Source organism: Paraburkholderia sp. BL10I2N1 (assembly GCF_004361815.1).
Classification (GTDB): domain Bacteria; phylum Pseudomonadota; class Gammaproteobacteria; order Burkholderiales; family Burkholderiaceae; genus Paraburkholderia.
The window spans coordinates 2110682-2226024 of sequence record NZ_SNWA01000001.1; the positions used below are offsets into that span (position 1 = coordinate 2110682).

Here is a 115343-nt window from a genome sequence, read left to right on the forward strand (position 1 = left end):
CTTCCTCGTGATGGGCGGTCTGCTGCTGCTGGTTCACAAGACGAAGCTGGGCCGCGCGATGCGCTCGATCGCCGAGAACCCGAATGTCGCGAGTCTGATGGGCGTGAACCCGAACTTCGTGATTTCGGCGACCTTCATGATCGGCTCCGCGCTGGCCGCGCTGGCGGGCGTGATGATCGCCTCGGAATACGGCAATGCCCACTTCTATATGGGCTTCATTCCTGGCCTGAAGGCCTTTACCGCGGCGGTGCTGGGCGGCATCGGCAACCTCGGCGGGGCGATGGTGGGCGGCGTGCTGCTGGGTCTCATCGAACAGCTCGGCGCCGGCTATATCGGCAACCTGACGGGCGGTGTGTTCGGCAGTAACTATCAGGACGTGTTCGCCTTCATCGTGCTGATCATCGTGCTGGTGTTCCGTCCGTCGGGCCTCTTGGGCGAACGTGTTGCAGATCGGGCTTGATCCGGGCCATAAGGAGTAAATGACATGACTTCAATTCAACCGATCGAGCCGTCCACGACGCTCATCCCTGAACGGAACCGCACGAAGACGCTGACCATCGGCATCCTCACCGCGATCTTCGTGATTGCGGCGCCGATGATCATCGGTGCGGCCGGCGGCAACTACTGGGTTCGCGTGCTCGACTTCGCGATGCTGTACGTGATGCTCGCGCTCGGTCTGAACGTGGTGGTCGGCTTCGCCGGCCTGCTGGATCTGGGCTATATCGCGTTCTACGCGATCGGCGCGTACACAGCGGCGCTGCTGAGCTCACCGCACCTGAGCACGCAGTTCGAGTGGATCGCGCATCTGGCGCCGACCGGCCTGCACGTGCCGATCTGGATCATCGTGCCGCTGGCGATGTCATTCGCGGCGATGTTCGGGGTCCTGCTCGGTGCCCCGACGCTGCGTCTGCGCGGCGACTATCTGGCGATCGTGACCCTCGGCTTCGGGGAAATCGTCCGGATCTTCATCAACAACCTCGACCGTCCGGTCAACATCACGAACGGGCCGAAGGGGATCACGGGGATCGCCCCGGTGCAGGTGGGCGGCTTTAGCCTGGCGCAGACCCATTCGTTCCTCGGCTTCTCGTTCCCGTCCGTGTACATGTACTACTACCTGTTCGTGCTGTGCGCGCTGCTGGTGATCTGGACCTGTACGCGTCTGCAGCATTCGCGTATCGGTCGCGCATGGGCCGCGATCCGCGAAGACGAAATTGCCGCCAAGGCGATGGGCATCAACACCCGTAACGTGAAGCTGCTGGCGTTCGCGATGGGCGCCTCGTTCGGCGGACTGTCGGGCGCGATGTTCGGCTCGTTCCAGGGCTTCGTGTCGCCGGAATCGTTCACGTTCTGGGAATCGGTCGTGGTGCTCGCCTGCGTGGTGCTGGGCGGCATGGGCCACATCCCGGGCGTGATTCTCGGCGCGGTGCTGCTGGCCGTGTTCCCGGAATTCCTGCGCTCGACAATGGGTCCGCTGCAAAACATGATCTTCGGCCATGAAATCGTCGATACCGAAGTGATCCGTCAGCTGTTGTACGGTCTCGCGATGGTCGTCATCATGCTGTACCGCTCGGAAGGCCTGTGGCCGTCGCCGAAGCACGAGGACAAGATTGCGAAACTGGCGAAGCGTGCCGGCAAGAAGCCGGTGCGGGCCTAACGGACAGGGAGCAAAAGAAATGAGCGACAAACAAATCCGTCTGTCCGTGAAGGGCGTGAACAAGCGCTTTGGCGGCCTGCAGGCCCTCTCCGACGTCGGCCTGCAGATCGAGGAAGGTACGATCTACGGTCTCATCGGCCCGAACGGCGCCGGCAAGACCACGTTCTTCAACGTGGTCACGGGCCTGTACACGCCGGATTCGGGCGAGTTCAAGCTCGATGGCACGAACTACACGCCGACGGCGGTGTACCAGGTGGCGAAGGCCGGGATTGCCCGCACGTTCCAGAACATTCGTCTCTTCGGCGGCATGACCGCGCTGGAAAACGTGATGGTCGGCCGTCACGTGCGCACGAAGCACGGCCTGCTCGGCGCGGTGTTCCAGACGCCGGCGGAACGCCAGGAAGAGCGCGAGATCAAGGAACGCGCGCTGGAGCTGCTCGAATACGTGGGCGTGCTGCAGTACGCCGACTACACGTCGCGCAACCTGTCGTACGGTCACCAGCGTCGGCTGGAAATCGCCCGCGCGCTGGCGACCGATCCGAAGCTGCTCGCGCTGGACGAGCCGGCTGCCGGCATGAACGCGACCGAGAAGGTCGAATTGACGAAGCTGCTCGACAAGATCCGCAGCGACGGCAAGACGATCCTGCTGATCGAGCACGACGTGAAACTGGTGATGCACCTGTGCAACCGCATGACGGTGCTCGATTACGGCAAGGTGATCGCTGAAGGTCTGCCGCAGGACGTGCAGAAGGACCCGAAGGTGATCGAGGCTTATCTGGGTGCGGGAGTTCACTGATGGCTACGGCAATGTTGAAAATCAAGGGCCTGCAGGTCAACTACGGCGGCATTCAGGCAGTCAAGGGCATCGACCTCGAAGTGGCGCAGGGCGAGCTGGTCACGCTGATCGGCGCGAACGGTGCGGGCAAGACCACGACGATGAAGGCCATCACGGGTCTGAAGCCTTACTCGGCGGGCGACATCGAGTACATGGGGCAGTCGATCAGGGGGCTGCCGACGCATGAGCTGCTCAAGCGCGGCCTCGCGATGGTGCCGGAAGGCCGGGGCATCTTCGCGCGCATGTCGATTCTCGAGAACATGCAGATGGGCGCGTACCTGCGTAACGACACCGACGGCATCAAGAAGGACGTCGAGCGCATGTTCGGCTTCTTCCCGCGCCTGAAGGAACGCGCGACGCAGTACGCGGGGACGCTCTCGGGCGGCGAACAGCAGATGCTCGCGATGGCGCGCGCGATCATCAGCAAGCCGAAGCTGTTGCTGCTGGATGAGCCGTCGATGGGTCTGTCGCCGATCATGGTCGAGAAGATCTTCGAAGTGGTGCGCTCGATTTCCGCGGAAGGGATGACCGTGCTGCTGGTCGAGCAGAACGCGCGTCTTGCGCTGCAGGCCGCCAATCGCGGCTATGTGATGGACTCGGGTCTGGTGACGATGTCGGGTGATGCGAAAAAGATGCTCGACGATCCGAAGGTGCGTGCTGCTTACCTCGGTGAATAAATGGGCGAATAAGCGGGCAAACAGGCCGGCCTGACTGGCGGGCAAAGAAGAAAGGCCGCATGCGTTTCAGGCATGCGGCCTTTTTCATATCATTTCGCGTCCATTCCGCGGCGCCTGGTCCGCGGGCTGGCCATTCATCGCAGCCGGCACATTCGCGCCAGGTCCGAGACGCTTCCCCAGACTGACGACTTCATCCGCCCGATATCCGAGGGCTTCGTAAAATCCCCGCACGTCTGCCTTGCTCTCCAGCACCTGCAGGTTCACCTTCGGGCAACCGAGCGACGTCAGCGCAGCCTCCGCATGCTCGACGAGACGCGTGCCGATGCCGTGTCGTCGCATGGCCTTATCGACGGCGAGCGAATACAGCCAGCCGCGATGTCCGTCGTAGCCGGCCATTACCGTGCCGACCACACGTCCGTGATCTTCTGCGACAAAGAACAGTTCCGGCTGCGTCGCGAGCTTGTTCGCGATCGACAGATGCGGATTGCGCTGCGGCCGGGTCGCATCCCGATACTCTGGGAAGGCCTCCTGCCACAGCGCGACCACGGCATCGGTATCGGCCGCATCGAAGCGGCGGATCGACAGCGTTGCGGTCGTCATCATGCGCGCTCGCCGTGCTTACAGCGAATCGAGGATGAAACGCAGCATCGCCATCATCTGGTCGATCTCCTCGTTCGTCACATTGAGCGCCGGCATGAAGCGCAGCAGGTTCGGGCGCGCAGCGTTCAGCAGCAGGCCGTCTGGCTGCATCAGGCGCGCCTTCTCGACGATCTGGGTACCGATGTCCTTGCCAAGCAGCAGCGCGCGCAATAGGCCTTCGCCGCGGTCGCCAAGGAAGCCGCGCTGTTCCGACAGTTCGAGCAGCTTCGCGCGCAGATATTCGCCACGCGCCTGCACGCCTTCGAGGAAGCCAGGCGCGGTGAGCTGCGAGATCACCGAGTAACCGACTGCCGTCATCAGCGGATTGCCGTTGTACGTGCCGCCCTGGTCGCCCGCCTCGAACACTTCGACCTCGGCCTTCGCTAGCAGTGCTGCCAGCGGCACGCCGCCGCCGATGCCCTTGCCGAGCGTCATCACGTCTGGCTCGATGCCCGACAGCTGGTAGGCGAACAGCGTGCCGGCACGGCCGCAGCCGCTCTGCACTTCATCGACGATCAGCAGCAGGTTATGCTGCCTCGTCAGCGCGCGCAGTTGCCGCATGAATTCACGGGTCGCCGGTATCACGCCGCCTTCGCCCTGGATCGGTTCGAGCATCACCGCGACCGTCTTGCTGGTAATGAGTCTTTCGACCGACGCGATGTCGTTCAGGTCGGCCTTGGGAAAGCCCGGTACCTGAGGTGCATAGATCGTGTCCCAGCCTGGCTTGCCGCTCGCGGACATCGTCGCGAGTGTGCGGCCGTGGAAGCTGTGATCGAAGGTGATGATTTCGTATGCGCCGTTCTTATGCTTCTTGCCCCACTTGCGCGCGAGCTTGATCGCGCCTTCGTTGGCTTCCGCGCCGCTGTTCGCAAAGAAGACCTTGTCGAAGCAGCTGTGCTGCGTAAGGAGGTTCGCGAGCTTCGCCATCGGCTCGTTGTAGAACGCCGGCGACGGATTGATCAACAGGCGCGCCTGCTTCTCGAGCGCTTCGATCATGCCCTCGTTGCAATGACCGAGACTGTTGACGGCCCACCCCTGGATGAAGTCGAGGTATCGCTTGCCTTCGTTGTCATAGAGCCACGAGCCCTTGCCGTGCGTGAAAACGATTTCAGGCCGGTTCGTGATGTACATCAGCGACTCGATGGGGTACTCATTGAATTTCATGGCGGCGGGCTCCATCCGAAGCAGTGGGGTTGTGCGGGTTGAAAAGGGAATCGGAAAAACAAAAAGCCACGGAGGTCCGTGGCTTTCATGATTCGAACAGCTTGCGCCCTGTCTGGCGCGAATCCGCGACGAAGCCAGCGGCACCCCTAAGGGAGCGGCGAGCGGCGACGTCGGAGTTCGGACTGGATGCGGTTCATGCGCGAAAGAATACGACAACGCAGACACCGGTGTAAACCCATCAATCGCATCCGGCGGCCGACTTTCTGGCCGCCGTGCTCACCGGGGGCTTGCGGGGCGAATCAGACGGGGTTCGCGAGATCGGCTGCGCTCGTGAACGAGTCAGCGTAGAACTCGTCTTCCGGCAGCCCGTGATGCGCGCTGAAATCGCGCTGGGCCGATTCAACCATCACCGGCGCACCGCACGCGTACACCTGATAGCCCGACAGGTCCGGCAGATCTTCGATGACGGCGCGATGAACGAAGCCGGTGCGGCCCGTCCAGGCGTCGCTTGCATCCGGCTCGGACAGTACCGGCACGAACTTGAAGTTAGGAATATCTCGCGCCCACTCTTCGGCGAGTTCCAGCATGTACAGGTCTTTCTTGCGACGCGCGCCCCAGTAAAGCGTCATCGGCCGGTCGATGTTCTTGAAGATGGCGTGTTCGACGACCGCCTTCAGCGGCGCAAACCCGGTGCCCGAGGCGAGCAGCACGATCGGCTTGTCCGAATCTTCGCGCAGGAAGAACGTGCCGAGCGGCGCTTCGAAGCGCAGGATGTCACGCTCCTTCATCGTATTGAACACATGGTCGGTGAACACGCCGCCGGGCATCTGACGGATGTGCAGCTCGACCGGACCCTCGGCGTGCGGCGCATTCGCCATCGAATAGCTGCGGCGCTTGCCGTCTTTCAGGATGAATTCGAGGTACTGGCCGGCGAGATACTGAAGACGCTCGTTGGCCGGCAACTGGAGTTTCAGCACGATTACATCGTCGGCCTTGCGCTCGATCGTGTTGACGCGGCACGGCAGCTTCTTGACCTGCACATCGCCGACACCCGCCACTTCGCGGATATCGATCTCGAGATCGGAGCAGGGCGCAGCACAGCAGAGGAGCGCCATGCCACGGGTTTTCTCATCGTTCGACAGCGCGGACGACGAATGCGCGCGCTGTTCGACTTCACCGCTCACGACGGTGCCTTTGCATGACCCGCACGCGCCATTCTTGCAGCCGTACGGCAGACCGATGCCCTGGCGCAGGGCCGCGATCAACACCGGTTCGTCGGGTTCTACCTGAAACTGCCGGCCGCTTTGCCGGAGCGTTACGTTAAATGCCATAAGTCGATCGAAAACGAAAAGTCGGTAATGAGTGCAAGCCGCGCTTGACGGCTACAATGCGTCCACCATGAAAGCGACACGAATCCTGCGCCGGCCGCGCGTGCTGATCGTCGGTTGTGGCGATGTCGGCATGCGCTGCGTCGAAGTTCTGCGACCGCACGCGCACATTTTTGCCCTGACAACTCAGGCCGCGCGCTGCGCCGAACTGCGCGCCGCGGGCACCACACCGCTCGTCGGCGATCTCGATGTACGCCGCAGCCTGAAACGCCTTGCGGGGCTCGCGCCAACCGTGCTGCATCTGGCGCCACCACAAAAGACCGGCGAAGACGACCGCCGCACCCGCGCACTGCTCGCCGCGCTCACATCGCCGCGCGTCCGGCCTGCACGTGGTGCCGTGACACCGGTAGTGCCGGTTGCGCGGTTGCGTCGTGCGCGCGCTGCATGGATGGAACGCGAAACAAGCCACATTGTACCCGACGGGGGTGGCCGGCTCGCCCGTTCACCCGCCCCGTTGCACATCGTCTATGCAAGCACGACGGGCGTCTACGGCGACTGTGGCGGCGCGTGGATCGACGAAACCCGCGAGGTGCGGCCGGCCAGCGCGCGGGCGAGGCGCCGCGTGTCGGCCGAACAGCAGTTGCGGCGAGCGACGGCGCGCGGTTCGGTCGCGGCCGCCATCGCGAGGATTCCCGGGATTTACGCGACGAACCGCTTGCCGCTCGGCAGGCTGGAAAGGGGCACGCCCGCCCTGATCGATGCGCAAGACGTCTACACGGGCCACATCCACGCCGACGATCTCGCGGCGATTCTCGTGCGCATGGCGACCCGCGGCCGACCGTCACGAGTCGTTCACGCGTCGGACGATACTGAACTGAAGATGGGGGAATATTTCGATGTCGTCGCGGATGCTTACGGCCTTCCACGCGCGCCGCGCATCACGCGCGACGAGGCTGAGCAGCAACTCGAACCGATGCTGCTGTCGTTCATGCGCGAATCGCGACGTCTTCGCAACACGCGGATAAAGCGCGAACTGGGGGTACGTCTGCGGTATCCGACGGTCGCTGATTTCCTGAACTCGAGAAAACCCTGGACGCGGCCCCGCCCGTGAGATCAGCTTCGCCACGAGCCTGCGGCTGGTCAGGTGATGGCCGGTAGTGCTTCCAGAAGCAGGAAACACAGAAGCGCACCGATCAGTACCCCGATGAGATTCGGATGATATCGATGCCGCACATGCATCACCACCAGCAGACCGGCGATGACGGCTACCGCGGCACATACGAACACAATCATCGTGGTCGAAATTTCATAACCCTCATGGATGATCATGGCGCCCCCTCCTTCAATACCCTTTTTAATCTTTGTTTAATTGAGTATAGAGGGAGTTGTAAGGAAGAGCATGCTGCGGCGCAGCGCCACGGGCGCCTTTTGCGGCGGGAGTGTGGGGCATGCAACGCAATGCCGGTGCGATGACGCCAAAGGGGCATTGGAGTGACGGGGCACGGCGGCGTCATACCGTCCGGCCTGGGTGTTTACCCCGTACGCAATGCGTCAAGATCCGCTTCATCGAGCCATTGCCAGGCGCCTTCGGCAAGCGTCGCAGGTAGCGCAAAGCCGCCGATCCGTTCGCGATGCAAGGCCTCCACGCGGTTGCCTGCAGCCGCGACCATCCGCTTGACCTGATGATATTTGCCTTCAAGTACGGTCAGTTCGAGCGCTTGATCGCTGCGCGCGTGCGCCGCAAGCGCGGCGATCGGCTTCGGTTCGCCGTGCAACAGCACGCCGCTGCGTAACGCGTCGAGTTGCACATCGTCGAGCGGATGGCGGGTGGTCGCAATATATACCTTCGGCACCTTGCGCTTCGGCGACGCCATGGCGTGAACGAACTGGCCGTCGTCGGAGAGGAGCAGCAGGCCCGTCGTGTCCTGATCGAGACGGCCGACGCACTGGACACTGCGCGTCGCGAACTGCGGCGGGAGCAGACTGAAGACGCTCAGATGATGCTGTGGCTCGCGCGAGCATTCGTAGCCAGCGGGCTTGTTGAGCAGAATGTAGGCGTGCTCGCGATAGCGCCAGGCCGTACCGTCGACGACGAACGTCAGCGTCCCGGTATCGAACTCTGCGTCGGGGTCGGTGCAGACGGATCCTTCGATCGTCACGCGACCGTCCACAACGAGTGCGCGGCATTGGCGCCGTGAACCGAAACCTTGGGAGAAGAGAACGCGTTCGAGATTCATTGAAGTGCAGGTGAGCGGCAGGGTGCAATGCATGCGATGGACCACATGGTCCATCGCATCGCGTGCATTCTACCCGGCGTGCGGCATTAGCCGACCGGCCGTTCCCGGCTCAACGATACGAACGTCGCATCCATTCAATGCACGCCCGCACGCCGTTCGACGAAGCGCCGCACATAGTCGTCGGCCGGCTTCGTGAGGATTTCGTTCGGTGTGCCTTCCTGCACCAGCGTGCCGTCGCGCAGGATCGCAATGCGGTTGCCGATCCGCAATGCCTCGTCGAGATCGTGCGTGATGAACACGATCGTCTTGTTGAGCGTCGCCTGCAGCTGCAGCAACTGGTCCTGCATTTCCGTGCGGATCAGCGGATCGAGTGCCGAGAACGCTTCGTCCATCAACAGCACGTCGGTATCGGCGGCCAGCGCGCGAGCGAGGCCAACGCGCTGCCGCATCCCACCCGACAGTTCGTCAGGATAGTGCTCGCCGTAACCGTCGAGCCCGACCTTGCCGAGCCAGGTGCGCGCCTTCTCATACGCTTCGGCCTTGCTCTCGCCGCGCGTGCGGAGCGCGTAAGCGGTGTTGTCCAGCACGGTCTGATGCGGCAGAAGACCGAAGTTCTGGAACACCATGCTGATCTTGTAGCGCCGCAGTTCGCGCAGGCCGCGCGCATCGAGTTTGATGACGTCCGAGCCGTCGATCACGATCTCGCCCGCCGTCGGTTCGATCAGCCGGTTGAAGTGCCGCACGAGCGTCGACTTGCCCGAGCCGGACAATCCCATGATCACGTAGATCTCGCCAGAGCCGATGCTGAGACTCACGTCGTTCAGGCCGACGTTGCAGCCGGTTTGTGCCAGCACTTCGGCCTTGGATTGCCCGCTTCTCAACAGGTCGAGCACACGCGCGTGGCCGGCTTCGTGACCGAAGAGCTTGTAGACGTGTTTCACTTCTATCGCTGCCATGTCGTGCTCCTGATTACTTCGCCACGCGGGTTTCGAGGCCGCTTTCCGTATCGCCCGCGGCGTCATCTGCGCGTTCCGTGCGACCGGTTCGATAAGGCACGCGCGAGGCAGCTCTCGCCTTGCGCTTCTGCGCGATTAGCCGGCGTTGGCGCCGATCCTGACCATAGCCCTGACTGATCCGGTCGATCACGATAGCCAGAATCACGATGGCAATACCCGCCTGCATCCCCTTGCCGACGTCAAGTGTCTGAATGCCCGCAAGCACGTCTTCACCGAGGCCGCGCGAACCGATCATCGACGCGATCACGACCATCGAAAGGGCCATCATCGTCGTCTGGTTGATCCCCGCCATAATGCTCGGGCGTGCGAGCGGCAATTGCACATTGACAAGCAACTGCCAGCGCGTCGTGCCGAAGGCGCGCGCCGCTTCGACCACATCGGCGTCGACATAGCGGATGCCGAGATCGGTCAGGCGGATGAGCGGCGGCAGCGCGTAGATGATCGTCGCGAGAATCGCGGGCACCTTGCCGAGACCGAACAGCATGAGCACCGGAATCAGGTACACGAAGCTCGGCAGCGTCTGCATGATGTCGAGCACCGGCAGCAGGATGCGCCGCAGCCACGCGCTACGCGATGTGAGAATGCCAAGCGGCACGCCGAGGATCACCGACAGCACCGTCGCGACCAGCATCAGCGCGAGCGTTTGCATCAGCTTGTCCCACAGCCCGAAGCAGCCGATTGCGTAAAGCAGCAGCACGAAAAAGCCCGCGATGCCGAGACGCCGCGTCGCGTTCCAGGTGATCGCGCCGACGGCGAGCAGGATGAGCCACGCGGGCATCGCACGCAGCGCGCCTTCGAGCGGCACGAGCACATAGCGCAGCAAGGCGGTGCTGAAATCGTGAAAGCTGTCGCCGTAACTGGCGACGAACGATTGCACGTGATCGTTCACCCAGTCGGCGATCGAAAGATGGAAGAAGATTGAATTCATGATGAGCCCTCCGGGGCGCGTGAACGGACGGCGGACAGCGCCATCCGTTCACGCGCAAAGCGTCGTTACGTCGACGGATCAGGCGCCCGCCAGCGCGGCTTGCACCTTCTGTGCGACGTCGTTCGGCACCCATGCCTTCCACATCTCAGGGTGATCGCGCAGGAACTGCTTCGCCATCGTCGGTCCATCGATCTTCTTCGTCGTCATCTCGAGGATGGTCTTGTTCAGAAAGTCCATCGGGAAGCTGATTTTCGAATACGTCGTCATCAGTTCCGGCTCGGCCTGATAGAAAGGTGCCGATACGCCGACCTTCAGATGCGAGACCAGATACGACGACGCGCACTGCGAAGCGCTGTTATCCGCGCGCAGGGTCTCCCAGCACTTCTGGTCGAACGGCGGCATCTTCAGCTGCACGAATTTGTACTTCGCCATCAATGCTGCCGGCTCCCAGTAGTAAAACAGGATTGGCTTGCCGCGTTCGTACGCCGATGCAATCGCTGCGTCGAGCGCCGCGCCCGTGCCCGGGCGGAAGTCGGTGTAGGTATCGTCGAGCTTCAGCACCGTCAGCAAGCGGCGGTTCACCCGCTCGCAATCCCAGCCGGACGGACAGTTCAGGAAGCGGCCCTTGCCCGGTTCCTCATCGTCCTGAAACACGTCCTTGTACTTCGGCAGGTCGGCGACTGACGTCAGGTTCGGGGCGAGTGGCTTGAGGTTGCGCTTCGCATCGCCCTTGACCACATACTCGGGTACAAACCAGCCTTCGTTCGTGCCGCCCGGCAGCGTGTCGCCGATCAGCTTGACGTGATTGTCCGCGACCGCTTTCGCGATGATCTCCGAGCGGCCGGTCCATTGCTCTGACCAGACCTGGAGATCGTTGCGCGACAGCGCGGTTTCGGTCGCCGCGGTACTGCCCGGCACGCTATCGGTGGTGCAGCCGTAGCCCTTCTCCGTGATGAAGCGCAGCACTTCCGACGTGAATGAACCGCTCTCCCACGTTACGCCGGCGAAATGCACCGGCTTGCCGCTCGAACACCAACTGCCCGCATGCGCGGCGGCCGGCCATATCGACGCCGTGGCGAATGCGACGCAGGCCGCGCGCATCCATGGTTTGATCTTCATGCCTGTCTCCTGTTTATGGAATTGGTTTGTTTGTGCGTTTGTCTCTGCAGGACGGCTCAGGTATAGGTACTGAGCGCTCCCCGTGTTGCTTCCAGCGCGGCCTCGTCGATCGTGAGGCCGAGGCCCGGCGCGTCGGACAGATTCAGCCAGCCCTCGCTGTCGATGTCGATCGGGTGTTCCAGCATGAAATCGCGCCGCTCGATCGACCATTCCGACGGATCGTACGGAAACTCGATGAACGGCGCGGACGCTGCGCCAGCCGTCAGATGGAGGTTCGCCGCGAGACCGATACCATTGCCCCACGTGTGCGGCGTGAAAACCTTGCCACGAGTCTCGACGGCCTCGGCGAGGCGCCGCAGCCCTTCCATGCCGAGCGTGCACGCGACGTCCGGCTGGAACACATCAAGACATTCGCGCTCCAGCAACGCGTCGAACTCATAGCGCTCGCGCGTCAGTTCGCCGCCGGCGATGCGCAGCGACGTCGCGCGGCGCAGCTTCGTATAGCCTTCGTAGTCGCCGCGATAGAGCGGCTCTTCCATCCAGTAGACGTTGTGCCTTTCCAGCTCACGGGCGACATTGAGCGCCTCGCTGAAGGTCCACGGCGCGGCGGTGTCCCACGGCATGCGCCAGCCCTGGTTGCAGTCCACCATCAGCTCCAGCCGGTTGCCCACCGCCGCCCGCACGGCGGCGAGCGCGGCGAAATCTTGATCCAGGCTTGAGCGGCCGAAGCGGATCTTCAATGCCGGAAAGCCGCGCGACGCAACATGCAGCGCCAACTTCGCCATCTCGTCCGGGTGGCGATGCACACCGCTTGACGCGTAGGCGCGCACGCGGCGGCTGCGACCGCCCGCAAGCTTCCAGCAAGGTTCGCCGCGAATCTTGCCGGCCAGATCCCACAGTGCGATATCGAGCGGCCAGGGCCGGCCCGCGTGGAAACCGATGTTGTCGAGCACCGCGCTATGCCGCACGAGGTCGAGCGGGTCGGTGCCGATGAAGAGGTGCTGATAGTCGGCAAAGCCGTACATCGCGTCACCGGAGCCGATACCGACGTGGCCGGCGTCGTCGGTCACCCGCACGATCGTCGCGGGAAACTTGCGGCGCGGCTGGCTATCCCACGACGCCGGGAAGGGCGGGTCGAGTTCCAGCTGGTGGTGCGTTACATCGATCCGGGCGATGCGGGTTGCTTCACGACTCATTCAGATGCTCCTGAGGCGATGCCGCAGTGCCGCAAACGCGACGGCACCATTGAAAGACAATGACTGCATCCTATTGAGAGCAAACGAGCAACTCAATCGCTTCAATTAAAGTAAATGACTGCGTGCAATTTTCGTGCAATGGTTGCCCATAATGACAATCACACCTTGAAGGAGACCGCCGGATCATGGCGCTCAATGCATGGCTGCCCAGAATCGAGGCGGGCAGTGACCCCAAATATCAGGTGATTGCACGCGCGTTCGCGCAGGCCATCCTGAACGGCCAGCTGCCGGCGGGAGAAAAACTGCCGCCGCACCGGTCGCTCGCGAGCGAACTGCACGTGACGACCGGCACGATCAGCCGCGCCTATGCCGAACTCGAACGGCAGGGGCTCGCCAACGCGCGGGTTGGCGACGGCACGTATGTGGCGCAGGCCCGTGCACGTGAGCTGTCGTCGGGTGCATCGCGGGCCGCGGCGCTTTCCGGCATGCAGGCGACGTCCACGCTGATCGACCTCGGTCAGAACGTGCCGCAGTCGACTCAAGAAGCCGCTTCGCTGTCGGCGACGCTACGGGATATCGCCAGTGACGAGCAACTCACGGCGACCCTGCTGCAATACGCGCCCGAGGCGGGCTCGATGCGGCATCGTCTGGCAGGGGCGGCGTGGCTCGCCCGGGCGGGCGCGCCGGCGAGCGCGACACGCGTGCTTGTCACGCAGGGGGCGCAGCACGCGCTGGCGTCAGTACTGCGCGCAGTCGCGCGGCCTGGCGACACGGTGCTCGCCGAAGCCGTCAGCTATCCGGGCATCATCGCGCTCGCGCGGCAGTTGCGGCTGCATCTGGTCGGCGTCGAGATCGACCATGAAGGGCTCGTCCCGGCAGCGCTGGAACTCGCATGCAACTCGCTGCACCCGCGCGCCGTCTTCTGCCTGCCGACGATCCACAACCCGACTACGGCGACGATGTCGACTGAGCGGCGCGACGCGGTCGCGCAGATTCTGCAGCGCCACGGTGTGCTGCTGATCGAAGACCTCGTGCCGGCGATGCTGATGGACGTGCCGCCCGAACCGCTGTCGGTGCGTTTGCCCGAGCAGTCGTTCCTGATTGCGGGGCTGTCGAAGTCGGTGGCGCCTGGCTTGCGGGTCGGCTATCTGCAGGCGCCGAGCGCGTGGTGCTCGAAGATCGCCGCAGTGATTCGCAGCGACTGCTGGATGACCGCGCCGTTGATGGCGGAGGTCGTCTCGCGCTGGATCGAAGACGGCGAGATGGAGCGGCTGAACGGGCTGCAACGCGCGCATATCGAGTCGCAGCATGAAATCGCGCGCGAGGTGCTGGCGGACGTGCCGTACCGGCACGCGGACGCAAGCTCGCATCTGTGGCTGCCCCTGCCCGAGCCTTGGCGGGCGACCGAATTTGCGGCCGCGCTGCGTCAGGAAGGCGTGCTCGTCAAAACCGCCGACAGCTTCGTGATCGGCCGCAACGCCGCGCCTCACGCGATCCGCATCTGCATGACCGGGGCGTCGTCGACGGCCGCGCTGACAAGAGCCCTGACGATCATTCGTACCACCCTCGAGCATGGGCTGGAAAGCGGCATGGCTTCTTCGTACGCGCCCTGAGTTTGCCCACTGGACGTACGCGGCCATTGAATGTTCCGGCAACCTACATGATGTGAGTGGAACATCGCAGCGAATAACTGAGCAAGAACCGGAGCGCCACGGCTGACCGATGCGGTGACGATGACTTCATCGTCACAGGAGGTCACCCGATGCCATCCGCACACCTGCGTTCACCGTTCCGCTCATGGTTTCGCTTTAGCACTCAACTGCCGGCCGCGTTTCAGCGGCTTGCGTGGTCCAACCTGGTTGCCCAGTCCGCCGAGCAGATCAGTCTCGCGGCCGCGCCGCTCGTCGCCGTTTTTGCACTCCACGCGAGTGCGCGCGACACCGGTTTCCTGCAAACGGCGCAGACGCTGCCGTTCCTGCTGCTATCGATACCGCTCGGCGTCTGGGCCGACCGTCGCTCGCGCCGCACGCTGATGACGGTTGCCGAGGGTGTGCGTGTCGCGGCGATGCTGGGCGTGCTGCTGCTCGTGACGACGCATGCGCTGTCGCTGCCGTCGCTTGCGGTGCTGGGGTTTCTCGCGGCGACAGGCACGGTCGCGTACGGCGTCGCGGCACCTGCACTTGTGCCGTCGCTGGTGTCGCGCGAACTTCTGCCCGCTGCCAACGGACGCATCGAACTGGCGCGCAGCGTCGCCTACTCGGCGGGGCCGGCGCTCGGCGGACTGCTGGTGGGCTGGATCGGCGCGGCTTGGGCGTATGGCTGCGCGGCTGGGTTGTCGGCGCTGGCGGTTGTCCTGCTCGCCGGCGTCCGCGAAGCGCCTCGTGCGGTTGCCGGCCAGCGCCGGTTTCTCCCCGAATTGCGCGAAGGCACGCGCTTCGTGCTGGGTGACGCGTTGCTGCGGCCGATGCTCGCTACCGCCGTCTTCTTCAATATGGGCTTCTTCATTTTGCAGGCTGTCTACGTGCCGTATGCCGTGCTTCGTCTGGGGCTCTCCGCCTCGGCGGTGGGCGTGACACTCGGCGCTTACGGTGCCGGCATGGTGTGCGGCGCGCTCGCTGCGCCTTCGATCGCGCGTCGTCTCACATTCGGCCGCGTGCTGACGATCGGGCCGTTCTGCGGACTGCTCGCTTCGCTGGTGATGGCCGCGACGATTCTTGTGCCGTCGTTCTGGCTTGCGCTCGTGAGCTTCTTCCTGCTGGGCGCCGGTCCGATCCTGTGGGTGGTCGGGGCGACGACGCTGCGTCAGGCGATCACGCCCGTCGGCATGATGGGACGTGTGTCCGCGATCAACAGCACCGCGACGTTCGGCGCACGGCCGCTGGGCGCGTTGCTGGGCGCGATGATCAGCGGGCATCTGGGAATGGATGCCTGTCTCATCGCAGCCGCCTGCGGGTTCGCCGTGCAGGCGTGGATCATCGTGATGTCGCCGGCCGCGCGGCTTGTCGAAATTCCCGAAGGCGTCGGCGCGGTTTAGCAGTTTCGTTCCCTGGCCGGCTCACCCTGTGGCATGCAACGCATGCCGCGTAACCGCGACACGGCGTGGTGAGCATGCGCGGCGTGAATGTCTCCATGCATGGAAAACGAGTTTATTGACCGCTCCGGGCCTTCGCGGCCTGATCGATTACGGCCGCCACTTCGGCCGCGTGCGACACCGGGGCCAGATGGCTCGACGGCACCTTCACGATCGTCGCCCCGATTCGCTGCGCCATCCATTGCTGCGTTTCCGGTTCAACGGCGCGATCGTTCGTCGTCAATACGTACCACGAAGGTTTCGTTTTCCACGCTGCCTGCGAAACCGGTTCGCTGAACGCCTTCGCGGCGATCGGCTGTTCGGCTGCAGAGAGCACGCGGGTCAGCGTTTGCGGCACGTCAGCGGCAAAGTCGCTGTGATAGGCAGCCGGGTCGAACCACAGAAAACCGCCGTCATCCGGTTTCATGGCGGCGCCCGCGGGTGCTGACGGCCCATGTTTGAGCGGATCCGCCGTCGATTCACCGACATCCGGCGCAATCGCCGCCACGTACACGAGGCCGACGACGTTGGGCGCGTCCGCGCCCGCTTCGGTAATCACGGTGCCGCCCCACGAATGACCGACGAGGATCGTCGGACCAGTTTGCCGGGCCAGCACGCGCCGGGTGGCGGCGACGTCGTCGGCGAGCGATGTCAGCGGGTTTTGCACCGCGCTCACGTGATAGCCCTTCTTCTGCAGCAAATCGATGACGGGATTCCAGCTCGAACCGTCGACGAATGCGCCGTGGACGAGCACGACATTGCGCACGGGCTCCGAGCTGGATGCAGGTTGCGGCGCGGATGGCGCCGCCGTCTGCGCGCCTGCAGCGGCAGCGAGCAGGGAGAAACCGAGGAGGGCGGCGCGGATCAGGTGTTTCGGCGACATGGTTTCCCCACTGGCAGGAACTGGAATGACGACCTTACCGAACCGCGAGCAGTGTGACAACCGGTATCTGCGTGGCATCTCCCCGGCATCGACTGCGATGCCGGGCGCGGGCGACTGTGTCTCGCGCGTTGCCCCGGGGCGGAGGGGCCGACGGGGTAAAATCGCTGGTTTTGCCGGGCCATGCGAGGAGCCTGTTCCGGTGATCGACATCCATACCAACGGGGCGCAAGATCTTGACTAGTCCACCGCAGCACGACGGCCTGAAGCGAGGCCTGAAAAACCGTCATATCCAGTTGATCGCGCTGGGCGGCGCGATCGGCACCGGCCTCTTTCTCGGCTCGGCCAGCGTGTTGAAGGCAGCCGGCCCGTCGATGATTCTCGGCTATGCGATCGGTGGCTTCATCGCGTTCCTGATTATGCGGCAGCTTGGCGAGATGGTCGCTCAGGAGCCCGTCGCCGGCTCGTTCAGCCATTTTGCGTACAAATACTGGGGCGATTTCCCGGGCTTCCTGTCGGGCTGGAATTACTGGGTGCTGTATGTGCTCGTGAGCATGGCAGAACTGACCGCAGTGGGTACCTATGTGCACTACTGGTGGCCCGGCGTGCCGACGTGGGTGTCGGCGCTGGTGTGCTTTGTCGGCATCAACGCGATCAACCTTGCCAACGTGAAGGCGTACGGCGAAACCGAGTTCTGGTTCGCGATCATCAAGGTGGCGGCGGTGATCGGCATGATCCTGTTCGGCGGCTATCTGCTGGTCAGCGGTCAGGGCGGCCCGCAGGCGTCGATTACCAACCTCTGGCGCGACGGCAGCTTCTTTCCGCATGGTTTCCACGGCCTCTTCATGATGCTCGCCGTGATCATGTTCTCGTTCGGCGGTCTGGAACTGATTGGCATCACCGCAGCGGAAGCCGACGACCCGCAGAGGAGCATCCCCAAGGCCGTGAATCAGGTGATCTACCGGATCCTGATTTTCTATATCTGTTCGCTGGCTGTGCTGCTGTCGCTGTATCCGTGGAATCAGGTGGCGTCAGGCGGCAGCCCCTTCGTGATGATCTTCTCGCAGATCGGCGCGGGACTCACCGCGGATGTGCTCAACGTGGTCGTGCTGACGGCGGCTCTGTCGGTGTACAACAGCGGCGTCTATGCGAACAGCCGCATGCTCTACGGCCTCGCGGAACAGGGCAATGCGCCGCGTGCGCTCCTGAAGGTCGACCGGCGCGGTGTGCCTTATATGGCCATCGGGCTGTCCGCCCTCGCGACTTTTACGTGCGTGATCGTCAACTATCTGATTCCCGCCGAAGCGCTTGGCGTGCTGATGGCGCTGGTTGTGGCGGCGCTGGTGATCAACTGGGCGCTGATCAGCCTGACGCATCTCCGGTCGCGAAAGGCGATGATCGAGGAAGGGCAGACGCTCGTCTTCAAGTCGCTCTGGTATCCAGTCAGCAACTGGATCTGCCTCGCGTTCATGGCGATGATCCTCGTGATTCTCGTGATGACGCCGGGGCTTTCCGTATCGGTATGGCTCGTGCCGGTGTGGCTGCTCGTCATGTGGGCCGGCTATATGGCGAAGCGCCGGTCGGCGGCAAAGCTCGCGCGCGTGGGCTGAATTCGCAGAAATTGCTGCAATGCCCCGCAATAGCGGGGTGCATAGAAACGAATTGCGTCAGTCCATGCCTGTTGTACCGGAACGGCATCCTCCACTGAAGATAGCCGTTTACGGAAGCGTGTCGATCAATCGCGCGGGCATGGCGGACTGTTCAAGCCACAAGCGACCCAATACTCACTACTGCGCCGACCGTCTACCTCGACAGAGGATTCCTCCACGGTCTCGACACGCGGGCGTTGTTACGCCCGCAGTCCTTTGGCGCCCGCCGTGCGCCCCTCCATCGTCGTCAACAATACCAACAGCGACTTTGAACGCGAAAGTCTCGCCGTATGCGAACTCGCCCGTAAGGAACTGCAGGACAGGTTCAAGCCGAAGTACGGCCACGATCCCGGCGTGCAGGTGAGCGTGTCCGCGTATGAAGCAGGCCGGAAATGCGAAGTGGGAGAGAGTGATGCGGAACTCGCTGGTTATGTTTCGAAATCAACGAGCTATTGATGACTGGTGCCCAGGGCCGGACTCGAACCGGCACGCCTTGCGGCGGGGGATTTTGAGTCCCCTGCGTCTACCTGTTTCACCACCTGGGCATGCTGCTGTGGTTTACTGCTATGTTCTTGCTGCGCGCAACAGGATTGCGCGCGACGGGAAACGCAGATTATGGCCGAAAACGCGATCCCGGGCAAGTTCGCAGGCGCAGACCGCGCGGCGGACACAGACGGCGTCAAACCGTCCGCGAAAAGCGCGTCAGCGTCTGCTGGCCGAGATAACGGTCGAACACCATCGCGATATTACGCACGAGCATTCGGCCGGCGGGCTGCACATCGAGGCGCCGGCTGCCGATCGCTACCAGTCCGTCCGCCTCAAAACTGCGCAGGCGTTCGAGTTCAGTTGCGAACGCGTCGCTGAAGCGAATGCCGTATGTTGCCTCGAACTCGTCGAAACGGAGTTCCAGGTTGCACATCAGCTGCGTGATGACGTCACGGCGCAGACGGTCGTCGGTGGTCAGGCGCACGCCTCGCGTAATCGCCAGCTTGCCCGCATCGATCGCGGCCGCGTATCCGGAGAGATCCTTCGCGTTTTGCGCGTACACGTCGCCGACCTTGCCGATCGACGACGCCCCGAAGCCGATCAGGTCGCATTCCGCACGCGTGCTGTAACCCTGAAAGTTTCGATGCAGCGTATGCTGCGCCTGCGCGCGGGCGAGTTCGTCGCCGGGCAGGGCAAAGTGGTCCATACCGATATAGACATAACCCGCGCTCGTCAGCCGTTCCACAACCAGATGCAGGATCGCGAGCCGCACGGCCGGCGATGGCAGCGTTGCAGGATCCATCTGCCGCTGCATCTTGAAGAGCTGCGGCATGTGTGCATAGCCGAACACCGACAAGCGGTCGGGCGCGAGCGCGAGCATCATGTCGAGCGTGCGGCTGAAGCTGTCGACGGTCTGATACGGCAACCCGTAGATCAGATCGACGCCGATCGAGTGAAAGCCTGTCGCGCGTGCCGCACGCATCACGGTCGCGGTCATTTCGAGCGGCTGGATACGGTTGATCGCCTGTTGCACGAGCGGATCGAAATCCTGCACCCCGAGACTCAGCCGGTTGAAGCCGAGGTTGCGCAGATGCACGATGGTTTGCGCCGACGCCTCGCGCGGGTCGACCTCGATCGAATATTCGCCGTCGGCGTCGGGGGCGAGATGGAAGTGCTCTCGCGTGGCCGCCATCAGTTCGGCCATTTCGTCGTGTGACAGAAACGTCGGCGTGCCGCCGCCCCAGTGAAGTTGCGACACCGGACGCGTCGTGTCGAACAAGGCTGCCTGAAAGCCCAGCTCGCGCTTCAGCCTGTCGAGATACGGCCTTGCGTGCGCACGGTTCTTTGTCGCGACCTTGTTGCAGCCGCAGTAAAAGCAGACCGTGTCGCAGAAGGGAATATGAAAGTACAGCGAGAGATCGGTGCCGGATGCGCCGGGATCGGCGGCGGCGCGGGTGTAGTTCGCGAAATCGAAGTCTTCCCGGAACTGAAGGGCCGTTGGATAGGACGTATACCGTGGGCCGTTTGCGTTGTACTTCGCAAGCAGGTCGGGGCGGAACAGGGAATCGGCGGCGGTCATGTGGGGCTCGTTGTCTGACGCCACGCGAGAGGCAGGATGCCGTGCGTGCCGCGTGCTTCGCGCGACGACGACAGCGCCGATGCCTTGTGGGCGTGGCCTTGCGATCGGTCCAGTGTACGTGACCGCTTGCATCTGACATTGTGTAAAAAGGTCGCACGCGCGGCGATGGCACAATGCGGGTCGGGCGTGATGCTGTGCCTTCGGATCTTTGCCGTGCCTGGTTTGAGGTTTCGTATTTCAGGAATTTGTGTGGTGATTGCCGTTTCTCCGTCTCATGCGCTCGACCATGCGTGCCGCCCCGACTGTGGCGCTTGCTGCATTGCGCCTTCGATTACGAGCCCGATTCCGGGTATGCCGCAAGGCAAGCCAGCGGGTGTGCGCTGTGCGCAGCTCGATAACGATTTGCGCTGCGCGATTTTTGGCAGGCCCGAGCGGCCTGCCTGCTGTTCGGGTCTGCAACCGCAGCCGGAAATGTGCGGTACGACGCGCGTTGAGGCGCTGGCGTGGCTCACGAGGCTCGAGACGGACACGCAGCCCGCAGCGGTGTCGCGATAAGCGGCACTGAACGTGCGTATTCACCACAATTGATCGGTATCGATCGTGGGATCGATCCGGATTCGAAAGGAGGTTCGCATGATTCAAACCGCTGCGCCCGCGCGGCGCCGGTTCCTGTTTGCCGCGTGCGCGATAGCGGGCGCCACGGTATCGCTCGCGGCCTGTGCCACGTCGATCTTTCCGTTCATCCCCGATCACTACACGTTCTCGCAAAAGCAGGTTCAGGACGCCGTGCAGCGCAAGTTTCCGTATCAGCGCACGGTGTCTCAGGTGTTTGATGTCGCGCTCACGAATCCGGTCGTTGGTTTTCTGCCGGATAGCAACCGCGTGTCTGTTCGACTCGATGCACGGTTCGCGAGCCCGTTCATGCCGCAGCCCGTGAACGGCGTGTTCACGCTGTCCAGCGAACTGGCCTACGACGCTGCTACGCGCGCCGTCGTCCTTCGCCAGCCGAGCGTCGACAGCGTCGCGGTCAGCGGCGAAGCTCAGGTCTACACGCAGCAGATCAACGCGGCCGCTGGCCTGCTCGCGACGCAGCTTCTGACCAACTACCCGATCTACACGTTTAAGCCCGAGCAGTTGCAATTTGCCGGCGTGAACTACGAACCCGGTACAATCACCATCCTTACAAACGGCATACGCGTGCAGATCGTCGAAAAATGACGGCCGCGCGACCGTAGGGTCGCGCGCCTCCAGTGTGGCCCGACTCGAACACCCTCTGCGACAAGGGCCACGGATGGACTGGATACTGATCTGCAAGGCGCTGATTCTTGGCGTCGTCGAAGGTTTGACCGAGTTTTTGCCGGTGTCGAGCACCGGACACCTGATCGTCGTGGGCAGCCTGCTCAATTTCAACAACGAGCATGAGAAGACATTCGACGTCGTCATTCAACTCGGCGCGATTCTCGCGGTGTGCTGGGAGTATCGGCGCAAGATCGGCAGCGTCGTGGCGGGTCTGCACACGCAGCCGGTCGCGCGGCGCTTTACGCTGAACGTGATCATCGCGACCATACCTGCCGTTGTGCTTGGGTTGCTGCTGGAAAAGACGATCAAGGCGGCGCTGTTTTCGCCCGTGCCTGTTGCGCTGGCGCTCGTGACCGGCGGCGTCATCATCCTGTGGGTCGAAGGTCGTCAGCGCGACAGGCGCGCAGCGCCGCGCGTGCTGTCGATCGATGACCTCAGTCCGCTCGATGCTTTGAAGGTCGGCCTGGCGCAATGCCTTGCGCTGATTCCGGGCATGTCGCGCTCGGGCTCGACGATCATCGGCGGCATGCTGTTCGGCCTCGAACGGCGCGTCGCAACCGAATTCTCTTTCTTCCTGGCGATTCCGATCATCTTCGGTGCGACGCTCTACGAGACGGTCAAGAACTGGCACACGCTGGCAACAGACGCGCTGGGCATCTTTGCGGTGGGGTTCGTCGCTGCGTTCGTGAGCGCATTTGCCTGTGTGCGCTGGCTGTTGCGCTACATCGCCGCCCACGATTTCACTGTGTTTGCGTGGTACCGGATCGGCTTCGGTTTGCTGATTCTGCTCGTCGGGTATAGCGATGAGTTGAGCTGGACGGATTGATGGCGAACGCTGCCTTAGCGCGCATGAGCGTTACGGCGCCGGAACAAGAAAGTCCGCCTGAGAGCGGACTTTTTCGTTCAATTGCCTGTGCGCCGGCGGAAGACGAGATCCCAGACGCCATGTCCGAGCCGTAGGCCCCGTCGTTCGAATTTCGTCACCGGACGGTACTCGGGACGCGGCGCGTAAGCGTCGGTCGTGTTTTCGAGCGCGGGTTCCGCGCGGAGCACTTCGAGCATCTGTTCGGCGTAGTTCTGCCAGTCCGTCGCGCAATGGAGATACGCACCGGGTTTCAGGCGCGATACGAGCAGCGCGACGAACTTAGGCTGGATCAGACGGCGCTTGTGATGCCTTGCCTTGTGCCACGGATCCGGAAAGAAGATGTGCACGCCGTCGAGGCTGTCGGGCGCGATCATCTGCTCGAGCACTTCGACCGCGTCGTGCTGGATGATGCGGATATTCGACACCTCGTGCTCGCCCATCAGTTTCAGCAGAGCGCCGACGCCCGGCTCATGCACCTCGACGCCGAGAAAGTCGTCGTCCGGGCGATGTGTGGCGATTTCCGCCGTCGTCGCGCCCATACCGAAACCGATCTCCAGCACCCGCGGGGCGCTGCGGCCGAAGACGGCGTCCCAGTCGGGCTGCTCCGGCGCAAACGGCACGACGAAGCGTGGGCCGAGTTCGTCCATTGCGCGGCGCTGTCCGGTCGAGACGCGCCCCGCGCGCGTGACGAAACTGCGGATGCGTCTGCGATGCAACGCTTCGGGCGACGCTGCTGCGCCTTCGGCGGACGGGGTCGTGGACGGTTCGTGCGATGCGTCGTCAGGGCCCTCGGACGCGGGCAGACGGGATTCGTTCGGATCGTGGATCATCATCGATGACTACAAAGGTGTGGGCAACTGCGCAGCGCCGTCGCAGTGCTGTAATACGTCAACGGGAGACGGGGGCGCTGCCGCGGTTGGCTCGCGCGGTTGCGCGGGCCAACGACAATGGCTTCACTCAACTGCCTCGACTATCGCCGCCCTTACAAAAAAGCCGCCTTCGGTGAGGCGGCTCTCGCGCTGGATTTCCACTGGAGATCAGCTGAATGTGGAGCGGGCGATGGGAATCGAACCCACGTCTCTAGCTTGGGAAGCTAGGGTAATAGCCATTATACGACGCCCGCAGAGCGCGCTATTTTACGCGGTTTCGGGTGATTTGGGCAAACTCCGAAGAACCGCGATACATCGTCCACGGCATCCCATGTGCGGATCGCCCCCCCCCCGACGTGCCTGTCAAGTTTTCCTGCTGGCTGCCGATATCCGTACGGTGGGCCTGAAACTTCGACCGGTTGCCGTCCGCAGCCGGCTGCACTTGAACCGAAAGAATGAACAACAACCTTCATCGCCACATGACGCCTTTGCTGGTATTGGCCAGCGTGAGCGCATGTCCCGGGAATACAACGCCGCAACCTTCAGCCGGCCAGGCGATGTCGCAGTGAGCAAACCCATTAACCGCCCGGCGATGGGCCGCATCGTCACGTCATTTTTGCTGGCGACGGCAGCCATGTCGCCGGTTGTCGTCAGAGCGTTGCCGGCGACTCTTTCCCCGCTTGCGCAGTCACCTCGGGCGAGCGACTCGCTCAAGATCCGCGCACCGTTGAGCAACCCGACAACAGCTTGCGTGCTGTTCGACTCCTACTCGTCGTGGTCGATGTCGCCACTGGCGAAACCAGCCGACGTGCGTTCGACGTGCGCATCGGAGGCTGCGGCCGGCAACGTCGATGCGGGGGCGATTTACGGGCAAATGCAGTTTGTCGGCTACGGCGCGGCGCCCGACATGCCGAAAGGCATCGCGACGCTCGAACGTGCTGCACTGGACGGCTCGCGGCTCGCGCAACGTGTGCTCGGCACTTTCTACCGCACGGGCAATCGCGTGCCGCAGGATTACGCGGCGGCGCGCCGCTGGCTCAAGCAGGCGTCGGATGGCGGAGACGGCTTTGCCGCCGATACGCTCGGCCTGATGGCGTACAACGGCGAGGGCGCCCCCGCCGACCAGGCTACCGCGTATGCGCTGTTCGCGCGCGCCGGCGAGCACGGCGACCCGCATGGCGCGACCAACGCGGGTCGCATGATGATGGTCGGGCAGGGCGTGCAGCGCGACGTCGCGGGCGGCGTGACGTGGCTGGTGCGCGGCGCGACCGGCGGAGATGCCGATGCGGAGTTTGCGCTCGGCCTCGCGCTGCTGCAGGGTAATGGCGTGAAGGAGGACATCTCCAAAGGCGCTGCCTGGATTCAGGCGGCAGCGGCCCAGCATCAGTTGAATGCGGAAGCTGCGCTTGGCGACCTGTATCTGGGTGGAATCGGTGTCGCGCGCAACGAAAAGCACGGGTTCGTGCTGATCTACGGCGCCGCACGACGAGGGCTGACTTACGCGCAGCGTCGTCTGGGGGACCTCTACGCCAGCGGCGTCGGCGTGGTGCGGAACGATGAGCTCCCACGGTCGTGGTACCGCAAGGCCGCGCTCGAAGGCGACGCCTACGCGCAGTTCGGTCTCGCAACCGTGTATCGCGATGGCCGCGGTGGCCCGGTCGATTTCGATGCCGCAATCGGCTCGATGTGTGGCGCTGCCAATGCAGGTTTAGCCAGTGCGCAGAACGATCTCGGCGCGATGCTTCAACACGGTCAGGGTGAGCCGCGTGACGTCGTCGCAGCGAAGCAGTGGTATGACAAGGCCGCCGCGCAGGGGCTCGGAATCGCGTATTTCAATCTTGCTTCGCTCGCATTCAGCGGCGAGGGTATGCCGCGCGACCATGCCGCGGCATACCGTCTCGCGCTGACCGGCGCCGAGCGTGGCAATGCGCAGGCTTCATCGATGGTGGCCACGCTGCTCTTCGACGGCGACGGAGTAGCCGTCGACAAGGCGAAGGCGCTGGCCTGGTACCGCAAGGCGGCCGATTTCGGCAACATCGACGCTGCACGCGCGGTCGGCTGGCAATACCTGAACGGTGTCGGCACCCCGCGCGATGAAGCGGCCGGTGAGAAATATCTCGACCGCGCCGCTCGCGCCGGGGACGCGAAGGCGCAGGTTCTGCTCGCTCTGCAACTGCTGCACCGCAAGCCGGCGGCCGACAGCGGCACCGCAAAGGACTGGCTCGTCAAGGCGGTCGCGCAAAAATTCGGCCCGGCCTACTCGGCGCTCGGTAGCGCCTACTGGGACGGCAACGGGCTAGCGCGCGATCCGGCCACCGCTGTCAACTGGTTCAGGCGCGGAGCCGAATCGAACGATCCGACTTCGCAGCGCGCGCTGTGCGCGGCTTACTGGTCCGGCGTCGGTGTCGCGCGTGATGTCGAGGCCGCGCGAGGCTGGTGTACCGCCGCCGCGCGTAACGGCGATCTGATGTCGATGCAATCGCTCGCGATGGACCGGCCGCATGACGAAACCAGCGCGCGGCAACGCGCGTACTGGCTTTGGCGTCTTGCCAGCCGCGACGACGCGAAGTACCAGTCGATGCTCGGCGATGCGTACGATATGGGCGAGGGCGTGAGTCCCGATTACGGCGTGGCGATGTACTGGTTCCGCCGCGCGGCAGGGCAAGGCGATGTGTCGGCAGAGGCGTCGCTGGCGTGGCATCTGTTCACCGGGCTCGGCGCCGGGCGCGACGACCGCCAGGCGTTTCAATGGGCGGTGAAAGCGGGCGCACAAAGCGTCGCAGCCGAACACATGCTGGGCGACGCTTACCTCTCGGGCCGCGGTGTCGAACGTAATGTGGAGACGGCCCGCGCGTGGCTCGAAAAGGCCGCAGCGGATGGGTCGGCCGGTGCGGCGAGCAGAGTGGCGCTGCTGTACGAAACTGGCGTCGCAGTTGCGCGCGACGACGCGCAGGCGCTCAGCTGGCACAGGAAAGCGGCGGCCTTGGGGTCCGATGTGTCGGAGATTGCGCTTGCGTTAAGAGCGGTCGCCTCGGGCGACACGGGTGGCATCCGTGTCAAGGAGGCGCGCTGGCTGGTCGACAGTGCAACGAGCGAGACGGGCAACCAGAACGCCCGCAACAAAAGCGCAGGCGAACAGGCCGACGACGAATGGGCGGCACTGTCATGCCTGACCGAGGCGCTGCTGGGTGACGTGTTCGAGCAGTATCAGCTCGGCATCCGCTATCTGACGGGCGATGGCATCGTCGAAGACAAGGCGCTCGGCGTGGCGTGGCTAGCGAGGGCTCGCGCGAGCTTCGCTGAAGAACCTGCTTTCCAGGTTTACGCGCTGGCTGTGCAAATTGTCGAAGCACGCGCGGTTGCGCGACTCAATGCGGACGAGCGCCAGCGCGAACAATCGCTGGCCTCGCATCTGCTTACGACTGTGCCGGGTCACATGACGGGCACAGGTTCAGGCGACGTGAGGAATCCAGCATCGTCGCTGTCGTTGTCGTCGTCGTCCGAACGACTGAATCCTTGAGCATGGTTTGCGCCGGGCAGCCGGCGAGACAACGCGCGGGCTGCCCGATGCATCAGATTCCGAACAAGGTCAGCGATACTGCCGCGCGCGTGATGATCATCAGCAGCACCTGCACGATCACGAACAGCAGGATGGGCGACAGGTCGATACCGCCCAGCTGCGGCACGAAGCGGCGCAGTGGATTCAGGAACGGAGCGGTCAGTTGAAGCAGGATCGGCATTGCTGGTGAGCGCGGATTGAGCCACGACAGCAGCGCCATCAGGATCGTCAACCAGATGATCAGATTGAGGGCCCACTTGATGACGGTCAGGAGGGCGACGATCAGGAGCGTCGGCATCAGGCCGAGCGGATCCACGCCCGCGATCCACACCATCAGCACCACGTAGACGATCGCTGAGATGAACGCCGCGATGAGGCTTGCCCAGTCGATGTTGCGCGTGCCTGGAATGATCCGCCGCAACGGCAGCACGATCCAGTTGGTTGCGTGCAATACGGCGTTCGACACCGGGTTGTACGGCGGCAGGCGCACTACCTGCAGCCACGCGCGCAGCAAGAGTGCGGCACCGAACAGGGTGAAAATCGTATTGAGCAGAAAACGGGCGATATCGCCGAACATCTTTTGTCCTTTCCTTCCTGGGGTGTTCACGGCGGCCAGCGGATTGCCTGGCCGACGTCGTCAAGGGTGTGGATGACTGCCATTCCGCCGGCGATGCGCAAGCGGACGCCTGTTCCGTCAGACGTTGACCTTGATCTCGCTGATCATGATCTTGCCGTTGCCGCCGTCGGTGTAGTTGGGAATGTCGGCCAGGAGTTCGTCGCTGGCCGGCTTGAAGACTTCGTAGAAAGCGTCGACGGTATCGAACAGAAAGTGACCGGCTGCAACATAGGGCGGCGGCGTGCCCGGCGGTCCGGTGTTCAGGCCGACATCGACGGACCATCCCTTCAGAGACGTGCCGAACAGTTCGGCCGCGCGCGGCATGTGCGTGCCGCAGTAATAGTCCACATCGAAACGGCCATTTTCTCGATACGGATAGAGGATGCTGACCTTGATCATTGTGCGTTCTCGTCGTTTGGTCCCGGCGCGTGGGCGGGGCGTGCTGCTGCTCGCGCCGGTCGTCACATTATCACGGGTTACTTGACGCTTGCACCTGCCGGTATCTGATTCAGCGAACGGCTGAGCGAATCCTCGACGGCGGCATCGATAGCGTCGATGGCAGCGGGCGGTTGCGCCCGCCGGCGCGCCAGCGCAACCGCGCGGCGTGTCATCAGCGCGTAAAGCGCAGCATGGTCGCCGCCGAAGCCTTCAAGCAGCGCCAGCTGCTTCTCGACGACACCCGAATCGCCGCGCGACACCGGGCCTGCGAGCGCGTTGGGCAAGCCCTTGTCGCGTGCGGTTTCGATCGTGCCGGCCAGCATCGGCAGCACGGCGCGCAATGCGTCCTCTTCATCGAAGCCGAGCGTGCGCCAGAGCGCAACACATTCCGCGAGTCCGCACAGCGCAAAGCTCGCGGCATAGTGCGCGGCGGCGTGATAGAGCATGCGCCCGCCAGGCGGAATCGCCAGCGGATGGCAACCCAGCGCGCCGGCCAGCGCGACCAGGTGTTCCTTGAGGGCGCCGTCGGCTTCGATCGAAACGGAACAGCCGGCGATCCGCTCCAGATCAGCGAGACTTCCGCCGAACAGGTAAAGTGGGTGAAAACCGCCGGTTGCGATGCCCTGGTCGCGTGCCGGATCGAGCAGTTCGACCGGCGACGCACCGCTGCAATGTACCAGCGCCCAGGCGCCGGTTCGTGACTCCGCCGCTTCTGACGCTGCCGGCACAAAGCGCAATCTGTGGGCTGTCGTACCGATACTGTCATCGGGAACGGCTAAAAAGACGATATCGGCCGCGTCGACCACCTGTTGTGGATCGTCGTACGCGGCGCAGTGCCCGATCTGAGTGGCGAGCGCCTGCGCGGACGCGTGCGAGCGGCTTGCGATCGCTGTGACCGGATAGCCGGCGCGCGAGAAGCCGTGCGCAAGGCAATGCGCAAGCCGGCCCGCACCGACGAAGCCGAGACGCGGCAATGAGGAGAGAGACATGTTTTCTGCTCCAGACAGAACAATCGCGGAATCATGAGTATCGCGCATCATTATTGCAGCGCGTGGTATGGGCGGCTTCTCTGACGGCCCTGTGGACCCGGCTGGACTGGTCGCCGCATTCTTCAGATCAGTTTGCAGATGATATGGCGAACCTGCATCGGTATCTTTTGGGGGATTGCCGTCAGGTCCGAAAACTGCTCACAATGAATTCGCACGATTGTGTTTTGGCAGTCACCGTTGTCTTTCTCTGTCGCGCAGTCAGATTCGGGAGGTACACGATGAGCATCTTTTCTTACCGAAAGCACTTGCGGTTCCTGACACATTCACAGCGCCGTCGTTGGTGGGATCAAAAAAAGCGGCTGACACCACGCGTACAGATCAGCGGCGCATACGTGCCGCCAAGCGTCACACGGGAATTTACTTATGTGAAGGTCGGCTGATATTCCGCTGACCAGACCAGATGCCCGGCGCTACCGCGCCGGGCATCCTGCGTTTACGGGACCGAAAAGCGTCCGAAAAGCGATGCACGGCAACAACGGAGGGCGCATGCTTTGCAGCGAATTTGTAATTAAACATTACCGATGTGACGAAAGTCGTTTGCGTGAAACCGGTAAAAATGGCGGACGCGTCGTGTGATGCGATGCGAACCCTTGAGTTTCGGCAGCGAAGCAAGCATATAGGCGTTGAGACGGGCAATAGCAATGCGAAAAGCAGCCGTACGTATTGCAATTTGCAACAAATGCGCGCGGCAATCGTCGCGCAAATTCGATACTCTCAAGTGAGAGGGCATTGCCCGTCATGCGACCCGGCCATCCGGGCCAGGCCGCCAGGAGAACAGAAGTGAAAAAGATCATTCCGTTTATTGCCGCCGCCGCACTCGGCGTGGGGCTGACCTCCGCCGCCGAGGCGCATGTGTCGATCGGCGTCGGCATCGGCATTCCAGCGTACCCTGTGTACGCAGCGCCGCCCGTGGTTTATGCGCCGCCGCCGGTAGTGTATGCGCCGCCGCCTGTAGTGTATGCGCCGCCCGTGGTGGTGGGTGGTTACTACGGTGGTTACTACGGCTACGGTCGTCCTTATTATCATCACGGCTACTATGGCCGCGGCTACTACGGCCCGGGTTACTGGCGTCATTGACCGGCCGCCGGTCGTGCATCGTTCGTGATGCATCGGGCGGCGGCGGTTGAATTCGTTTCGCCATGACGGCGCAGCGCAGCCTTGAAGGCCACGCTGCGCCGTTTTTCACTTTTGCGCAGCTTTTGGCGGAGAAGGAAAGGCCGGCCCAGGCGCCGCGCTTTCCAAAACATCGTGGAAGCTGGGACAATGACCGTCCGAGCAACCAACCCTGCGCCCTTCCGCCGATGCGAGCACTTCCCGTTCCTACTTACGATGATGTGGTCGACGCCGCCGTGCGTATCGACGGCATCGCGCACCGCACGCCTGTTCTTACGTCACGCACGGCGGACGAGCGCACTGGTGCTTCTATTTTTTTCAAATGCGAAAACTTCCAGCGCATGGGCGCGTTCAAGTTTCGCGGCGCGTACAACGCGATTTCTCATTTCGACGCGGAGCAGCGCGCGGCCGGTGTGCTGACTTTCTCATCGGGCAATCACGCGCAGGCGATCGCGCTGTCTGCGCGCCTCGCCGGCATTCACGCGACGATCATCATGCCGCACGACGCGCCCGCCGCAAAAGTTGCAGCGACCAAGGGCTATGGCGGTGAAGTGATCGTCTATGACCGCTACAAGGAAAACCGTGAAGAGATCGGCCGCCGGCTTGCGGAGGAGCGCGGCATGACCTTGATCCCGCCGTACGACCATCCGCATGTGATGGCGGGGCAGGGCACGGCGGTGAAGGAGTTGATCGAGGAGACCGGTCCGCTCGACATGTTGTTCGTGTGCCTTGGCGGCGGGGGGCTGCTGTCCGGCAGCGCGCTGTCCGCGACGGCGCTGAGTCCTCAATGCCAGATCATCGGCGTCGAGCCGGAAGCCGGTAACGATGGGCAGCAGTCGCTCGCGCGCGGCGAGATCGTGCACATTAAAGTGCCGAAGACGCTCGCCGATGGCGCGGCGACACAACACCTCGGAAACTACACGTTTGCAGTGATCCAGCGGCTGGTTCAGCAGATCGTGACGGTCAGCGATGCACAACTCGTCGAAGCGATGCGTTTCTTTGCGCAGCGGATGAAGATGGTGGTCGAGCCGACGGGCTGCCTCGCCGCTGCCGCAGTGCTTAACGGGATCGTGCCGGTAGAAGGCAAGCGTGTTGGCGTGGTCATCAGTGGCGGCAACGTGGATCTGGAGCGGCTGGCGGACTTCCTTCGCTGAAAGCGGCAACGTGGGGACCGCGCTTGGCCCCGAGGTCGTTCTGTACGGGAAGCGCCCGTGGTTTTTACGTGGCGGCCATGCTGGTTGCGTGCACGATCAGGTCGCGATAGCCGTTCACGATCACGCTGTACGAAAAGTACGCGAACAGCACTGCCGACAAAACGTGACATGCCCGCAGTAGGCCCGTCCCCGCGCGTTTACGTCCGTGGCTCGCGAGTCCGCAAAGAAACAACGTCCAGACGAGCCCACCGAAAAAGAATCCGCCGAGAAAGACGGGCGCCGTCGTGACGGTCGTCGCGCCGGCTTTCGCGATGAGCGCGCCGCCTACCGCAGCAAACCAGAGAATGGCTGACGGCGACGAGATCGCCAGCAACGTTCCACGCATGAAGCCACGCCACGCGCTCAGGTGAGGCGCGCTCGTATCGGCCTCGCCTTCGACGGGGGGCGCGGAGGCTGGAAAGAGCGCTTCGCGCGTCATCTTCCAGGTAAGGAACAGCAGGATTGCCGCGCCGCCGATCCACACGATCCAGCGTATCGACTCGAACTGCAACAGCGCAGCCATGCCCGCGAGCGCGAGCGACGCATAGATCAGATCCCCAAAACACGAGCCCAACCCGAGCCAGAAGCCAGGCTTGAAACCATGCGACAGCGTCAGCGAAATAATCGCGACGTTGACGAGACCGATATCGAGGCACAACGACAGAGACAGAAAAAAACCGTCCGACCACATAGAAAAGGCGTGCATCCCCGCAACTACTCCGTCTGATTTTTTGTTCGCGCATGAGCGAGAGCGCTCGAGGTCCCGCGTCGATCACAATATTCAACCAGCGCGCGCGCCGTTACCACCAAGCGCACGCTACGTTAGTACGTGACGACCTGCACACCGATGTTCGTCCCGTTACGCACGACCGGGCTCGATGGGCACCGTGTGCAGGGGTGGCTCTGCTGCCTTCGTTTTAGAGGCCGAGTTCGCTCCACAGCGTGTCGATGCGCTGTTTCACCGCATCATCCATGACGATCGGGCGACCCCATTCCCGATACGTCTCACCGGGCCATTTGTTGGTGGCGTCGAGCCCCATCTTCGAACCAAGTCCTGCGACCGGCGACGCGAAATCGAGATAGTCGATCGGGGTGCGATCGACGAGCACCGTATCGCGCGCCGGATCGATACGCGTGGTGATGGCCCAGATGACTTCCTTCCAGTCGCGGATGTTCACGTCTTCGTCGACGACGACAATGAACTTCGTATACATGAATTGTCGCAGGAAGCTCCACACGCCGAACATCACCCGTTTGGCATGTCCAGGGTAGCTTTTCTTCATCTGGACGATCGCCATCCGGTAGCTGCATCCTTCGGGCGGCAGATAGAAGTCGGTGACCTCGGCGAACTGTTTCTGTAACAGCGGCACGAACACTTCATTGAGCGCGACGCCGAGTACCGCGGGTTCGTCGGGCGGCTTGCCGGTATAGGTCGAATGGTAGATCGCGTCGCGGCGCATCGTGATCCGTTCGACGGTGAAAACCGGGAACCACTCCTGTTCGTTGTAGTAGCCGGTGTGATCGCCGTACGGTCCTTCGAGCGCATGCTCGTACGCGGCGCTCGGGCCCTTCGACGGACGCGGCGGCGCACCCGCCGGTGCGGGTTCCGGCGTGCCGCTTTGCGGATAGATAAAGCCTTCGAGGACGATTTCCGCCCGTGCTGGCACCTGCAGTGTATCGACGCCTGGGGTGATGCACTTTGCCAGTTCGGTGCGGCCGCCGCGCAGCAGGCCCGCGAACTGATATTCGGACAGCGTGTCCGGTACCGGTGTGACGGCGCCAAGGATCGTCGCCGGATCGGCGCCGAGCACGACCGCGACCGAATAAGGCTTGCCCGGGTTCTGCAGCGCGAACTCGCGGAAGTCGAGCGCCCCGCCGCGGTGAGCGAGCCAGCGCATGATCAGCTTGTTGCACCCGATCAGTTGCTGACGATAGATGCCGAGGTTCTGGCGCGTCTTGTTCGGGCCGCGCGTGACGGTCAGGCCCCACGTGATCAGCGGGCCGGCGTCGCCGGGCCAGCAGGTCTGGATCGGCAGCTTCGCGAGATCGACGTCGGCGCCTTCCCAGACGATTTCCTGGCAGGGCGGGGCGCTGACCGTCTTCGGCGCCATGTCCCAGACCGCCTTGGCGAGTGAGAACAGCTTGCCGGCGTCCTTGAGGCTCTTGGGCGGCTCCGGTTCCTTCAGGGCGGACAGGAGTCGCCCGACGTCCCGCAGGGACTCTAGCGCGGCGCTATCGCCGTTCTCCGCGCCCGCGTCGATGCCCATGCCAAGGGCGACACGGCGTGGCGTACCGAACAGGTTGCCGAGCACAGGGAACGCATGGTGCTGTTTGCCCTCGAACAACAGTGCGGGGCCGCCGACGCGCAGCACGCGATCGCACAGTTCCGTCATTTCCAGAACGGGCGAGACGTTTTGCGGGATGCGGCGCAGTTCGCCAAGCGTCTCGAGGCGACCGACAAAGTCGCGCAGGTCTTTGTATTTCATCTGGTCCTGATCAAGGCCGCGGCTGGCCGCGAGGTGAAGGCGCGACAGGCAATCGCCGCGCAGGATCGATTGTCGATTTTACCTGCGTTGGCTAACGCACGTTCGAAGGCAAAAGTGAGACCGCCCTGAAAGGGCCATAGCGCGCGGTTTTCGACGCGCTGAACACTGTTCATAATTACAATTAGTTATAACTTTAACTTTTCATAGCGTTGACGATCTATAAAACCCTGTTAGAATCCGTCCACATTGGTTGCAGGTCTTGCATTTTTTGACCACCACCCCGGTCTACTGACGCAACGCGTCACCGTTTGTCGATCCCTGCACGGCATTTGACGGTCTTGCCTGTTGTCCTCGCTGGTGCTTTTTGAGCGCCAGTTTTTTTCGTGTGGGAGCCCCGCCCGCGTGCTTTGCGAGCATGCCGCCGGACCTTTAATGGCTCCCCGAACGGTATTTACCGTTTTCCCGACGCCGCTGTTGCACTGACCAGAGCGCACGGTGTCTTGATTCTGCGAATGGCTGTACGTCGGCCTAGCCGATGCGTTCGCCGCTTCATGCAAATTGGGAGATCCGAATGAGCGCCTGGTTATCGTGGCGTCCCGATGAGCGACTCGCGCAGGTTATGCGCGGTGCATTACGTCGCGGGACGCGTATGAGTCATCACCTGTTCAGCATCGTTGGCGGGTTCGCTGTCGTACTGTCAGTCGCACTTTGGCTGATGCCGACATGGCGCGGCACCCTCGCCGCAAAGCTGATGCCGGTCATTTCTGCCGCTGTGCGGGCAGGTCCCGCGCGTCTGCTGCAAGGCAACCCGCTGCCGTCCTTTGGACCGCCCCCCAGGTCCGATGATTCCCTGTCTTCGAATCAGCCCGTGAGCGTCGATACCGGCAAGAGCGGTTCGACCGCCAACACCAGCTATGATGACGCCTTCGATGGCAGCGGCACCGCCGGGCTCGGCGCAGTGGCGTTGAACGGCCTCGATCCGCGCACCTTGCCAAGCGTCGGCTCGCTCGCGCGCATGATTCCCACCCAGCGTGTTTCTGCCGATGCCCGCGACGATCGCGTCCTGATCTCGACGCGCGAGCAGGATCTCGTCGCTTCCTTTCTTTCCCGCCGCTATCGCGTCGCGCAGGAGCCGGTCGGCGAGCTCGTGAAAGCGGCGTTCGATACCGGTCGCGAAGTGGGGCTCGACCCGCTGCTGCTCCTCGCGGTGATGGCGATCGAATCGGGTTTCAATCCTTACGCTGAGAGCGGGGTCGGCGCGCAAGGCCTGATGCAGGTCATGTCGAAAGTGCATTCCGACAAGTTCGAATACTTTGGTGGCCAGAGCGCCGCCCTCGAGCCGCTCACCAACATCAAGGTCGGCGCGCTCGTGCTGAAGGACTGCATCGCGCGCGGCGGCTCGCTGCCGGGCGGTTTGCGTCTGTACGTCGGTTCGACGTCGCAGGACGACGGCGGTTACGGCGCGAAGGTCATGGCCGAACGTGGCCGTCTGCGTGACGTGGCGCGCGGCCGCAAGGTACCCATCAACGCGCCGCAGGCTCCGACGACGACCGCATCGACGACGCCGGCAACGGGTGCGACGAATCAGGTGAAGCGCGTGCAGGTGACGCTCGACGGCGCGCATCCGCTGAGCGCCTCGAAGACTGTCGCGGCGCACGACAAGTCGCCACAGCAGGACGACGCCAGTTCGAACGGGCAAAAGCATGCGGCGGAACCCGAACTGGGCGCGTAAGTTTCATCGAGCCAACTCACCAGTACCAGCGGTAAAAGAAAAGGGCGCCTTCGGGTGCCCTTTGTCATTCCGTCATTCCGTCATTCCCGCGCGGCGCGGGTTGCCGTAGACGTCGTAGCGCTCAGCGGCCGAACAGCGTCCGCAATCGCTCGACTGCTTCTTCGAGCTTCGCGTAAGCCGTCGCATAGGACAGGCGGATATAGGTCTGCGGCGCGTGCGTGCCGAAGTCTATCCCCGGCACGAGCACGATGCCGGCATCGTGCAGCATCGCCTTCGTCAGCGCTGCACTGTTACCGGCTGCAGGATGCGCGACGTGGGTACAGTCCGCGTAGACGTAGAACGCGCCATCGGGCATTACCGGCACCGAGAAGCCCAGTGACTCAAGGGCCGGCGCGATGAAGTCGCGGCGACGTTTGAACTCGAGACGGCGCCCCTCGTAGATCGCGATCGTGTCCGGTTCGAAGCAGGCGAGAGCCGCGTGTTGCGCCAGCGCGGACGCGCAGATGAACAGGTTCTGCGCGAGCTTCTCGAACGCACTGACCATCGCCGGCGGCACCACCAGCCAGCCGAGCCGCCAGCCGGTCATGTTGAAGTACTTCGAGAAGCTGTTGACCGTGATGACGTCGTCGCCAAACGAAAGCGCCGACACGGGCGGAGCGTCATAACTCAGACCCTGATAGATCTCGTCGACGATCGTAAAGCCACCGCGCGCGCGTACGGCGCTCACCATCCGCTTCAGTTCGTCTGGTTCGATCGAGGTGCCCGTGGGGTTCGAGGGCGAAGCCAGCAGCACGCCGCGTGTGCGTTCATTCCACAGCCGTTCGACATCCGCAGCGGTCAACTGGAAGCGTTCCGCCGGGCCGCTCGGCACGAGCACGGGCTTGCCTTCGGCAGCGGCGACGAAGTGCCGGTTGCAGGGATAGGATGGATCGGGCATCAGCACTTCGTCGTCGCGATCGACGAGCGCCGCGCAGGCGAGCAGTAACGCCGCCGAAGCACCAGCCGTCACGACGATGCGCGCCGGGTCGACCGTGATGCCGTATACCTGCTGATAGTGCGCCGCAATCGCTTCGCGCAGTGCCGGCAGGCCGAGGGCGTTCGTGTACTGCGTGACACCCCGGCGTAAAGCATGCGTGGCCGCCTCGATGACGGGCTCAGGAGCGGTGAAATCGGGCTCGCCGATCCCCATGTGGATAATGTCGCGCCCCTGGCGCTCCAACACGGCGGCTTCCTTGGCCAGTTCCATTACGTAAAACGGCTGGATGGCGTCGACGCGTGCGGCGAGCCGTACCAGAGGTTCTGTCACGGTATTCATACAGATGATTCCAGTTTCTCGAGGACGGCCCCAAGCCGGGCGGTGCCGGACCTTGCCGGCCTCACGTCCACATACAGCGCGGTGATCCGGCCACCGCCGCGGCGGATCAGCGCTTGCGGGCCGCCTGCGTTTCGGCCGCGCGCAGTTGCACCGACAGCTTGTCCAGCACGCCGTTCACGTATTTGTACCCATCTGCGCCGCCGAAAGTCTTGGCGAGTTCGACGGCCTCGTTGATCACAACGCGGTACGGAATGTCGATGTGATTCTTCAACTCGAACGCAGCAACGAGCAGCACCGCGCGTTCGACCGGCGAAAGCTGGTCGATCGGGCGGTCGAGGCACGGCGTCAGGTCAGCCGAGAGCGCTTCGGAATCGCGAATCACGCCGTGCAGCAATGCGTCCAGATGCTCGTGATCGGCCTTGTCGAAGCCCTGCGCGCCGCGCAGTTGCGCGTCGATTTCACCGGCGGGCGCACCCGACAGCAGCCACTGATACAGACCTTGCGTGGCCAGTTCGCGGGAACGTCTGCGAGCGCTCTTCATGCCCGTTCCTCTTCGTCTTCCTCGTCTTCATCTTCGTCGTCGTCATCGCCGTCGAGCTGTTCCAGCGCGACCGCGAGATTCGCCATCTCGACCGCCACACGGGCTGCGTCGCGACCCTTTTCGGTCATGCGCGCGACGGCCTGTTCGTCGGTTTCCGTGGTTAGCACGGCGTTCGCGATCGGCACACCGAAGTCGAGCGTGATGCGCGTAATACCCGCACCGCTCTCGTTCGACACGAGCTCGAAGTGGTACGTTTCGCCGCGGATCACCGCGCCGAGCGCGATCAGCGCGTCGAACTGGCCGCTTTCGGCGAGCTTTTGCAGCGCAAGCGGGATTTCCAGTGCGCCCGGCACAGTGACGAGCAGGACATCTTCGCCGGTCACGCCGAGGCGTTCGAGTTCTTCGATGCAGGCGTCGGCGAGGCCGTTGCAGACGGGTTCGTTAAAGCGCGACTGGACGATGCCGATGCGTAGGCCGTCACCGTCGAGATTCGGTTGGTATTGTCCGATTTCCATATGTGATCCGTAGTGTTTGGGAGGGGCTAGGGTGAGCGGTAAGTATCCGGGTGATCAGCCCTGCGCTTGCGCGGAGCCAGGCGGGCAGTTCGCCGACTTGCTGCCGGGCATTGGCACGAAGCCCGTAACCTCGAGCCCGTAGCCCGACATGGTGCCCAGCTTGCGAGGGTTCGACAGAACCTGCATCTTGCCGACACCCAGTTCGCGCAGGATCTGCGCGCCGATGCCGTAGGTCTTGAAATCGACCGGACGACGTTTCAGCGCTTCGGCGCGTTCTTTCTCGTCGAAGGCCTTGAACACGTCGATCAGGTGGTCTTTCGTGTCGCCGCAATTCAGCAGTACGACTACGCCGAGATCGCGCTCGGCGATTTCTTTCATCGCGGCGTCCAGCGTCCACGAGTGGGTCGAGGCGCCGACTTCCAGCAGGTCCAGCACCGAAAGCGGTTCGTGCACGCGCACAGGCGTATCGCGCTCCGGCGTGGGGGTCCCGCGGACCAGCGCAATATGCGGCGAGCCGCTTGGCTGGTCGAGGTACATGACCGCGCGGAACGGGCCGTGAGCGGTCTGCATAGTGCGTTCGCAAATGCGCTCGACGATCGATTCGGTGCGGCTGCGGTAGTGGATCAGGTCGGCGATCGTGCCTACCTTCAGGCCGTGTTCCTGCGCGAATTCGATCAGGTCGGGCAGGCGTGCCATCGTGCCGTCGTCCTTGATGACTTCGCAGATCACCGCGGCCGGCGTGAGACCCGCGAGCGCTGTGAGATCGCAGCCGGCCTCCGTGTGGCCGGCGCGCACCAGCACGCCGCCGGGTTGGGCCATGATCGGGAAGACGTGGCCCGGCTGGACGATATGCTCCGCGCGTGCGTCGTGCGCAACGGCGGTGGCGATGGTGCGGGCGCGATCCGCTGCGGAAATGCCGGTTGTCACGCCCTCGGCCGCCTCGATGCTGACGGTGAATGCCGTGCCGTACTGCGTGCCGTTGCGGTACGTCATGAGCGGCAGGTTGAGGTGCTTGCAGCGCTCCTGCGTAAGCGTCAGACAGATCAGGCCACGGCCGTAGCGGGCCATGAAATTGATCGCTTCCGGTGTGACGAATTCGGCGGCGATCACCAGGTCGCCCTCGTTTTCGCGGTCTTCTTCGTCGACGAGTATCACCATCCGGCCGGCTTTCAGTTCGGCGATGATCTCAAGTGTGGAGGCGAGCGTCATGTTGGCGAGAATGTCGGGAAAGTGCGTATTTTACGCCACGCGGACGGGCGCGTCGTCACTGGCCGGACGGCATAGCCCGTCTGGCCAGTGACGACGAATGAAGTGCGACGCGTAAGCTGTCCGACAAGAGGTGCCGGCCAGCCACGGCGTCGCGCGAAAACCCGCGGTGCGGAATGCCAGGCAGCCGTTATTTCGGCGCGTTCATCATCCGTTCGACGTAGCGCGCGATCAGGTCGATTTCCAGGTTGACCTGGCTGCCAGGCTCGAGGTTCTTGAGCGTCGTGACCTGAACCGTATGCGGAATCAGGTTGATCGAAAACTCACTGCCGCCGTCCACGTCCTTGACCGAATTGACGGTCAGGCTCACGCCGTTGACGGTGATTGAACCTTTGTAGGCAAGATAGCGGCCGATCTCACGCGGGGCCAGCACGCGCAGTTCATGCGATTCCCCGACCGGCGCGAAATGCAAAACCGTGCCCAGACCGTCGACGTGACCGGAGACGATATGCCCACCCAGCCGGTCATGTGCGCGCAGCGCCTTTTCCAGGTTGACTTCGCCGGTTTGACCGAGGCCTGCCGTGCAGTTCAGGCTCTCGCGCGAGACGTCGACGTCGAACGTACGCGCGGTCTTTTCGATGACCGTCATGCACGCGCCCTGAACGGTGATGCTGTCGCCGAGCTGGACGTCCTCGAGGTCGAGGCTTCCGGCGTCGATCGACAGACGTACGCCCGCATCGCCTGCATTGCCGAGCGGCGTGACTGATTCGATGCGGCCGACCGCCGCGACGATTCCTGTAAACATCGTGCTGGTTCCTTGTTCAGTGCGAAGGTTCATGCGGCACGAGCCGCGCGAGAATTCGCAGGTCGTTGCCGATGCGGTCGACCGTATGAAATTGCAGCTGCACACGGCCGCTGAGCGAGGCCGGAGCAACGAGATTGAACATGCTCATCGAGTCCATGCCGAGCAGGCTCGGTGCAAGGTAGACGAGCAGTTCGTCGACGCAGCCCTCGCGCAGCAGCGAGCCGTTCAGCTTGTAGCCCGCTTCGACGTGCAATTCGTTGACGCCCCGCTCGCCGAGCACTTTCAGCATGGCCGGCAAATCGACCTTGCCGCTGGCATTCGCGAGCTGGACGATTTCTGCGCCACGGTCGTGCAGCGCCTCGGCGCGCTCGGCGTGACGCTCGTCGAGATTGCCGCAGAAGATCAGCGTCGGCGCGCCGGCGAGGATCTGGGCTTCCAGCGGCACGTCGAGCTGGCTGTCGATCAGCACGCGTTTGGGTTGGCGTGGCGTATCGACGGCGCGCACGGTCATGCGTGGATTGTCTTCCTTGACGGTGCCGATGCCGGTCAGAATCGCCGACGCACGGGCGCGCCACGCATGGCCGTCGGCGCGTGCGGCCTCGCCGGTGATCCACTGGCTTTCGCCCGAGGGCAGGCCGGTGCGCCCGTCGAGCGATGCCGCGACCTTCATCCGCACCCACGGGCGGCCGCGCGTCATGCGTGACACGAAGCCGATGTTCAGCTCGCGCGCTTCATTGGCGAGCAGCCCGCAGCGGACCTCGATGTCGGCATCGCGCAGCATCGTGAGACCGCGTCCGGACACCTGCGGATTCGGGTCCTCCATCGCGGCGATCACGCGCTCGACCTGCGCGTCGATCAACGCGTGCGCGCACGGCGGCGTGCGGCCGAAGTGGCTGCATGGCTCGAGCGTGACGTAAGCGGTCGCGCCTCGCGAATCGTGTCCGCGCGAACGCGCGTCCTTCAGCGCGCGTATTTCGGCATGGTCCTGGCCGGCCGGCTGGGTGAAGCCTTCGCCGATTACCTCGCCGTTCTTCACCAGCACGCAGCCGACGCGCGGGTTCGGGTCGGTCGTGTACATGCCGCGCTTCGCAAGGGCGAGCGCGCGTTCCATATGGACGAAATCGGTTTGCGAGAACATCGGCGTCGTGTCGGTTTCAGGTCGGACCAGGTTCAGGCAGCGAGCGCAGCAAAGGCACTGCGCGCGGCGGCGACGGTTTCGTCGACGATCGCGTCGTCGTGGGCGATCGACACAAAGCCCGCTTCGTATGCCGACGGCGCGAAGTACACGCCTGCGTCGAGCATCCGGTGGAAGAACGCGTTGAAACGAGGCACGTCGCTCTTCGTGACCTGCGCAAAGCTCGCGGGGATCGCATCGGTGAAATACAGGCCGAACATGCCGCCAAGCGAATCCGCCGCGAACGGCACCTTCGCTTCACGGGCCGCCTGGGCGAGGCCCTTCACGAGGCGCGCCGTCTGCGCGCTGAGCCGGTCGTAGAAGCCGGGCGCCTGGATCAGCTGCAGCGTCTTCAGACCTGCCGCGACCGCGATCGGATTTCCCGACAGCGTGCCCGCCTGATACACGCCGCCAAGCGGCGCGAGGTGAGCCATGATGTCGCGGCGGCCGCCGAATGCGGCGGCCGGCATGCCGCCGCCAATCACCTTGCCGAGGCACGTCAGATCCGGCGTGATGCCGTACACCTGCTGCGCGCCGCCGAGGGCGACACGGAAGCCGCACATCACTTCGTCGAAAATCAGCACGGCGCCGTATTGGGTACACAGGCGGCGCAGCGCGGACAGGAATTCAGGCGTTGCGCGCACGAGGTTCATGTTGCCCGCAACTGGCTCGACGATCACCGAAGCGATCTCGTCGCCGAACGCCTTGAACGCTTCTTCGAGTTCCGCGACGTTGTTGTATTCGAGAACAGTCGTGTGTTTCGCGATATCGACCGGCACGCCCGCCGAAGTCGGATTGCCGAACGTCAGGAGACCCGAGCCGGCCTTCACGAGCAGGCTGTCCGCATGGCCGTGATAGCAGCCTTCGAACTTGACGATGCGGCTGCGGTTGGTAAAGCCGCGGGCGAGGCGCAGAGCGCTCATTGTCGCTTCCGTGCCGCTCGACACCATGCGGACCTGTTCGATCGACGGCACCAGCTTGCAGATTTCTTCGGCGATTTCCACTTCGGACTGCGTCGGCGCGCCGAACGAGAAGCCGTTCACCAGCACCCGCTGGACCGCTTCGAGCACTTCCGGATGTACGTGGCCGACGATCATCGGCCCCCAGGAGCCGATGTAGTCAATGTAGCGCTTGCCGTCGGCGTCCCAGAAGTACGCGCCCTCTGCGCGTTCGATGAAGCGCGGCGTGCCGCCGACCGAACGGAAGGCGCGCACGGGCGAATTGACGCCGCCCGGGATGGTGAGCTGGGCGCGTTCGAAGAGAGCTTCGTTCCTGGAATTGCTGGACATGGACTTTGGACCTGCCTGTTGTGATCTGCCTGATCGGGAAGCACAGAAGCGCGCGATGCCAGAGGCGGCGGGCGGCTTGTCCGCCGGTCGCAGGCATTGCGGCGGCTGGATGGATATCTGAAATTGTACCGGAGTCGTGCGTGCGAAGGCTGCCAGCCGGACGAGGCGGGTGGCGCGGGTGATTGCTGCCGCCGCGGGCGCCTGCGGGAGTCCCCTTGCGGGGAACGATCACCGCCGTCCGTCCGGGCGTCGCGTACAATTAGGGCGCTGTCGTCGCAGTCGTTTCTCATGGTTCGCCGCCTGTGCGGTCGAGCCGCTTCTTCCGGATTCCCATGTCTCACGTCGCCAGACGCCGGCCCGATGGCCGGCTGATTCTGTTGCTCGGTGCGCTTGCCGCATGCGGGCCGATCTCCATCGACATGTATCTGCCGAGCCTCCCGTCGATCGCCCAGGCGTTCTCGGTGGCGGCGGGCGCGGCGCAGTCGACGCTGACGAGCTTCATGTTCGGCTTTTCGATCGGCATGCTGCTGTACGGCCCGTTGTCGGATTCGTTCGGCCGGCGGCCGGTGCTGCTCGGTGGGATCGTGATGTACGTGCTTGCCAGCGTCGCATGTGCGCTGTCGTTCTCGATCGGCTCGCTGATGCTGTTTCGCTTCGTGCAGGCGCTGGGCGCCGGCGCGGCTTCAGTGCTCGCGCGCGCGATCGCCCGCGATGCCCACGAGCCGACCGATGCCGCCCGCGTGTTGTCGATGCTGGCGATCGTGACGTCAATCGGTCCGTTGCTTGCGCCGCTGATCGGTGGCCAGTTGCTGCTGCTCGGTGGCTGGCGTGCCGTATTCGTGACGCTGACGATCTTCGGCGCCGTCTGCGCAGTGACAGCATTCCTGCGCGTGCCGGAAACCTGGCCGCGTGAAAAGCGCGCGAGTTCGGCTGTGCTGCAATCGTTCGCGGCGTACGGCAAGCTGCTGCGAGATCCGGTTGCGTGGGGGCACATGCTGTGCGGCGGCATGGCGTTTGCGTCGATGTTCGCGTACATCACGGCGACGCCGTTCGTGTACATCGAGTATTTCCATGTGTCGGCGCAGCACTATGGGTTTCTGTTCGGCCTGAACATCATCGGCATCATGTTGGGTAACCTCCTGAACACCCGGTTTGTCGGCCGGCTCGGCCCGCTGCCGATCATCTCGTTCGCCGCGACGATCAGCACCGTGGCGTCGCTGTTCGTTGCGCTCGTTTGCCTGACGGGGTGGGGCGGCTTGTGGTCGATCGTTGCGGGGCTGTTCTTCGTGGTCGGCGTGGTGGGTGTGCTGGCAGCCGATTGCACGACCGAATTGATGCACCGCTATCCGCGCAACGCCGGCGCGGCAGCGGCCGTGTTCGGCGCGATGCAGCTCGCGCTGGGCGCGGTTGCAAGCGTCGCGGTCGGACTCTGGCAGGGCGGCACGCCGAAGGGCATGGGCGCGACGATCGGCGTCACGGGGCTGCTCTGTTACGTAGGGAGGTGGCTCGTCATCCGCTGGCATGGCCGGCCGTTGCCCGGCGTGCGGGTGAGCCAGGGCTAGCGGTTCGCGGCGCAGCGCAAGGTCTCGGGCAATAGCCCGCAAATGATGATGTTGTTGCCGGTGGCGAGCACTCGCAGAACCATAAGACAGCAATAAAAAGCGCCCAGGCCGGGCGCTTTTTTACTGCAGGTAACCAGACGAAAAGCCCTGCTCACTCCTTCGCCGAAGATGCCGCCCCGTGGCTTAGCCAGTCGAGCACCGCGGTGGCATCGTCGTCGGCGCCCTCGCGTACTTTCGCGACAGCTTCGCTGACTTCGGCATCCGGCATCGCGCGCCGGATTGCAACGCCGACCGCAAGAATGTCGATCATCACCAGATGCAGGATGCGAGAAATCATCGATAGCTGCGATTCGCGCATCTCGATGTGATCGGTTTCCAGCGCGACAGTTGCGCGTTTCGCGAGCGGCGTATTGCTCGACGTGATCGCGATCACCTGCGCACCCGCCTGCATCGCGACTTCGAGCACGCGCAGCAACTCGGGCGCGCGGCCCGATTTCGACACGGCCACGATCACATCGCCCTTGCCGAGCAAGGCGGCCGACGCGGCCTGCATGTACAGATCGCCGTAGGCAATCGTCGGAATGCCGAAGCGGAAGAACTTGTAGTGTGCGTCCTGCGCGACGATGTTCGAATTGCCAAGCCCGTAGAACTCGATCCGCCGTGCGCCATTCAACAGATCGATGGCGCGCTCGACATGCTCGAAGTTCAGATGCTCGCGCAACTGGAGGATCGCCGAGACTGTGTTGTCGAGCACCTTCGCGCCGAAGTCGGTCGCGGTGTCACCCAGATGCACCTGGCTGTGGCTGACCGGAATCGTGCCGGTCAGGCCAGTCGCGAGTTTCAGCTTGAAATCGGACAGACCCTGGCAGCCGAGCGAGCGGCAAAAGCGGATCACCGTCGGCTGGCTCACATCGGCCTTGCGCGCGATATCGACGATCGGATCATTGATGATCGAGCGCGGATGATTCAGCGCGAGATCGGCAACGCGCCTTTCAGCGGGCGTAAGCGCATCACGCATCTGACGGATGCGCTCGAACACGGCCGACGAACTGCCACCGGCGCGATTCGAAAGCTGCTCCGCAAGAATCGCCGACACGCCGAGAAACGCCGGATACTGCGCGGTAATCACATACGTGGGCACGTTCGACAGATACGTTTCGAAGCGGCCTTTCGCCTCGAAGCGCTTGCGGAACGACGAGCGCGCGAACAGTTCGCCGAGCCGCGGCACGACGCCGCCGCCGATATAGATGCCGCCGAGCGAGCCGAGCGTCACCGCGATATTGCCCGCGAAGGTGCCGAGAATGCCGCAGAAGCAGTCGACCGTTTCAGCGGCGAGCGGCTCGCCCTCGAGCGCACGCGTGACGACCCCGGACGTATCGACCGATGCCGGCACGCGCTTCTTGTCCCGTGCCGACAGAGCGCGATAGATCAGTTCGAGACCGGGGCCCGCCGCCACACGTTCGAACGATACATGCGACCACTTCTTGCGCGCGAATTGCATCACGATGTCTTCGCGTTCGTCGGACGGCGCGAACGTGGAGTGACCGCCTTCGCTGCCGAGCGCGATCCAGCGGTCGTCGGCGGGAATGAGGCCCGATACGCCAAGACCCGTGCCCGCACCGAGCAGGCCGATCACGCTGTTCTGCCGGCGCTGGCCGCCCCCTACCTGCACGCGCTGCGAGTCCGTGAGTCCCGGCAATGCCATCGCGAGCGCGGTGAAGTCGTTGACGACCAGCAGCGTGTCGAAGCCGAGTGCGCGGCGCGTCGCTTCGATCGAAAAGGTCCAGTCGTGATTGGTCATGCTGACCTGATCGCCGTCGACCGGATTCGCAATCGCAATGGCTGCGTGATTCACGCGGCCGATCTTCGTGTCCTTCAGGTACTTCTTGATGACTTCGGCGACGCCGGGATAATCCGCGCACGGGTACACCAGCACGTTGACGATTTCGCCCGGGCCCGTCTCGAGGGCGAAGCGCGCATTCGTACCACCGATGTCGGCGAGAAGCCTCGGTCCATCGGCGTGCTGGCCCGCGCCCGGGACAGACTTAGTTTGCACACCAGTAGACATCGAGTCTCACTCCCTTGTCATTTGCCAACTTCGAGATGGCATTTTTTTGTGGCGCAGCCGCTGCCTCTTGCAGCACGTCGAGCTTGCGCGGTCCGGCGATCAGCAGATACAGATGTCCCACCTGTTGCAACGCGGAAAGCGACCAGCTCACACGCGCATGCGGCGCATTGCCCGGGTGCACGGCAACGAAGCGCTCCGGCGTGGTGATCGCGTGATCCCACTCGGGCGCGTCCGCGAAGATCGATGCCGTATGACCGTCTTCGCCCATGCCGAGCACCGCGACGTCCGGCACGCGGCGCAACGGGTCGGCGTTGAGCCGCGCGATATGAGCGTCGAGCTGCTGCGTCGTATCGACGAGCGGCCAGAAGGCGGCATCGCGCGCGGCGTGCCGAAGCAGTGTTTCGTGGGCGAGACGCGCATTGCTGGCGTTGTCCGTTTCCGGCACCCAGCGGTCGTCGACCAGCGTCACATCGATCTGCGCCCAGTCGAAAGGTTGAGTCGACAACGTCTGCAGGAACGGGCGCGGACTGGTGCCGCCGGACACTGCAAGCGTCGCGCGGCGCACGCCGGTCTCGCGCGCGCTCGCCTGTGCGGCAAGCGACGCATGTAACGCGTCACCCACCGCCTTCGCCAGCGCGTCGGATTGGGCGCGCGGGTCGTCGAAAGCGTGAAGCTCGATCACTTCTCCTCCATGCTGCTTTCTTGTTGGTCTACGGGTGTACGTCGACCGTTTCCCGCTGCGGCCTTCAGGCAATCACCTCATGCCATCACTTCAGGCTTGTGCACTGCGGGGCTGCTGCAGGTCCGGTTCAACCCGCTTCAATATTTGCCAATGCGGCGTCGCGACAGGCGAGGTCGTGCGAAAGCCGTACGCGGCCTCGCGTTACCACGACGTCAGTTCTCTTCTTCCAGCCAGCAGGTGCCATGCTGCGCGAGCATCGCACTCGCTGCCGCCGGCCCCCAGGTACCCGCCGCATACGGCTTCGGCGGTTTTTGCGAACTACTCCACTCATTCAGGATCGGCTCGACCCAGCGCCATGCGGCTTCCTGTTCGTCGCGTCGCACGAAGAGCGCGAGGCGGCCGTTGATCACGTCTAGCAACAGACGCTGATATGCCTCCATCTGGCCTTCGCGGAAGAACCGGTCGAACGCGAGGTCGAGGTGCACGCTTGCCAGGTTCATGCCTTCGCCGGGCTGCTTGGCAAGGCAATACAGACGAATCGTCTCGTTCGGCTGCAGACGGATGACAAGACGGTTCGCGCCTGGACGAAGGGCCGTCGGTCCCAGCGCCGAATGCGGCACCGGACGGAAATTGACGACGATCTCCGCCACGCGATCCGCGAGCCGCTTGCCGGTGCGCAGAAAAAACGGCACGCCGGACCAGCGCCAGTTCTCGATTTCCACCTTCAGCGCGACAAAGGTTTCCGTCGTGCTTTCCGGCTTGACGCCAGGTTCGGATGCATAGCCCGGCACCGGCGTGCCACGGATTCCGCCGGCATGATACTGGCCCCGCACGGCAACCTTGCCGATCTCGTTCGGGTCGACTCGTTTCAGCGCGCGCAGCACACGCAGCTTTTCATCGCGGACCGAATCGGAATCCATCGAATGCGGCGGCTCCATCGCGACAATCGAGAGCAGTTGCAGCAAATGGTTCTGCACCATGTCGCGCAGCGCGCCGGTATTGTCGTAGAAATCGCCGCGGGCTTCGACACCCAGTTCTTCCGCGATCGTGATCTGAATGCTTTCGACCCACTCGCGACGCCACAGCGGCTCGAAGAGCGCATTGCCGAAACGCAGCGCGAGCAGGTTCTGCACCGGCTCTTTCCCGAGGTAGTGGTCGATCCGGTAGATCTGCTCTTCCGCGAAGATTTCGCCGACTGCATCGTTGATCGCGTTCGATGACCGCAGGTCGTAGCCGAGCGGCTTTTCCAGCACAATGCGGGCGTTTTCGTTCAGCCCGACCGAGGCGAGCGCATGACAGATCGGCACGAACAGCGACGGACCCGTCGCGAGATAGAACACGCGGATGCCGGGCAGGTTGCTCACCGCATCGCGCAGCACCGTGAAGTCTTCGGCTTTGCCCAGGTCGAGCTTCACATAGAGGATGCGCTCGAGAAAGCTCGCCCACGCGGCTTCATCGAGACCCTCCTTCGACACATGCGCCTTGACGTGTTCGTTGACCCACTGCAGATAACTGTCGCGGTCTTCCTCATGACGCGTGACCGCCACGATCCTGCCGCTTGCCGCCAGCATGCCTGCACGGTGTGCTTCATACAGTGCAGGCAGTATCTTGCGCATCGACAGGTCGCCGGTTCCGCCGAAGAGAACGAAGGTGAAACTTGAATCGGTTTGCATGTGTCTCCGTCGATGTCCTGGGGCCGCGGCAGGCGACCGTAGTCCGATAAAATTTTTTTTTGACACTGAATTGTAGTTTAACTACAATCCAAATCAAGAGGTAACGCTAATTCGAATAAAAAAGCGTGCGCTGCATGGCGAGATACGCGTTTTCCCGAATCAGCGAAGCGTCCCTGCATGTTAACGGACATTGCGTTTCAGTATGGTCTGGCGGGTCTTCCAGCCGGCTTGCTGCAGGCGGGTATCCAGCTTCATGTGCGGCCCGCCCTCGAGTCTGCAGCGCGCCACAGCGAGCAGGCAAAAACCAGAAGAGGAGACAGTCAGTTGCACCCAGAACCACTCATCTCTTGAGCGTCCAGCGGCCGGATTCCGGTGCGCCGGCCATGCACACGCATCGGCTGCCCGACGTTCGACCGCCCTTGTTTTGCCTGTTTGACCAACCACCGCACCCTGTCTAACCAGGGGCATCCGTTTTTTTCAGGTGTCTGGAGGAGATAAGCAATGAAATTTCGCACGATCATGGGCGCTCTGTGCGCCGCAGGTCTGATGTGTGGCGTGTCGGCTGTGCAGGCGGCCGAGTCGGTCGAAGTGCTGCACTGGTGGACTTCGGGCGGCGAATCGAAGGCCGTCGGCGTCCTGAAGGACGACATGACGAAGCAGGGCTACACGTGGAAAGACTTCGCGGTCGCAGGCGGCGCAGGCGCGGCAGCCATGACGGCACTCAAGACACAGGTGATCTCGGGTAACGCGCCGAGCGCAGCCCAGATCAAGGGTCCGCTGATCCAGGAATGGGCGCAGCAAGGCGTGCTGGTGCCGATCGATACAGCGGCTGCCGACTGGAAAAAGAACCTGCCGCCGGAAATCGACAAGATCATGCGCGCGGACGGCCACTATGTCGGCGCACCGTTCTCGGTGCACCGCGTGAACTGGCTGTACATCAACAAGGCTGCGCTCGAGAAGGCAGGCGGCAAGGTCCCGACCACGTGGCCTGAGTTCTTCGCCGTCGCTGACAAGATGAAGGCAGCCGGCATCCAGCCGATCGCGATGGGCGGCCAGCCGTGGCAAGACCTGACGCTGTGGGAAGACGTCGTGCTGTCGCAGGGTGCGGACTTCTACAGGAAGGCGCTGGTCGATCTCGACGAGAAGACGCTGACCTCGGAAAAGATGGTTGGCGTGTTCGACACGGTCCGCAAGATCCAGGGCTACTTCGACGCAGGCCGTACCGGCCGTGACTGGAACCTCGCGACAGCGATGGTCATCAACGGCAAGGCTGGCATGCAGTTCATGGGCGACTGGGCGAAGGGCGAATTCGCCAACGCCGGCAAGAAGTCTGGTGAGGACTATGTCTGCGCCGCAGTGCCGGGCACGGAAAAGGCCTATACGTTCAACGTCGACTCGTTCGTGTTCTTCCAGCAGAAGGGCCAGAAGGCGGCAACGCCAGGTCAGCTCGCACTGGCGAAGACGATCATGTCGCCGGAGTTCCAGGAGCAGTTCAGCCTGTACAAGGGTTCGATCCCGGTCCGCCTCGGCGTGCCGATGGACAAGTTCGACGATTGCGCGAAGAAGTCGTACGCGGATGAACAGATCGCCATCAAGTCGGGCGGCTATGTTCCTTCGCTGGCGCACGGCATGGCTCAACCGGATGCAGCTGCCGGTGCGATCTCCGACGTCGTCACGAAGTTCATGAACTCGCAGCAGGATTCGAAGAGCGCAGTCGCAGCGCTCGCGAAGGCAGCGAAGACGAAGTAACGCGCGAAGTAAAGCGCGAAGCAGGCGCAGCGGCGCGCTTCACTGCCTGTCCATGCAGGCGTGAAGCGCGCCCTTCAGGCAACACGGCTTGACCACGGGGTTTTGCGGGCAAGCTCACGTAGAGTCACACCTGAGCCGGCAAGGCGCCGCGTGCGGTAGGCGCGCTCACCTGGCGGCACAGTTTCAGCAGGAGTCGAGTAGTGACTGCTTCTATCAGCGGAAACGGGAAGAAGACGGCCTCCGTTACCCGCCGCACGTCGCCGACCGCGGCGCTCGCCGATCGCTGGATTCCGAAGCTGGTGCTCGCACCCAGCGTCGTAATCAGCCTCATCTTTGTGTATGGTTTCATCCTGATTACCGGCTATCTGTCGCTCTCCAGTTCGCGACTGATGCCACGCTTTGAGTTCGCCGGCCTCGAGCGGTATCGGGAACTCTTTGACAACGACGTCTTCTGGACGTCGGCTGCGAACCTCGGCTGGTTCGGCATTCCGTTCATCGGCATCTGCATCGGGCTGGGGCTTTTCCTCGCCATCCTGCTCGACCAGCAGATCCGTAACGAAGGCGCGCTGCGCGCCGTGTTTCTGTATCCGATGGCGTTGTCGTTCATCGTGACCGGCACTGCGTGGCAGTGGATCATGACGCCGAGTATCGGCATCGAAAAGGTGTTCCACGACTGGGGCTGGACGAGTTTCTCGTTTAACTGGCTGGGCGACCCTGACAGGGCGATCTTCTGTGTGGTGATCGCGGCCGTCTGGCAGTCGACGGGCTTCGTGATGGCGCTTTTCCTGGCTGGCCTGCGCGGCGTCGACGCTGAAATCTTCAAGGCCGCGCAGATGGACGGCGCGGGACTGCCCACCATCTATCGCAAGATCGTGATTCCGAGCATGCGCCCGGTGTTCTTCTCGGTACTGCTGATTCTCTGTCACATCACGATCAAGACCTTCGACCTTGTCGTCGCATTGACGGCGGGTGGCCCGGGGACGTCGTCGTCGCTGCCGGCCATCTTCATGTACACGTTTTCGTTTAACCGCGGGCAGCTTGGCGTCGGCGCAGCGTCGTCGATCATGATGCTCGCTACCGTTGTGGCCGTGCTCGTGCCGCTGATGTATCTGGAATCGAGGAGCACCCGCAATGCCTAAGATGACGTTAAGCCGTGCCGTCATTTATGCGGCCCTGGTTCTGTTCGCGCTGTACTTCCTGTTTCCGTTGTATGTGATGCTGTCGACGTCGTTCAAGGACATCGACCAGCTGCGCACGGGCAACCTGCTGACGCCGCCAACCACCTGGACCTTTGCGCCCTGGATCAAGGCATGGAGCGGGGCGTGTACCGGCGTGCGTTGCGACGGCATGCAGCCGTTCTTCATGAACTCGGTGCGGATGGTGATTCCGGCCGTGCTGATCTCGTCGATCATTGGTGCGTTCAACGGCTATGTGCTCACGCACTGGCGCTTCCGCGGCGCCGATCCGATCTTCACGATGCTGCTGGTCGGCTGCTTCATTCCGTTCCAGGCGATCCTGCTGCCGATGGCGCGCCTCGAAGGCATCCTGGGTCTGTCGAATAGCATTACCGGCCTCGTGGTCGTGCACGTCATCTACGGCATCGCGTTCACGACGATGTTCTTCCGCAACTTCTACGTGAGCGTTCCGGCTGAGCTCGTGAAGGCGGCGCGCATCGACGGTGCGGGCTTCTTCACGATCTTCACGAAGATCCTGCTGCCGGTGTCGCTGCCGATTTTCATGGTCTGCCTGATCTGGCAGTTCACGCAGATCTGGAATGACTTCCTGTTCGGTATCGTGTTCTCCGGAGTCGACTCGATGCCGATCACAGTGGCGCTGAACAACCTCGTGAATACGTCGACGGGCGTGAAGGAATACAACGTCGACATGGCCGGCGCGATCATTGCCGCGCTGCCCACGCTGCTCGTCTACATCGTCGCCGGCCGCTACTTCGTGCGTGGCCTGACGGCGGGCGCGGTGAAGGGCTGATCGAGACTTAAGAACGCCGCCCGCGCACACGATGCGCCGGCGGCCCGAACACGGCATCCGGCCGGCATCGGCGGGACGCAAGAGACGCAGTACCAGAGACTAGAGGAATCACAGCATGGCAAGCCTTTCCATCCGTGACGTGTACAAGACCTACCCGAACGGGGTGCCGGTCCTGAAGGGTGTCAACATCGACATCGAAGACGGCCAGTTCCTGATTCTCGTGGGCGGCTCGGGCTGCGGGAAATCGACGCTGCTCAACATGATCGCCGGCCTCGAGTCCGTGACGAAGGGCGAGATCCAGATCGACGGCAAGACGGTGAACAACCTGTCGCCGAAAGATCGCGACATCGCCATGGTGTTCCAGTCATACGCGCTGTATCCGTCGATGACGGTGCGCGAGAACATCTCGTTCGGTCTGAACATCCGCAAGGTGCCGAAGACCGAACAGACGCAGATCGTCGATCGCGTATCGAACACCCTGCAGATCCAGCATCTGCTCGACCGCAAGCCCGGCCAGCTGTCGGGCGGTCAACGTCAGCGCGTGGCGATGGGCCGCGCGCTCGCGCGTGATCCGGTGATGTTCCTGTTCGACGAACCGCTGTCGAACCTCGACGCCAAGCTGCGTATCGAGATGCGCTCGGAAATCAAGCTGCTGCATCAACGCCTCGGCACGACGATTGTCTACGTGACGCACGACCAGATCGAAGCGATGACGCTTGGCGACCGCATCGCGGTGATGAAGGACGGTATCGTGCAGCAGTTCGGCGCCCCGCAGGAAATCTACGATTCGCCGTCGAACCTGTTTGTCGCGGGCTTCATCGGCGCGCCGCCGATGAACTTCATCCAGGGCAAGCTGGTGGAGCAGGGCGCGGGCGCCGGCATCGAACTCGATACCGGAGCGAAGCGCAGCGTGCTGAATCTGCCGTTCGACGCGGCGAAGCTGAAGTCGCATGTGGGCCGTGAAGTGATTCTCGGCCTGCGCCCGGAGCGCATCACCGACGCCCGCCATGCGCACAACATGGAAGGCGGCCAGTTGCAGCCGATCGAAGTGAACGTCGACGTGATCGAGCCGACGGGGCCGGACACGCTGGTGTTCGCGCAGGTCAATGGCAAACGGATCGTGAGCCGCGTGCACCCGGGGTCCAACCCGCAGCCGACGCAACCGATGACACTGCTGTTCGATGTGTCGAAGGCGGTGTTGTTCGATCCGGCGAACGAAGAGCGGATCGCCTAAGCTCGAAGCCTGTTTATCGCGAGAAGCAAGACAGGCCCCGATGCGTTCGGAAACGCATCGGGGCCTGTCTTTTTGCATGTGACGCTTCTAGTGCGGCAGTCGCACGTTCAGCTTGTAGGTGGCCAGCCGTGCAACAAGGATGAAGCCGGTGCCGATCAGCACGCTATAAATGGTGTCGAAGTTGATGTAATCGAGCAGCAGATAGATCCAGCAGCCCACGAACGCACACGTGGCATAGGGTCGTGAATCGCGCAGGATCAGCGGCACTTCGTTGCACAGCACGTCGCGAATGACGCCGCCGAATACGCCCGTCAACACGCCCATCATCACCGACGTGAACCACGGCATCTGCGCATCGAGCGCGAGCGACGTGCCGGACACGCTGAAGAGCCCGAGCCCGATCGCATCGGCGATCAGCAGCATGCGCTCTGAGACCACCCGCGAGATCGCTTTGAGCAACATCGGCGCGAAGATCGACAGCGCGAAGATCACGATCACGTAGTCCTGATGCTGAACCCAGTAGAAGGGTCGCCGTTCGAGCAGCACATCGCGTACGGTGCCACCCCCGAACGCCGTCGCGATGGCGACGAGGAATGTGCCGACCGCGTCGAGGCGCCGCGTGCGCGCCTCGATGAAGCCGGAGATCGCGTACGCAAAAATGGCCAGCGCTTCCATGATGGTCAGCGCCAGCGTGAGCCTTGGGTGAATCACCGGCGCTCCGTCAGGGTCTGGGTTGGGCGGGCGCGGCGCCCGGCTGCAGCAGGACGAGCACGGCGCCGGCGCCGCCATCGTGAGGACGTGCCTGACAGAACGCGATCACTTCTTCTTTCTGCACGAGCCAGGCGCGGACCTTGCCCTTCAGGACGGGCTCCTTGCCGACCGAGCCGAGCCCCTTGCCGTGGATCACACGCAGACAGCGCAGCCCACGCTTCACTGACTCGCGGATGAATTCGGCCAGCGCCTCGCGCGCTTCCTCGCGACGCATGCCGTGCAGATCGAGTTGCGCCTGCACGATCCACGATCCGCGGCGCAGCTTGCGCACCACTTCGTGGCTCACGCCGGGGCGGCAATACGACAGCGTTTCGTCCGTATCGAGCAGGATCTCCGGATCGAATTCGTCCGAGATGGCCTCGTGAAGGACGGCCTCTTCGTCGAGCTTCGTCTGAACAGGCAGCGGAGGGGGCGGGTTGCGCGGCTGCGTCGCGCGCGGTGGCACGACAAGCGGCGCGACACTGCCGATCTCGCGGCGGAACAGTTCGGCGTCGGCCGAGGCTTCGCGTTGCGCCGCTACGGCGGCGACGCGCTGACGCTCAAGCTTTTGCGCCTCGCCTTTCAGCGCGTCGCGCAGTGCGCCGAGGCAGGCGAGCCCCGCGGCGGGTTCAGGCAACGGCTTCGCTGGCGCGCTGGGCGTCTCGGCGGGGCGAGGCGCGGCAGTGCGCGCGCGTTTAGGTTCGCTTGGATGAGGCAGGTTTTTCGGCATGACGGTAAGTCGCGCTGCAGCTGCGGTTGGATCGTCGCGCGATGGCTTCCGGATGGGAGCGATCGCCGGGCGCCCGGATGCAAAAAGGGCCGCTTGCCTCGCGGCCGCGGCCCTTTCTATGCGTCGGGGAAGCGCCCTGTCGCTATTTTATCGCTCGGCTTCCGCGCTCATCACGTGTTCGCCGATTCCATCGTTGATGGTTTCCAGGTAGCGCTGTGCGTCGAGCGCGGCCATACAGCCCGTGCCGGCGCTCGTGACCGCCTGACGATACACGTGATCCTGCACGTCGCCGGCGGCGAACACGCCTGGCACGCTCGTGGCGGTTGCGTTGCCATTCAGACCGCCGCTCGTGATGATGTAGCCGTTCTTCATCTCCAGCTGGCCTTCGAAGATGTCCGTGTTCGGCTTGTGGCCGATCGCGACGAACAGTCCCTGCAGGTCGATATCGGTGGTTTCGCCGGTCTTCGTGTGCTTGATGCGCAGGCCGTTGACGCCGCCGTCGTTACCCTTCACTTCGTCAAGCACATGGTTCCATTTGATGTCGACAACGCCTTCCTTTTCCTTCTCCAGCAAGCGGTCGATCAGGATCGGCTCGGCGCGGAACTTGTCACGGCGATGGATGACCGTCACCTTCTTCGCGATGCCGGCGAGGTACAGCGCTTCTTCGACAGCCGTATTGCCGCCGCCGACCACGGCGACGTGCTGCTGCTTGTAGAAGAACCCGTCGCAGGTCGCGCAGGCGGACACGCCGCGGCCCATGAACGCCTCTTCCGACGCGAGGCCCAGGTACTGCGCCGACGCACCGGTCGCGATGATCAGCGAATCGCAGGTGTATTCGGCTGAATCGCCGACAAGGCGAATCGGCTTCTCGTCCAGCTTCGCCGTGTGGATGTGGTCGAAGATGATCTCAGTGTTGAAGCGCTCGGCGTGATCCAGAAAACGCTGCATCAGTTCCGGACCCTGCACGCCGCTCGCATCGGCCGGCCAGTTTTCGACGTCGGTCGTGGTCATCAGCTGGCCGCCCTGCGCGAGGCCCGTGACGAGCACCGGCGACAGGTTGGCGCGCGCGGCGTAGACAGCGGCGGTATAGCCGGCGGGGCCGGAACCGAGAATCAGAACCTTGGCGTGTTTCGTGGGTGCGGGCATGATCGAAATCCGTTTAAAAGCGTCTGCCTCGCCAGTGCGAAGCCGGGTGACTTGTTTCGAAGCAGTAGATGGGTATCAAGGCGACATTATAAAGGTGGGGGCCAGCCGCTGCTTCATGAAGCTTTATCATCGGTGCGATAGCCCCGGCCGCCGGGCGGCGGGGCTGCGCAAACGGGGAACTGGCCGGCTGGCAACGGTTACTGTCATTTACAGCCTTGGATGCGGCACTGCGTTTACAATAGGTTCGATCGAACGAATGGCGGCCGCGCACCCCGTTCCGGGCCGCACACGCAACAGGATCAATGGCAAAAGCTACCTATTCCGCGAACGCGCAGGCATTGCCACACCGCATGTCTCGCCTCTTCACCGAAATCCGCTGGATCTTGCAGGTCGCGCTCGGCGTCTTCCTGTTGATGGCGCTCGTCAGCTATACCCGGCGCGATCCGAGCTGGACCCACGCTGCGCAGGTTGACCACATTTCCAACTGGGCGGGCCGCGTCGGCGCCTGGACTTCTGACATCCTGCTGCTGCTCTTCGGCCTGTCCGCGTACTGGTGGGTCGTCCTGCTGGCGCGGCGAATCTCCGCCAACTACCGCCGCATCACGCACCACGAGGCGCTGCCGGAAGATGCGCCGCGCGACACGAGCTGGATCGCAGAAGCGTTCGCGTTCGTCCTCGTCCTGCTTTCCAGCAACGGCCTGGAGGCGCTTCGCATGTGGTCGCTGAAGGTACCGTTGCCGCGCGCCCCCGGTGGCGTGATCGGCGAAGCGGTTGCACGCGGTGTTTCGCATGCGCTCGGTTTCACGGGGGGCACGCTCGCGCTTCTGATCGCGCTTGCGATCGGGTTGTCGCTGTATTTCCGCTTTTCCTGGCTGTCGGTATGCGAGCGCGTGGGTGAATCGATCATTTCTGCCGTGACGCTCGCCAGGCTGCGCCGCGAGGCCGGCCGCGACCGCAAGCTCGGCGAAGCGGCTGCAGTGAAACGCGAAGGCAAGGTCGAGCAGGGGCGCGTGCGGATCGAGGAACACGAGCCGGTCATGATCGTGCCGCCCGTGGTCACGCCGGCCAAATCGGAGCGCGTCGAGAAAGAGCGTCAGGTGCCGTTGTTCACCGACTTGCCGGGCGATTCGACCTTGCCGCCCATCTCGCTGCTCGATGCCGCGCCGGCCGCCCAGGAAACCATTTCCGCCGACACGCTCGAATTCACCTCCCGGCTGATCGAGAAGAAGCTGAAGGATTTCGGCGTCGAAGTGAGCGTGGTTGCCGCGTATCCGGGTCCGGTTGTCACGCGCTACGAGATCGAGCCGGCCACCGGCGTGAAGGGCAGCCAGATCGTCGGCCTCGCGAAGGATCTGGCGCGCTCGCTGTCGCTGGTGTCGATTCGGGTGGTGGAGACCATTCCGGGCAAGAATTTCATGGCGCTCGAATTGCCGAACCAGCGCCGCCAGACCGTGAGCCTGTCGGAGATCCTCGGCTCGGCGGTCTATGCCGACGCTGCCTCGCCGCTCACCATGGGCCTGGGCAAGGATATCGGCGGCAAGCCGGTCTGCGCCGATCTGGCCAAGATGCCTCACCTGCTGGTCGCGGGTACGACCGGTTCGGGCAAGTCGGTCGGGATCAACGCGATGATCCTGTCGCTGCTGTACAAGGCGAGCGCCGAGCAGGTCCGCATGATCCTGATCGATCCGAAGATGCTCGAAATGAGCGTCTATGAAGGCATTCCTCATCTGCTGTGCCCGGTTGTCACCGACATGCGCCAGGCTGGTCATGCGCTGAACTGGGCGGTTGCCGAAATGGAGCGCCGCTACAAGCTGATGAGCAAGCTCGGCGTGCGTAATCTCGGCGGCTACAACAACAAGATCGACGAAGCGGCCAAACGCGAGGAAAAGATTCCGAACCCGTTCAGCCTGACGCCGGACGATGCGGAACCGCTTACGCGGCTGCCGAACATCGTCGTCGTGATCGACGAACTCGCGGACCTGATGATGGTGGTCGGCAAGAAGGTGGAGGAGCTGATCGCGCGGATTGCGCAGAAGGCGCGCGCCGCCGGTATCCACCTGATTCTCGCCACGCAGCGGCCGTCGGTGGACGTGATCACGGGCCTCATCAAGGCGAACGTGCCGACGCGGATGGCCTTCCAGGTGTCGTCCAAGATCGATTCGCGCACGATTCTCGACCAGCAGGGTGCGGAATCGCTGCTCGGCATGGGCGACATGCTGTATTTGCCGCCCGGCAGCGGTTTGCCCGTGCGCGTTCACGGCGCGTTCGTGTCTGACGAGGAAGTGCATCGCGTCGTCGACAAACTCAAGGAGCAGGGCGAACCGAACTACATCGAGGGCATCCTCGAAGGTGGCCTGGCAGGCGAAGGCGACGAGGGCTCCGCAGGGGGCGCGGGAACCGGCGCAGACGGTGGCGAGTCGGACCCTCTTTACGATCAGGCGGTCGAAATCGTGACCAAAAACCGTCGGGCGTCGATCTCGCTGGTGCAGCGGCATCTGCGCATCGGCTATAACCGCGCTGCGCGGCTGCTCGAGCAGATGGAGCAATCAGGAATCGTTTCCGCGATGTCGTCGAACGGCAATCGCGAGATTCTCGTGCCGGTCCGCGAGGCCGACTGACCGCCAAAGACCGCCGCGGCGCGACCGCGCTGCCTGGCGCCGTCGGCTCTGATTCCATGTATGGAGAATGATATGCAGCAATACGCCAGGCAGAGTGCCCGTCCCCGCCATTTGAGCCAACTGGTTCGCACGGTCGTGCGTGGTATCGGCGGCGTCGCAATCGGCGCGTCGGTTCTGTTCGCGTCGCAGGCTTTTGCGAGCGGCACCGAACAGCTGAAAGCCTTCGTCGCGCAGGTTCATGCAGCGCGCGGTACCTTCGTGCAGCGCGAGATCAAGGCGCCGAAGGACGCGCAGGGCGCGAGCGGCGCGATGCCGGCGATGTCGAGCGGCGGCACCTCGAGCGGCACGTTCCTGTTCGCGCGGCCCGGCAAGTTCATCTGGTCGTACGAAAAGCCGTACCAGCAACTGCTGCAGGCGGACGGCGACAAGCTCTACGTGTATGACAAGGATCTGAACCAGGTGACGGTACGCAAGCTCGGCGGCGCGCTCGGCGCGAGTCCGGCGGCGATCCTGTTCGGCAGCAATGACCTTGAAAAGAACTTCACGCTGCGCGACGCGGGCATGAAGGACGGCATCGACTGGCTCGAACTGACGCCGAAGTCGAAGGACACGCAGTTCCAGCGCGTCGGCATCGGTTTTCGCGACGGCAATCTCGAAGCAATGGAATTGCACGACGTATTCGGCAACGTGACGCTCCTGACTTTCTCGAACATCCAGAAGAATCCGTCGCTTCCGGCAGATCAGTTCAGGTTCACAGTCCCGAAGGGCGCGGATGTGATCAACGGCTGACCGGCGTGTGGCTTTCTTCCTCGCCGCGTGATGAATGCGCGGCTTGCATGTCGTCGATGAATGCTTCGACGATGTCTGTCCGGTGCTGCCGCGCCCGCGTGACCATATGAAACGCGACGCGGTAGCGCATCTGCTCCGGGTTCAGCGCCGCGAGCAAACCTTCCTTCAGATACCGCGCCGCGTAATGTTCGGGCAGATAGCCGAGATGGCAGCCTGACAGCACGAGCATTGCGACGGCCTCCATGTTGTCGGCAACGGCGGTCACGTTGTGCGGCGTGGTCGAACTGCCAGCCTCCGGCAACGGATAGCTGCGCCACGCCCACTCGTGCTGCGCGGCGTCGGCGGGGGTCACGTTGCCTGCCTGCGCGAAGAGCGGATGGTCCTTTGCGCAGTAAGCGAGCTGGTCTTCGGCGAAGATCTCGGTGTATTCGAGCGATGGCACCCGATGCCAGAAGTAGCCGATGCCAACCTGGATGCGCTCGCTCAGCAACAGCTCTTCGAGTTCTCCCGGCGAGCGCACGAGAATCGAGAAGCGCACCGACTCGTCGCGCGTCCGAAAGCGCCGGATTGCCTCGCTGATCCGCGCGCTGGCGGCGACCGGCGTGTGGCCGATCATGCCGATGCCAAGGGTACCCACCAGTTTTCTGCCGACATTGCGCGCCTGCATCCCGAACGTATCGATCGCCGACAGAAGCGTGCGGGCGGCATCGACGAACTGCGCGCCGCGCGCCGTCAGACTGAAGCCGCTGCGGCCGCGTTCGCACAGCCTGTAACCGAGCCGCGTTTCGAGCGTCGCGAGCTGCGTGCTGATTGTCGACTGGCCGACGTTGAGCGTCGCCTGGGCGGGCGTGACGCCGCCTGCATCGACGATCGCGAGGAACACGCGGATTAGCCGCAGGTCGAGGTCGGTGAGCTGGGAAAACATGGGGTCGGTGGACGTGGAAGCGGATACATCGATGAGGATCGATGTGAAGTTTAATCTGTTCGCATTTTATCTTTGGAAAAAATGCACGAGAATGAAAATTCAACCGGCTCAGGTGGCATCGGGTTTGCCCCAAGCCGCCGGATTTCCTCGCTTCTTCTTCATTGGCCAGCCACGATGAAACCTTCCTCCTTCGCTTTCCCGGACGCCACTGCCGAGCGGCCGCAACCTCTTTCCGGCAACGAAATGGCTCGCTGCGGCGGCATCACGACGATGATGCGCCTGCCGTACGTCGCATCGGCAGAAGGTCTGGACGCGTGCTTTGTCGGCGTGCCGTTCGATCTGGGCACCTCGAACCGTACCGGCGCACGTTTCGGTCCTCGCCAGATCCGTTCCGAATCGGTGCTGCTTCGCCCGTACAACATGGCGACGCGCGCCGCACCGTTCGATTCGCTTCGGGTTGCCGACATTGGCGACGTCGCGATCAATCCGTATAACCTGCTCGATTCGATTGCGCGCATCGAAACGGCGTACGACGAGATCCTTCAGTACGGTACGAAGCCGATCACACTGGGCGGCGACCACACGATCGCGCTACCGATCCTGCGCGCCATTCATCGCAAGTATGGCAAGGTCGGGCTGATTCATGTGGACGCGCACGCGGACGTCAACGACACCATGATGGGCGAGAAGATTGCGCACGGCACGCCGTTTCGCCGCGCAGTTGAAGAAGGGCTGCTGGACACCTCACGCGTCGTGCAGATCGGTCTGCGCGGCACGGGCTACGCCGCCGAAGACTTCGACTGGTGCCGCGACCAGGGCTTTGAGGTAGTGCAGGCGGAGGCGTGCTGGAACCAGTCCCTGGCGCCGCTGATGTCGCGTGTACGGGAACGGATGGGCGACGGCCCGGTGTACATCACGTTCGATATCGACGGCATCGATCCGGCGTTCGCTCCGGGGACAGGTACGCCCGAAATCGCCGGACTGACTGTGCCTCAGGCGCTGGAAATCATTCGTGGTGCACATGGGCTGAACATCGTTGGCTGCGATCTGGTCGAGGTGGCGCCGCCGTACGATCCGTTCGGGACGACCGCGCTGCTCGGCGCGAATCTCGCGTACGAACTGCTGTGTGTGTTGCCGGGCGTCGAGTATCGGGCGGCAACGCATTGAACGTTGCGGGCGGGCGCTTTATCCCATCGCGTTTGCGTTCGTCACGACGCCAGAAAGGCCCGCATTGCGGGCCTTTGTCATTTACGCGTAGGCTTCGCGCCGTGCCGATACGAACGCGAGATAGCACAGCGCGCCAATCGCGAGTGCGGGCAGTGTGGCACCGAGATTCGGTAGCCATTGGTTGATCACCTGGTACGCCGCGATACCGATCGCCCACGCGGTGAACGCGCTCACGTGCCAGCCGCCCGAGAAGCCATAGCGGCCACGCAGATCGCCGAGCACGGCTGCTTCGATGCGGCGCTTGCGGACAATGAAGTGATCGACGAGCACGACGCCAAAGAGCGGCGCGAATATCGAGCCGATCAGCAGCAGGAAGTTCTGGTACTTCGCCATCGGCACGGCCAGCGCGATGAGCGTACACAACGCACCGAATGCGAGCGACAGGACCGGCACACTTCCGCGTGTCCAGAACGTGCCTGTCGACACGGCGGCCGAGTGAATATCGGCGAATGCATTGTCGATTTCATCGATCAGAACCAGCAGCAGTGCGAGTCCGCCGCCCGCCTGCGCGAGCGCCGTGGTCAGCAGCGCATCGCCGCCGCCGGCTGCAAGGCCGTAGATGGCCCCAAGCCCGTAGAACCAGATGTTTGCAATGCCGTAGCCAAGCAGCGTGCCGCGGAACGTCTCGCCTGGGCGGCGACCGAAGCGTGTGTAGTCGGCGATCAGTGGCAACCACGACAGCGGCATCGCCACCACCAGGTCGATTGCGCCGCCGAAGGACATCTCGCCCGTGCCCGGACGCCGCATCAGCGCGCCGAGGTCGTGCCTGGCTAGCAGGTTCCACGACAGCCACGCGGCGCCGGCGAGCAGCAACCAGATGCCCCATGTGCGCAGGAAGCGCCGCACGAAAGAAAGCGGACCGCTGATCGCGAGCAGCGTTGCCAGCAGGCCGAAGATCACGGTCCACACCAGGGGCATCGAGAGGCCGAACGACTGTTTGGCCAATGCGTCGGCGGAATCGCGCATCACGATGACTTCGAATGAGCCCCAGCCGACCAGTTGCACCGCGTTTAGCACAGCCGGCACCGAGGCGCCGCGTACCCCGAGGGTAGGACGCAGCGACGACATGGCGGCGAGCCCCGTATCCGTGCCGATCACACCCGCGAGCGCGAGCAGCACGACGCCGATCGCCGTGCCGATGACGATTGCCGTCATGGCTTGCGGCAGCGACAGTCCAGGCACGAGCAGCGCGCCGGCCTGCGCGACCAGCAGGCCGATACCAAGTGAGAACCACAACGCGAAGGCGTCGCCGGTACGGAACGCGCGGCGCGAGTCGGGCACCGGCGTAAGCGGTGCGTAAGTGGGACCGGCTTCGCCGGTGAGCGGATCGTTTGCCATCGAAGGATGTTCCTGAGCGTTGCTGATCGTTATCTGGTTAATCGGTCGGTGCAGGACTGAGCGCATTGTGCCTCGCGCGCGGGCAACTGCGCTCCAGGCCGGATGGCTAACATCACGCCGTTCCGCCTCGTACTCGCGCGCGGCTGTCATAATGCAGGACCGTGCCGCAGCGCGCATGCCGGCCTCGCACCGCCTTTCGCCCAATGTCCATGCATGCGCCTTGCTGCACCGAAAAGCCGAGATTATCGCCAAAACGCCATGTTTGAAGAACCCCGTGCCAATGTGCCGCTCGCAGAACGCCTGCGGCCCCGCACTATCGACGAAGTGATCGGCCAGAAACATCTGCTCGGGCCGAACAAGCCGTTGCGCGTCGCATTCGAATCTGGCGAAGCCCATTCGATGATCCTCTGGGGGCCACCCGGCGTCGGCAAGACCACGCTCGCGCGGTTGATGGCCGATGCGTTTCACGCGGAATTCATCGCGCTGTCGGCGGTGCTCTCGGGCGTCAAGGACATTCGCGAGGCGGTCGAGACCGCGCAGATGCATCGCGTGCGCGGGCGGCAGACGCTCGTGTTCGTCGACGAAGTGCACCGCTTCAACAAGAGCCAGCAGGACGCTTTCCTGCCGCACGTCGAGTCGGGGCTGTTCGTGTTCGTCGGCGCGACGACGGAAAATCCGTCGTTCGAGGTGAATAGCGCGCTGCTGTCGCGGGCCGCAGTATACGTGCTGAAGAGTCTCGACAACGACGAGCAGTGCGAACTGCTCGACCGCGCGCAAAAGGAGCTCGGCGGCCTCACATTCAGTGACGATGCCCGCGACGCGCTGATCGGCTCAGCCGACGGCGACGGCCGCAAGCTGTTGAATAACCTCGAGATCGTCGCGCGCGCGGCTGCCCAGCAAAAGACCACGGGAATCGACGGCGCGCTGCTCGGCAGTGCACTCGCAGAAAACCTGCGCCGCTTCGACAAGGGCGGCGACGCGTTTTACGACCAGATCAGCGCGCTGCACAAGTCGGTGCGCGGCAGCAACCCGGACGGCGCGTTGTACTGGTTCTGCCGCATGCTCGACGGCGGCGCGGACCCGCGTTATCTGGCGCGGCGCATCGTGCGCATGGCGTGGGAGGACGTCGGTCTGGCCGATCCGCGCGCGGCGCGAATCGCACTCGATGCAGCTGAAACCTACGAACGGCTTGGCACGCCGGAGGGCGAACTGGCGCTTGCCCAGGCGATCATCTATCTGGCGGTGGCGCCGAAGTCGAACGCGGGCTATATGGCCTATAACGAGGCGCGGCGCTTCGTCGGCAAGGACCAGTCGCGCGCGGTGCCGGTGCATCTGCGCAATGCGCCGACGAAGCTGATGAAGGAACTCGGCTACGGTCACGAGTACCGCTATGCGCACGATGAACCCGACGCGTACGCGGCGGGCGAGACCTATTTGCCTGACGGCATGCGCGAGCCGCACTGGTACGAGCCGACCCCGCGCGGGCTCGAAGGCAAGATCGCCGATAAGCTCACGCGTCTCGCCGAACTCGATGCGCAATGGCGCGGCGAAAACAGGTCGAAGAAGAGCTGAGCATGCACACGACGCCCGCATTGCCGCCACGCGCGAGTTGATCCACCTGCCGGTGCGCTAAAATCGCATCCTCATACAACGAACACCCGCCCCATCCCATGCTCGACATCCAGCTGCTGCGCAAAGACCTCGACGGCGTCGCCAAACGCCTCGCCGATCGCGGCTACACCCTCGACGTAGCGGCGTTCTCCGCGCTCGAGGCAGAACGCCGTTCCATCCAGACCCGTACCGAAGAGCTGCAGGCGCGCCGCAACAGCCTGTCGAAGCAGATCGGTGCGATGAAGGGGCGGGGCGAGGACACGTCGGCGGTGATGGCCGAAGTGGGTGGGCTCGGCGATGAGATGAAGGCGTCGGCGGCGCAGCTTGAAGAGATCCAGAAGGGTCTGTCGGATCTGCTGCTCGGCGTGCCGAACCTGCCGCACGAAAGCGTGCCCGCTGGCAACGACGAAGCCGATAACGTCGAAGTACGCCGGTGGGGCATGCCGCGCCAGTTCGATTTCGAGGTGAAAGACCACGTCGATGTGGGCACGCCGCTTGGTCTCGATTTCGAAACCGGGGCGAAACTGTCGGGCGCACGGTTCACGATGTTGCGCGGACGGATTGCGCGGCTGCACCGTGCGCTCGCGCAGTTCATGATCGACACACACACGCTGCAACACGGCTATACCGAGATCTACACGCCTTACATCGTCAATCCGGAAATCCTGTACGGCACTGGCCAGTTGCCCAAATTCGCCGACGACATGTTCCGCGTCGAGAAGGGCGGTGGTGAGCACACGGTCACTCAGTACCTGATCTCGACGTCTGAAATTTCACTGACGAACACCGTGCGCGACAGCATCGTCGAAGCCAGCGCGCTGCCGATCAGGCTGACTGCACATTCACCGTGTTTTCGCTCGGAGGCCGGCTCGTACGGTCGCGATACGCGCGGCATGATTCGCCAGCATCAGTTCGACAAGGTAGAGATGGTGCAGATCGTCGCGCCTGAAACGTCGTATGAGGCGCTCGAGCAGATGGTCGGACATGCCGAGGCGATTCTGCAGAAGCTTGAACTGCCGTATCGCGTGATCACACTGTGTACCGGCGACATGGGCTTCTCCGCGACGAAGACCTACGATCTCGAAGTGTGGCTACCGGCACAGAACACGTATCGCGAGATCTCGAGCTGCTCGAACACCGAAGCGTTCCAGGCGCGCCGGATGCAGGCGCGCTATCGCAATGCCCAGGGCAAGCCGGAACTCGTGCATACGCTCAATGGCTCGGGCCTGGCAGTCGGTCGCACGCTGGTTGCGGTACTCGAAAACTTCCAGAACGCGGATGGCTCGGTGACAGTGCCTTCGGCGCTGCGTCCGTACCTCGGTGGGGTCGAGCGGCTGGAAGTGCCGGCTGCGAGCTGAAAGTTGTGTGAACGAAACCGCGAGCAGACGCCTTTCTGCTTTTTGCTAAAAGGGACTTGGAAAGCGGTTTCAACTGTTCTATAATCTTCGTTTCGCCAAGCAGCGACCCGCTTGGTGCAGAGACGGTAGCGTATCAGCAGCCCGTCAACAATGCCGGAAAGGTGGCAGAGTGGTCGAATGCGCCGGACTCGAAATCCGGTGTACAGTTTTGCTGTACCGTGGGTTCGAATCCCACCCTTTCCGCCAGAACATTAGAAAAGCCCCGCAGATCCAAAAGTCTGCGGGGCTTTTCGCTTTCCGGCTTGCCCACGGCACCGGTGAGCGGAGCCGATTCATTCGTTCATCATGCTGCCTCGTGGCGCGCAGAGACTTGCTCCTTGGCATGTTGGGGAGGCGAGCAAAGCGATTCATCTGGTTAGTACTTCTTTAGAATATGAGTGTGTCGAATGCAGCCAGACGCCATTCGGAATCGCGGGTGCGAGCCGTCTGCTGGGATAGCCTCGAAGACCAGGCCGGCATCGAGCCCCGCAGATGAAAAAAACCCAGACTGGGAAGCTGGGCAAACAGGATTGTGATGATCCGTTGGAGGGGGTCTCGATCCAGGGAGACCTGGCCCGCTATCGGAGCTACCGCGATAGCGGGCCAGGTCTTCTTTGATCAGGGGCGCACAGCGACGCATATAACCATGCGCCCGGACTACGATGTCCAGCTTGAGTACGTTCTACGTCCTGCCTTAACGGGCGGATCAATCAACCAATCAGGGATGGTTGTACATGGCGTTCCAGTCGGCTGCAGAAACAGCTGCGCGACCACCCGAGTTCGACGAACCGCTCGCGACTCCGCCATAGCTGGTTGCAGCGCCGGTCTCTGCTGATACGCGTGCTTCGGCGGCCTGGATCTCAGCCGGGTAGGTCGCATCGTTGCGGCTTGCCTGGTTGTAACCCGCCTTCTCGAGCTGGACCAGCTCGGCGCGCACCTGCGCACGGGTCAGCGGTGCGTTCGATTGAGCGAACGAGGCGATCGGCGCAGCGAGTACAGCGGCAACAACAGCGACTTGAATCAGAGACTTCATGATTGACTACCTCCAGATTTCTTGTCCTGCTACGAACAGCCCTGTCCGTAATCAGTGGTCGTAGTCTAGGTAAGTAATCGCTTAAAATTAAGCCCCTTGCCTGGAAGGGACCTTTGCCGTAGTTGGGGAAACCCTAGGTGAGCCGCGGAACGCGCGAGTCGTACACGCGTGAAATCCTGTTCCGGCTCTTGCGTCCCGCCTGCATCATTCCCGTCCGCCCACCCCGCTCCACAGCCCGCGACCTCGCCGCACCGGGTCCCTTATCAATTTCGTATGAGGTATTAACCCTGCTCCGATTTTGCCGTTATACAAGGGCAAAGTGACCGGATCTGGCCTGATTTCCATCGATCAATATGCTTTCTTCTTCAGCGCAGCAGATCTCGGACGCCGGCTTCCTTAGCCGGTTTCACCGCCGCTCTCTCGACCACCAGCGACCGCTTTCGACGGTCACGATGGCATTCACCGTCGTCGCCTATCTGGCGTTCGTCGTGGCGCGCAGCCTCGAGGCGGGCCCGGTCGTCCCCATTCAGTACCGGCTTGCCTGCGCGCTCTGCCTTGCGTTGCTCGTCGTCGCGATTCCGGGAACGAAATCGACCTGGGTATTCGGTGGGATCGGCATCGCGTACGCGCTTGTGATGCAGGCCGGTATCGCGCTGAACATCGCCGGTCTCGAGCAACCAATGTTGTGGGCACTGCCGGCGATGGTGGTCATTCCGATCTGCGCCGCGCCTCTGTGGCTGACGCCGGCGCACTTCCTCGCCGGCACCTTGCTTTTTTACGCGACCGGCCTGTCTTTGCTGCTCGACTTGCCGCAACTAAAGGGCGAAGTCGGCATCGTGTGCTGGATGTGGGTGGTGATCGGCCTGCCGACCGCTGCGGTGTTTCATTTCGGTTTTTACTGGTTCAGGCGCAATCATTTTCTGCTGGAAGACCGGCTGGCGCGACTTGCAGCGACCGACCCGCTGACCGGTCTGCAAAACCGCCGTGCTTTCATGGAGGCGGCAAAGCAGCGGTTGTCGTCGCTCGCCGAAGACGCGAAGGTGAGCGCAATCTTTATCGACATCGACTACTTCAAGTCGCTGAATGATCAGTTCGGGCACGCGGCCGGCGATCAAACCCTCGTCGATGTCGCCCAGGCATTGCGGGACTGGGTCACGACGGCGGACTGCATTGGCCGGATCGGCGGCGAAGAGTTCGCCTTGTTGCGGCCTGAAGGCCTGCGTGCGGCGGTTGAATTTGCCGAGACCCTGCGCGCGGCGATTGGGGGCGTGGCGCGGCCTGATGGATTCCTGAGCGCAAGCTTCGGCGTGGCTGAATATCGTGCCGGCGAAAGCATCATGGCACTGCTCGACCGCGCGGACGAAGCCTTGCTGCGGGCCAAGCATTCCGGCAGGAATCGCGTGCGTGCGGAACGCGCGATGTCCGTCGACTCCGTGTGGTTGACGTGGAGCGAAGGACTCGACCCGGCCGGAGTGTCCGGGCCGATACGGCAGCGCTGGGAAGACCACTACCTGACCTCGCATTTCCAGCCTCTCTACAGTCTGTCGCATCAGAAGCAGGTGGGATTCGAGGCGCTGCTGCGTGGCGAGCGTGACGACGGAACGCTCGTGCCGCCCGTGGTCCTGTTCGCGCCAAAGCCATTCACCGACGAAGGTGACCTCGACCGGGCGAGTCACGTGCTGCATCTCGGCAACGCGAGGCGGCTGATTCCCGACGACGCCTGGGTGTTTCTCAACATCCTGCCCGCGACCTTTGTCGCAGAGGGCTATCCGGACGAACTCGCAGCCATTGCCCGTTCGGCGAGTCTCAAGCCGGAACGGGTCGTTCTCGAACTGCTCGAGTCGCACGGCGGCAGCGTGGACGACCTGTCGCGCGCGGCCAGCCAATATCGCGATCACGGTTTCCTGATCGCGGTCGACGATTTCGGCGCGGGCCATTCGAACCTCGATCGTCTGTTCCGTATCAGGCCCGACCTCGTGAAACTCGACGGCGAACTCATCCGTGCAACGAGACCGGGCGCGCAACAGCCGATCCTGCCCAGGCTGGTGTCGCTGCTGCATCAGGCGGGGATGCTGGTGGTCGTGGAAGGCGTCGAGACGACGGAGGAGCTGATCCTCGCGGTCGAATCGAATGTCGACTTTGCACAGGGCTATCTGCTTGGCCGGCCTGCGCCGTCGATTACGCCGCCTGACGCAGTGCAGCGTCGCATCGATCACGCGTTCGACGTGATCGCCGAAGGGCGGACGTCTCAGCATGCGCTGTTCGAGTCGGAAGTAGAGCCGTACCGGCTCGCCCTCGATATCGCTGCAACCGGGTTGTTGAGGGGCGTCCCGAAGGAAGACGCCTTCGCCGATCTTGCGCAACGCGAGCTTTGCATCAGTTGTTTCATCCTCGACGAAGCCGGCCGGCAGGTCGGTCTCGAAGTGCCTGGAATGGCGGCAGGGGTTCAAGGCGGCTCGCTGCATCCGGTCGCCAATCCGCGTGACGCGCGTTGGGATCATCGGCCGTATTTCCGCAACGCCGTGCTGCGGCCCGGTGTGCCTGTCACCAGCGGCCCGTATCTGTCGCTGGCGAGTGGCCGGCCGTGTATCGCGGTGACGATCGCGTCGGAGACGGAGGGACGACGCTGCGTCGTCGGCGTGGAGCTGGACTGGTCGTTGCAGCGCTTGCCCTGGCCGGCGAGCGAACAGTGGTGACGAAGGACGTGAGCGGGCTTACCCTGTGGCATTGACGCGCGCGAGACGGCATCATCACGCTTTCGCTCACGCTTTATGGATCAGATCATGGCCTCCGCTTTCATCGACACTCCCAGCTATGAAGACCAGCGCCAGCGCTTTGCGCAGGCCGCGGACGACGCTGGCGCCGAGCGTATCGAGTACCGTCATCCGCTGCGCGGCCCGCGCGGCGAAACGCTCGCCACCGACGTCGCTTTGCTCGGCGACCGCAATGCGAAGAGGCGATTCGTCGCGATTTCGGGCACGCACGGCATCGAGGGCTATTACGGGTCCGAGTGCCAGATCCAACTGCTGCACGATCTGCGCCATCGCGAAGTGCCGAACGATGTGTCGGTGGTGCTGGTGCACCTCGTCAATCCGTGGGGCACGGCATGGATGCGCCGCGTGAATGAAGACAACGTCGACGTGAATCGCAACTACGTGGACTTCACGCACGCGCGGCCGGTCAATTCCGCGTATGAGACATTGCACGAAATCTACCTGTGCAAGGACCTCGACGGCCCGGGCCGTCGCCAGGCCGATGACATCCTCGCCACACACATTCGCAACCTCGGTCAGACGGCGACGATGAACATCGTCGAAGCAGGGCAGTATCTGCATGGCGATGGGCTGTTCTTCGGCGGCAAGGAGGCGACATGGACCAACCGCACCATGCGCGCGATCCTGAACGAGCACGTGGCGGGTGCACGGATCGCGATGAGCTTCGATCTTCACACCGGCGCCGGCGCATTCGGCCACCCGATGCTGATGACGATCGCGGAGCGCAAATACGCTGCATATGACACGGCGCAGTCGATCTACGGTCCGTGGCTGCACACGATCATCACTTCGTCCGAGGCGACGTCCGACACCGGCGTCACGGCGACCGCAACCGGCTACACATCGCAGGCATTGCTCGATCAACTGGGTGACGTGCAACTGATGCCTTTCGTCATCGAATGCGGAACGTATGACGGGAGCGTCGGCCATTCGATTCTGCGCGACGATCACTGGCTGCATCTGCACGGCGATCCGCTCGACGCGACGGGGCGCAGGATCAAGGAAGCGATGCTCGAGCAATACTTCCCTGCCGATGCCGACTGGCGCGAACTGACGGCGCTGCGCACCCGGCAGGTGTGGCAGCGCGCGCTGGACGCGCTCGCGCGACTGTAACGAACAGGGAGGGCGGTACGGATCGCTTCTCCCTGCAGTCCATCCATAGCATCGAGGCGCGGTCTGCTCCGCAAACGCCGCGCCGTCTTTCGATCAAACGCCTCCTTGCGCGGATGTTGAATCGTGACCGCGACGGACAACTGCGCGCGTTGCTCGAGGAAGTGCGCAACACGTTCGGCGAATGCCACTGCTAACTGCTTTGCGCCGGCTTGTCGCCCTGGTGCTCGTAGCTGTGCCGATGTTGTATATGGGCGCGCCGTTCGTTGATTGACCCGCGTTGACAGCATGCGAAAACGTTTGCCGTGAACCGGCCCGGCGAGCGCGTCGTTCATGCGGCGTTCACATCATCTGTACAATTGGTCGATCGACAACCCCGGCGGCTGCGTCTTCCGGCCCGGTTTTGGTGGCGTCGCGGCCCATGCGAACTCACGCGGCGATGCGTGCGGTTATTGCATGTCCGTGGCACGCCTGCCGCCCTGCACCAAACGAATACGATCTCATGGCCATCACTTACAAGACTCCTGACGACATCGCCCGGTTGCGCATTTCAGGCCGTCTCGCGGCCGACGTCCTCGCGATGATCGGTGAACACGTGAAGGCCGGCGTCTCGACCGATTATCTCGACGGACTGTGCAACGAGTTCATCATCAATACGCTGAAGGCGATTCCTGCCAACGTGGGCTATATGGGCTTTCCGAAGACGGTCTGCACCTCGGTGAACTCGGTGGTGTGCCACGGCATTCCCGACCGCGCCGAAGTGCTGAAAGACGGCGACATCATCAACATCGACGTCGCCGTGATCAAGGACGGCTATTTCGGCGACACGAGCCGTATGTACTGCGTCGGCGAGCCGAGCACGGTTGCGCGTGAGCTGATCGACACGACCTATGAGGCGATGCTTGCCGGCATCCGTCAGGTGAAGCCGGGCGCGACGCTCGGCGATATTGGCTACGCGATCCAGCAGACGGCGCAGCGCAAGGGCTTCTCGATCGTACGCGACTACTGTGGGCACGGCATCGGCAAGGTCTATCATGAGGAGCCGCAGGTGCTGCACTACGGCCAGCCCGGGCAGGGCATGCGCCTCAAGCCCGGCATGGTCTTCACGATCGAGCCGATGGTCAACTCGGGCCGGGCGGGCACCACCGTGCTGCGCGACGGCTGGACCGTCGTGACGAAGGACCGGTCGCTGTCGGCGCAATGGGAACATATGATCGCCGTCACGGACGACGGCTTTGAGCTGCTGACTCCATGGCCCGACGGCACCGGTGCCTATGAGGCTCCCTGATTCCCATGAGGTCACGTGAGGCGCTCCATGTGCCACGCTGCGGGCCTATCGAGGTGCGTTGGGCAGCCTCTCGTCCGGGCGCGCGAGCGCACGCGTTCTGAAAATAAGGATTTGACTCGCGCGCCGGTTCGGTTAAAGCTAGCGTTAGCGCTTCAAGGGATTTCGTCTGCATGAGTCCGTCACTGACCGTTCGCCGTATTGCTGCCGACCAGGGCGCCGTTTTTCGCGAACTTCGTACAGCGTCGCTGCGCGAAGCGCCTTATGCCTTTGGCGAAACGCTCGAGGAATCGCTATCCGCCGATGCCTCCACGTTTGATGCCACCGCCGCGGACCACGCTGTCTCGATGACGGCCACGTCGTTCATTCTCTACACCGAGGGGCATCCGGCCGGCCTCATCGGCGCGTGCTTCGAAGACACGGCAGTGCGCCGAGCGTTCGTGAGCGAGTTGTGGGTTGCGCCGGCAGTGCGGCATCTGCGTGGCGGCGAACTGCTCGTGAACACCGCGAGCGAGTGGCTGGCGAGCGAGGGTGCACTGGAAATCTACGCCTGGGTGGCGGATGCCAACCGCACTGCGATGCGTTTCTACGAGCGCCTCGGCTTTGGTCCAACCGGGGAGCACACCACCCGTACGGCACGCTCAAGCGATCGGGAGACGCTGCTCGTGCGCCATGTGCCTCCGCGTGCGGAGTCGTTCGCGTCGTGACCGCCCATGCGGTGCTACCGGGCGCCGCCGGTTTTGTCTCATCCTCGCCGCTGCGGCGTTCGCCGCGCGTGATTTTCCTTGAATGCCCGTCCTTTATTGCCAAAAAACCTGGCTACGCTCGCGGACGCCTGTAAAATACGCAAAATTTTTTGTCGAATGCTATGTCGCCCAAGAAATCGCCATTTTTCGAACTTCGCAGTGGCACTGTCGACACGCTTCTGTTCGTGGTCAAGACCACCGACCTCGACGCGATCCGTACCGAACTGACCCGCCGCTTCGAGGCGACTCCCGAATTTTTCGCTAACGATGTCGTCGCGATCGACGTGCGCCGTCTCGCCGCTGACGAGCGCGTGCCAGTCGCCGACATCGCCAGCCTGCTCGACAGCGTGCGCATGCGCCCGGTTGGCGTGGTCGCGGATGCCGCGCAGCAGGCGTGGGCGATTGAATCCGGCCTGCCGTTTCTCGAAGCGCGCGACCGCCGCGGCGCCGCGACGAAGGTAGGCAGCGACGAAGCAGCCGAAGCCGTTGCCGCCGCAGTTGCGGCCGACGAGACTGCCGAATCCGCCGCAACGGACGCCACCACGGACGCCACCACGCCGACGCAAAGCGTCGAGCCGGTGCGCCTCGCGACGTCGGCACAGACGCTGGTGATCGAAAAGCCGCTGCGCTCCGGCCAGCGGATCTACGCGAAGGGCGATCTGGTGGTGCTCGGGCTCGTGAGTTACGGCGCTGAAGTGATCGCTGAAGGCAACATCCACATTTATGCACCGTTGCGCGGGCGCGCGCTGGCAGGCGTGCATGGCAATCACGACGCGCGCATTTTCTGTACGTGCCTGGAGCCGGAACTGGTCTCGATCGCTGGTATCTATCGAACGACCGAGAACCCCTTGCCGGATGACGTGCTCGGCAAGCCGGTACAGATCCGGCTCGATGAAGAAAAGCTGATGATCGAACCGTTGCGCCTCACCTGAACATCCGACGCGCGCGCTGCGTACTGATCGCGCGTGCTGTCGAGGTAAACGGCTGACGGACTCGATTGACGAATTTGAACGAATTTGACGGACACAAGGTAAGGGTAATGGCGAAAATCATTGTGGTGACATCGGGCAAGGGTGGCGTGGGCAAGACGACCACGAGCGCAAGTTTTGCATCGGCCCTCGCAATGCGTGGCAGCAAGACGGCCGTGATCGACTTCGACGTCGGTCTGCGCAACCTCGACCTCATCATGGGCTGCGAACGCCGTGTGGTGTACGACCTCATCAACGTGATCCAGGGTGAGGCGAACCTGAATCAGGCGCTCATCAAGGACAAGAAGTCCGAGCACCTGTTCATCCTGCCCGCGTCGCAAACGCGCGACAAGGATGCGCTGACGATGGAAGGCGTCGAGAAGATCATCAACGATCTGATCGCAATGGACTTCGAATACATCGTCTGCGACTCGCCGGCGGGCATCGAATCGGGCGCACTGCTGGCGATGCACTTCGCCGACGAAGCACTGATCGTAACGAACCCGGAAGTGTCGTCGGTGCGCGACTCGGATCGCATTCTCGGCATTCTGTCGTCGAAGACGAAGCGCGCGATCGAAGGCAAGGAGCCGATCAAGGAACACCTGCTGATCACCCGCTACAGCCCGAAGCGTGTCAACGAAGGCGAAATGCTGTCGCTCACCGATATCCAGGAGATCCTGCGTATCGACCTGATCGGCGTCATTCCGGAATCGGAAGCCGTGCTGCATGCGTCGAACCAGGGCCTGCCGGCAGTCCATATGGATGGCACCGACGTGGCTGAAGCCTACAAGGACGTGGTGTCGCGTTTCCTCGGCGAGCAGAAGTCGCTTCGCTTCACCGATTACCAGAAGCCAGGCCTGTTGCAGCGCCTCTTCGGCACCAAGTAAGGGGAGCGCACGTAATGTCGATTCTTTCGTTTTTGCTGGGCGAGAAGAAGAAATCCGCGTCGGTAGCGAAGGAACGCCTGCAGTTGATCATCGCGCATGAGCGCGCCGGCGGTCACGCCCCCGCCGATTACCTGCCCGCGTTGCAACGTGAACTGGTCGCCGTGATTTCGAAGTACGTGAAAATCTCGGACGAGGACATCCGTGTCAGTCTCGAACGTCAGGACGACCTCGAGGTCCTGGAGGTCAAGATCGAGATTCCGCAGGCCTGATTTCTGGCTCCCGCCGGGCAGTCGTTGTCCGGTTGTTGTGCACGCTACGCGCGGCCGGTACGGCGGCGCGTAGTGCCGGTCGTGTCCTGCCGTCAGTCTGTCTGTTGCGCCGTCTACGCGCAGTCTTCCTTTCGTTGTCTCGCCAACTCTCCCATGTTTCGCCTCGAGTCGCGTCCGTCTCTGTGTGAAAGACCGCGGCGTGAAAGACCGCGGAAATAATCCGTTGCACATCGGGCCATGCAGTAACACGCGCGATGTCAGCGCAAAGTCCGCCTCGCGCATTGAACGGATACCGCCATCGTCGGCGTCTCTATCCAGAGGTGAACAATGAAAACATCCCTTCGGTTGCTGCTTGCCCAGGCCGCCCTGATCGCCGCCGGCGCCTGTGCAGTGGCGTCTGCTTCGGCGGCTGAGGTCGTCGTCATCGCGCCGACGGCGCCGCCGCCTGTGCGCTATGAGCCGGAGCCTGCGCCACGCATGGGCTATGTGTGGGACCACGGTCACTGGCGCTGGGACCACGGCCGCTACGTGTGGGTGGCGGGCCACTGGCAGGCCGAGCGCATCGGCTATCACTGGGTGCCCGGCCACTGGGTCGCGCACGGTCCGGACTGGCATTGGGTGGGCGGGCACTGGGCTTAAGGCCGGTACCGATCGACGCTTAGGCACGTGACCTGGTGTTCAGTCCGGCGCGGCCGGTGAGACCGGTTGCGCCGTATCGTCCGATTTCCCCAGGGGAATACGCAATGAAGAAGAGACTGTTTGCGGCGGCGCTTCTTGCGCTGACGCTCGCCGGTTGCGTCGTGGTGCCGGCGCGGCCTGTGTATTACCGTTCTGCGCCGGTCGTCATTTATTGACGTGTGGCCGCATCCACCGGGGCCGCGTCGCCCTCGTCTCCGAGCAGTGCTTCTGGCACTTCGGGGACGGGAGCGGGCGCCGGCTGCTGCGGCGGCGCCATGTAGCGCTGGGCAAGCGCATCGTACAGCGGTGGCGCGAAGACGCGCGACACGCGGCTCGAAATCAGCGCCGTCGCCATCAACGAGATCACGAGCGCGTGCCCGTTGATCATCTCCATCACGATGACAAACGATGTGATCGGCGACTGCGTGACGGCCGCGAGATAGCCGACCATCGCGAGTGCGATCAGCATCTGCAACTGCATGCTGTCGAACACCATGTGAAGCACGTTGCCAAAGCCCGCGCCGATCGACAGCGACGGTGCAAAGATGCCGCCCGGAATCCCCGGCAGGTACGAGCCGACCATCGAGATCATCTTCAGAAGCGGATAGAACATCGACAGGTGCTCGGTGCCCTCGAGCAGCCCGCGCGCTTCCGCATAGCCGCTGCCAAAGGTCGTACCGCCGGAAATCAGGCCGACGACCGCGATCAGGAGCCCGCACAGCGCGGCGAATACGACCGGCCGTTCGCCATGTAGCTTTCGCAGCGGCGCGGGAATCCAGCGTGCGGTATTGAGCAGGAGCCAGCAAAAGACGCCGCCGGCGATGCCCGTCACGATGGCCGTCAGCACCACCGCCACGGCGAGCAGATCGGGAAAATGCGCGCCGATCTCGATGGTGCCGAAATACGTGTAGTTGCCGTTGAGCCCCAGGGCGATCACGCCCGCGATGATGATCGCCGTGATCAGCACGCCGCTTGCGCGGGCTTCGAAGCTGCGCGTGAGTTCCTCGATCGCGAACACGATGCCGGCGAGCGGCGTATTGAATGCGGCCGACAGACCAGCCGCCGCGCCGGCCAGCACCAGTTGCCGCTCGATCAGCGCATTCGAGCGCGGATAGAGCCGCCGCAGATTGAACATGAGTGCCGCGCCGACCTGCACCGTCGGTCCTTCGCGACCGATCGTAAAGCCACCAAGAATGGCGAGAAACGACACCGCGATCTTGCCGGCGAGGATCCGGAACGTGAGGAGCCGCGAGCCGGTATTGCTCGTATTCGTGTGCAGCGTGGCGATGACCTGCGGGATGCCGCTGCCTTCGGAGCCGCGAAAGAAGGTTCGTGTAAGCCATGCGCAGGCGGCGCCGATGGCGGGCGTCAGAACGAGCGGCAGCCATACGTGCTGGTGCTGCATCGTGCGGAACGCGTCGTAACCCCAATCGATGAGCCGGGCATAGAGCACCGCAACCAGACCGACAGCAATCGCACCGAGCCAGAAAATACCGTACTGGCGCCAAAGACGTCTTGCGCGTCGCACAACATTCGAAGTCAGGGGAGGGGAGGCCCGCGACATAGTGTGTCCGTCGAAGCAAAGGTTGGATTATAGCGGCCTGTTCCTGCCGCTCGCTCCGGCGCCTCTACGCGCAGCACAGGCGCCGATGCCGCGCAAAAGAAAGGGGCGTGACGCGCGGCACCCCGGTCGAACAGGTGCCTTCGCGGTACGCCCCTCAAAACGCTCTCGTCGGGGGGCGAGAGCGATGAGGATTCCATGCATAGCTTATTGCTCCGATTTCTGTTAGACAGTGGGGCTCGGTTGCTGGGTTCCGGGTGCCAGATCCGGAAATACGCCGGGAAGTACTTCAGGAAGTACAGCTTCTTTCGAGTAACCCCTTCGGCTGGCGCGGCACATTACATGCTTGTTAAAACTGTCGCTTTTCATTGGCGGCGGGCGCGCAACTTGCACAGACCTGCAGCCGGGTAGTTGTGCCTGAATTGCGTTGCAGTGCGTCTCTGGGCTGCAAGCGTCGGCGCTCCTGCCTTGGCGGGTTCCGCCATGGGCGTGCCTCGCTGCGTGCCCGAATGCTAGCCGCCCCGAATTCGGGCAATTCGTGCGCCCGGTTCACCCAGCGCCAATGGCTCCACGCACTACGCCGCTGACGCGGAGGTTATCGCGAGTGTGTAACACGATGCACATCTCCCCTTACAAATTGCAACGGTTGCGGTGCGCGCCGTCGTGTTCAATCGAGTCATTCGAGATCGCTCGAATATCACTGACTCGACGGGAGAATGAAGTGAAACGCTTGACGCTAACCTTGATTGCGGGAGCGCTCCTGGCCGCTGCGCTGGGAGGGTGCGTCGTCGTACCCGCTCCGGGCTACTACTACGGTGGCGGCTACTATCACGGCGGCGGCTACTACCACGGCGGAGGCTACTACCGGTAACGGGACGTGCCGGCAGCCTGGCATTTCCAGTGCGCCGGTGCGGGTGGGAAGGTCGCGCGGTCTGCGCTTGCGGATCGCGCGATTTTTTCGTGGCTTTGGTATGCGGCTTCGGGTTACGCCAGAAGCATCTCGAAAGCGACGACCGCGGCAATGGCGGCCAGGTTTGCCGCCAGGGCTTCCACGACGATGCCCTTCCACGTGGCGGGCCTGAAGCGGACCGCCAGCAGCAAGGCGCCAAGCAGTGCGAGGGCAATGATCATCACGATATCTGCGTTCTGCAGGTAAATATTCATCGTCGACTCCTGGGGCATCGCTAAAGCGGATGTCTGCCGATCCGTTCGATTGGGCTGGCTGGTTCATCGGAATTCAATCCGAGTATAGGCAGGCCAAAAAGCCGTGCAAGTGAGGGAAAGCACGACCTGTTCCCGGCGATGCGCGCGCTGGCGCAAGATGCTGCGCCAGCTGGGAGCGAGTTGAAATGTACTGTCAGCGACCCGTGTTTACATCAGCCTTGCATCGCGCGTTTCGCGCATGCACAGCACGCCGATCAGGCTGACCGTCGCGGCGATCGAGACATAGCCGCCGACCCACGTCAGGCCGCCACGCGCCACGAGCACCTGAGCGATATACGGCGCTACCGACGCGCCGAGAATCCCGCCCAGGTTGTAGGCAACGCCTGCACCGGTGTAGCGCACGCTGGTCGGAAAGAGTTCGGGCAGCAGGGCGCCCATGGGGGCGAACGTGACGCCCATCAGGAACAGCTCGATGATCAGGAACAGCTGCACCAGCGGTGTTGAACCGCTGCCGAGAAGCGGCGCCATCGTGAAGCCTGACAGGATCGCCGCGACGATCCCGACGATCAGCACCGGTTTGCGGCCATAGCGGTCGCTAGCCCACGCGGAGAGCGGCGTGGCGAGCGCCATGAACAGCACCGCGATGCACAGCAGCCCGAGGAAACCCTGCCGCGTGAAATTCAGCACCGACACGCCATACGACAGCGAGAACACAGTCGAGATATAAAACAGCGTGTAGCAGACGACCATCGCAAGTGCGCCGAGCAGCGTCGGCCGCCAGTGTTGAGAGAGCAATGTCGCGAGCGGCACGCGCACGCGTTCGTGACGGTCGATAGCGGCCTGGAACGCCGGCGTTTCGGCGATCTTCATGCGCACGTAGAGACCGAGCGCAACCAGCACCGCGCTGACGACGAACGGCACACGCCAGCCCCAGCTGCGGAACTGGTCGTCGGACAGCGACAGGGCGAGGCCGAAGAACAGGCCGTTCGATGCGAGAAAGCCGATCGACGGACCGAGTTGCGGGAACATCCCGAACCAGCCGCGCTTGCCGGCCGGCGCGTTCTCGGTGGCGAGGAGCGCCGCGCCGCCCCATTCGCCGCCAAGGCCGATGCCCTGCCCGAAACGCAGGATGCACAGCAGGATCGGCGCGAGGGTGCCGATCGCATCGTAGCCGGGGAGGAAGCCGATCAGGGTGGTCGACAGGCCCATCACGAGCAGCGACACAACGAGCGTCGACTTGCGGCCGATACGGTCGCCGAAATGGCCGAAGATGAACGAGCCGATCGGCCGCGCGATAAAGGCGATACCGAACGTGACGAACGCCGACAGGGCCTGCGCTGTCGGCGAGCCGTGCGGAAAGAAGACCGGGCCGATCACGAGCGCCGCCGCCGTCGCATAGACGTAGAAATCGTAGAACTCGATCGTGGTGCCGATAAAGCTCGCGAAGATGACGCGCGAAGCGCTGTTCTTCCGGGCCACTTCGGCTGGCGCCGTTGAAACGGGTGATGAGGACATGCAGGGTCTCCAGTTGTCGTGACACAACCGTGCCGGCGGGAAGCGTCCTGCGCTTCTTCGGATGGGCCGGGGTGGGCCGTGTCTTTGCTTGAAATCGATGCTGGCCGGGAACGGAGGGCCGGTCGACGTACGCGCAGCTTGTTGCTCATGCAACATTTGCAGGCATGCGTCAGCTTACCTCGTCACGGAACTGCCGGCGCACGGGCGTCGGGACACGTAGCGATGCAATCCGGACGGTCGCGCGAGTCGCGCGGCGACGCCAGGGTCAGGCTGTTCGGCGCACGCGGATGGGCGGACGGCGAAAGTGGCGCCGGAGGGCTCCGGCAGGGCGTATCAAAAAATTATAACGAGCGTGCGCACCGCGCCGCAACCCGATGCGGCACGGATGGTGAAAGGCGAGCGGAAGCGCTTGCCCTGTCAATTGGTCGTTTGCGCTTGCGGCGATGCAAATTCGCGCAGCTGGAACTTGCCGTTGTCGTTGAAGAGCCAGTCTTCCATGAGTTCGAGATGGCCGCGGCCGTCGAGCAGTTTGGCCGGTGGCTGCGGTAACGGCGACGCGCGACGCAGCGAGGCAAGCGCGGTGCCTTCGGCTTCGTCATCGCCATTGGAGCGATAGACCGCCGACGTGACGAGCAACCCGTCGCGGTCGACGGTGAACGCGACGACGACGAGCGAGCGCAGCATCGCCTGCGGCGTGCCATGCAGCACGTACGACGGGTTGCGTTCGAGAATGCGCTGCGCGACGGCGCTACGGTACTGATCGAGCGAGACGCTGTTGATCGCAACTGGCGGAACGTAGGTCGTCGGTCGCTCGAGCGGCGTGATCGTACAGGCTGCGGTGGTTGCCAGAAGGATCAGTGCGGCGCCACGCACGATAGAAGTCAACAGGGCGGAATGGCGGCGGCGAGCGAGGAGCTGCATGGCAGGGTGAATCTCTAGGGTGGGGCGTACATTCATGCTAGTGCATGCGCGTGGCTTTTCAATCCGCGTTGCCCCTGCTTTTAGTGCGCTCGACCACGCTTGAATTCGTTGCGCACAAAGACAGTCCCGCGCGATGCGATGCCGGTAACAGGCGCTTCGATCTCGGCTGCTGCCCGCTCCGGATTCCGGATCCGGACGTCGCCTTGATGTGGCTGTACGCGCTCCGGTGTGCCTGCGTAATGCGGTACCGCAGAAATGCAAAAAAGGCATTGAATCCGTGAAGAATTCAATGCCTTTCGTGTATGTCTGGCGGAGGCGGTGAGATTCGAACTCACGGAAGGATTGCTCCTTCGCCGGTTTTCAAGACCGGTGCCTTAAACCGCTCGGCCACACCTCCAAGCCGCGAATTGTAACCCGAAATCGATCAGCGGCGGCTACCTCCGCCAGCGATCAATGTCCGTCCTTCAGAAACAGCGCCTGCAGATCGTTGAGGAAGTTCTGGCCGCGCGCAGTCGGCGCAATCTTTTCGTGATCGCGGACAATCAGGCCGCGCTTTTCCGCTTCCTGCAACGCCGACTCGATCGATGTCATCGACAGCCCGGTGCGTTCGATGAACCGGTGCACCGGAAACCCTTCCACCAGGCGCAGCGCGTTCAGCATGAATTCGAACGGCAGATCGCGCGGTCCGACTTCGTGTTCCTCCTGCACGGGTGCGCCGGCTTTCGCCTGCTCGATGAACGTCGCCGGGTGCTTGTAGCGCGCCTGGCGCAGGATGCGGTTCGGAAACGACAGCTTCGTATGCGCGCCTGCGCCGATGCCGAGATAGTCGCCGAAGCGCCAGTAGTTCAGGTTGTGTCTGCTCTGCCGATGCGGCTTCGCATACGCCGACACCTCGTAGCGTGCGTAGCCTGCAATGGCGGTGCGCTCATGGATCCAGTCCTGCATGTCGGCCGACTGATCGTCGTCGGGCAGCGGCGGCGGAAACTTGGCGAACAGCGTGTTCGGTTCGAGCGTCAGGTGATACAGCGACAGGTGCGGCGGCGCAAACGACAGCGCCGTTTCGATATCGGCCTGACATTCGGCGAGCGTCTGCTTCGGCAACGCGAACATCAGGTCGAGATTGAAGTTGTCGAAGGTGTTCGCCGCGACTTCGACCGCGTGACGCGCCTGCGCCGAGTCGTGAATGCGTCCGAGGGCTTTCAGATGTGCCTCGTTGAAACTCTGGATTCCCACCGACAGACGGTTCACCCCGCTTGCGCGAAACTGCGCGAACTTCGCGGCCTCGAACGTGCCGGGGTTGGCTTCGAGCGTGATTTCGGCGTCGGCGTCGAGCGGCAGCAAGGCCCGTAAGTCCGACAGCAGGCGGTCGAGCCCGGCCGCCGACAGCAGGCTCGGTGTCCCGCCGCCGATGAATACCGTATGCACCTGGCGCCCCCAGACGAGCGGCAACGCCAGTTCGAGGTCGGTGCGCAGCGCATCGAGGTACTCGTTCTCAGGGAAGCTGTCGCCCTTCCACTCGTGCGAGTTGAAATCGCAGTACGGGCACTTGCGCACGCACCACGGAAAGTGCACGTACAGCGCGAGGGGCGGCAACGACGCCAGTCGGATGCCGCCCGGCGCCGTGAAGGCCTTGATGACGCCGACGCCGGCACCGGCGCCCGTCGATGCGGCGCTCACGCTGCCTCCGACAGACGCGCAAGCAGATGCCGCAACGCGATTGCGCGATGGCTCTTGGCGTTCTTCACGGCGGGATCGAGTTCGGCGGCGGTCGCATTCAGCGCCGGCACAAGGAAGTACGGGTCGTAGCCGAAGCCGTTCGTACCGCGCGGCGCATCGAGCACTTCGCCGTGCCAGCGGCCTTCCGCGATCAGCGGTTCGGGGTCGTCGGCATGCCGCACGAGTGTGAGCACGCAGAAGTAGTACGCCCGGCGATCATGGTGAGACCTGAGTTCAGCAACGAGGCGCGCGTTGTTGGCGGCGTCGCTTTTCTCGCCGCCGGCCAGTTGCGCGTAACGCGCCGAATAAACTCCCGGCGCGCCACGCAACGCGACGACGCACAGGCCGGAGTCATCGGCAAGCGCCGGCAGCCCGGTGAGCCTTGCCGCATGACGCGCCTTCGCGAGCGCGTTTTCGACGAAGGTCGGATGCGGTTCTTCGGCTTCGGGCACTTTGAAACGGCCCTGCGGAATCAGCTCGATCCCGACGGTTTCGAAGAGCGCCGCGAACTCGCGCAGCTTGCCCGCGTTGTTCGACGCGAGCACGACCTGGCGAAGCGCCGACGCGATCGTCCGGCGCTCACCGTCGATGTTGTTGCGATCAGTCACCCTTCAACTCCAGTGCTTCCTTCTGTTTCGCGATCAGCGTTTCGATGCCGGCTTGCGCCAGATCGAGCAGCGCGTTCGTCTCGTTGCGCGAGAACGGCACGCCCTCGGCCGTACCCTGAATTTCGACGAAGCCGCCTGCGCCCGTCATCACGACGTTCATGTCGGTGTCGCATTGCGAGTCTTCGTCGTAATCGAGATCGAGCACCGGCAGACCGTTGAACACCCCAACCGAGATCGCCGCAACATAGTCGGTGATCGGCGATTTTTCGATGCGACCGGTGGCAAGCAGCTTCGCCACCGCATCGTGCGCCGCGACGAAGGCGCCCGTGATGCTCGCCGTGCGCGTGCCGCCATCGGCCTGGATCACGTCGCAATCGATGTGCAGCGTGCGTGCGCCGAGGCGCTCCAGATCGAACACCGAGCGTAACGCGCGGCCGATCAGACGCTGGATTTCCTGCGTGCGGCCCGTCTGCTTGCCGCGAGCGGCTTCGCGGTCGCTGCGGGTGTGCGTCGCGCGCGGCAGCATGCCGTATTCGGCCGTCAGCCAACCCTGACCGCGATCGCGCAGGAAGGCCGGAACCTGTTCGGCAATGCTGGTCGTGCAGATTACTTTCGTGTCGCCGAATTCGATGAGCACGGAGCCTTCTGCATGCTTCGTGTAATGACGCGTGATGCGCACGTCGCGCAGCTGGTCGGCGCGGCGGCCGCTGGGACGTTGGGAGGTGTCGTTCATCGTCGGGAACCGGAGAAAGAGAGGGCAGAGGGGAAACTGCGATTTTACCGCCGATCGGCCCGGCGAGACCGGGCGCCTCTCGCGAGGCGCTCCCGCAAAAATGGGATAATGCGCGTTCCACGCCCCGCGTCTCGTACACGCCGGGCGGCCCGACTCCACCGGCCGTATCACGAGCTGAACGGCCTCCCATCGCGAGACGAACGATGATCTACAGCATGACTGGCTATGCGAGCGCCACGCGCGAACTCGCAGCCGCCTCAGGTACTGGCGGCGTAAGCGTGTCGGTCGAACTGCGCACGGTGAACTCGCGCTTCCTCGACCTCAATTTCCGCATGCCCGAGGACGTGCGCGTCTGCGAACCGACGCTGCGCGAGATGCTGATGAACAAGCTGTCGCGCGGCAAGGTCGATATCCGTATCAACCTGCAGCGCAGCGAACAGTCGGCAAACGCCGGCGCGGTCAGTCGCGACACGCTGGACCAGCTCGCGTTGCTCGAGCGCGCGGTGCTCGGCGTGTTTCCCGAAGCCGGCCGTCTGCGGACTGGTGAAATCCTGCGCTGGCCCGGCGTGCTGGCCGAAAGCTCCGTGGCGCCGGAAGTGCTGCGCGATGCGGTGCTCGCGTGCGGCAAGCAGGCGATCACGGATCTGATCGACGTGCGTGCCCGCGAAGGCGCGCAACTCGCGACGATGCTGATCGCGAACGTCACTGAAATGGAGGCGATTGTCGCGAAGATCACGCCACTCGTGCCGGAACTGATCACGAAGCATCAGCAGAAGATTGTCGAGCGTTTGCAGGAAGCGCTCGGTATTGCGGTGCAGGATACGACGGCCACCAGCATTTCGCGCGAAGAGATCGCGGAACGTATCCGTCAGGAAGTGACGATGTACGGTATCCGTATCGATATCGCCGAAGAGCTGTCGCGTCTGACCGCCCATCTGAACGAAACGCGGCATGTGATCGAGAAGGGCGGCAAGGTCGGCAAACGGCTCGACTTCATGATGCAGGAGCTGAACCGCGAAGCCAACACGCTCGGCTCGAAGGCGGCCGCGAAGGAACTGGCGGATTCGTCGATGACCCTGAAGCTGCTCATCGAGCAAATGCGCGAGCAAGTACAAAACCTGGAGTAAAGAGCCCATGACCGGCCAGACACGCGAAGGCCACGCGCCACGCAACCCTTATTCCGGAGCTTATCCGGGCAACCTGTTCATGGTCGTCGCGCCATCGGGCGCGGGCAAGTCGACGCTCGTGAACGCACTGCTTGCGAAAGACCCGGCAATCCGTCTGTCGATCTCGTACACGACGCGCCCGCCGCGGCCGAAGGAACAGGATGGTCAGCACTATCATTTCACGACCGTCGACGATTTCCTCACCCGCCACGCGCAAGGCGAGTTTCTCGAAAGCGCGGAAGTGCATGGCAACTACTATGCGACTTCGCGCCTGTGGATCGAAGAGCAGATGAAGGCAGGCCACGACGTGCTGCTCGAAATCGACTGGCAGGGCGCGCAGCAGGTGAAGAAGCAGTTCCACAATGCCGTGGAAATCTTCATCCTGCCGCCATCGCTCGATGCGCTCGAAGAGCGTCTGAAGAAGCGCGGCCAGGACGAGCCGAACGTGATTACGCGACGCCTGCTGGCAGCCGGCAGCGAGATGGCGCACGCAGCCGAAGCCGAGTATGTGGTGATCAACGAGAACTTCGATCGCGCACTGGCCGATTTGCAATGTCTCGTCGCCGCGACGCGCTCGCGCTTCGCTTCGCAGTACGCCCGGCACACGGATCTTTTCGTGCAGCTTGGCATCCATCTGCCGCACGCCAGCTGACGGCGGGGTGACCGGCACATAAGGTAGAATAAGCAACATACTGAGAAGGAATTTCCAACATGGCCCGCATTACCGTCGAAGACTGTCTGAAACAGATCCCGAATCGTTTCGAACTGGCGCTTGCCGCAACCTATCGCGCGCGTCAGCTCGCACAAGGTCATACGCCGAAGATCGAAAGCCGCGACAAGCCCACCGTCGTCGCGCTGCGTGAAATCGCGGCCGGCCAGGTCGGCGTCGAAATGCTGAAGAAGGTGCCTGTCTAAGGCCCATCTGCATCTGTTTTCGATTGCCATGTAATTGAAGCAACGCGTGCAGACCGGCGTTCAACCCACGAGTAATCCAACACGGAGGCGAAAATGAGCACTACCCCGTCGCCTGCCACTTCGGACGTGGAACACGACGCGCAGGATAGCGATTCGCCTTCGTCTGCACGCAAGTACATCGACGCGGTTCTCGAACAGTCGTTTCGTCATCTGTTCGGGCCGACCGCCACGCCGGAGCAGCCGCGCCGGCATGACGTCGTTTCGATCGCGAAGCTGACGTCCGCGCTTGCCGAATACCTCGCGCCGGAAGAGATCAAGGACGTCAAGGCGGCCTTTCATTTCGGCGACGAGGCTCATCTCGGCCAGTATCGCCAGAGCGGCGAACCTTACATCACCCATCCTGTCGCCGTCGCGGAAATCTGCGCCAGCTGGATGCTCGACGCCCAGTCGATCATGGCGGCGCTGCTGCATGACGTGATGGAAGACCAGGGCGTGACCAAGGCGGAACTCGCCGAGCGCTTCGGCGCCAAGGTTGCGGAACTGGTCGATGGGTTGTCGAAACTCGACAAGATGGAGTTTCGTAACCGCGAGGAGGCGCAGGCGGAAAATTTCCGCAAGATGCTGCTCGCGATGGCGCGCGACGTGCGCGTGATTCTGGTGAAGCTCGCGGACCGGTTGCACAACATGCGCACGCTGGGCGCGGTGCCGTCGGAAAAGCGCCGCCGCGTGGCGCGCGAGACGCTGGATATCTACGCGCCGATCGCGCACCGGCTCGGTCTGAACAATACCTATCGCGAGCTGCAGGACCTGAGCTTCGCGAACTTCAATCCGCATCGGTACGCGACGCTCGAAAAGGCCGTGAAGGCCGCGCGCGGCAACCGGCGCGAAGTGGTCGGCAAGATTCTGGAATCGGTGCAGCGGGCAATTGCCGACGCGAAGATCGACGCCGAAGTCACCGGCCGCGAAAAAACCATCTTCAGCATCTACAAGAAGATGCGCGACAAGCAGCTGTCGTTCTCTCAGGTGCTCGACGTGTATGGCTTCCGTGTCGTCGTCGATAGCGCGCTGGAGTGCTACACCTGCATTGGCGCGCTGCATGCGCTCTACAAGCCCGTGCCGGGCAAGTTCAAGGATTACATCGCGATTCCGAAGGTCAACGGCTATCAGTCGTTGCACACTACGCTAGTGGGCCCGTTTGGCGCGCCGATCGAGTTCCAGGTGCGCACGCGCAAGATGCACGAGATCGCGGAAGCGGGCGTTGCCGCGCACTGGCTGTACAAGAACGGTGGCGCGGATCTGAACGATGTACAAAAGCGCGCGCACCAGTGGCTGAAGTCGCTGCTCGACATCCAGAGCGAAGCGGGCGATTCCAGCGAATTCCTCGAACACGTGAAGATCGATCTGTTCCCGGATGCGGTGTACGTGTTCACGCCGAAGTCGAAGATCATGGCGCTGCCGCGCGGCGCGACTGCACTCGACTTCGCGTATTCGATCCACAGCGACCTGGGCAACCAGTGCGTCGCGGTGAAGATCAACAATGAACTGTTGCCGCTGCGCACCGAACTGAAGAGTGGCGACATCGTCGAAGTGATCACCGCGCCGTATTCGAAGCCGAATCCGGCGTGGCTCGGTTTTGTGCGGACCGGCAAGGCACGCTCGGCGATCCGTCACTATCTGAAGACGATGCGGCTCAATGAGTCGGTGCAACTCGGCGAGCGGCTCGTCGATCAGGCGCTGAAGGGCTACAGCCTTGCGCTGTCGGATGTGACCCCCGAGGTCTGGGAGAAACTGGTTCTGTGGACGGGCAACAAGAACCGTCAGGAAATTTTCGCGGATATCGGCCTCGGCCGGCGTGTCGCTGCGGTGATGGCCAAGCGCATCGAAGTGCTGATGAGCGGCCGCGACGCCGATGATGACAGTCCGCGCCCGGAATCCACGTCGCATGCGCCGCCTGTCGTGATCACGGGCACCGAGGGCATGTCGGTGCAACTGTCTGCCTGCTGCCGTCCGATTCCGGGCGACGACATCATGGGCTACATCGGCATCGGCCTCGGCATGGCGATTCACACGACCGATTGCCGCGTCGCGCAACGCATCCATCGCCGCGATCCGGGCCGCTGGATCGACGTCGCGTGGGCGCCGCAGCCGGGTCGCCTGTTCGATGTCGCGGTGAAGGTACTGGTGAAGAACACGAAAGGCGTGTTCGCTCGCGTCGCCGCGGACATCACCTCCGCCGACGCCAATATCGTCCACATCGCGATGGACGAGGACCTGTCGCAGGAATCGACGGTGCTCCGCTTCGTGATCCAGGTCAGTGATCGTCTGCATCTCGCCAACGTCATGCGCCGGGTACGCACGAATCCGGACGTGATGCGCATCGCACGCGAACGGCCGAGCGAGGAAGGTCACCATCGTCACGAGGGCGGCATGCGGATCGATCGGGAGCGTGCCGACTACTGACGCGTAGTCGGGCGCTCGTGTTGCGTGCCTGCGGCGCGGACAATATGTCCGTCGGGTACGGAGAATGTCTGAGCCGATCCACGGGCGCTAACGATTCGCCTGAGTTTGCCTGAGTTTGCCGATCAATGCTCGCCGTCTTCATTCCGTCCGGCGCATTTTTTCGCTGCTTTGCAGCACCCCGACGCTCTTCAACTCGCCCTGGAGTGAACCCGATGAACGTAGCTGATCTGACCGGCGTTGCACTCGACTACTGGGTGGCCCGTAGCCTGCATGACTTCGTGCGTGAAATCCACTTTACCGACAGCGGCCGGACAGTCGCGATCCGCGGCAGCGACCGAGGGCGTCCATGGGACGGCCGTTTTACGCCTTCGACGTCGTGGGAAGCTGCGGCGGTCGTGCTGGAGCGGGCGCAGCGACTGGAGCTAAGCGAACGCGTACACCCAGGCGTGGTGCATTGCGTTGCTGCCTTCGAGGGAGGGCATCGGACGGTGGAAGGGCGTGGCGAGTCGTTGAGAACTGCCTTGCTGCGGGCGTTTGTAGCGAGTCGCTTCGGCGACGCCGTTCCGGACGTGCTGCGCCAGTCGCAATCGCTGGTTGGCACGCGGGCAGAGCCGATTGGTGAGCAGAGAGCGTCAACTTCGTTCGAAGACCCGCCGTCGCCCGATGGCCGGATCGGCGATATTCAGTCTGCGCCGCGCTGAGTCCCGCTTGTGCCGCCGGGTTTGGTTCGACGATGGGCCACAGGGAGGAAAATCTGCGCCGCAAAAGACAAAGGGCCTTCCGGATGGAAGGCCCTTCTTCAAAGCTGGCGCGGCTGGCAGGATTCGAACCCACGACCCCTTGGTTCGTAGCCAAGTACTCTATCCAACTGAGCTACAGCCGCACGCAAAACCGGTACTGCTTACAATCTGGCAAAACTCTTCGAAACGAAAGGGCCTTCCCGGAAGAAGGCCCTCGAATAAGTGGTGCGGCTGGCAGGATTCGAACCCACGACCCCTTGGTTCGTAGCCAAGTACTCTATCCAACTGAGCTACAGCCGCACGCAGAACCGGGATTATAGCAAAGCTTCAAAAAAAGGGAAGCGACAAACGCGGATTTGTCCCATTATTCTGATATGTACCCTTGATGGACGGGCGTTTGCCGCGTTGATGCACCATGAACAAAGCTTTTGTCAAAGAATCGACCGAGGATCAGGACGACGATCTCGACTTCGCACAGCCCGAGATACCTGCGGGCACCAAGAACTACATTACACACGCTGGCTACCGGCGTCTGCGTGACGAACTGCTGCATCTGATCGACGAGGAGCGGCCGGAGGTGGTGAAGCTGGTGTCATGGGCTGCATCGAACGGCGACCGCTCGGAAAACGGCGATTACATCTATGGCAAACGGCGTCTGCGCGAAATAGACCGGCGCATCCGTTTTCTGACGAAGCGACTCGATCTGGCAGAGGTCGTGGACAGCAGCAAGCAGGAGAATGTCGATCAGGTATTCTTCGGCGCGACCGTGGACTACGCGACGCAGGATGGCGAAGTGCATACCGTGACAATCGTCGGCGTAGACGAGGTTGACCTGGATCGCGGTCATGTGAGCTGGATCTCGCCAGTAGCGCGGGCTTTGCTGAAGGCGCGGATCGGAGATCAGGTGACGCTGCACACGCCGGCTGGCGCGGAACCGATCGACGTACTCGACGTGCGGTATCCGCCTGCGGAGGCCGCAGCGTAAAGCAGCATCAAGGTTTGAAGGGCCGGGCTTCGGTGTCGGCGGGCGCATGCCTGTCCGTGCGGAGCAGCGCGCGAACCTGATCGAGCAGGCCTGAGTGGTAGATCCATCGCTCGCCGTCCGCTTGATCCACCGAATCGCGTCCAGTACGGCTCTGGCGTCGGCTGTTGGCTGGCCGGTGGTCTTTGTTGCGGGCGACGGGAACAGACGACTGACCACGTTCCATTGGTCGTTGGATAACCGGTCTTTCTGATCTGGGCTTGTCACACCGCGGCTCCTCAGGTGGCTTGCACGACACCTGTCTGACGGAGGACCGTCCCATCGTGTCGCTGCCCGAATGTGGACGCCGGGAACAATAAAAAAGACGCCGCAAGCGGCGCCTTTTGATTCTGCGGATACTGCCTGCAGCTTAGAAGCGGTGACGCAGACCGGCCGTCACAGCAACCTGGTTGTTCGTCGACGAAGCAGCGCTCGAACCCAGACCGTTGATGTTTGCATCGATGCCCGAACCTTCGTTCACGCGCTGGTAGACGCCTTGCAGGTACACGTCCGTGCGCTTCGACAGCGCGTAGGCGGTTTGCAGGTTGAACTGGTTGTAGTTCGGACGGACACCTTCCAGGCTTGCGCGCGTGTACGTATACGCAGCAGCCACGCTCAGGGCCGGCGTCAGGGCGTAGCGGCCATTGACTTCAAAGTTCTGGAAGCGGGCGCTGTTGCTCGGCAGGGCGCTGAGCGATGCACGGCCGCTAGCCGACGGGTTGATGCCCGTCAGGCCGTTCAGGTTGGTTTGCGTGTACACGAAGCCAGCCGTTGCCGGACCAAATGCGTAGTTCACGCCAGCGCCCCACGTCTGTTGACGGTTAGCCGCGAACGTGGCGTCGCCCGACACTGCGCCCGACGTGTTCGTCGAACCGCCGCCGTTCAGTTGCAGGTATGCCGCTGCGAAGTTCAGGCCGCCCCACGTGTACGAAGCACCGGCGCTGTATGCGCGGTTGTTCGCGAAGCTACCTGCGTCGTTCGAGAAGCCGTACATGCCGCCGAACTTGAAGCCGGCGTAGTTCACGCTTTGGTACTTGACCGAATTGTTGACGCGGAACGAGTTGTTCAGGTTGTCGTTATCGAACGGGTGCGCGAACTGCGTGCCGCCGTATTGCGTGCCGGTCAGTGCCAGCGGACCGACGTAGTCAACCATGCTGTCGTATTGACGGCCGAGCGTAACCGCACCGAAGTCATTGCTTGCCAGGCCAACGAATGCCTGACGGCCGAACAGGCGGCTGTTTTGCTTCAGTGTGCCGTCGTTGATGCCGAAGCCGTTTTCCAACGTGAAGATAGCCTTCAGACCGCCGCCGAGATCTTCAGCGCCACGCAGGCCGAAACGGCTGCCGTTCACCGAGCCGCTCGTCATTTGCCAGTTGGCGCCGTGGCCGCCCTGATTGTTCGTGTAGGTGATGCCGGCGTCGATCAGGCCGTACAGCGTGACGCTGCTTTGCGCGTGAGCAGCCGTAGCAAAAACGCCCGACAGGGCCGCGACCATGAGTGTCTTTTTCATCTTTGTAGCTCCGAGAACAGGATGGGTTTTGGAAACCCAGGCTTCAGGGAAACAATCACGCAACGCTGCGAGAGGCGAAATTCACGTGAAAACGCGCCAATACAATCAGCGCGTTCGTTTCCAGACAGCGCAGTGTAGAGACGTGCTCAGGGGGCAGACATTCCGAAAACCGCAATAGAGTATTACGCGATCGGAAATGATGGGGAGTTGCGCCTGGAGCCTTACTGGTAACGGCTTCGGCGAGTTCGGCGGGGGTGGCGAGGGTGATGTCAACCTTACGGTGTTGCGCAATTACTACAACACATAATGCATAAATACGACGCAGGATTCGGTTTCGGGATGATTATTGTTGTTTATGAAATAGATGGTTGCAGTTACTGTTGCCAATCGTCAGGCCACTGGGCGCTATACTAAAAGTTCTGCTTTCCAAAGCAGACTTTTTCGTTGACGAAAAAGATCTCCAAACCTTTGTCGGCGCGGCCTTCCAGCCGCGCTTTTTTTTTGCCCCTCGCGTTCAGGGGCATGATTACCCTGCTAGCCGTCGCTGGCTGTCGGGTTTGCAGCGGCCAGCTCGAAGCCGGAGGACACGCTCCAATCTTCCATTACGTAGTGTCGGGCGTCCATAGGGGAAGACAGCAGGTTCTGCCAGTGATCGCCATGCCACATGGGATCGAACTCAAATGCAGATGTCGCCTTCTCAGGCTCAGCGCCGGATGATGCCGTTGACTCACGAGAATGAAAAAGCCAGCTGGTCAGGCGGCCGAACTCACCAAGAAACATGACAATCTCCCGTTGCGTACTGCTGTTTCGCATCTTGATGTGAATGCATTACATGAACAACCAGTATAAACACTTACGAAAGACACTCTTTGTTACATATATGGTAAATATTTCCTGTATCGCTGAAACAAACTCGTCCGAACGTAATGTTGACCTGTTTGAATGGCTTGCGCGGTTTTAACCAGGCAGTCACTCCATATTGGTTTATCGTAAAATTCGCCGGGTTGCCTCGAAGAATTCGCTTGACGGCCGCTCTTTGTTCCCCGTATAACGGCAATGCTGAATTTCGAGTGCCGTGCGTTATGCTGAATAGCGCTTTCGCGCACTTTCAGTAATGGAATGCAGTATCGCAATCAGCATAAGGGCGTTGCCCGTTTTGATTAAAATCTCGAGGGAAACTGGAATATGGAAACCGGTATCGTCAAATGGTTCAACGATGCTAAAGGCTTTGGCTTCATTACGTCGGATACGGGCGGCGAAGATCTGTTCGCGCATTTCTCGGAAATTCGCGCGGAAGGCTTCAAGTCGTTGAAGGAAAATCAGCGCGTATCGTTTGAGGTGAAAGCGGGTCCGAAGGGCAAGCAGGCGGCAAATATCCGTCCGCTGTAAGGCGGCGCTCGCCGCGCGGCCTCGCTGCGGCAGCCGAAAAAGCCCTCGACAGATCGAGGGCCTTTTTGTGATTGTAAAAGAGCGCGCGGACGTATCAGAGGCGGTAAAGGCGCCTTCGCCTGTGTTTTTTCAGATCGGTGCGGTTAAGGGCATACGGCGAGCCGGCGTTATCCTTCAAATGCTGGGCATTATTCTGGCAGCTGTATTGATAAACCGGACGTCGTTGGGGTAGTTTAAATAACAATATAATCTTGATCTCCGGTATATGATTATTAATCCGGACGAGTGTCTGGTGTTAATCTCCGCGGCTCCACAAAAACTTCGCCCCTGGCTCCTGCCTGGGTGGTAACTGGTGCATACTTGCCCAAAGTCACGCCGGAACCGCATTTCTCATGTCTCAACAGTTTTTGCCGACCCCGGCAATTGACGTACCCATTGCATTCGTCGACCTGGAAACCACAGGTGGATCAACCAGCGAGCACGCATCACCGAGGTCGGCGTCGTTGAAGTAGGGCCGCAAGGTGTTTCCCGGTGGAGCACATTGCTCGATCCACAGCAACCTATTCCGCCTTTCATCCAGCAGCTCACCGGCATCACTGATGCAATGGTCCGCGGCGCGCCCACGTTCGAAGCGATCGCGCCGACGCTGCTCGAGCGTCTGAAGGGCAAGCTGTTCGTCGCGCACAATGCCAGTTTCGACCGCGGGTTTTTGCGCGGCGAATTTGCCCGCGTCGGCATGTCGTTCAATCCGGATGTGTTGTGCACAGTACGGTTGTCGAGGGCCTTGTTCCCGGCCGAAAAGCGGCACGGCCTCGACGCGCTGGTCGAGCGCCACGCGCTCGTCCCGTCCGACCGGCACCGTGCGCTCGCCGACGCCGATCTGTTGTGGCAGTTCTGGCAGCGCCTGCATGGCCTCGTGCCACTTGATGTGCTGCGTGCGCAGATTGAGCGGACAACGCGTTATTTCCAGCTTGCAGGCGATATCACCGAGGATCTGCTCGACACCGCGCCGGTCGGCTGCGGCGTCTATGTGTTTTACGGGGAAGAGGATCTGCCGCTCTACGTCGGACGCAGTGTGCGGGTGCGTCAGCGAGTACGGGCGCATCTGACTGCCGAACGGCGCTCGGCAAAGGACATGCGCCTCGCGCAGCAGGTGCGGCGGGTGGAATGGCTCGCGACAGGCGGTGAACTGGGCGCGCTGCTCGCCGAGGCGCAATGGATCTCGACGCTGCGTCCGCTTCACAACCGTGCGCCGCGCGTCGGAAGAGGCGACCCGATGGACGCGCCGTGGCCGTTCGCTGGACCGGTCGCCTTTGAAGAGCGCGATGCCGAACTGCGGACGGCCGTTTTTCACGTCGTCCACCGGTGGCAATACCTCGGCAGCGAGTCGTCCGTGGAGGAAGCTGAGACCCTGCTTGTGCCTGGTATCGCCGGCGCGTTTGAGCTGTCGACGTACCGGATCCTGCAAACCCATCTGGCCCGCGGCCTTCAGGCGACGCCGCTGAGCGCGCCGGCGAGCGCAGCGTTGCCAACCGTCGCAGGTGCTGGGAGCGTCGCTTAACCGGTCGCGCCTACTCCACCCGATTCGCAGACGTGGCCGAGCGCGTGCGTGAGCGCGCTCGAATGTGCGGCGTCGTAGCGGGTCAACGATTTCCAGTTCGCGATACCCTGCGCCACCCGCGACGGGCAATCCGCTGCGGTGCGCAATGGCTGCACGCGCGCGAGTCCGGCCACCATCGCCTGCGTCAAACGGTCAAGCTGAGGTCGAGTACTCGTGGCCAGATCGGGTGCTGCGCCCGTGGGCGGCTGGCCGTTGCGCCACGCTTCGAACAGCGCGTTTTGCACCTCCTTGCTCGCATCGATCTGATCCTGAAAGAACGCTCGTGCGAATGCCGGGTCGACATCGAGCGCGCTCGCGCGTTTTGCTACGTCGGCAAGCAGGGCGTTTTCGCGCGGCGTGTCGGTAACGTCCTGGTGATTCGCCCACTTATAGCGGGCGACAGGCTCAGCCAGTGCGAGACGCTGCGAGGCAAGTGCGATGAGGTTGGTGAGGGCGGTATCGTCACCGTCGGCGGATGCGGGAAGCGGATTGACGGCAAGCACAGTCGCAATCGCCGCGGCGCATAGCGCGCCAGCGCTAGTCATGAGTTTCATGGGCAAGGGACTTGGCCAGATGGCGGCAACAGGAAAAGCAGAAGAATAGACCAGGTACTGCATATCGGCAGCAGGCAGGCAACGCTACAGCTGCCGAATCCTGCCGGATTCAGCGATGCTCAGGCGATCGACGCCCGCACACGCGTGTTCAACGCAATGCCTCCACGCGACCAGCATCACCACGCCGGCATCGCGGAGTTTCGCGAAACGTCACAAGCACCAACGTTACTTCTGCTCGCACGACTTGCGTTGTTCGTCGAAAAACGCGCGGACGTGCTCCGGCAGTTCAGCCCCGAGGAACTCAACGCCTGAGGGTTCCGGATCCGGACACATTACCTTGTCGGGGGTCGGAATTCTTGGCGGTTTGTTATCCATGATCTTCTCCTTTACGAATCGATTATCTGCCTCGGTCCTCGTTTAACACCAGTGCTGCGAAGCTGCGCTATCGGTTTCGTCGTTTCATTGTTGCTTTAACGGCACACTACTGTTCGTTTTGATAGCGCTTGAATAGAATTTAACGATTGCCTGCAATTCACCTTATAGATACCGCGTTATCGGACGCTTGCTGTACTGCGCGCTCACTTTTCCCTGAGACGCGATGAAACGTTCGACGACGCGCTGGATCGGCCTCGTATGGCTGGCGCTGGTACTCAATGTACTGGCGCCCGTCATCGGCTATGCGCGCATCGCAACCGCGCAGGGTCCGCTCACCGTCGAGCTGCCACGACGGCGGCGCACAGAATGTCGTCCTCGATCTCAATGGAGACAACAAGGACGACGGCGCCTCCGCGCCTCATCGCGTCGCTCCGCACTGTGTCTACTGCCCGGGCTTCGCCGAGAACTTCGCGCTCGGCTCGAGTTTTCCGCTACTTGCCGCACCAGTCTCAACACCTGCCTACGTGCGGGTATTCGAGGTCGCGCCGGTTTTTGTGCGGCGCAGCGTGCGCGTCGCGCAACCACGCGCCCCGCCTGTGACGCTGATCTGAAGCTCTTTGCCCGTCCGTGCGCTGCGCCTCTCGCGGCGCACGGAACGTCGCTGCACGTTCCTCACTCACGCCTTTAACGCCATTGAGCGCAGGCGTTGGTGTTCGTCGTGCGCGATGTCTTCGATCAAGTTTTCATGATTCTTCATGCGCATCGCATTCGCTGCGCTGTCCGCGCGTCGACCGCTTTCGGTCGCATACGCGGCGGCGTTCGCCATTCAAACTGCGTGGGGCGAACAGACAGCCCCTGATTTTTTAATAACGAGTGATTCCGCTATCCCGTTGACGAGCGCGAATACTTTGCAGGCAGTTACGGTTAATGCCGCACGTTCGGCATTTGCACCGGATACGCCAGCCGTCGTTGAAACGATCAATCGTTCGAAAATCGACGCTCGCAATATCGTCAATACCGAAGGCGCCTTGAAGTACGCGCCCAATCCGATGGTGCGCAAGCGCTTCATCGGCGATCGCAATTCAGTTTTGGCCGGCCGCCATTTCAACGAGCTGCAAAGCGCTCGCGGTCTCGTGTATGCCGACGGGCTGCTGCTGTCGAACCTGCTCGGCTCGACCGTGCAGATCACGACGAGGAAGCCAGAGAAGCTCGAGGCGTCGCTGGACACGCAGTTTTTCACGCAGCGTTACAACGACCCGTACGGTTTTGCAAAAAGCTTCGGCGGCAATCGTCAGTCGGCGCGGCTCGCAGACCGCATCGGCCGCTTCTGGTATTCGTTGACACTCGACCGGCTCGAGAACGACAGCCAGCCGCTGCAGTACGCGAGTCCGAATAGCACGTATGACCCGAAGCTCGGGCCGGCGGTGCCCGTCACGGGTGCGGCGCGCGACTTCGGACCGAACGGCCTGGCACGCGTGATCGTCGGCCCGCAGATGTTGGAGCGCACGCAGCAACTGAGCGAAACGGTGCGGATGGGCTACGCGTTCACCGACCGCGTCGACGCGATGCTCACGCTCGGTCACTGGGAAAACCACTATAAGGACCGCCCGCAGACGTTCCTGCGGGACGCGGCGGGCAGCCCCGTGTACACCGGCAATGTGTCGATCGGACGCGTGGCATCGCTAGCGCGTCTCGTCGGTGCGCGCTTCAGCCGGAGCCGGAGCCGGAGCGGGCACGCGTACCGGACGATCATAGCTGGCTGGCTTGCCGGTCACTTCGACCTGTCCGTGGATGCGGGCCTGGTGGCCGTCCGCGAACATGTAGTACGGAAAAGGACGTGCGGGTTCCGACACCGCGTCCAGGCGCGCGACGAATTCTGGCGCAAGCGTGAAGTCCAGCGAGCCGAGCGACTCCTGCAACTGCTCGGGCTTCGTCGCGCCGACGATGATGCTCGACACCCCGCGCTTCTGGTGCAGCCAGTTCAGGGCGACCTGTGCCATCGGCCGGCCGGCTTCGTTCGCCACGGCTTCCAGTTCTGCGACGATGCTGAAATTGCGCCCGGTCAGTTTGTCGAAACCCGGAGGCGGCGCGCTCGCGAGGCTTGCGAGGCGCCCGCTACCGGACACGTTACCAGCGAGGTTACCTTGCGACGGTCGGTACTTGCCCGACAGCACACCCATCCCGAGCGGGCTCCAGGGCACGAGCCCCATCCCCAGGTTGGCGGCGAGGTCGGCGAATTCGTTTTCCGCGTTGCGTTCGATCATCGAGTATTCGAGCTGCATCGCCGCGACCGGCTCGAAACCTCGCCAGTCGGCGAGTGTCTGGGCGCGGCCCGCGAACCATGCCGGTGTATCCGACAGGCCGACATAGCGGATCTTGCCTGCGCGCACGGCGTCGTCCATTGCTCGCATCACCTCGTCCACCGGCGTCACGCGGTCCCACGTGTGCAGGTAGTACAGATCGATGTAGTCAGTGCCGAGGCGCTTCAGCGAGCCGTCGAGCGCGCGGATCAGGTTTTTGCGGTGATTGCCACCCGCGTTCGGGTTGCCGCTTTCGGCGTTGTAGCTGTACTTGGTGGCGATCACCAGACGGTCGCGCAAGCCGCGCGCCGCGGCGAACTTTCCAACCCACTTCTCGCTCGTGCCGTCGGTGTAGAGGTCGGCGGTATCGATGAAATTGCCGCCCGCGTCCATGTAGAGATCGAACAGGCGCTGGGCGGTCTTTTCGTCCGCGCCCCAACCCCATTCGGTGCCGAAGGTCATCGTGCCGAGCGAGATCGGGCTTATGCGCAGGCCTGAGCGGCCGAGCAGGGTATAGCGGTTCATCGTCATGGCTGTCTCCTTGAAGGTGTCCCGAAAATCCGCGAGGTGACGCGGCGATAGACGTATAGTGCGCCCAGTCTTTCTGTGGAAAAATCCGCTCTGTCTGAATGGATTGTGAAGCCGGACTTCAGAATGGAGATCGTATGGATCCCGCGCAATTACCCGCATTGATGGCGTTCGATTCGGTGGCCCGGCATGGGAGCTTCACGCATGCGGCGGGGCAGACGGGCGTGTCGCCGTCGGCGCTGTCGCAGACTATTCGCGCGCTGGAGACGCAACTCAACGTGCGGCTCTTCAACCGGACGACGCGTCGCGTCGCGCTTACCGAAGCAGGCGCGCAGTTTCTGGAGCGCGTGCGGCCCGCGCTGGCGGCGCTCGACGCCGCCTTCGATTCGCTCGACGAGGCGCGCGATCATCCTGCCGGCACATTGCGCATCAATCTGCCGCGAGTGGCGAGCGAGTTGCTGGTGCTGCCACATCTCGCGGAGTTCACGCTCGCGTATCCGCACATCCGGCTGGAACTGGCACTCGATGACGGCCTGGCCGATCTGATCGGCGAAGGTTTCGACGCTGGTATTCGCCTTGGCGAGCGTGTCGCGCAGGATATGGTTGCGGTTCCGCTTTCCGGCGAGGTCCGGATGGCAGTGGTCGGTTCTCCAGCGTATTTCGAGCGCTTTCCGAAACCCGAGACACCGGAAGATCTCGTCGCACACAACTGCCTGCGCTACCGCTTTTTAACCAGCGGCGGGATCTATCGATGGGAATTCGCACCACCCGGCGACGCACAGCGGGTGTTCGAGGTTGAGACCCAGGGGAGTTTTGTCACCAACGATCTGCGGACGATGGTGCGGGCGGCGGAGGACGGCGTGGGTCTGCTGCATGTGATCGACGACTATGTGAGCGAACAGATCGAGGACGGCCGCCTCGTCAGTGTGCTCGGGCGAATGGTGCCCGTCGTTTCCGGGGTTCTATCTGTACACTGCGAGCCGCGCGCAGATGCCGCTGAAGCTCAGGGCGTTGATCGATTTTCTGGTGACGAAGAGGCGCGAGCGCGAAGAGCGGTGAAGTGCCCGCGAGCGCCGCCGGGTTTCACCTTGTTCTGTTTCCCCGCGTCCGCCCTGCATGTGCGGTCATTGCCTCCCTGACCGCATCCCGGATGCAGCCCGCGAGCAACTCTGACGCGCCCGTGCGCGACGCCCTCGTCGAGCGCGCGATCACGAGAGGCTGCCGGATCGTCTCTTCGCGAATGGGCCGTTCGACGATGCCGGTGGTGCTTGCGGCCGCTGCGCTCTGGGTGATGAGCAGCGACACGCCCAGCCCGTTCGCGACCATGCCCCTCACGAGTTCGAGCGAGGTCGCCTTGTAGCGCACCTCCGGCGACAGCCCGTATTGCCAGAAAGGCGCCATCAGAAACTCGCGGCTGTGCGGCAGATCGATCAGGACGAGCGGCTCTTTCGCAAGTTCGTGCAATGACAATCCACCGCGCGCTTTAGCGAGCCGCGAGCCGGCAGGCACCAGCCCGTATGGACGCAGTTCAGCGAGACATTCGCGATCGATATCGGACGGCAACCCGACGTCGTAAGTCAGCGCGAGTTCGATGTGGCTGCTGTGAAGCCAGTCCTCAAGTTGGACCAGATCGCCTTCGACGAAACGAACCGCGAGATTCGGAAAGCGTGTTCGTGCGATGCGCAGCAGCACGGGCAGATACACCGGCGCGAGCGTCGTGAAGACGCCGATCTGCACTTCGCCCGATGCGGCATCGCCGCTATCGTCCGCTTCGAAGGCAGCAGCGGCGGTCAGCAGTTGCCGCGCTTCCGCGAGCTTGCGTACGCCAAAGCGCGTCAACGCCATCTTCGCGCCTGATTCGCGCGCAAACAGCGCCTCTTCGAAAAGCGTTTCCAGTTCACGGATGGCCACCGAGATGGACGGCTGCGAAACGTTCAGTTGTTTCGCGGCCGCCGTCGTGCTGCCCGTTTCCGCTGCAGCCGCGAAATAGCGGAGAAGCCGCAAGGAGATATGCATCAATAAATCCTATACGTCCTAATTTATTCCAATATTTTACTTGATAGGTTGGGATGCCGAAAATCGGGCCATCGGATGTCGATCCGGCCTGCAGTGCGACCCGCGTTTCCGTAAGACGTACAAGGCACCGGCAACACGCAGTCGATCGATCGTCCGGACCTGATTTCACAAAGGAGTTCGCTTTGGACCTTCCCAACCTCCCGCTCGCCGGCGTGCGCGTCGTCGACTTTTCACGCGTACTTGCCGGGCCTTTCTGCACCGCGCTGTTGAGTGACCTCGGCGCCGAAGTGATCAAGATCGAGCCGCCCACGGGCGACGACTATCGCCTGGTGGGGCCCTTCGCCGATGGCGAAAGCGGTCTCTTCGCAGCGATGAACCGCAACAAGCAAAGCATCGTCATCGATCTGAAAACCGACGCGGGCCGCGATCTCGCGCAGGCATTGAGCGCGAGCGCGGATGTGGTGGTCGAGAATTTCCGGCCCGGCGTCGCGGACAAGCTCGGAATCGCTTATGCGCAGGTGAGCGAACTGAATCCTGCGCTCGTGTACGCAAGCGTGTCGGGATTTGGACAAACCGGTCCGGAGTCGCATCGCCCCGCCTACGACATCATCCTTCACCCGCTCTTACGACATGGTAACTGTTACTCATAGCCGATTTGGCGGAAATCCCCGTTGGGCGCGAGATGACTGCTCGAGCTGGTTGACGGGCTAGTGGTAACAGATTTACCCGCTGTCTTGAGTAGTTTTATGACTTTGAGGCTTAGGGCGAAGCACACGGGCACCCGAGTCGAGCGCCGCGACCTCGTTTTCAAGGCGAAAAACCAACAGCGTCAGCCGGCCGTTCTCACTCGCTAGGCCTCGGTTTAACTTTTTCTCCGTGGTTAGTTCATCACGAAGTTTTCTAATACTTTCCTGGGCTTGTTCGAGCAACTCCTGTTGCTTCGCTAACCGCTGCTTGGGTCCCTTCCCGTTTCCGTCTCGAATCTTGTCGGCGATGTCCGAGTGTTTGGTGTGGATAAGGGTGTGGCTTACGCCCGCTTCTCGCGCCACTGCGCTGATGGATGGACCGGTCTTGGCATTTGGCCCAGCATCCCTCCTCAGCTTCGCCAGGGCGAGCAGTAAGCGCTGTCGGGTTGGAAGTGCTTCACGCATCTGAATCCTCCTCCGTGCCCGTTGCAAGTTGGGCCAGCACGGCATCGGCTGCCGCGAGACCCCTCTTCGCCTTTGCTCGCCCGCCGGGGCCGATGTCTTCCAGTCCGACCAGTTCTACGTGATGCGCTCGCAGGTTCTGCCATACCTCCGCGAAGCTGTCATCAATGACGCCATTGCCGCAGCCGTCGCACGTGAAAGCTTCGAAGAGCCCTCGCCCTCCGCAATCCTCTGCTTCAGCTAGGCACCAGCTGTGGCCGGTGCTGCGGATATTCAGTCCATCCCGGATGCTGTCGACAAATTCACGTCGGCTTTTGAAAAACATCGGTTGATGATGCCTGCCGGGGTACGCCTTGATGCGCTTGCCGAGGCCGCCCGCGAGCGGTGTTGAGGGGACCATCCAATGGTCGACCAAAGCTAAGTCGAAAAGGTCTGTCTCTTCCTCGATGAGTTCAAATAGCTCCCTGTCGGTCTCAGACAGCGCAGCATACCACTCAGTCATTACCACGCTAGCATGCTTGAAGTGATGCTGCAGCGTCACAAGGTCGATGCGTGGCCCTTTGTTGAGATGCACGACGATGACCGCATAAGTTCGCCGAAAGCGATGAGTGTGAAGTGCGGAGTCGAGTTGTATGCCTTTTCGGCTTGCAAACGCTCTAAGTTGCTTGTTGTGGGCTTTGGTTTCGGTCGACACGATGACTCCCGCCGTATCGCTTAAAAACAAACGCTCAGAATTTCTCTCAAGTTCCAGAATTCGAACTGCGAGATGCGCCCGCTGCTTGTCGGACATTGGCTGTGAAACCTGCTTACGTGCCATGTCCAGCTCGTCCATTACGCGCTTTCGCAGAGGGGCCGAGTGCCGTTCCAAAACGGACACGGCTTCTTTCGCAATTTCAGGTGCAAGCCACCGCGCGGGGCCGTCGCCAATCTTTCGAGTTGCGGATTTTAGCCACCAATAGGTCTCTCCGTCCACTAGCTCCGAATAGACGCAGCCCACCCGCGCGTCCCCTAACTCGTGCACTCGGCACCCAGTGGAGAGTGCAATAACAATGTAAGCTGCTGTTCGAATATCAACGAGTGCAGATTCGAACTCGTAAGCGCTTTTGAAACCAGCCTTCAACACAGCCGGACGTTTGACGGTGTTCCCCCAGGTTTTGCGGTCGACGCGCTCCTTGACCGTCTGCCATTCAAACTCGAGTTTATCCCGAATGCGCAGTAGTCTTTCCGCGTCCTCCAAGTGCGCTCTGGCTGCGCTAAACAGCCGTACGGCATCACCTAGTGGAATCAATTCGGTGCGCCTCTGCTCATCTGCATCAGGCTCCCACAATGGCCCCACTTGGTCGAACCGAAGAGCGGCAATGGCCTCATCAGTGAAGCTGTCCGTTAAGTATGACCGCATGTCGTACACCTTCCGCAGGACCGCAATATGCCCGGCTAGCGTACGGTCGTAGACACCTTTGTCGCGCAGCTTCTGCAGGTATCGAGCGATGTCAAACGCCCGGACGTCCCTGAACCGCTTGATGCCTGCAGAGCTGCACCACTTCGCAAATGCGTTCAAGGTAAGAGCACGCTTCGGAATGGTAGCAGGGTCGAGTTGTATGCCTCCTAGCGGCTTGCGGTGTGTAAAAGCCCATATCGCGCTTTTCGCGGACTCGACCCACTCTGTGGGCGTCTTATCCCAGTTGATTGCCCGCTCCGCGCGAGCCCGAGCTGCGTGAGGGACATACGGGCTATAGTTCCAGACCGGTTCGCCGTAATATGACAACGGGACTGAGGAATCGTCCTCCAGCCGGACGTAAGTCACCACGAGCGCATTTCGGTTTTCACGCGAGAGCGCCGCGGGGTCACTGTGCAAGGCATCAGACGTTGCGTCGCTCATAAAACTGACCTCAATGCTGCCAGAACGCTAGGAGACCGCCACATGGGATGTGGCTCGCTTCGTGCGCGCGCTTTCTCTCGTGCGACAGTCGCGGCGTCAAATTTCGGAGCAATATCACGGTCTATGATGCGAACAATCCATCCGAATAATTTCTTCCAGTTGTCCGAGCCAACGTGACTGCGCTGGGCGAATAGCGCCCAATAAAAGCTAAAGAGCTTATACAGGTCGTCCTGCACAATGACCTGGGATTTGCAGCGAAAGCACGACAGGAAGTCCACGCAAGGTTCCCCATTTTTTGGGGCCAACTCGCCGCTAATCGAGTCCTTGCAGCCAGAATGGGGAGTCGCCTCGCGCGGAACGTTCCCTGAGAGCGTTTCAACGAGAACCTCTCCGGCAAGCCGATGTTCCTCAAGCATGTCGGGCGTAACAGTCAGATAGCGCTCCGCCGTACGCGGTGTATTTGAACCGCTCTTCGCCGTAGCAAGGATGTCACCTTTGGATGCCCGCCATACGCGATTTATCTTCGTGTTGCGAAATAGCTGGCTGCTCATCTTCAGGCGGGTCCCGTCATCGCGGCGGAGTCTATGCCGGTCCGTGAAGGCCTTTGCGACAATGCTAAGCTCTTGAGTGCTCAAGCAGCGAAGAGTGCCATCGAGTTGCCGATACAGCCAGAGGTATCCTTCGAGAGGCGTATCAATTGCTTCCAGAGCGACCGGCTCAGTCATTACGACGACCCGTTGACTGAGCTTGTAGACATCTAATGAAACCACCTTCGTCTCTGAAGGCTCGAGTGGAGTTTGCGTGTACGCGTCGGCCCGACGTTTAAATGTCACCAGTACCTTTCGGTTGACCCGAGGGTGGTCTATGAAGCAAAGCTTCAGGTCCCTCGGCAATTCAAGGAGAGGAGTGGGATTTACGCCCGTCTTCATAAGGATTGCGAAGACGCAAAGCGCAAGGCGCGTCATCTCGCCGCCGGAGTGTGTCCCATCAAAGACTTGTGCCACTTCAAGCGAGAGCGGTCGGAGGATGTGCTCACGCTCTGCGTCCGAAAGTGGTCGGATGTAAGCTCGGCGATTGTGCGGCGCAGTTGCGCCCGGAAATGGGTTAGGGGGAAACAATCCATGGCTTGGTAGAAGCTTGCGTTCCACAAGGGCCTCAAGCACGGTTTTTGTCTTTGCGTAGGTAGTGCGAGCTGTGTTCTTCGACCAAACTTCACCGTTAGGTTTTAGCCTAGTGGTTAGCCAACTCACGTAGGCTTCGATGGTGGAGGCGTCAATCGCGAGCAACGTCGGAGGTTCACCCTGTGTGGCGCGCTCGGAACAGAACTTCCACCAGTTCACTAAGCCACTGTTAACGATGGTTTGGAGTGACAATGGCTCTGGTTTCCTCGTAGAGACCATAGCCAATAATACTTGTGTAATAGCCGAAACAGTGTCATCAAAACCTCGGCCGAGGTGTTCGCTGAAGTCTGCCGCAACAACTCGACCATTCGGAAGCGGAATGGTCACTCGCGCATTGCACTCCTGTGTTTCGGCGGGCACTGAGACGATTGGAATTACACGTGCCGGTACCGGGCCTCCAATTCCGAAATCCTTTTTCTTAGCCATCTATACGGTCACTCCCTTTTCTTTCAGGTACTCCGAAGCAAGGGCATCTATCTCGGCTTGATAGAGGGTTCCGTACGCGTCATCAATAGCGTCCAAATGATGTAGGTACCGCGACGTTGTTTGGGTGGAGCTGTGACCTAGTAGGCCCTTCAACACCACCAACGGTGAACTCCTCAAGCGGCCAGCACGCTTCAGGTCCTCTAGTACTACTGTGTCACAAAACCTATTTACAGCGAAGCGATACCTGGTAGTATTGAATAATACAGACTTCGGGCGATGATGATGAGAGAAGATGTCGACGAATTTGACGCGTATCTGAATCATCTGGCGCAGACGTTAGGGCACGCCGATCGCCACGCTGGCTTCAAGGGTTACTGTTCGGGCCTGGTGTTGCCGTTGTCTCGCAAGAGCGTCGAGCCGATGGCCGCGCACATTGACCCACTTCACGCGAGTGCGAAGCACCAGTCACTCCACCACTTTGTGGCGAAGGCAGACTGGTCTGACCGTGAGGTCCTGCAGCGGGTACGCGAATGGGTGATGCCCGCGTTAGACAAGCACGCTGCTGAAGAAAGCGGCTACTACTGGATTATTGACGACACGGGCTTCCCGAAGAAAGGCAAGCATTCGGTCGGCGTAGCGCGGCAATACTGTGGGCAACTGGGCAAACAGGATAACTGCCAGATCGCCGTGAGCCTGTCGATCGCGACGCAACGCGGGAGCCTGCCAATTGCCTGGCAGCTGTATGTCCCCAAGGAATGGATTGACGACCGGGAACGAGCGCGTCGTGCGGGCATTCCCGACGATCTCGCCTTCGAGACCAAGCCACAGATTGCGCTAGCCCAACTTCGAGAGGCTATAGCATCCGGCATTGCACCGGGCATTGTGCTCGCCGATGCCGGGTACGGCGACGAAACCGCTTTCCGTGAAAGCGTAACTGAACTGGGTTTGTTGTATGCGGTAGGGATCCGGCCGGGCACCTCTGTGTGGGCACCCGGTACGGCGCCGCTTCCGCCCAAGCCCTGGAGCGGGCGCGGCAAACCCCCGACATTGTTACGCCGCGCGCCCGGCCATGAACCGCTCGCAGTGAAGGACCTGGCCATGCAATTACCCGCAAGCGCATGGCAGACCGTAACCTGGCGGGAAGGTAGCAATGCGGCACTTTCCTCACGCTTTGCCGCCGTGCGGGTTCGTCCCGCCCATCGCGACACTTGGCGAAGTACCGTTCGCGACGAAGAATGGCTGCTACTTGAATGGCCTGATGGCGATACGGAGCCGCTCAAATACTTTTTCACTACCGCCCCCGAAGAGGCGACCCTCGAGCAGCTTGTGTTCGTGACCAAAATGCGCTGGCGCATCGAGCGCGACTATCAGGACCTGAAGCAGGAGTTCGGGCTCGGTCACTATGAAGGGCGAGGCTGGCGTGGCTTTCACCATCACGCCACACTGAGTATCGCTGCGTATGGGTTTCTGATGGCTCAGCGACTCAGAATGCAATCAGACGGACGTGGTAAAAAAAACTTCCTTGAATGCGCGCTGCCTGCCCTTCCCTCGGATTACATCCCCCGGGGCAGTCCAGCGCGCTCAACGTCACGTTCCTGATTCCATTACTACGTTGCGCATCCTGCTTGGACAAAGGCTCATGCAACGGTGGCTCTCTTCCTGTACGGCAATAGACTGCGCAACTACTTTTGTGACACAGTAGTACTAGGGAGGCGAGTGTATGCGTCGCGAAAGAGTGCCGCAGCATGTGCGGGTGTATGTGAAACCCTAAGCGTAGCCCGAGGCGAGCGAGCGGGGCGACGAAGCCGTCGGCAGCGAATTCTTCTCCGTAGCGCGTGATGAACAACTTGGAGCTACATGCTGAACCGGTGTTCTGAAGTGCCGGCCGCACCCCTTCCCTGTACTGCCAGAGCAGATTCATGCACTCTACTGAGACGCGAACCTTCCTCGGCCTGTCGTTTTTGATGTCCATGTCATCCGGCTTCAAGTACACAGGGACACTCTTAATTTTGGACGACAGTTTGCTGCAGTCCTCGACGTAGTGCGCGGGGAAGGTGGCAAGCTCCTCCGCCCGAAGGCCGGCGTTGAGCCCTAAGTGCACCACCGCACGGTGCGTAGGATTTGCCGTTGACCGCAAAACGGTCTCAATCTGGCTCCTGGAGAGAACCTTAATCGGCCCATCTGCCTCCGTCATATGCAAGGTAGTAGTCTTACGGCGACCAGGATTTGCCGAATTGTGATTCAGCATACCCATGGCATTTGAGGAGACTGAATCGGTCTGTTGGAAAGGGAGGGACTTAACAAGTCCCACACGCTGCGCCCAAAGATAGAACCGCACGATTGTTCCAAGCTTGTCATTAATGTAACTAGGCTTGTTGCCTACTGTGCTGTCACACCAACGAACGTAGTGCGCGAGAGGAGGTATATCTCCGCTACCCAACCCAGGAATACTGTCCCAGCGGAGATTCTTAGCCTCCAAGTAGCCGAAATAGTCGTACAAGTGCCGACCGTATGCATCCCAAGTCTTCAGGTCTCGGGCACCGGACCGGCCAAGCAGTTCATCAACGAAAAAGCGAAGAGTCAACTCGACAATCACCCCGAAGTTGTCGACAAGTATGGGGAAGCCTTCATAACTTTGACCGCCGACCTCGAAGGAGCGCTCGCTTGGGTAGACTTTCATTATCTAAAGTCGTCAAAAGATTGAAGAGGAACGCCGGATTCCAAGGGGGCACGGACACAGCTGAAGCCTCTCGATAGATTTGCAGCAGACTCTGTCCGGACCAGCTCGCCACTCTTGCTGGGCGACGCGTCGCAGAACCCGCGGTGGATGTAGTCAAGCCGCATCGTTTGCTCCGTATCCGTTGGTCGCGGAAAGCCCCTCGCGACGGCCAATGCACCAACGGGCTGGACAAGTACGGTCGAATCGATTAGACCCCAAAAAAGCTAGGACAGGACGATAGGCACAGGTCTCAAATGGGGCGGCGGAAGATAGGTGACCAGTTCCAGTCGAGTTCTCGCGACAAGACGCACGCGGGTTCGCTGTCGGACGACGTGGTTTGAGATAGCGGAGAGGACATTTAAGCAATCGGCTATGCCGGTGCCGTCGCGCACCACTCGGGTGGCAAGTGGGACATGATGTGTCCCCATTTGCGAAGCTCAATTCCGCGCGCGATGGCGCAGAGCCTGTCCTCGGCGGAAAAATCGAATCCATCTGTTCATACCGCATCGCATCCTCGCCAAAGTACCCTCTCATAAATAGGCGAGGCGGCCCCTTCTTGCGGCCAATGACATCTTCGAATGCGGTAGCAACCTTTGGGCATTGCGCCCAAAGCGCAATCTAGCAAAAGTTTGGCCTACAATCAAGCAGACCAAAGTCGCGGCTCTGGCCGTCGAGCCATCTGCTGGCAAAGGAGACCTAAGTATGACCGCCGTGAAATCTCTGTCGACGGTGAAAAACGCATGCACACCGGAGGTGGCCTGCCAGCACCTGAGGACATAAGCTGCCGCCGACACATGCTTGCGAGTTGCGGATAATAAGCTATACGGTTGTGCAAGCAATGGTCGCGGTCCTGGTCTACTGATACCTTTAACATTAAGCCATACGACACTACGAAGGTAACGGCATCATGAAGCCTTCCCGCTCGCATCCCTTGGTCTGACGCGCCGAAAGCGTGCAACGCGTACCAGTGAAAGGCCAAAAAAGACAGGTGATGCGCCAGCGAATCTCATATTGAGACGGCGGGCAGCAAGCGGCAGATACATCCAAAGTTAATTGACTCATGCCGCAAGGGGCTAGTCGACACATCGAACCTGTTGCGGCTCGGCCTGTGTATGCTGGCGCTCAATCCATCTTGCGCGTGGCTTGGCGATGTGAATCGCTCATCTGGTTTCCGCATGTATAGCGCTAGTTGCGGCGCCGGACGCCGTGACGTCCTTTCTTGACCAAAGAGGAGGCGACGCGATTATGAGCGTTGCCGACGGGCTCGGGCTCGTCCTTTGAAGCTGCAAGGTTTCACCAACCGAACAGCTATTCCCTCAACGACATATAGCGTGAAAGCCACTTGTGCTAATGCAACATTCTCTTCGGCGACTAATCGTGCAACTGCTTCTCTCCCGACTCACATCACGCTGGTCGGTGGTTCATACAGGGCGGCGAGCGTGCGTTCGTTCCGTACGAAATGTCCTTCCTATGCACCGAGAACAAGGACGTCACATTGAGCGCGGTGCGGGACCGTCGCTACTCGCAGGGTCCATCCGTATGACCCAGCCGGGCCGGGTTCAACGACCCATTCGAACTGTTGCCAGAGTTACTCCGTCCCAGCTGACCTGGCGGGAAAACCGATTAGCTTTTCCTTCGATATACATGCGCCTCGGCGCGAGACTTTGCTGACCACGGTCGTTCAGCTCACTGGCGGACAGGTGGGTAGCGACATAACGTCCCGGAACATACTCGATGTTCTCAAGCAGCAGATAGGCATTCTTTGTCTGTCCAAGGCCAGACCGTCTCGTCTGCAACGGGCGACGGCCCGGTTTCCTGCGCCCAGCTGCTCGACAGCGGAGTCGCACGAACAAGCAGGTCAGGCCATTGGTACGCACACCGACTGGAAAAAAATCGCAGAGCGGCTCGCCGTGACCTATATTCGTTCACGGCGCTTTATACACGTTAGTTCGATATACAAATTAAATAATTTAACAAAGCTATTTTACTATACCGTGCAAAGCCAACATCACATCTTAAGGGTCTGTGAACCCCCGCTAGAGTGCACCGCACTGACCTCGCCAAGCGAACCTACAGCCCTCGTCGCGCACTATATCTTTAATCGTCAATATCGCAAGTCAAGCGGCAGTCGCGCCAAGAATCGAAGAAATTGTCGTAGGCTATTTTCAGAAATATGACCCTTGCGAAATCCGCGCGGCATGCTACGCTCTTTGCGTGGAATGGCTCAGCCGGAGGAACCATGGACAAATCGGATGAAATAGTTTTCGCTTCGTCGATTGACTGGGCAAAGAAAAAGGCCAAGCTCCTGCGAAAGCGTATTGGTCGAGATTCGATTACACATTCAGTAGCACTCAACCTTTTAGCCAAGGTGTATGGATTCCGGAACTGGTCGGAATTCATCCATTTCAAGAACAGCGACCTGGAGTTCGAAACAGGGTGGGACACTGAACTTGGTGAAAAGACACTCGATGAGAGGCGTTACCTTCAGGAATCGACATTGATGATAGAGTTGGGACTCACGGAGGCTGAGGCCCTTCAGGTGCTGGCAGACGTCGCCGTTTCTCAAAAAGCCGCTGCTTCAAAGACGGACACAACAGAATCGGCACCTACTCCGGAACTAAGCTCCAAGCTGGTTTCGCTTGTCGAGCGACAGAGCACGATACCGTATCCGGCGAGCCAAAAAGTAGCTCAACAACCCGTTGTCACCTACAAGAGACAACGTTCGACATCTGAGCAGACCAGTCCCGAAATGAAGCCTCGCGATTAGACGCATCCGGACTCACTCACTCACTCACATTTTTCGGCTTGAGGGGAACGATGCACCGGTCATGGCCTGCCGCAGTGACCTCCGGTGGTGGCTCGTCTGTGATAGCAGCAAATGACAGCAGGTCTGATTCCCCCGGAGCGTTTCACCGAGACCACAGACAGGCTACGAGCTGATAAAAACCACGCCGCGCACTGTCTGCACGTTATAGCCGAGGTCGTCAGCAAACAGGCCTACCGCCGGACTCTCACACGACTGAGGCGGTGCAGCTACGACGACGGACACCCAATCGAGTCCGACATCGAAGCTTCGAGAATATCAACGGCATCTTGGTTGAAGCGGGCCTCCGGTCGAAACTCCTGCCCACTCAATCACGCTGCGGTCTGCCATCGCTGCGTTTTCGACCGGAACGAGGCGCGTGAGCTTGCCGCGGCTGATGACAAAGCCGCCTGAGTGCTGTGACAGATGCCGCGGGGAACGTGTCGTCGAGCCAGTCGACCTGCGCTTCCAGCACGTCCTCTTTTGCGGGGAAGTCGGGGACGAGAATCGCAAGACAATCTGGCGCTCCCAGCAGATGGCGATATTCCTTCTCTGGTCGCGACAGGTCCTGAGGCGTGAGTCGATATTCGCCCTTCGGTGCGCGTGTCCGGGCGAGAGTGATGAGTTCGGACAGGTTGCCGTATCCCTCTCGATTCTTCGCCAGCAGGATGATTCCGAACGCTGGCGAACCGTCGGCGTTGACCAGCTTGAAGTAGGCGCCGACGATAAAAGGAAGCTTAGCTGTCTTCGCGGCGACGTGAGCGCGCACCACGCCAGCCAGTGAGCACTCATCCGTTACGGCGAGCGCTGAGTAACCCAACTGCGTCGCGCGCTCAGCAAGCTCCTCTACGTGCGAGGCGCCTCTCAGGAAAGAGAAGTTCGACCGGCAGAAAAGCTCGGCGTAAGCCGGAAGGATATTGAAGGTCGTATCCACAGCACATCATCCAAATAGGCCATGGAGGAACCAGCGCTGCTCTTCTTCCGCATCGCGGCTGCTGACGCGTTCCCGGTAAATCCAGTAACAGCTCGTGTCTTCTCCCTGCGCGACGAAATAATCGCGCGTAACGAGTTCGCCATCAAACCAACCGGCCTCAATGCGCTCACCAGGCGACACCATACGCAACGGCGAACCATAAAACGGGCGGTGCTGACGCATCAGTAATCGCACCGGGGTATCGAGCATCCAGGTGGGCCTTGGCAGACCTTTCGGGAGTGCGTCTGGCTTTTTCTTCTGCGACACCGGAACCCAGCGGTTCGCAATTTCGGGGCGATGGTCCGCCGTCGGCGCTGGCCGCAGGACGTTCTCCTCGCCCAGTCTTGCGACAAGCAGTTCAAGCAGCTTCTGATGGTCCTCTTTCGAGCCACCCGGTTCAGGAAAAAGCGTGTCGGACGCTGGCGCTGCAGACTCGACGTTCGTGGCATCAAGCCGCAAAGCAATCATCGGCGCGACCAGTTCAATGCGATGCAACCGCTCCTTCAACAATCTGAGCAGGTGTTCTTCGCGCCATGTCGGTTCTCCCAATGCGATGTCGACAATGGTTGGCTCAATGGCATCACGGCCACGCTCGTGCTCGAGAGAAAGGCGAACGCCCGTCACCGCGAGTTGCTTGGCACAAAGCCATCCGCATAGCTGCACAATCAGGCGGTGCGCGGCAAACACCGCTCCGTCCGCATGCTCGAGTCGGTCTGGCATCTCGATGCGCGCAGAGAAGGTCGGCGGCAGCTCCAGCCAGTCAAACAGTTCGGGCGCGGTACCGAAGGCTCGGTCAAGAGAGTCCAGCAGATGTTCGCCACATCGGCGTTGCAGCCCCGCGCGAGGAAGGCGCCGTATGTCCGCTATGGTCTCGCAGCCCAGGCCATTGAACCAGTCGAAAAACGGACGGACCTCGGGGACCGCCACCATTGGCAGCGCGGAGAGGTGATGCTCAAGCGACGCGAGTTTCAATACTCGCCGGTTCCCAGACTTCGCGAGCAGCCAGGCGCCCTGGCCAGTCGGCGCGGCGCTGACGCGTGCGGTGAAGCCGAGCGCACTGAGGACGGCCTTCGCTTCGCGACACAGCGCAAGCAGGCCGCCAAAGAGGCGCAAACTGGCGCCGACCTCGACGACGACAGTCGCTTCGTCAAGCAGTGCGACTTCGGGCGAGAAGCTCATCAGCGCGATGCCAACCTCGCGCTGCGCCGCGCCTTCGCGACCAATGTCGCGCTCATGCATTTCCGTCTCGGGCGACAGTGTCAGCACACCGCCGCGCTTCATCCCAAGACGAACTCCTGCCGTGCGGGCAGTGGCATCCGCAATGACAACCTTGTCTTTCTCGAGCACGGCGCTGCCGTGAGCAGGCTCAGGTGACCACTTCGGTCTGAAGACCTCGAGCGGCAACTTCGGCAGATGAACGGCGAGAAAGACGCGCATGGCGGGAAAGCAGAACAGGGGTTGGTTGAAGGGCAATCGACAGGGGCTCTGCGCGAGAGGGCCCTCGTCGTTTCACAATGTCCACAGTCAGACCGTCAGCCGATGGTCTGAGCGCCAGCCGCAGCAGCGCGGGTGCCCCTTTCCTCGGATTTTTTCCGCGGCGCGCTAGCTTATTGATAACATCCTTTAATGAGAACGGCCGCGCGTCGCCTATAGGGTACGTCGACTGTTGGCGAGTCTTCCCTTGAGAGATGGGAGGATTCAAATAGGCGTATAAAAATACAAGTAGAGGCAATAGAACATGCGTGTCGGGGAATGGTTTTCAGGGTTTTGCAGCTCGCTTCGAATCAATGGTGAAAAACGCACGTCAATCGCGAATCGGACCGCCCGCATCGTCGGTCGACTCAGTTCCGACCTGCGTGGTTTGAATTCGGACGCCGCTTACCGCTTCTACGTCGGGTCGTACGGTCGCAGCACGGCCATCCCCAGCGTGAGCGACGTCGACCTGTTGTATGAACTGCCTTACTCGCTCTATCAGCGATTCCACGGGCATGCCGGGAACGGCCAGTCCGCGTTGCTCTCGCTCATCAAAAATTCAATCCGCAAGACATATAACGTCTCGGATATGGCTGGCGACGGACAGGTGGTGGTCATCAACTTCACCGATGGCGTGAGGTTTGAAGTTTTGCCGGCCTTTGTCAACGATGACGGCAGTTATACTTTTGCCGATTCAAACAGCGGCGGGTCTTGGCGAATATGCAAGCCTAAGCAGGAAATGGAGGCTTTCTCGGCGAGGAATGTCGCGTGCAACTACAACCTTGTCGAACTGAGTCGCATGGCTAGGGCTTGGCGTGACACGAATATCGTCTCGATGAGCGGAATGCTGATTGACACGCTCGCCTATCAGTTCTTGGCTTCGTGGGCGTACCGCGACAAGTCATACGTCTATTACGACTGGATGACCCGCGACTTCTTCAATTACCTCGCGAATCTGGACACCCAACAGACGTACTGGCTCGCTCCTGGTAGCAACTCATATGTCTACCGCAGGGACGTGTTCCAGTACAAGGCCCGCTCCGCCGAACTAAGGGCACTCGAGGCACTTGAGTACCAGCGAAACAACCATGACTGGTCAGCCCGACAAAAGTACCGGGAAATTTATGGAACAGCATTCCCAGCATGACGACATGCCGGTTGAGCCTGCAGCGACGCTCGAAAGTCAGCTGCGGGAGATGTACGCGCGCGCGGCTTACACGCACAAGACGCACGAGAAGATGGCGGACCGATACATCAGGCGATACAAATGCATCAAGACTGCCGAGATTGTCCTGTCGGCCGTAACGGCGAGCAGCTTGCTGCTAGCGGTCCTCGGCGACTCGCATGTCGGGACGATTGTTGGCGCGGCACTTTCAACAGTCTTGCTGGGATTCGCTCTGTATTTCAAAGAAGCGAGCCTCGGCGAGCAAGCTCAAAAACACACTGTCGTCGCGTCAAAGCTATGGGGCATACGCGAGGCGTTGCTGTCGCTCTTAGTCGACATGAGGGATGGGCGCGCGGTCGATGAAATACGCAGCGCGCGAGACCGCCTGAACGCGTCGATGGAAGAGATATACAAGGCTGCGCCTCGCACCGACAGCAAGGCGTACGCCGACGCACAAAAGGCGTTGAAGCATTCGGAAGAGCTTTTTTTCTCGGATGACGAACTCGACCGTATGCTACCGAAGGAGTTGCGTACGACGTCGAAACGATGAAACCGGCACTAAATCTACCCCTTTTCGGGACATTGCGTCGTCGGATACCGCCATAAACTGAAGTCCCAAAGGTTGAAGGCGACTCAAGATGTCCACGAGCGATGAGCTCCTCGCACTTGGCGAGGGCGCGGTAGCAGTTCCCGCTGAAAATGTGCCAGGGTCGGTAGAGGACCCCGCGGAAAAGAAGGTCCAACGTCTTCGCAAAGAGAAGTGTGACCTCATCGACTCGCTGGCCAGCGGTGACTTCTCGACCCAACGAGCCCGCGTCGCCTACATCCTGAATATGTTTCCCGCCGCCCGCAACAGCGACGTTACTCTTGCGCTCAAGTATTGGGAGGAGTTTCAGCCCGCTTTCTTCAACCCTCACGGCATCAAGCCCGAACATCTGTTCGAGCTTGAGCACGTACCACTTCTCGTTCGCGCGCGCGCCAAGATTCAGAACGAATTCGAGCTGTTTCAAGCCGACGTCAAGGTACGA

Annotated in this window: 99 protein-coding genes, 6 tRNA genes and 6 pseudogenes (2 of these 111 running past the window's edge); 53 read left to right on the forward strand and 58 right to left on the reverse strand. The window is 62.2% G+C overall.

The genetic code is table 11. The annotated features are described in order from the left end of the window. The 4 genes in view from B0G77_RS09860 to B0G77_RS09875 are tightly spaced (at most 24 nt apart) and all read left to right on the forward strand, a layout consistent with a single transcriptional unit that may run on beyond the window. On the forward strand, positions 1 to 460 hold the 3' end of the coding sequence (locus B0G77_RS09860; RefSeq protein ID WP_133661971.1) for a branched-chain amino acid ABC transporter permease. The gene continues 491 nt to the left of window position 1, outside the view; the window shows 460 of its 951 coding nt (coding positions 492-951); its start codon lies off the left edge, out of view; it ends in the stop codon at positions 458 to 460. A gap of 24 nt (positions 461 to 484) precedes the next feature. Further along, a complete protein-coding gene (locus tag B0G77_RS09865; protein ID WP_133661972.1) occupies positions 485 to 1654 on the forward strand; it encodes an ABC transporter ATP-binding protein in 1170 nt (389 codons plus the stop codon). A gap of 19 nt (positions 1655 to 1673) precedes the next feature. After that, positions 1674 to 2450 carry an ABC transporter ATP-binding protein gene (locus tag B0G77_RS09870; RefSeq protein WP_133661973.1) on the forward strand — a complete coding sequence of 259 codons (777 nt, stop codon included), beginning with the start codon at positions 1674 to 1676 and terminating at the stop codon, positions 2448 to 2450. After that, a complete protein-coding gene (locus tag B0G77_RS09875; protein WP_133661974.1) occupies positions 2450 to 3166 on the forward strand; it encodes an ABC transporter ATP-binding protein in 717 nt (238 codons plus the stop codon). Before B0G77_RS09870 ends, B0G77_RS09875 begins: the two co-directional genes overlap by 1 nt. Positions 3167 to 3250: 84 nt before the next feature. Here B0G77_RS09875 and B0G77_RS09880 read toward each other — a convergent pair whose 3' ends face one another. From B0G77_RS09880 to B0G77_RS09890, 3 genes are all read right to left on the reverse strand, one after another. Beyond that, positions 3251 to 3769, reverse strand: a complete 519-nt coding sequence (locus tag B0G77_RS09880; protein WP_133661975.1) for a GNAT family acetyltransferase — start codon at positions 3767 to 3769, stop codon at positions 3251 to 3253. A gap of 15 nt (positions 3770 to 3784) precedes the next feature. Further along, a complete protein-coding gene (locus B0G77_RS09885) occupies positions 3785 to 4969 on the reverse strand; it encodes an acetylornithine transaminase (RefSeq protein ID WP_133661976.1) in 1185 nt (394 codons plus the stop codon). 299 nt (positions 4970 to 5268) lie between these two features. Further along, positions 5269 to 6300, reverse strand: a complete 1032-nt coding sequence (locus tag B0G77_RS09890) for a CDP-6-deoxy-delta-3,4-glucoseen reductase (RefSeq protein ID WP_133661977.1) — start codon at positions 6298 to 6300, stop codon at positions 5269 to 5271. 67 nt (positions 6301 to 6367) lie between these two features. On the opposite strand from B0G77_RS09890, the gene B0G77_RS09895 reads away from it, so the two are divergent. Continuing rightward, positions 6368 to 7408 (forward strand): SDR family NAD(P)-dependent oxidoreductase, encoded by a 1041-nt coding sequence (locus B0G77_RS09895; protein WP_133661978.1) that lies wholly within the window; start codon positions 6368 to 6370, stop codon positions 7406 to 7408. Positions 7409 to 7437: 29 nt separating this feature from the next. On the opposite strand, the gene B0G77_RS09900 is transcribed toward B0G77_RS09895, so the two are convergent. The 6 genes from B0G77_RS09900 to B0G77_RS09925 form a co-directional block, all read right to left on the reverse strand. Next, entirely contained in the window at positions 7438 to 7626 is a 189-nt protein-coding gene (locus tag B0G77_RS09900) for a hypothetical protein (RefSeq protein WP_133661979.1), read from the reverse strand. 203 nt (positions 7627 to 7829) lie between these two features. Beyond that, entirely contained in the window at positions 7830 to 8534 is a 705-nt protein-coding gene (locus B0G77_RS09905) for a 16S rRNA pseudouridine(516) synthase (RefSeq protein WP_133664086.1), read from the reverse strand. Between the two features lie 134 nt (positions 8535 to 8668). Continuing rightward, a complete protein-coding gene (locus B0G77_RS09910; protein ID WP_133661980.1) occupies positions 8669 to 9490 on the reverse strand; it encodes a glycine betaine/L-proline ABC transporter ATP-binding protein in 822 nt (273 codons plus the stop codon). A 13-nt stretch (positions 9491 to 9503) separates the two neighbouring features. Continuing rightward, a complete protein-coding gene (locus B0G77_RS09915) occupies positions 9504 to 10478 on the reverse strand; it encodes a proline/glycine betaine ABC transporter permease (RefSeq protein ID WP_133661981.1) in 975 nt (324 codons plus the stop codon). A gap of 78 nt (positions 10479 to 10556) precedes the next feature. Continuing rightward, positions 10557 to 11597: an ABC transporter substrate-binding protein gene (locus B0G77_RS09920; protein ID WP_133661982.1), complete on the reverse strand. Its 1041-nt coding sequence runs from the start codon at positions 11595 to 11597 to the stop codon at positions 10557 to 10559. Between the two features lie 56 nt (positions 11598 to 11653). Beyond that, a complete protein-coding gene (locus tag B0G77_RS09925) occupies positions 11654 to 12793 on the reverse strand; it encodes a mandelate racemase/muconate lactonizing enzyme family protein (protein WP_133661983.1) in 1140 nt (379 codons plus the stop codon). Between the two features lie 185 nt (positions 12794 to 12978). Here B0G77_RS09925 and B0G77_RS09930 point away from each other — a divergent pair, with 185 nt between their 5' ends. Beyond that, positions 12979 to 14406, forward strand: a complete 1428-nt coding sequence (locus B0G77_RS09930; protein WP_133661984.1) for a PLP-dependent aminotransferase family protein — start codon at positions 12979 to 12981, stop codon at positions 14404 to 14406. Positions 14407 to 14555: 149 nt separating this feature from the next. Then, positions 14556 to 15827, forward strand: a complete 1272-nt coding sequence (locus B0G77_RS09935) for an MFS transporter (RefSeq protein WP_133661985.1) — start codon at positions 14556 to 14558, stop codon at positions 15825 to 15827. 112 nt (positions 15828 to 15939) lie between these two features. Here the strand turns inward: B0G77_RS09935 and B0G77_RS09940 are convergent, their stop codons facing one another. Continuing rightward, positions 15940 to 16746 (reverse strand): alpha/beta hydrolase, encoded by an 807-nt coding sequence (locus tag B0G77_RS09940; protein ID WP_133661986.1) that lies wholly within the window; start codon positions 16744 to 16746, stop codon positions 15940 to 15942. Positions 16747 to 16979: 233 nt separating this feature from the next. Here B0G77_RS09940 and B0G77_RS09945 point away from each other — a divergent pair, with 233 nt between their 5' ends. Further along, positions 16980 to 18353: an amino acid permease gene (locus tag B0G77_RS09945; protein WP_133661987.1), complete on the forward strand. Its 1374-nt coding sequence runs from the start codon at positions 16980 to 16982 to the stop codon at positions 18351 to 18353. Positions 18354 to 18620: 267 nt separating this feature from the next. Further along, positions 18621 to 18848: a hypothetical protein gene (locus tag B0G77_RS09950; RefSeq protein ID WP_133661988.1), complete on the forward strand. Its 228-nt coding sequence runs from the start codon at positions 18621 to 18623 to the stop codon at positions 18846 to 18848. A 4-nt stretch (positions 18849 to 18852) separates the two neighbouring features. On the opposite strand, the gene B0G77_RS09955 is transcribed toward B0G77_RS09950, so the two are convergent. Beyond that, a tRNA-Leu gene (locus tag B0G77_RS09955) sits at positions 18853 to 18937 on the reverse strand. 134 nt (positions 18938 to 19071) lie between these two features. Further along, entirely contained in the window at positions 19072 to 20457 is a 1386-nt protein-coding gene (hemN, locus tag B0G77_RS09960; protein WP_133661989.1) for an oxygen-independent coproporphyrinogen III oxidase, read from the reverse strand. 249 nt (positions 20458 to 20706) lie between these two features. Here hemN and B0G77_RS09965 point away from each other — a divergent pair, with 249 nt between their 5' ends. The 3 genes from B0G77_RS09965 to B0G77_RS09975 all read left to right on the forward strand — a co-directional run bounded on the left by B0G77_RS09965 (position 20707) and on the right by B0G77_RS09975 (position 22582). Then, entirely contained in the window at positions 20707 to 21012 is a 306-nt protein-coding gene (locus B0G77_RS09965) for a YkgJ family cysteine cluster protein (RefSeq protein WP_243750960.1), read from the forward strand. Positions 21013 to 21090: 78 nt separating this feature from the next. Next, a complete protein-coding gene (locus B0G77_RS09970) occupies positions 21091 to 21675 on the forward strand; it encodes a DUF1439 domain-containing protein (RefSeq protein ID WP_133661990.1) in 585 nt (194 codons plus the stop codon). A gap of 73 nt (positions 21676 to 21748) precedes the next feature. Next, on the forward strand, positions 21749 to 22582 hold the full coding sequence (locus B0G77_RS09975) for an undecaprenyl-diphosphate phosphatase (RefSeq protein WP_133661991.1): 834 nt from the start codon (positions 21749 to 21751) through the stop codon (positions 22580 to 22582). 77 nt (positions 22583 to 22659) lie between these two features. Here the strand turns inward: B0G77_RS09975 and trmB are convergent, their stop codons facing one another. Then, positions 22660 to 23451, reverse strand: a complete 792-nt coding sequence (gene trmB / locus B0G77_RS09980) for a tRNA (guanosine(46)-N7)-methyltransferase TrmB (protein WP_133664088.1) — start codon at positions 23449 to 23451, stop codon at positions 22660 to 22662. Between the two features lie 218 nt (positions 23452 to 23669). Beyond that, positions 23670 to 23744, reverse strand: a tRNA-Gly gene (locus B0G77_RS09985). 311 nt (positions 23745 to 24055) lie between these two features. Between B0G77_RS09985 and B0G77_RS09990 the strand changes: the two genes are divergently transcribed. Beyond that, positions 24056 to 27010 carry a tetratricopeptide repeat protein gene (locus B0G77_RS09990; RefSeq protein WP_166656129.1) on the forward strand — a complete coding sequence of 985 codons (2955 nt, stop codon included), beginning with the start codon at positions 24056 to 24058 and terminating at the stop codon, positions 27008 to 27010. 52 nt (positions 27011 to 27062) lie between these two features. On the opposite strand, the gene B0G77_RS09995 is transcribed toward B0G77_RS09990, so the two are convergent. From B0G77_RS09995 to B0G77_RS10005, 3 genes are all read right to left on the reverse strand, one after another. Then, positions 27063 to 27626, reverse strand: a complete 564-nt coding sequence (locus tag B0G77_RS09995; protein ID WP_133661993.1) for a YggT family protein — start codon at positions 27624 to 27626, stop codon at positions 27063 to 27065. A 117-nt stretch (positions 27627 to 27743) separates the two neighbouring features. Continuing rightward, complete coding sequence (locus B0G77_RS10000; RefSeq protein WP_133661994.1) at positions 27744 to 28064, reverse strand: EthD family reductase; 321 nt, start codon at positions 28062 to 28064, stop codon at positions 27744 to 27746. 77 nt (positions 28065 to 28141) lie between these two features. Continuing rightward, entirely contained in the window at positions 28142 to 29092 is a 951-nt protein-coding gene (locus tag B0G77_RS10005; protein ID WP_133661995.1) for a DUF2520 domain-containing protein, read from the reverse strand. Positions 29093 to 29932: 840 nt separating this feature from the next. Between B0G77_RS10005 and B0G77_RS10010 the strand changes: the two genes are divergently transcribed. Beyond that, complete coding sequence (locus B0G77_RS10010) at positions 29933 to 30229, forward strand: hypothetical protein (protein ID WP_133661996.1); 297 nt, start codon at positions 29933 to 29935, stop codon at positions 30227 to 30229. A 224-nt stretch (positions 30230 to 30453) separates the two neighbouring features. Continuing rightward, complete coding sequence (locus B0G77_RS10015) at positions 30454 to 31419, forward strand: threo-3-hydroxy-L-aspartate ammonia-lyase (RefSeq protein WP_133661997.1); 966 nt, start codon at positions 30454 to 30456, stop codon at positions 31417 to 31419. 64 nt (positions 31420 to 31483) lie between these two features. Here the strand turns inward: B0G77_RS10015 and B0G77_RS10020 are convergent, their stop codons facing one another. Both B0G77_RS10020 and B0G77_RS10025 read right to left on the reverse strand, forming a co-directional pair. Further along, positions 31484 to 32164: a LysE family transporter gene (locus B0G77_RS10020; protein WP_133661998.1), complete on the reverse strand. Its 681-nt coding sequence runs from the start codon at positions 32162 to 32164 to the stop codon at positions 31484 to 31486. A gap of 211 nt (positions 32165 to 32375) precedes the next feature. Continuing rightward, on the reverse strand, positions 32376 to 33944 hold the full coding sequence (locus tag B0G77_RS10025) for a UbiD family decarboxylase (protein WP_133661999.1): 1569 nt from the start codon (positions 33942 to 33944) through the stop codon (positions 32376 to 32378). 571 nt (positions 33945 to 34515) lie between these two features. On the opposite strand from B0G77_RS10025, the gene B0G77_RS10030 reads away from it, so the two are divergent. After that, positions 34516 to 35676: a transglycosylase SLT domain-containing protein gene (locus B0G77_RS10030; RefSeq protein ID WP_133662000.1), complete on the forward strand. Its 1161-nt coding sequence runs from the start codon at positions 34516 to 34518 to the stop codon at positions 35674 to 35676. A 121-nt stretch (positions 35677 to 35797) separates the two neighbouring features. Here the strand turns inward: B0G77_RS10030 and B0G77_RS10035 are convergent, their stop codons facing one another. The 7 genes from B0G77_RS10035 to hemL all read right to left on the reverse strand — a co-directional run bounded on the left by B0G77_RS10035 (position 35798) and on the right by hemL (position 42521). Continuing rightward, positions 35798 to 36991, reverse strand: coding sequence for a pyridoxal phosphate-dependent aminotransferase (locus B0G77_RS10035; protein WP_133662001.1), 1194 nt, complete (start codon positions 36989 to 36991; stop codon positions 35798 to 35800). A 106-nt stretch (positions 36992 to 37097) separates the two neighbouring features. Further along, positions 37098 to 37532 (reverse strand): transcription antitermination factor NusB, encoded by a 435-nt coding sequence (gene nusB / locus B0G77_RS10040; RefSeq protein WP_133662002.1) that lies wholly within the window; start codon positions 37530 to 37532, stop codon positions 37098 to 37100. Beyond that, positions 37529 to 38047, reverse strand: coding sequence for a 6,7-dimethyl-8-ribityllumazine synthase (gene ribH, locus B0G77_RS10045; RefSeq protein WP_133662003.1), 519 nt, complete (start codon positions 38045 to 38047; stop codon positions 37529 to 37531). Before ribH ends, nusB begins: the two co-directional genes overlap by 4 nt. A 54-nt stretch (positions 38048 to 38101) precedes the next feature. Beyond that, complete coding sequence (ribBA, locus tag B0G77_RS10050; RefSeq protein ID WP_133662004.1) at positions 38102 to 39256, reverse strand: bifunctional 3,4-dihydroxy-2-butanone-4-phosphate synthase/GTP cyclohydrolase II; 1155 nt, start codon at positions 39254 to 39256, stop codon at positions 38102 to 38104. Positions 39257 to 39443: 187 nt separating this feature from the next. Next, positions 39444 to 40058: a riboflavin synthase gene (locus tag B0G77_RS10055; protein ID WP_133662005.1), complete on the reverse strand. Its 615-nt coding sequence runs from the start codon at positions 40056 to 40058 to the stop codon at positions 39444 to 39446. Between the two features lie 16 nt (positions 40059 to 40074). Further along, positions 40075 to 41196, reverse strand: coding sequence for a bifunctional diaminohydroxyphosphoribosylaminopyrimidine deaminase/5-amino-6-(5-phosphoribosylamino)uracil reductase RibD (ribD, locus tag B0G77_RS10060; protein WP_133662006.1), 1122 nt, complete (start codon positions 41194 to 41196; stop codon positions 40075 to 40077). A 32-nt stretch (positions 41197 to 41228) separates the two neighbouring features. Beyond that, entirely contained in the window at positions 41229 to 42521 is a 1293-nt protein-coding gene (gene hemL / locus B0G77_RS10065) for a glutamate-1-semialdehyde 2,1-aminomutase (RefSeq protein ID WP_133662007.1), read from the reverse strand. A 332-nt stretch (positions 42522 to 42853) separates the two neighbouring features. On the opposite strand from hemL, the gene B0G77_RS10070 reads away from it, so the two are divergent. Then, positions 42854 to 44083, forward strand: coding sequence for a Bcr/CflA family multidrug efflux MFS transporter (locus tag B0G77_RS10070; RefSeq protein WP_133662008.1), 1230 nt, complete (start codon positions 42854 to 42856; stop codon positions 44081 to 44083). 151 nt (positions 44084 to 44234) lie between these two features. Here B0G77_RS10070 and B0G77_RS10075 read toward each other — a convergent pair whose 3' ends face one another. The 3 genes from B0G77_RS10075 to zwf all read right to left on the reverse strand — a co-directional run bounded on the left by B0G77_RS10075 (position 44235) and on the right by zwf (position 48506). After that, a complete protein-coding gene (locus tag B0G77_RS10075) occupies positions 44235 to 46151 on the reverse strand; it encodes a bifunctional transcriptional regulator/glucokinase (protein ID WP_133662009.1) in 1917 nt (638 codons plus the stop codon). Continuing rightward, positions 46129 to 46833: a 6-phosphogluconolactonase gene (gene pgl / locus B0G77_RS10080; RefSeq protein WP_133662010.1), complete on the reverse strand. Its 705-nt coding sequence runs from the start codon at positions 46831 to 46833 to the stop codon at positions 46129 to 46131. Before pgl ends, B0G77_RS10075 begins: the two co-directional genes overlap by 23 nt. Before the next feature lie 212 nt (positions 46834 to 47045). Then, positions 47046 to 48506 (reverse strand): glucose-6-phosphate dehydrogenase, encoded by a 1461-nt coding sequence (zwf, locus tag B0G77_RS10085; protein ID WP_133662011.1) that lies wholly within the window; start codon positions 48504 to 48506, stop codon positions 47046 to 47048. A gap of 501 nt (positions 48507 to 49007) precedes the next feature. Between zwf and B0G77_RS10090 the strand changes: the two genes are divergently transcribed. From B0G77_RS10090 to ugpC, 4 genes are all read left to right on the forward strand, one after another. Continuing rightward, positions 49008 to 50255 carry an ABC transporter substrate-binding protein gene (locus B0G77_RS10090; RefSeq protein ID WP_133662012.1) on the forward strand — a complete coding sequence of 416 codons (1248 nt, stop codon included), beginning with the start codon at positions 49008 to 49010 and terminating at the stop codon, positions 50253 to 50255. Positions 50256 to 50467: 212 nt separating this feature from the next. Beyond that, the gene (locus B0G77_RS10095) at positions 50468 to 51394 is read left to right on the forward strand and encodes a sugar ABC transporter permease (RefSeq protein ID WP_347814177.1); all 927 of its coding nucleotides are present in this window, start codon (positions 50468 to 50470) and stop codon (positions 51392 to 51394) included. A 1-nt stretch (position 51395) separates the two neighbouring features. Next, positions 51396 to 52241: a carbohydrate ABC transporter permease gene (locus tag B0G77_RS10100; RefSeq protein WP_133664089.1), complete on the forward strand. Its 846-nt coding sequence runs from the start codon at positions 51396 to 51398 to the stop codon at positions 52239 to 52241. A gap of 115 nt (positions 52242 to 52356) precedes the next feature. Further along, positions 52357 to 53475: a sn-glycerol-3-phosphate ABC transporter ATP-binding protein UgpC gene (gene ugpC / locus B0G77_RS10105; protein ID WP_133662014.1), complete on the forward strand. Its 1119-nt coding sequence runs from the start codon at positions 52357 to 52359 to the stop codon at positions 53473 to 53475. 87 nt (positions 53476 to 53562) lie between these two features. On the opposite strand, the gene B0G77_RS10110 is transcribed toward ugpC, so the two are convergent. From B0G77_RS10110 to trxB, 3 genes are all read right to left on the reverse strand, one after another. Further along, positions 53563 to 54183 carry a trimeric intracellular cation channel family protein gene (locus B0G77_RS10110; RefSeq protein ID WP_133664090.1) on the reverse strand — a complete coding sequence of 207 codons (621 nt, stop codon included), beginning with the start codon at positions 54181 to 54183 and terminating at the stop codon, positions 53563 to 53565. A gap of 13 nt (positions 54184 to 54196) precedes the next feature. After that, entirely contained in the window at positions 54197 to 54955 is a 759-nt protein-coding gene (locus B0G77_RS10115) for a Smr/MutS family protein (protein WP_133662015.1), read from the reverse strand. 147 nt (positions 54956 to 55102) lie between these two features. Next, on the reverse strand, positions 55103 to 56101 hold the full coding sequence (gene trxB / locus B0G77_RS10120) for a thioredoxin-disulfide reductase (protein ID WP_133662016.1): 999 nt from the start codon (positions 56099 to 56101) through the stop codon (positions 55103 to 55105). A 302-nt stretch (positions 56102 to 56403) separates the two neighbouring features. Between trxB and B0G77_RS10125 the strand changes: the two genes are divergently transcribed. Both B0G77_RS10125 and lolA read left to right on the forward strand, forming a co-directional pair. Then, entirely contained in the window at positions 56404 to 58719 is a 2316-nt protein-coding gene (locus B0G77_RS10125) for a DNA translocase FtsK (protein ID WP_133662017.1), read from the forward strand. Between the two features lie 72 nt (positions 58720 to 58791). Beyond that, complete coding sequence (gene lolA, locus B0G77_RS10130) at positions 58792 to 59508, forward strand: outer membrane lipoprotein chaperone LolA (RefSeq protein WP_133662018.1); 717 nt, start codon at positions 58792 to 58794, stop codon at positions 59506 to 59508. On the opposite strand, the gene B0G77_RS10135 is transcribed toward lolA, so the two are convergent. Next, the gene (locus tag B0G77_RS10135; RefSeq protein ID WP_133662019.1) at positions 59498 to 60433 is read right to left on the reverse strand and encodes a LysR family transcriptional regulator; all 936 of its coding nucleotides are present in this window, start codon (positions 60431 to 60433) and stop codon (positions 59498 to 59500) included. The genes lolA and B0G77_RS10135 overlap by 11 nt on opposite strands. Before the next feature lie 174 nt (positions 60434 to 60607). Between B0G77_RS10135 and speB the strand changes: the two genes are divergently transcribed. Next, positions 60608 to 61600 carry an agmatinase gene (speB, locus tag B0G77_RS10140; RefSeq protein ID WP_133662020.1) on the forward strand — a complete coding sequence of 331 codons (993 nt, stop codon included), beginning with the start codon at positions 60608 to 60610 and terminating at the stop codon, positions 61598 to 61600. 81 nt (positions 61601 to 61681) lie between these two features. Here speB and cytX read toward each other — a convergent pair whose 3' ends face one another. Further along, the gene (gene cytX / locus B0G77_RS10145; RefSeq protein ID WP_133662021.1) at positions 61682 to 62998 is read right to left on the reverse strand and encodes a putative hydroxymethylpyrimidine transporter CytX; all 1317 of its coding nucleotides are present in this window, start codon (positions 62996 to 62998) and stop codon (positions 61682 to 61684) included. Between the two features lie 258 nt (positions 62999 to 63256). Here cytX and B0G77_RS10150 point away from each other — a divergent pair, with 258 nt between their 5' ends. The 3 genes from B0G77_RS10150 to B0G77_RS10160 all read left to right on the forward strand — a co-directional run bounded on the left by B0G77_RS10150 (position 63257) and on the right by B0G77_RS10160 (position 66213). Next, positions 63257 to 64570: a replication-associated recombination protein A gene (locus B0G77_RS10150; protein ID WP_133662022.1), complete on the forward strand. Its 1314-nt coding sequence runs from the start codon at positions 63257 to 63259 to the stop codon at positions 64568 to 64570. A 98-nt stretch (positions 64571 to 64668) separates the two neighbouring features. Then, a complete protein-coding gene (serS, locus tag B0G77_RS10155) occupies positions 64669 to 65967 on the forward strand; it encodes a serine--tRNA ligase (RefSeq protein ID WP_133662023.1) in 1299 nt (432 codons plus the stop codon). Between the two features lie 155 nt (positions 65968 to 66122). Further along, positions 66123 to 66213, forward strand: a tRNA-Ser gene (locus B0G77_RS10160). Positions 66214 to 66724: 511 nt separating this feature from the next. Here B0G77_RS10160 and B0G77_RS10165 read toward each other — a convergent pair. Then, positions 66725 to 67039 carry a DUF4148 domain-containing protein gene (locus tag B0G77_RS10165; RefSeq protein ID WP_133662024.1) on the reverse strand — a complete coding sequence of 105 codons (315 nt, stop codon included), beginning with the start codon at positions 67037 to 67039 and terminating at the stop codon, positions 66725 to 66727. Between the two features lie 353 nt (positions 67040 to 67392). On the opposite strand from B0G77_RS10165, the gene B0G77_RS10170 reads away from it, so the two are divergent. From B0G77_RS10170 to B0G77_RS10210, 8 genes are all read left to right on the forward strand, one after another. After that, entirely contained in the window at positions 67393 to 69735 is a 2343-nt protein-coding gene (locus B0G77_RS10170; protein ID WP_133662025.1) for a bifunctional diguanylate cyclase/phosphodiesterase, read from the forward strand. A gap of 87 nt (positions 69736 to 69822) precedes the next feature. Further along, on the forward strand, positions 69823 to 70926 hold the full coding sequence (locus tag B0G77_RS10175) for a DUF2817 domain-containing protein (protein WP_133662026.1): 1104 nt from the start codon (positions 69823 to 69825) through the stop codon (positions 70924 to 70926). Between the two features lie 499 nt (positions 70927 to 71425). After that, on the forward strand, positions 71426 to 72211 hold the full coding sequence (map, locus tag B0G77_RS10185) for a type I methionyl aminopeptidase (RefSeq protein WP_133662028.1): 786 nt from the start codon (positions 71426 to 71428) through the stop codon (positions 72209 to 72211). A 170-nt stretch (positions 72212 to 72381) separates the two neighbouring features. Continuing rightward, entirely contained in the window at positions 72382 to 72915 is a 534-nt protein-coding gene (locus B0G77_RS10190) for a GNAT family N-acetyltransferase (RefSeq protein WP_133662029.1), read from the forward strand. A gap of 161 nt (positions 72916 to 73076) precedes the next feature. After that, positions 73077 to 73886 (forward strand): septum site-determining protein MinC, encoded by an 810-nt coding sequence (gene minC / locus B0G77_RS10195; protein WP_133662030.1) that lies wholly within the window; start codon positions 73077 to 73079, stop codon positions 73884 to 73886. 107 nt (positions 73887 to 73993) lie between these two features. Next, complete coding sequence (gene minD, locus B0G77_RS10200; RefSeq protein WP_133662031.1) at positions 73994 to 74809, forward strand: septum site-determining protein MinD; 816 nt, start codon at positions 73994 to 73996, stop codon at positions 74807 to 74809. A gap of 14 nt (positions 74810 to 74823) precedes the next feature. Then, positions 74824 to 75078 carry a cell division topological specificity factor MinE gene (gene minE, locus B0G77_RS10205; RefSeq protein ID WP_133662032.1) on the forward strand — a complete coding sequence of 85 codons (255 nt, stop codon included), beginning with the start codon at positions 74824 to 74826 and terminating at the stop codon, positions 75076 to 75078. A 327-nt stretch (positions 75079 to 75405) separates the two neighbouring features. Beyond that, positions 75406 to 75717, forward strand: a complete 312-nt coding sequence (locus B0G77_RS10210) for a YXWGXW repeat-containing protein (RefSeq protein ID WP_133662033.1) — start codon at positions 75406 to 75408, stop codon at positions 75715 to 75717. Between the two features lie 208 nt (positions 75718 to 75925). On the opposite strand, the gene B0G77_RS10215 is transcribed toward B0G77_RS10210, so the two are convergent. Next, positions 75926 to 77320: a chloride channel protein gene (locus B0G77_RS10215; protein ID WP_133662034.1), complete on the reverse strand. Its 1395-nt coding sequence runs from the start codon at positions 77318 to 77320 to the stop codon at positions 75926 to 75928. A gap of 718 nt (positions 77321 to 78038) precedes the next feature. On the opposite strand from B0G77_RS10215, the gene B0G77_RS43110 reads away from it, so the two are divergent. Further along, entirely contained in the window at positions 78039 to 78188 is a 150-nt protein-coding gene (locus tag B0G77_RS43110) for a hypothetical protein (RefSeq protein WP_166656130.1), read from the forward strand. A 113-nt stretch (positions 78189 to 78301) separates the two neighbouring features. Here the strand turns inward: B0G77_RS43110 and B0G77_RS10220 are convergent, their stop codons facing one another. The 7 genes from B0G77_RS10220 to rph form a co-directional block, all read right to left on the reverse strand. Further along, the gene (locus tag B0G77_RS10220) at positions 78302 to 78481 is read right to left on the reverse strand and encodes a hypothetical protein (RefSeq protein ID WP_133662035.1); all 180 of its coding nucleotides are present in this window, start codon (positions 78479 to 78481) and stop codon (positions 78302 to 78304) included. Between the two features lie 207 nt (positions 78482 to 78688). Next, a complete protein-coding gene (locus tag B0G77_RS10225) occupies positions 78689 to 79996 on the reverse strand; it encodes an MFS transporter (protein WP_133662036.1) in 1308 nt (435 codons plus the stop codon). Positions 79997 to 80413: 417 nt separating this feature from the next. Then, entirely contained in the window at positions 80414 to 80917 is a 504-nt protein-coding gene (locus tag B0G77_RS10230) for an energy transducer TonB (RefSeq protein WP_133662037.1), read from the reverse strand. A gap of 307 nt (positions 80918 to 81224) precedes the next feature. Continuing rightward, a tRNA-Ser gene (locus B0G77_RS10235) sits at positions 81225 to 81314 on the reverse strand. A gap of 53 nt (positions 81315 to 81367) precedes the next feature. Continuing rightward, positions 81368 to 82594 (reverse strand): radical SAM family heme chaperone HemW, encoded by a 1227-nt coding sequence (hemW, locus tag B0G77_RS10240; protein ID WP_133662038.1) that lies wholly within the window; start codon positions 82592 to 82594, stop codon positions 81368 to 81370. Continuing rightward, a complete protein-coding gene (rdgB, locus tag B0G77_RS10245; protein ID WP_133662039.1) occupies positions 82591 to 83241 on the reverse strand; it encodes an RdgB/HAM1 family non-canonical purine NTP pyrophosphatase in 651 nt (216 codons plus the stop codon). Before rdgB ends, hemW begins: the two co-directional genes overlap by 4 nt. Next, positions 83234 to 83974, reverse strand: a complete 741-nt coding sequence (gene rph, locus B0G77_RS10250; protein ID WP_133662040.1) for a ribonuclease PH — start codon at positions 83972 to 83974, stop codon at positions 83234 to 83236. Before rph ends, rdgB begins: the two co-directional genes overlap by 8 nt. Before the next feature lie 203 nt (positions 83975 to 84177). Here rph and B0G77_RS10255 point away from each other — a divergent pair, with 203 nt between their 5' ends. From B0G77_RS10255 to B0G77_RS10275, 5 genes are all read left to right on the forward strand, one after another. Next, the gene (locus tag B0G77_RS10255) at positions 84178 to 85101 is read left to right on the forward strand and encodes a YicC/YloC family endoribonuclease (RefSeq protein ID WP_133662041.1); all 924 of its coding nucleotides are present in this window, start codon (positions 84178 to 84180) and stop codon (positions 85099 to 85101) included. A 7-nt stretch (positions 85102 to 85108) separates the two neighbouring features. Then, positions 85109 to 85792 (forward strand): guanylate kinase, encoded by a 684-nt coding sequence (gene gmk / locus B0G77_RS10260; RefSeq protein ID WP_133662042.1) that lies wholly within the window; start codon positions 85109 to 85111, stop codon positions 85790 to 85792. 59 nt (positions 85793 to 85851) lie between these two features. After that, entirely contained in the window at positions 85852 to 86055 is a 204-nt protein-coding gene (rpoZ, locus tag B0G77_RS10265; RefSeq protein ID WP_006025620.1) for a DNA-directed RNA polymerase subunit omega, read from the forward strand. A 93-nt stretch (positions 86056 to 86148) separates the two neighbouring features. Beyond that, a complete protein-coding gene (locus B0G77_RS10270; protein WP_133662043.1) occupies positions 86149 to 88515 on the forward strand; it encodes a bifunctional (p)ppGpp synthetase/guanosine-3',5'-bis(diphosphate) 3'-pyrophosphohydrolase in 2367 nt (788 codons plus the stop codon). Positions 88516 to 88727: 212 nt separating this feature from the next. Next, entirely contained in the window at positions 88728 to 89216 is a 489-nt protein-coding gene (locus B0G77_RS10275; RefSeq protein ID WP_133662044.1) for a phage protein NinX family protein, read from the forward strand. Between the two features lie 105 nt (positions 89217 to 89321). Here B0G77_RS10275 and B0G77_RS10280 read toward each other — a convergent pair. Both B0G77_RS10280 and B0G77_RS10285 read right to left on the reverse strand, forming a co-directional pair. Then, positions 89322 to 89398 (reverse strand) — tRNA-Arg (locus tag B0G77_RS10280). A gap of 80 nt (positions 89399 to 89478) precedes the next feature. Beyond that, a tRNA-Arg gene (locus tag B0G77_RS10285) sits at positions 89479 to 89555 on the reverse strand. A gap of 115 nt (positions 89556 to 89670) precedes the next feature. Here B0G77_RS10285 and greB point away from each other — a divergent pair. After that, entirely contained in the window at positions 89671 to 90240 is a 570-nt protein-coding gene (gene greB, locus B0G77_RS10290) for a transcription elongation factor GreB (protein WP_133662045.1), read from the forward strand. 406 nt (positions 90241 to 90646) lie between these two features. Here the strand turns inward: greB and B0G77_RS10300 are convergent, their stop codons facing one another. Next, positions 90647 to 91786: a porin gene (locus B0G77_RS10300; protein ID WP_133662046.1), complete on the reverse strand. Its 1140-nt coding sequence runs from the start codon at positions 91784 to 91786 to the stop codon at positions 90647 to 90649. 534 nt (positions 91787 to 92320) lie between these two features. Beyond that, on the reverse strand, positions 92321 to 92566 hold the full coding sequence (locus B0G77_RS10305) for a hypothetical protein (protein ID WP_133662047.1): 246 nt from the start codon (positions 92564 to 92566) through the stop codon (positions 92321 to 92323). A 405-nt stretch (positions 92567 to 92971) separates the two neighbouring features. On the opposite strand from B0G77_RS10305, the gene B0G77_RS10310 reads away from it, so the two are divergent. Next, a complete protein-coding gene (locus B0G77_RS10310) occupies positions 92972 to 93175 on the forward strand; it encodes a cold-shock protein (protein ID WP_133662048.1) in 204 nt (67 codons plus the stop codon). Positions 93176 to 93567: 392 nt separating this feature from the next. After that, a pseudogene (locus B0G77_RS10315) lies at positions 93568 to 94736 on the forward strand (exonuclease domain-containing protein). On the opposite strand, the gene B0G77_RS10320 reads toward B0G77_RS10315, so the two are convergent. Further along, the gene (locus B0G77_RS10320) at positions 94733 to 95320 is read right to left on the reverse strand and encodes a chorismate mutase (protein ID WP_243751114.1); all 588 of its coding nucleotides are present in this window, start codon (positions 95318 to 95320) and stop codon (positions 94733 to 94735) included. The pseudogene B0G77_RS10315 and the gene B0G77_RS10320 overlap by 4 nt on opposite strands. 234 nt (positions 95321 to 95554) lie before the next feature. Continuing rightward, the gene (locus B0G77_RS43115) at positions 95555 to 95704 is read right to left on the reverse strand and encodes a hypothetical protein (protein ID WP_166656131.1); all 150 of its coding nucleotides are present in this window, start codon (positions 95702 to 95704) and stop codon (positions 95555 to 95557) included. A gap of 223 nt (positions 95705 to 95927) precedes the next feature. Between B0G77_RS43115 and B0G77_RS10325 the strand changes: the two are divergent. Further along, a pseudogene (locus tag B0G77_RS10325) lies at positions 95928 to 96315 on the forward strand (DUF2946 domain-containing protein). 65 nt (positions 96316 to 96380) lie between these two features. Here B0G77_RS10325 and B0G77_RS43120 read toward each other — a convergent pair. After that, a complete protein-coding gene (locus B0G77_RS43120) occupies positions 96381 to 96530 on the reverse strand; it encodes a hypothetical protein (RefSeq protein WP_166656132.1) in 150 nt (49 codons plus the stop codon). Between B0G77_RS43120 and B0G77_RS44155 the strand changes: the two are divergent. After that, positions 96460 to 97374: pseudogene (locus B0G77_RS44155) on the forward strand (TonB-dependent receptor); the annotation flags it as partial. The gene B0G77_RS43120 and the pseudogene B0G77_RS44155 overlap by 71 nt on opposite strands. A 12-nt stretch (positions 97375 to 97386) precedes the next feature. Here B0G77_RS44155 and B0G77_RS10335 read toward each other — a convergent pair. Continuing rightward, on the reverse strand, positions 97387 to 98535 hold the full coding sequence (locus B0G77_RS10335) for an aldo/keto reductase (RefSeq protein WP_133662050.1): 1149 nt from the start codon (positions 98533 to 98535) through the stop codon (positions 97387 to 97389). 134 nt (positions 98536 to 98669) lie between these two features. Here B0G77_RS10335 and B0G77_RS10340 point away from each other — a divergent pair, with 134 nt between their 5' ends. Further along, the gene (locus tag B0G77_RS10340) at positions 98670 to 99671 is read left to right on the forward strand and encodes a LysR family transcriptional regulator (RefSeq protein ID WP_243750961.1); all 1002 of its coding nucleotides are present in this window, start codon (positions 98670 to 98672) and stop codon (positions 99669 to 99671) included. Here B0G77_RS10340 and B0G77_RS10345 read toward each other — a convergent pair. Continuing rightward, the gene (locus B0G77_RS10345) at positions 99616 to 100548 is read right to left on the reverse strand and encodes a LysR family transcriptional regulator (RefSeq protein WP_133662051.1); all 933 of its coding nucleotides are present in this window, start codon (positions 100546 to 100548) and stop codon (positions 99616 to 99618) included. The genes B0G77_RS10340 and B0G77_RS10345 overlap by 56 nt on opposite strands. A gap of 182 nt (positions 100549 to 100730) precedes the next feature. Here B0G77_RS10345 and B0G77_RS10350 point away from each other — a divergent pair. Continuing rightward, positions 100731 to 101162: pseudogene (locus B0G77_RS10350) on the forward strand (CoA transferase); the annotation flags it as partial. A gap of 108 nt (positions 101163 to 101270) precedes the next feature. Here B0G77_RS10350 and B0G77_RS10355 read toward each other — a convergent pair. Genes B0G77_RS10355 through B0G77_RS10365 form a run of 3 tightly spaced genes read right to left on the reverse strand, consistent with a single transcriptional unit; the run spans position 101271 to position 105182 of the window. After that, positions 101271 to 101699, reverse strand: coding sequence for a hypothetical protein (locus B0G77_RS10355; protein ID WP_133662052.1), 429 nt, complete (start codon positions 101697 to 101699; stop codon positions 101271 to 101273). Continuing rightward, positions 101692 to 103575 carry a tyrosine-type recombinase/integrase gene (locus tag B0G77_RS10360; RefSeq protein WP_133662053.1) on the reverse strand — a complete coding sequence of 628 codons (1884 nt, stop codon included), beginning with the start codon at positions 103573 to 103575 and terminating at the stop codon, positions 101692 to 101694. Before B0G77_RS10360 ends, B0G77_RS10355 begins: the two co-directional genes overlap by 8 nt. Then, positions 103572 to 105182 carry a hypothetical protein gene (locus B0G77_RS10365; RefSeq protein WP_133662054.1) on the reverse strand — a complete coding sequence of 537 codons (1611 nt, stop codon included), beginning with the start codon at positions 105180 to 105182 and terminating at the stop codon, positions 103572 to 103574. Before B0G77_RS10365 ends, B0G77_RS10360 begins: the two co-directional genes overlap by 4 nt. 282 nt (positions 105183 to 105464) lie before the next feature. Here B0G77_RS10365 and B0G77_RS10370 point away from each other — a divergent pair, with 282 nt between their 5' ends. Next, positions 105465 to 106781: an IS701 family transposase gene (locus B0G77_RS10370; protein ID WP_133662055.1), complete on the forward strand. Its 1317-nt coding sequence runs from the start codon at positions 105465 to 105467 to the stop codon at positions 106779 to 106781. 3359 nt (positions 106782 to 110140) lie between these two features. Beyond that, on the forward strand, positions 110141 to 110668 hold the full coding sequence (locus B0G77_RS10380) for a glyoxalase superfamily protein (protein WP_133662057.1): 528 nt from the start codon (positions 110141 to 110143) through the stop codon (positions 110666 to 110668). Between the two features lie 481 nt (positions 110669 to 111149). Here the strand turns inward: B0G77_RS10380 and B0G77_RS10390 are convergent. From B0G77_RS10390 to B0G77_RS45520, 3 genes and pseudogenes are all read right to left on the reverse strand, one after another. Then, a pseudogene (locus B0G77_RS10390) lies at positions 111150 to 111638 on the reverse strand (PHP domain-containing protein); the annotation flags it as partial. Positions 111639 to 111644: 6 nt separating this feature from the next. Further along, on the reverse strand, positions 111645 to 113114 hold the full coding sequence (locus B0G77_RS10395) for a DNA polymerase Y family protein (protein ID WP_208116457.1): 1470 nt from the start codon (positions 113112 to 113114) through the stop codon (positions 111645 to 111647). Then, positions 113044 to 113250, reverse strand: a pseudogene (locus B0G77_RS45520) (recombinase RecA); the annotation flags it as partial. The gene B0G77_RS10395 and the pseudogene B0G77_RS45520, both read right to left, overlap by 71 nt. A 165-nt stretch (positions 113251 to 113415) precedes the next feature. Here B0G77_RS45520 and B0G77_RS10405 point away from each other — a divergent pair. The 3 genes from B0G77_RS10405 to B0G77_RS10415 all read left to right on the forward strand — a co-directional run. Beyond that, positions 113416 to 114297, forward strand: a complete 882-nt coding sequence (locus B0G77_RS10405) for a nucleotidyltransferase (RefSeq protein ID WP_133662058.1) — start codon at positions 113416 to 113418, stop codon at positions 114295 to 114297. Then, entirely contained in the window at positions 114275 to 114865 is a 591-nt protein-coding gene (locus B0G77_RS10410) for an SLATT domain-containing protein (protein ID WP_133662059.1), read from the forward strand. The genes B0G77_RS10405 and B0G77_RS10410 overlap by 23 nt, the downstream gene beginning before the upstream one ends. An 88-nt stretch (positions 114866 to 114953) precedes the next feature. Next, positions 114954 to 115343, forward strand: partial view of a DUF3800 domain-containing protein gene (locus B0G77_RS10415; RefSeq protein WP_133662060.1) — the 5' end (the start) only. It continues 756 nt past the right edge of the window; the window shows 390 of its 1146 coding nt (coding positions 1-390); its start codon is at positions 114954 to 114956; the stop codon falls past the right edge of the window.

Coding starts and splice junctions, on each gene's coding strand:
- B0G77_RS09995 (WP_133661993.1), bottom strand. CDS start 27,626: ATGTTCGGCGATATCGCCCGTTTTCTGCTCAATACGATTTTCACCCTG.
- B0G77_RS10000 (WP_133661994.1), bottom strand. CDS start 28,064: ATGATCAAGGTCAGCATCCTCTATCCGTATCGAGAAAATGGCCGTTTC.
- B0G77_RS10020 (WP_133661998.1), bottom strand. CDS start 32,164: ATGCACGCCTTTTCTATGTGGTCGGACGGTTTTTTTCTGTCTCTGTCG.
- B0G77_RS10035 (WP_133662001.1), bottom strand. CDS start 36,991: ATGAATACCGTGACAGAACCTCTGGTACGGCTCGCCGCACGCGTCGAC.
- B0G77_RS43115 (WP_166656131.1), bottom strand. CDS start 95,704: ATGGATAACAAACCGCCAAGAATTCCGACCCCCGACAAGGTAATGTGT.
- B0G77_RS10210 (WP_133662033.1), top strand. CDS start 75,406: ATGAAAACATCCCTTCGGTTGCTGCTTGCCCAGGCCGCCCTGATCGCC.
- B0G77_RS10365 (WP_133662054.1), bottom strand. CDS start 105,182: ATGGCTAAGAAAAAGGATTTCGGAATTGGAGGCCCGGTACCGGCACGT.
- serS (WP_133662023.1), top strand. CDS start 64,669: ATGCTCGACATCCAGCTGCTGCGCAAAGACCTCGACGGCGTCGCCAAA.
- minD (WP_133662031.1), top strand. CDS start 73,994: ATGGCGAAAATCATTGTGGTGACATCGGGCAAGGGTGGCGTGGGCAAG.
- B0G77_RS10335 (WP_133662050.1), bottom strand. CDS start 98,535: ATGACGATGAACCGCTATACCCTGCTCGGCCGCTCAGGCCTGCGCATA.
- ribD (WP_133662006.1), bottom strand. CDS start 41,196: ATGTTCTCGCAAACCGATTTCGTCCATATGGAACGCGCGCTCGCCCTT.
- B0G77_RS09870 (WP_133661973.1), top strand. CDS start 1,674: ATGAGCGACAAACAAATCCGTCTGTCCGTGAAGGGCGTGAACAAGCGC.
- gmk (WP_133662042.1), top strand. CDS start 85,109: ATGACCGGCCAGACACGCGAAGGCCACGCGCCACGCAACCCTTATTCC.
- B0G77_RS10025 (WP_133661999.1), bottom strand. CDS start 33,944: ATGAAATACAAAGACCTGCGCGACTTTGTCGGTCGCCTCGAGACGCTT.
- B0G77_RS09925 (WP_133661983.1), bottom strand. CDS start 12,793: ATGAGTCGTGAAGCAACCCGCATCGCCCGGATCGATGTAACGCACCAC.
- B0G77_RS10225 (WP_133662036.1), bottom strand. CDS start 79,996: ATGTCCTCATCACCCGTTTCAACGGCGCCAGCCGAAGTGGCCCGGAAG.
- minC (WP_133662030.1), top strand. CDS start 73,077: ATGTCGCCCAAGAAATCGCCATTTTTCGAACTTCGCAGTGGCACTGTC.
- B0G77_RS10030 (WP_133662000.1), top strand. CDS start 34,516: ATGAGCGCCTGGTTATCGTGGCGTCCCGATGAGCGACTCGCGCAGGTT.
- B0G77_RS10135 (WP_133662019.1), bottom strand. CDS start 60,433: ATGTTTTCCCAGCTCACCGACCTCGACCTGCGGCTAATCCGCGTGTTC.
- rpoZ (WP_006025620.1), top strand. CDS start 85,852: ATGGCCCGCATTACCGTCGAAGACTGTCTGAAACAGATCCCGAATCGT.
- lolA (WP_133662018.1), top strand. CDS start 58,792: ATGCAGCAATACGCCAGGCAGAGTGCCCGTCCCCGCCATTTGAGCCAA.
- hemL (WP_133662007.1), bottom strand. CDS start 42,521: ATGTCCAGCAATTCCAGGAACGAAGCTCTCTTCGAACGCGCCCAGCTC.
- B0G77_RS09935 (WP_133661985.1), top strand. CDS start 14,556: ATGCCATCCGCACACCTGCGTTCACCGTTCCGCTCATGGTTTCGCTTT.
- map (WP_133662028.1), top strand. CDS start 71,426: ATGGCCATCACTTACAAGACTCCTGACGACATCGCCCGGTTGCGCATT.
- B0G77_RS10115 (WP_133662015.1), bottom strand. CDS start 54,955: ATGCCGAAAAACCTGCCTCATCCAAGCGAACCTAAACGCGCGCGCACT.
- B0G77_RS09905 (WP_133664086.1), bottom strand. CDS start 8,534: ATGAATCTCGAACGCGTTCTCTTCTCCCAAGGTTTCGGTTCACGGCGC.
- B0G77_RS10255 (WP_133662041.1), top strand. CDS start 84,178: ATGATCTACAGCATGACTGGCTATGCGAGCGCCACGCGCGAACTCGCA.
- cytX (WP_133662021.1), bottom strand. CDS start 62,998: ATGGCAAACGATCCGCTCACCGGCGAAGCCGGTCCCACTTACGCACCG.
- ribBA (WP_133662004.1), bottom strand. CDS start 39,256: ATGACGCTCGCCTCCACACTTGAGATCATCGCCGAACTGAAAGCCGGC.
- B0G77_RS10310 (WP_133662048.1), top strand. CDS start 92,972: ATGGAAACCGGTATCGTCAAATGGTTCAACGATGCTAAAGGCTTTGGC.
- trxB (WP_133662016.1), bottom strand. CDS start 56,101: ATGCCCGCACCCACGAAACACGCCAAGGTTCTGATTCTCGGTTCCGGC.
- trmB (WP_133664088.1), bottom strand. CDS start 23,451: ATGATCCACGATCCGAACGAATCCCGTCTGCCCGCGTCCGAGGGCCCT.
- B0G77_RS10305 (WP_133662047.1), bottom strand. CDS start 92,566: ATGTTTCTTGGTGAGTTCGGCCGCCTGACCAGCTGGCTTTTTCATTCT.
- B0G77_RS09880 (WP_133661975.1), bottom strand. CDS start 3,769: ATGATGACGACCGCAACGCTGTCGATCCGCCGCTTCGATGCGGCCGAT.
- rph (WP_133662040.1), bottom strand. CDS start 83,974: ATGAACGACACCTCCCAACGTCCCAGCGGCCGCCGCGCCGACCAGCTG.
- B0G77_RS10405 (WP_133662058.1), top strand. CDS start 113,416: ATGCGTGTCGGGGAATGGTTTTCAGGGTTTTGCAGCTCGCTTCGAATC.
- hemN (WP_133661989.1), bottom strand. CDS start 20,457: ATGACCGCCGCCGATTCCCTGTTCCGCCCCGACCTGCTTGCGAAGTAC.
- B0G77_RS10230 (WP_133662037.1), bottom strand. CDS start 80,917: ATGCAGCTCCTCGCTCGCCGCCGCCATTCCGCCCTGTTGACTTCTATC.
- B0G77_RS10175 (WP_133662026.1), top strand. CDS start 69,823: ATGGCCTCCGCTTTCATCGACACTCCCAGCTATGAAGACCAGCGCCAG.
- B0G77_RS09890 (WP_133661977.1), bottom strand. CDS start 6,300: ATGGCATTTAACGTAACGCTCCGGCAAAGCGGCCGGCAGTTTCAGGTA.
- B0G77_RS09940 (WP_133661986.1), bottom strand. CDS start 16,746: ATGTCGCCGAAACACCTGATCCGCGCCGCCCTCCTCGGTTTCTCCCTG.
- B0G77_RS10100 (WP_133664089.1), top strand. CDS start 51,396: ATGACGTTAAGCCGTGCCGTCATTTATGCGGCCCTGGTTCTGTTCGCG.
- B0G77_RS10370 (WP_133662055.1), top strand. CDS start 105,465: ATGAGAGAAGATGTCGACGAATTTGACGCGTATCTGAATCATCTGGCG.
- B0G77_RS09920 (WP_133661982.1), bottom strand. CDS start 11,597: ATGAAGATCAAACCATGGATGCGCGCGGCCTGCGTCGCATTCGCCACG.
- B0G77_RS10215 (WP_133662034.1), bottom strand. CDS start 77,320: ATGTCGCGGGCCTCCCCTCCCCTGACTTCGAATGTTGTGCGACGCGCA.
- B0G77_RS10300 (WP_133662046.1), bottom strand. CDS start 91,786: ATGAAAAAGACACTCATGGTCGCGGCCCTGTCGGGCGTTTTTGCTACG.
- zwf (WP_133662011.1), bottom strand. CDS start 48,506: ATGCAAACCGATTCAAGTTTCACCTTCGTTCTCTTCGGCGGAACCGGC.
- B0G77_RS09865 (WP_133661972.1), top strand. CDS start 485: ATGACTTCAATTCAACCGATCGAGCCGTCCACGACGCTCATCCCTGAA.
- B0G77_RS09975 (WP_133661991.1), top strand. CDS start 21,749: ATGGACTGGATACTGATCTGCAAGGCGCTGATTCTTGGCGTCGTCGAA.
- B0G77_RS09885 (WP_133661976.1), bottom strand. CDS start 4,969: ATGAAATTCAATGAGTACCCCATCGAGTCGCTGATGTACATCACGAAC.
- speB (WP_133662020.1), top strand. CDS start 60,608: ATGAAACCTTCCTCCTTCGCTTTCCCGGACGCCACTGCCGAGCGGCCG.
- B0G77_RS10220 (WP_133662035.1), bottom strand. CDS start 78,481: ATGAATATTTACCTGCAGAACGCAGATATCGTGATGATCATTGCCCTC.
- nusB (WP_133662002.1), bottom strand. CDS start 37,532: ATGAAGAGCGCTCGCAGACGTTCCCGCGAACTGGCCACGCAAGGTCTG.
- ugpC (WP_133662014.1), top strand. CDS start 52,357: ATGGCAAGCCTTTCCATCCGTGACGTGTACAAGACCTACCCGAACGGG.
- ribH (WP_133662003.1), bottom strand. CDS start 38,047: ATGGAAATCGGACAATACCAACCGAATCTCGACGGTGACGGCCTACGC.
- B0G77_RS10345 (WP_133662051.1), bottom strand. CDS start 100,548: ATGCATATCTCCTTGCGGCTTCTCCGCTATTTCGCGGCTGCAGCGGAA.
- B0G77_RS09900 (WP_133661979.1), bottom strand. CDS start 7,626: ATGATCATCCATGAGGGTTATGAAATTTCGACCACGATGATTGTGTTC.
- B0G77_RS10275 (WP_133662044.1), top strand. CDS start 88,728: ATGAACGTAGCTGATCTGACCGGCGTTGCACTCGACTACTGGGTGGCC.
- B0G77_RS09915 (WP_133661981.1), bottom strand. CDS start 10,478: ATGAATTCAATCTTCTTCCATCTTTCGATCGCCGACTGGGTGAACGAT.
- B0G77_RS10005 (WP_133661995.1), bottom strand. CDS start 29,092: ATGTCTCTCTCCTCATTGCCGCGTCTCGGCTTCGTCGGTGCGGGCCGG.
- B0G77_RS10165 (WP_133662024.1), bottom strand. CDS start 67,039: ATGAAGTCTCTGATTCAAGTCGCTGTTGTTGCCGCTGTACTCGCTGCG.
- greB (WP_133662045.1), top strand. CDS start 89,671: ATGAACAAAGCTTTTGTCAAAGAATCGACCGAGGATCAGGACGACGAT.
- B0G77_RS10125 (WP_133662017.1), top strand. CDS start 56,404: ATGGCAAAAGCTACCTATTCCGCGAACGCGCAGGCATTGCCACACCGC.
- B0G77_RS10355 (WP_133662052.1), bottom strand. CDS start 101,699: ATGCGTGAAGCACTTCCAACCCGACAGCGCTTACTGCTCGCCCTGGCG.
- B0G77_RS10075 (WP_133662009.1), bottom strand. CDS start 46,151: ATGTCTACTGGTGTGCAAACTAAGTCTGTCCCGGGCGCGGGCCAGCAC.
- B0G77_RS10170 (WP_133662025.1), top strand. CDS start 67,393: ATGCTTTCTTCTTCAGCGCAGCAGATCTCGGACGCCGGCTTCCTTAGC.
- B0G77_RS10190 (WP_133662029.1), top strand. CDS start 72,382: ATGAGTCCGTCACTGACCGTTCGCCGTATTGCTGCCGACCAGGGCGCC.
- B0G77_RS10320 (WP_243751114.1), bottom strand. CDS start 95,320: ATGACTAGCGCTGGCGCGCTATGCGCCGCGGCGATTGCGACTGTGCTT.
- minE (WP_133662032.1), top strand. CDS start 74,824: ATGTCGATTCTTTCGTTTTTGCTGGGCGAGAAGAAGAAATCCGCGTCG.
- B0G77_RS10150 (WP_133662022.1), top strand. CDS start 63,257: ATGTTTGAAGAACCCCGTGCCAATGTGCCGCTCGCAGAACGCCTGCGG.
- B0G77_RS09895 (WP_133661978.1), top strand. CDS start 6,368: ATGAAAGCGACACGAATCCTGCGCCGGCCGCGCGTGCTGATCGTCGGT.
- B0G77_RS09875 (WP_133661974.1), top strand. CDS start 2,450: ATGGCTACGGCAATGTTGAAAATCAAGGGCCTGCAGGTCAACTACGGC.
- B0G77_RS10395 (WP_208116457.1), bottom strand. CDS start 113,114: ATGCGCGTCTTTCTCGCCGTTCATCTGCCGAAGTTGCCGCTCGAGGTC.
- B0G77_RS09930 (WP_133661984.1), top strand. CDS start 12,979: ATGGCGCTCAATGCATGGCTGCCCAGAATCGAGGCGGGCAGTGACCCC.
- B0G77_RS10090 (WP_133662012.1), top strand. CDS start 49,008: ATGAAATTTCGCACGATCATGGGCGCTCTGTGCGCCGCAGGTCTGATG.
- B0G77_RS43120 (WP_166656132.1), bottom strand. CDS start 96,530: ATGGCGAACGCCGCCGCGTATGCGACCGAAAGCGGTCGACGCGCGGAC.
- B0G77_RS10070 (WP_133662008.1), top strand. CDS start 42,854: ATGTCTCACGTCGCCAGACGCCGGCCCGATGGCCGGCTGATTCTGTTG.
- B0G77_RS10360 (WP_133662053.1), bottom strand. CDS start 103,575: ATGAGCGACGCAACGTCTGATGCCTTGCACAGTGACCCCGCGGCGCTC.
- B0G77_RS10410 (WP_133662059.1), top strand. CDS start 114,275: ATGGAACAGCATTCCCAGCATGACGACATGCCGGTTGAGCCTGCAGCG.
- B0G77_RS10015 (WP_133661997.1), top strand. CDS start 30,454: ATGCGAGCACTTCCCGTTCCTACTTACGATGATGTGGTCGACGCCGCC.
- B0G77_RS10055 (WP_133662005.1), bottom strand. CDS start 40,058: ATGTTTACAGGAATCGTCGCGGCGGTCGGCCGCATCGAATCAGTCACG.
- B0G77_RS10270 (WP_133662043.1), top strand. CDS start 86,149: ATGAGCACTACCCCGTCGCCTGCCACTTCGGACGTGGAACACGACGCG.
- B0G77_RS09910 (WP_133661980.1), bottom strand. CDS start 9,490: ATGGCAGCGATAGAAGTGAAACACGTCTACAAGCTCTTCGGTCACGAA.
- B0G77_RS10380 (WP_133662057.1), top strand. CDS start 110,141: ATGGACAAATCGGATGAAATAGTTTTCGCTTCGTCGATTGACTGGGCA.
- B0G77_RS10340 (WP_243750961.1), top strand. CDS start 98,670: ATGGATCCCGCGCAATTACCCGCATTGATGGCGTTCGATTCGGTGGCC.
- B0G77_RS09970 (WP_133661990.1), top strand. CDS start 21,091: ATGATTCAAACCGCTGCGCCCGCGCGGCGCCGGTTCCTGTTTGCCGCG.